General features: G+C 61.9%; 68 protein-coding genes and 1 pseudogene. 45 read left to right on the top strand and 24 right to left on the bottom strand.

Annotated features, from left to right (window positions below; translation table 11 throughout):
• Positions 1 to 483 (bottom strand): annotated as a pseudogene (locus FJ546_RS28330) (glutamine--fructose-6-phosphate aminotransferase); the annotation flags it as partial.
• Between the two features lie 620 nt (positions 484 to 1103).
• Here FJ546_RS28330 and FJ546_RS28325 point away from each other — a divergent pair.
• Positions 1104 to 2570 (top strand): hypothetical protein, encoded by a 1467-nt coding sequence (locus FJ546_RS28325; protein WP_348642005.1) that lies wholly within the window; start codon positions 1104 to 1106, stop codon positions 2568 to 2570.
• Between the two features lie 50 nt (positions 2571 to 2620).
• Here the strand turns inward: FJ546_RS28325 and FJ546_RS28320 are convergent, their stop codons facing one another.
• From FJ546_RS28320 to FJ546_RS28280, 9 genes are all read right to left on the bottom strand, one after another.
• Complete coding sequence (locus FJ546_RS28320; protein ID WP_140892363.1) at positions 2621 to 3958, bottom strand: HlyD family type I secretion periplasmic adaptor subunit; 1338 nt, start codon at positions 3956 to 3958, stop codon at positions 2621 to 2623.
• A 26-nt stretch (positions 3959 to 3984) separates the two neighbouring features.
• Entirely contained in the window at positions 3985 to 5739 is a 1755-nt protein-coding gene (locus FJ546_RS28315) for a type I secretion system permease/ATPase (protein ID WP_140892354.1), read from the bottom strand.
• A 349-nt stretch (positions 5740 to 6088) separates the two neighbouring features.
• Entirely contained in the window at positions 6089 to 7003 is a 915-nt protein-coding gene (locus FJ546_RS28310) for a class I SAM-dependent methyltransferase (RefSeq protein WP_246686997.1), read from the bottom strand.
• Between the two features lie 85 nt (positions 7004 to 7088).
• Positions 7089 to 8351: a polysaccharide biosynthesis/export family protein gene (locus tag FJ546_RS28305; RefSeq protein WP_140892353.1), complete on the bottom strand. Its 1263-nt coding sequence runs from the start codon at positions 8349 to 8351 to the stop codon at positions 7089 to 7091.
• Positions 8338 to 9603, bottom strand: coding sequence for a hypothetical protein (locus FJ546_RS28300; protein ID WP_140892351.1), 1266 nt, complete (start codon positions 9601 to 9603; stop codon positions 8338 to 8340). The genes FJ546_RS28305 and FJ546_RS28300 overlap by 14 nt, the downstream gene beginning before the upstream one ends.
• On the bottom strand, positions 9600 to 10604 hold the full coding sequence (locus tag FJ546_RS28295) for an NAD-dependent epimerase/dehydratase family protein (RefSeq protein WP_140892349.1): 1005 nt from the start codon (positions 10602 to 10604) through the stop codon (positions 9600 to 9602). The genes FJ546_RS28300 and FJ546_RS28295 overlap by 4 nt, the downstream gene beginning before the upstream one ends.
• A gap of 46 nt (positions 10605 to 10650) precedes the next feature.
• Positions 10651 to 11325, bottom strand: coding sequence for a sugar transferase (locus tag FJ546_RS28290; RefSeq protein WP_140892348.1), 675 nt, complete (start codon positions 11323 to 11325; stop codon positions 10651 to 10653).
• Complete coding sequence (locus FJ546_RS28285) at positions 11322 to 12458, bottom strand: DegT/DnrJ/EryC1/StrS aminotransferase family protein (RefSeq protein WP_140892346.1); 1137 nt, start codon at positions 12456 to 12458, stop codon at positions 11322 to 11324. The genes FJ546_RS28290 and FJ546_RS28285 overlap by 4 nt, the downstream gene beginning before the upstream one ends.
• Before the next feature lie 51 nt (positions 12459 to 12509).
• Positions 12510 to 13232, bottom strand: coding sequence for a sugar phosphate nucleotidyltransferase (locus tag FJ546_RS28280; protein WP_019860119.1), 723 nt, complete (start codon positions 13230 to 13232; stop codon positions 12510 to 12512).
• A 623-nt stretch (positions 13233 to 13855) separates the two neighbouring features.
• Between FJ546_RS28280 and FJ546_RS28275 the strand changes: the two genes are divergently transcribed.
• Positions 13856 to 14533 (top strand): response regulator transcription factor, encoded by a 678-nt coding sequence (locus tag FJ546_RS28275; RefSeq protein ID WP_140892344.1) that lies wholly within the window; start codon positions 13856 to 13858, stop codon positions 14531 to 14533.
• A gap of 70 nt (positions 14534 to 14603) precedes the next feature.
• Here the strand turns inward: FJ546_RS28275 and FJ546_RS28270 are convergent, their stop codons facing one another.
• On the bottom strand, positions 14604 to 16346 hold the full coding sequence (locus FJ546_RS28270; RefSeq protein ID WP_140892343.1) for a PAS domain S-box protein: 1743 nt from the start codon (positions 16344 to 16346) through the stop codon (positions 14604 to 14606).
• A 289-nt stretch (positions 16347 to 16635) separates the two neighbouring features.
• Between FJ546_RS28270 and FJ546_RS28265 the strand changes: the two genes are divergently transcribed.
• Complete coding sequence (locus FJ546_RS28265) at positions 16636 to 17313, top strand: helix-turn-helix transcriptional regulator (RefSeq protein WP_140892341.1); 678 nt, start codon at positions 16636 to 16638, stop codon at positions 17311 to 17313.
• Between the two features lie 258 nt (positions 17314 to 17571).
• Positions 17572 to 18633, top strand: a complete 1062-nt coding sequence (locus FJ546_RS28260; protein WP_140892360.1) for an NAD-dependent epimerase — start codon at positions 17572 to 17574, stop codon at positions 18631 to 18633.
• 291 nt (positions 18634 to 18924) lie between these two features.
• On the opposite strand, the gene FJ546_RS28255 is transcribed toward FJ546_RS28260, so the two are convergent.
• The 5 genes from FJ546_RS28255 to FJ546_RS28235 all read right to left on the bottom strand — a co-directional run bounded on the left by FJ546_RS28255 (position 18925) and on the right by FJ546_RS28235 (position 27922).
• Positions 18925 to 21159: a polysaccharide biosynthesis C-terminal domain-containing protein gene (locus FJ546_RS28255; RefSeq protein WP_140892340.1), complete on the bottom strand. Its 2235-nt coding sequence runs from the start codon at positions 21157 to 21159 to the stop codon at positions 18925 to 18927.
• A 78-nt stretch (positions 21160 to 21237) separates the two neighbouring features.
• On the bottom strand, positions 21238 to 23442 hold the full coding sequence (locus FJ546_RS28250; protein ID WP_140892338.1) for an exopolysaccharide transport family protein: 2205 nt from the start codon (positions 23440 to 23442) through the stop codon (positions 21238 to 21240).
• Position 23443: 1 nt separating this feature from the next.
• Positions 23444 to 25441 carry an asparagine synthase (glutamine-hydrolyzing) gene (gene asnB / locus FJ546_RS28245; protein WP_140892359.1) on the bottom strand — a complete coding sequence of 666 codons (1998 nt, stop codon included), beginning with the start codon at positions 25439 to 25441 and terminating at the stop codon, positions 23444 to 23446.
• 1 nt (position 25442) lies between these two features.
• The gene (locus FJ546_RS28240; protein WP_140892336.1) at positions 25443 to 26702 is read right to left on the bottom strand and encodes a polymerase; all 1260 of its coding nucleotides are present in this window, start codon (positions 26700 to 26702) and stop codon (positions 25443 to 25445) included.
• Entirely contained in the window at positions 26699 to 27922 is a 1224-nt protein-coding gene (locus FJ546_RS28235; RefSeq protein ID WP_140892335.1) for a glycosyltransferase family 4 protein, read from the bottom strand. The genes FJ546_RS28240 and FJ546_RS28235 overlap by 4 nt, the downstream gene beginning before the upstream one ends.
• A gap of 453 nt (positions 27923 to 28375) precedes the next feature.
• Between FJ546_RS28235 and FJ546_RS28230 the strand changes: the two genes are divergently transcribed.
• From FJ546_RS28230 to FJ546_RS28220, 3 genes are all read left to right on the top strand, one after another.
• Entirely contained in the window at positions 28376 to 30982 is a 2607-nt protein-coding gene (locus tag FJ546_RS28230; RefSeq protein ID WP_246686995.1) for an AMP-binding protein, read from the top strand.
• 301 nt (positions 30983 to 31283) lie between these two features.
• The gene (locus FJ546_RS28225) at positions 31284 to 32789 is read left to right on the top strand and encodes a calcium-binding protein (protein WP_140892331.1); all 1506 of its coding nucleotides are present in this window, start codon (positions 31284 to 31286) and stop codon (positions 32787 to 32789) included.
• Positions 32790 to 32906: 117 nt separating this feature from the next.
• Complete coding sequence (locus FJ546_RS28220) at positions 32907 to 33119, top strand: DUF768 domain-containing protein (protein ID WP_181168122.1); 213 nt, start codon at positions 32907 to 32909, stop codon at positions 33117 to 33119.
• Between the two features lie 129 nt (positions 33120 to 33248).
• Here FJ546_RS28220 and FJ546_RS28215 read toward each other — a convergent pair whose 3' ends face one another.
• Positions 33249 to 33974, bottom strand: a complete 726-nt coding sequence (locus tag FJ546_RS28215; protein ID WP_140892328.1) for an AAA family ATPase — start codon at positions 33972 to 33974, stop codon at positions 33249 to 33251.
• Positions 33975 to 34272: 298 nt separating this feature from the next.
• Here FJ546_RS28215 and FJ546_RS28210 point away from each other — a divergent pair, with 298 nt between their 5' ends.
• From FJ546_RS28210 to FJ546_RS28190, 5 genes are read left to right on the top strand one after another with little or no spacing between them, the layout of a single operon-like run.
• Entirely contained in the window at positions 34273 to 37029 is a 2757-nt protein-coding gene (locus FJ546_RS28210; RefSeq protein WP_140892326.1) for an AMP-binding protein, read from the top strand.
• A complete protein-coding gene (gene nadE, locus FJ546_RS28205) occupies positions 37026 to 38009 on the top strand; it encodes an NAD(+) synthase (protein WP_140892325.1) in 984 nt (327 codons plus the stop codon). The genes FJ546_RS28210 and nadE overlap by 4 nt, the downstream gene beginning before the upstream one ends.
• 6 nt (positions 38010 to 38015) lie before the next feature.
• Positions 38016 to 40043, top strand: coding sequence for an asparagine synthase (glutamine-hydrolyzing) (gene asnB, locus FJ546_RS28200; protein ID WP_140892323.1), 2028 nt, complete (start codon positions 38016 to 38018; stop codon positions 40041 to 40043).
• Positions 40033 to 41586, top strand: coding sequence for an AMP-binding protein (locus FJ546_RS28195; RefSeq protein ID WP_181168121.1), 1554 nt, complete (start codon positions 40033 to 40035; stop codon positions 41584 to 41586). Before asnB (FJ546_RS28200) ends, FJ546_RS28195 begins: the two co-directional genes overlap by 11 nt.
• Before the next feature lie 55 nt (positions 41587 to 41641).
• Positions 41642 to 41908 carry an acyl carrier protein gene (locus FJ546_RS28190; RefSeq protein WP_140892321.1) on the top strand — a complete coding sequence of 89 codons (267 nt, stop codon included), beginning with the start codon at positions 41642 to 41644 and terminating at the stop codon, positions 41906 to 41908.
• Positions 41909 to 41945: 37 nt separating this feature from the next.
• On the opposite strand, the gene FJ546_RS28185 is transcribed toward FJ546_RS28190, so the two are convergent.
• The gene (locus FJ546_RS28185; RefSeq protein ID WP_140892320.1) at positions 41946 to 42638 is read right to left on the bottom strand and encodes a class I SAM-dependent methyltransferase; all 693 of its coding nucleotides are present in this window, start codon (positions 42636 to 42638) and stop codon (positions 41946 to 41948) included.
• A 96-nt stretch (positions 42639 to 42734) separates the two neighbouring features.
• Positions 42735 to 43694 carry an aldo/keto reductase gene (locus FJ546_RS28180; protein ID WP_140892318.1) on the bottom strand — a complete coding sequence of 320 codons (960 nt, stop codon included), beginning with the start codon at positions 43692 to 43694 and terminating at the stop codon, positions 42735 to 42737.
• Positions 43695 to 44331: 637 nt separating this feature from the next.
• Between FJ546_RS28180 and FJ546_RS28175 the strand changes: the two genes are divergently transcribed.
• The 4 genes from FJ546_RS28175 to FJ546_RS28160 all read left to right on the top strand — a co-directional run bounded on the left by FJ546_RS28175 (position 44332) and on the right by FJ546_RS28160 (position 47961).
• On the top strand, positions 44332 to 45294 hold the full coding sequence (locus FJ546_RS28175) for a helix-turn-helix domain-containing protein (protein WP_140892316.1): 963 nt from the start codon (positions 44332 to 44334) through the stop codon (positions 45292 to 45294).
• Positions 45295 to 45438: 144 nt separating this feature from the next.
• Positions 45439 to 46956 (top strand): aldehyde dehydrogenase, encoded by a 1518-nt coding sequence (gene adh / locus FJ546_RS28170; RefSeq protein WP_140892315.1) that lies wholly within the window; start codon positions 45439 to 45441, stop codon positions 46954 to 46956.
• 67 nt (positions 46957 to 47023) lie between these two features.
• Positions 47024 to 47362: a DUF779 domain-containing protein gene (locus FJ546_RS28165; RefSeq protein ID WP_140892313.1), complete on the top strand. Its 339-nt coding sequence runs from the start codon at positions 47024 to 47026 to the stop codon at positions 47360 to 47362.
• Between the two features lie 140 nt (positions 47363 to 47502).
• Entirely contained in the window at positions 47503 to 47961 is a 459-nt protein-coding gene (locus FJ546_RS28160) for a potassium channel family protein (RefSeq protein WP_246686994.1), read from the top strand.
• Positions 47962 to 47973: 12 nt separating this feature from the next.
• Here the strand turns inward: FJ546_RS28160 and hemN are convergent, their stop codons facing one another.
• Positions 47974 to 49323 (bottom strand): oxygen-independent coproporphyrinogen III oxidase, encoded by a 1350-nt coding sequence (gene hemN, locus FJ546_RS28155; RefSeq protein WP_140892312.1) that lies wholly within the window; start codon positions 49321 to 49323, stop codon positions 47974 to 47976.
• Positions 49324 to 49480: 157 nt separating this feature from the next.
• On the opposite strand from hemN, the gene FJ546_RS28150 reads away from it, so the two are divergent.
• Positions 49481 to 50209 (top strand): Crp/Fnr family transcriptional regulator, encoded by a 729-nt coding sequence (locus FJ546_RS28150; RefSeq protein ID WP_181168123.1) that lies wholly within the window; start codon positions 49481 to 49483, stop codon positions 50207 to 50209.
• A gap of 2 nt (positions 50210 to 50211) precedes the next feature.
• Here FJ546_RS28150 and FJ546_RS28145 read toward each other — a convergent pair whose 3' ends face one another.
• Complete coding sequence (locus FJ546_RS28145; protein ID WP_140892356.1) at positions 50212 to 50622, bottom strand: hemerythrin domain-containing protein; 411 nt, start codon at positions 50620 to 50622, stop codon at positions 50212 to 50214.
• 242 nt (positions 50623 to 50864) lie between these two features.
• Here FJ546_RS28145 and ccoN point away from each other — a divergent pair, with 242 nt between their 5' ends.
• The 8 genes from ccoN to ccoS all read left to right on the top strand — a co-directional run bounded on the left by ccoN (position 50865) and on the right by ccoS (position 58967).
• The gene (gene ccoN, locus FJ546_RS28140; protein WP_140892309.1) at positions 50865 to 52475 is read left to right on the top strand and encodes a cytochrome-c oxidase, cbb3-type subunit I; all 1611 of its coding nucleotides are present in this window, start codon (positions 50865 to 50867) and stop codon (positions 52473 to 52475) included.
• 9 nt (positions 52476 to 52484) lie between these two features.
• Positions 52485 to 53216: a cytochrome-c oxidase, cbb3-type subunit II gene (gene ccoO / locus FJ546_RS28135; RefSeq protein ID WP_140892307.1), complete on the top strand. Its 732-nt coding sequence runs from the start codon at positions 52485 to 52487 to the stop codon at positions 53214 to 53216.
• Positions 53217 to 53228: 12 nt separating this feature from the next.
• Positions 53229 to 53378, top strand: coding sequence for a cbb3-type cytochrome c oxidase subunit 3 (locus FJ546_RS28130; RefSeq protein WP_140892306.1), 150 nt, complete (start codon positions 53229 to 53231; stop codon positions 53376 to 53378).
• Positions 53379 to 53380: 2 nt separating this feature from the next.
• Entirely contained in the window at positions 53381 to 54244 is an 864-nt protein-coding gene (ccoP, locus tag FJ546_RS28125) for a cytochrome-c oxidase, cbb3-type subunit III (RefSeq protein ID WP_140892304.1), read from the top strand.
• Between the two features lie 196 nt (positions 54245 to 54440).
• On the top strand, positions 54441 to 56000 hold the full coding sequence (gene ccoG / locus FJ546_RS28120) for a cytochrome c oxidase accessory protein CcoG (protein WP_140892302.1): 1560 nt from the start codon (positions 54441 to 54443) through the stop codon (positions 55998 to 56000).
• Entirely contained in the window at positions 55997 to 56494 is a 498-nt protein-coding gene (locus tag FJ546_RS28115) for a FixH family protein (RefSeq protein ID WP_140892301.1), read from the top strand. The genes ccoG and FJ546_RS28115 overlap by 4 nt, the downstream gene beginning before the upstream one ends.
• Positions 56491 to 58782, top strand: coding sequence for a cation-translocating P-type ATPase (locus FJ546_RS28110; RefSeq protein WP_140892299.1), 2292 nt, complete (start codon positions 56491 to 56493; stop codon positions 58780 to 58782). Before FJ546_RS28115 ends, FJ546_RS28110 begins: the two co-directional genes overlap by 4 nt.
• Positions 58779 to 58967 (top strand): cbb3-type cytochrome oxidase assembly protein CcoS, encoded by a 189-nt coding sequence (ccoS, locus tag FJ546_RS28105; protein ID WP_140892297.1) that lies wholly within the window; start codon positions 58779 to 58781, stop codon positions 58965 to 58967. The genes FJ546_RS28110 and ccoS overlap by 4 nt, the downstream gene beginning before the upstream one ends.
• On the opposite strand, the gene FJ546_RS28100 is transcribed toward ccoS, so the two are convergent.
• A complete protein-coding gene (locus FJ546_RS28100) occupies positions 58964 to 59452 on the bottom strand; it encodes a TOBE domain-containing protein (protein ID WP_181168120.1) in 489 nt (162 codons plus the stop codon). The genes ccoS and FJ546_RS28100 overlap by 4 nt on opposite strands.
• Before the next feature lie 60 nt (positions 59453 to 59512).
• On the opposite strand from FJ546_RS28100, the gene dgoD reads away from it, so the two are divergent.
• The 16 genes from dgoD to FJ546_RS28020 all read left to right on the top strand — a co-directional run bounded on the left by dgoD (position 59513) and on the right by FJ546_RS28020 (position 79302).
• Positions 59513 to 60685 carry a galactonate dehydratase gene (gene dgoD, locus FJ546_RS28095; RefSeq protein ID WP_140892294.1) on the top strand — a complete coding sequence of 391 codons (1173 nt, stop codon included), beginning with the start codon at positions 59513 to 59515 and terminating at the stop codon, positions 60683 to 60685.
• Between the two features lie 5 nt (positions 60686 to 60690).
• A complete protein-coding gene (locus tag FJ546_RS28090) occupies positions 60691 to 61467 on the top strand; it encodes an SDR family oxidoreductase (protein WP_140892293.1) in 777 nt (258 codons plus the stop codon).
• 22 nt (positions 61468 to 61489) lie between these two features.
• Positions 61490 to 62473 carry a substrate-binding domain-containing protein gene (locus FJ546_RS28085; RefSeq protein ID WP_140892291.1) on the top strand — a complete coding sequence of 328 codons (984 nt, stop codon included), beginning with the start codon at positions 61490 to 61492 and terminating at the stop codon, positions 62471 to 62473.
• 104 nt (positions 62474 to 62577) lie between these two features.
• The gene (locus FJ546_RS28080) at positions 62578 to 64101 is read left to right on the top strand and encodes a sugar ABC transporter ATP-binding protein (protein WP_140892290.1); all 1524 of its coding nucleotides are present in this window, start codon (positions 62578 to 62580) and stop codon (positions 64099 to 64101) included.
• The gene (locus FJ546_RS28075) at positions 64098 to 65099 is read left to right on the top strand and encodes an ABC transporter permease (protein WP_140892288.1); all 1002 of its coding nucleotides are present in this window, start codon (positions 64098 to 64100) and stop codon (positions 65097 to 65099) included. The genes FJ546_RS28080 and FJ546_RS28075 overlap by 4 nt, the downstream gene beginning before the upstream one ends.
• A gap of 2 nt (positions 65100 to 65101) precedes the next feature.
• Positions 65102 to 65902, top strand: a complete 801-nt coding sequence (locus tag FJ546_RS28070) for a FadR/GntR family transcriptional regulator (protein WP_246686993.1) — start codon at positions 65102 to 65104, stop codon at positions 65900 to 65902.
• Between the two features lie 385 nt (positions 65903 to 66287).
• Complete coding sequence (locus FJ546_RS28065; protein ID WP_140892285.1) at positions 66288 to 67310, top strand: ABC transporter substrate-binding protein; 1023 nt, start codon at positions 66288 to 66290, stop codon at positions 67308 to 67310.
• Positions 67311 to 67377: 67 nt separating this feature from the next.
• On the top strand, positions 67378 to 69861 hold the full coding sequence (locus tag FJ546_RS28060; RefSeq protein ID WP_140892284.1) for an ATP-binding cassette domain-containing protein: 2484 nt from the start codon (positions 67378 to 67380) through the stop codon (positions 69859 to 69861).
• Entirely contained in the window at positions 69858 to 70889 is a 1032-nt protein-coding gene (locus FJ546_RS28055) for an ABC transporter permease (RefSeq protein ID WP_140892282.1), read from the top strand. The genes FJ546_RS28060 and FJ546_RS28055 overlap by 4 nt, the downstream gene beginning before the upstream one ends.
• A 106-nt stretch (positions 70890 to 70995) precedes the next feature.
• Entirely contained in the window at positions 70996 to 71823 is an 828-nt protein-coding gene (locus FJ546_RS28050) for a phosphogluconate dehydrogenase C-terminal domain-containing protein (RefSeq protein ID WP_140892280.1), read from the top strand.
• A 296-nt stretch (positions 71824 to 72119) separates the two neighbouring features.
• Positions 72120 to 73061: a D-ribose ABC transporter substrate-binding protein gene (locus FJ546_RS28045; RefSeq protein ID WP_140892279.1), complete on the top strand. Its 942-nt coding sequence runs from the start codon at positions 72120 to 72122 to the stop codon at positions 73059 to 73061.
• A gap of 78 nt (positions 73062 to 73139) precedes the next feature.
• Positions 73140 to 73805 carry a DUF2291 family protein gene (locus FJ546_RS28040; RefSeq protein ID WP_140892277.1) on the top strand — a complete coding sequence of 222 codons (666 nt, stop codon included), beginning with the start codon at positions 73140 to 73142 and terminating at the stop codon, positions 73803 to 73805.
• Positions 73802 to 75373, top strand: coding sequence for a sugar ABC transporter ATP-binding protein (locus FJ546_RS28035; RefSeq protein ID WP_140892275.1), 1572 nt, complete (start codon positions 73802 to 73804; stop codon positions 75371 to 75373). Before FJ546_RS28040 ends, FJ546_RS28035 begins: the two co-directional genes overlap by 4 nt.
• The gene (locus FJ546_RS28030; RefSeq protein ID WP_140892274.1) at positions 75366 to 76430 is read left to right on the top strand and encodes an ABC transporter permease; all 1065 of its coding nucleotides are present in this window, start codon (positions 75366 to 75368) and stop codon (positions 76428 to 76430) included. Before FJ546_RS28035 ends, FJ546_RS28030 begins: the two co-directional genes overlap by 8 nt.
• Before the next feature lie 2 nt (positions 76431 to 76432).
• The gene (locus tag FJ546_RS28025; protein ID WP_140892272.1) at positions 76433 to 77467 is read left to right on the top strand and encodes a Gfo/Idh/MocA family oxidoreductase; all 1035 of its coding nucleotides are present in this window, start codon (positions 76433 to 76435) and stop codon (positions 77465 to 77467) included.
• Positions 77464 to 79302, top strand: coding sequence for a hypothetical protein (locus FJ546_RS28020; RefSeq protein ID WP_140892271.1), 1839 nt, complete (start codon positions 77464 to 77466; stop codon positions 79300 to 79302). Before FJ546_RS28025 ends, FJ546_RS28020 begins: the two co-directional genes overlap by 4 nt.
• A gap of 6 nt (positions 79303 to 79308) precedes the next feature.
• Here the strand turns inward: FJ546_RS28020 and FJ546_RS28015 are convergent, their stop codons facing one another.
• Positions 79309 to 80022: a transcriptional regulator NanR gene (locus tag FJ546_RS28015; RefSeq protein WP_140892270.1), complete on the bottom strand. Its 714-nt coding sequence runs from the start codon at positions 80020 to 80022 to the stop codon at positions 79309 to 79311.
• Positions 80023 to 80209: 187 nt separating this feature from the next.
• Here FJ546_RS28015 and oiaX point away from each other — a divergent pair, with 187 nt between their 5' ends.
• Together oiaX and FJ546_RS28005 are read left to right on the top strand one after the other, a co-directional pair.
• Complete coding sequence (gene oiaX, locus FJ546_RS28010) at positions 80210 to 81460, top strand: 3-oxo-isoapionate-4-phosphate decarboxylase OiaX (RefSeq protein ID WP_140892269.1); 1251 nt, start codon at positions 80210 to 80212, stop codon at positions 81458 to 81460.
• 4 nt (positions 81461 to 81464) lie between these two features.
• Entirely contained in the window at positions 81465 to 82799 is a 1335-nt protein-coding gene (locus tag FJ546_RS28005; RefSeq protein WP_140892268.1) for a four-carbon acid sugar kinase family protein, read from the top strand.
• A 303-nt stretch (positions 82800 to 83102) separates the two neighbouring features.
• Here FJ546_RS28005 and FJ546_RS28000 read toward each other — a convergent pair whose 3' ends face one another.
• The gene (locus tag FJ546_RS28000) at positions 83103 to 84131 is read right to left on the bottom strand and encodes an ROK family protein (RefSeq protein ID WP_246686992.1); all 1029 of its coding nucleotides are present in this window, start codon (positions 84129 to 84131) and stop codon (positions 83103 to 83105) included.
• Between FJ546_RS28000 and FJ546_RS31775 the strand changes: the two genes are divergently transcribed.
• Positions 84130 to 84330 carry a hypothetical protein gene (locus FJ546_RS31775; protein WP_246686991.1) on the top strand — a complete coding sequence of 67 codons (201 nt, stop codon included), beginning with the start codon at positions 84130 to 84132 and terminating at the stop codon, positions 84328 to 84330. The genes FJ546_RS28000 and FJ546_RS31775 overlap by 2 nt on opposite strands.
• Before the next feature lie 135 nt (positions 84331 to 84465).
• Entirely contained in the window at positions 84466 to 85719 is a 1254-nt protein-coding gene (locus FJ546_RS27995; RefSeq protein ID WP_246686990.1) for an ABC transporter substrate-binding protein, read from the top strand.
• Positions 85720 to 85837 lie beyond the last annotated feature (118 nt).

Below are 85837 nucleotides of genomic sequence, written 5' to 3'. Positions count from 1 at the left end.
CATGATGGCCAGCGCAAAGGCGCCTTCCAGCCGCTTCAGCGCCCGGTGCGCGGCCTCGACCGGCTTCAGCCCCTTGGCCAGTTCGCGCGCCACCAGATGCGCCACGACCTCGGTGTCGGTCTGCGAGGAGAAGGCATAGCCGTCGCGGACCAGTTCGTCGCGCAGCTCGGCGAAATTCTCGATGATGCCGTTGTGGACGATGGCGACGCCGTCGGAAAAATGCGGGTGCGCGTTGGTCTCGTTGGGCACGCCGTGAGTGGCCCAGCGCGTGTGGCCGATGCCGATCGTGCCGTCGAGCGGCTCGTCCTTGAGCCGGCGTTCGAGGTTGATCAGCTTGCCTTCGGCACGGCGGCGGGCGAGTTCGCCATGCTCGATGGTGGCGACGCCGGCCGAGTCATAGCCGCGATACTCCAGCCGCTTCAGCGCATCGACGATGAGCGGCGCAACCTGCGCGTGGCCGACGATTCCAACGATGCCGCACATGGTTTTGCCCCCCTGACCTGCAGAATTCCGGCCATATCGCCGTAGAAAGCAAGATATCCCGCCTTGATTACGGGCTGATCGTTCATTCGAAGGAGCCTACGGCCTTAATCGCGACCAGAAACCGTCATGCTGCGAAGTGGCGTGGGTCCAGGTGGCGGAGTTTGCCGCCCGACGAACAGTTCGTTCGAATGATGCGCTTCCGTTGGCCCAGGCGCATGTTGAGGCAGCCGGCAAACCAAAACACACCCAACAGCCGGTTAGGCCCGGCCGCCTGATGCCCCCTATAAGAGGCTGTCGGGCCGCTTGATCTGTCTGGGGTTTGCACGCGAAAGCGCTTCCGACTGCCTCGCGTGCCGGAAAGCGAGCGGCGCTGGGGTCCACGCGACGAAAAACGCCAAGATGAACACGAGAAGGATCGCGCGACGCAAAAGCCATCCTGGCGTGGGTCACAAAGGTGGGTGGAGGTGATCGGCGACCGCCAAACCGAAGACTCGTTGCCGTTAAGGCGCTGAATCGCCGGCACCCGGCATCGTTTGATTGAACGAAGACGCCGAACTGATCTCTCGATACAGAAGGAAGCTCAGCCCGAGCCTTGCTGGGTCCAGGCATGCGGAAGGGGGATGCAGGGCATGAAGTTCAGAGATCTGATCAGACGTGCCGACAGCAATGTGGAGAAGTCATTCGAGGATCTCGAAGCTGACTTGGCTGATGCCGTTGACGAGTGCCTTGGCCTGGATGACCTGTCGGCGCTGGCAATGGACGATGCAGCGGACGAGCCGCCCATACCAGACGACAACAGCGAACAGGGCGACCGCGCGCAAACCGAGGATGATGCTGGCGCCGAAGATGCCGGCACTCCCGAACCCGTGCGGCGGCTGACCTCTCACACGCAGAGCCGTATGGCTGCCCTGAGTTCCTTTGACGGGCTGTTTCGCGATGCGAAGCTCCATTTCGAGGAGATCAACGCGAAACTGTCCGAGATCGCAAGCACACATCAACTGACCTTCGAATTCTTTCACATCCTTCATGCCGACATTCTCCGCGCCAACGAACTGGAACTGGCCAATCTAAACCTGACGGCGGAGCAAAAGAGCCTGTCGGACAAGCTCAATGACCTGACCCGAAGGCAGCATGAGCGTGAAGGCATGGTGGAGGCCCTGCAGCAGCGCGAGGCAAGCCTGGTTCAGGACGCCGAGGCGCTTCGTGGCGCATTGGCTGCGGCAAGGCTGGAGCTTGTGGAAGCCGCGAACACCAACGCCAAGAACCAAGCGGAATTCGGAGACCTCACAAACACGCTTGCCGCCGCAACCGTCGAGGCCGACAGGCGCGCGCGCGAAAACAAACTGCTGCGTGAAAAGAATGTCAGCCTGTCGATCGACCTGGAAAAGGCGCTGAAGAGGGAGGACGAGGCGCGGCACCGGCTGGACGCCTTCTCTACGATCCATGCCAACGAAGCCGCGCGAAATTCCGAAGTACTTGGCGCGCTCGGCAAGAGCGAAAAGGAAGCGGCACGGCTCCACACCGCGCTCGAGGCCACCCAGGCGAAATTGTCGGAAGTGACGGAAACCGCCAGGATCATGGAGGCGGACAAGGATGCCGGACTCGAACGCAGCCGCGCCGAGATCCGAGGATTGCGTTCTGAGATTCAGAACCTCCATTCGCGACTGGAGGTCGCCTCGAACGCAAACAGCGAGGCATCGGCCGAGATCGCCAGGCTCAAGCTTCAATGGAGCGACGCGGTGGCGGAAAAACAGGTGGCGGACGAAAGGTTGGCGGCCCTCACCAAGGAGGCCGAGACCGACAAGATGAACCTTTCGAAGACAACCGCCAATTTCTCACAGCTTTCGCTGCAGCAGGCATCCGATCAGCTACAACTCGATATCCGCCGGCAGGAATGCGAAGACCTGCGGGCCGAAATTGCATCGCTCAACGCCCGGATCAGGGAACTGCTGCCCTATGAGAGGCTCCGTGGCACCACGAACGCCTTACCACATACGAACGATGTGGCCAAGAAGGGTCCGGTGACGGCGGAGCGAGCGGTGCGCACCGCTCGCCGTGTCCGCCGCAGGGCGCTCACCGCGTCGTAGGAGGAGCTGGCTGATCGTATTTTTCGGCTCGCTTCCAACAGTTCGTCACGTCATTGGCGGAAAGCCCTGGACATCTGATCCGTGAGCGGCTTCAGCAGATAAGACCAGACGCTGCGTTCGTCGGTGCTTATGTGAACCTCTGCCGGCATGCCAGGTTTGAGCACTTTGGCATCGGTCAGGCAGGCCGCCTTGTTCTCGACATTGATGCGCGCCGAGAAATACGAAAGCTGTTTTTGCTGATCCTTGATCAGATCCGCCGAGATGCGCTTGACCGATCCCTGGCAAGCAGGCGTGGTGCCGGCATCGAAGGCCGGAAACCGGATCGAGACGTGCTGGCCTGGACGAACGTCATCTATGCGCGAGGGGGGGATCAGCGCGTCGACGACGAGGTTGTCGGTGTCGGGGACGATCATCATGATCACCTCCCCCGGAGCGATCACACCGCCGATCGTGTGGATAGCCGATTCCTGCACCGTTCCCGATTGCGAAGCGCGGATGTTGGTTTTGGTCAGTTCGTCCTGCGCCACGACCTTGCGCTCGCTGAGTTCGGTCTGCTTGGCTTCGGTTTCACGAAGTTCGCTCGTTACTTCACTGCGCCTTTGCTCATCCAGCTGAAGAATTTGCAGTTCGGTCTCGCTAATCTTGGCCTGTGCCTCAGCGACCGCGGCCGCGAGGCGTCCTGATTCTCCGTGCGCTCGGGTGGCATCCAATCTGATGTTGCTCAGTCGCTCCTTGGACACCAATTTCTTGGTAAAGAGCGCCTGGACATCGCCAAGATCTCCGTCGAGCAGGACCACGGACTGGTCTTCCGCGGCCTGCTGCGCCTTGAGGCCATCGATCTGGCGTTCGAGTTGGCTCGAGCGGCTTTGCAACTGTGCCTTCTGCCCCGTCAACGCCGTTGCGCGGCTTTCGAAAAGGGTGCGCTCTCCTCTGACCAGTGCAGCCAGTTCCGGGTCGCCCATCCGTTCTTGAAGGCTGGACGGAAGCTGCATTTCCGGCAGGCCTTGCCGCTCAGCCTCCAGCCGTGCAAGCCGGGCGGTTGTGCGATCAAGATCCTCGCTGATTATTTGCAGGTTGGCCCGCGTCAGCGTGTCATCCAGCCTTGCCACCACATCGCCAGCCCGCACATGGTCCCCATCTTGCGCGAAGATGCCCCCGATCGTGCCGCCCGTCAGATGCTGGACCTTCTTGATGTTGCTTTCGACCACCACGGTGGCAGGCGCGATCACCGCGCCGGCGATCTTGGTCAAACCGAGCCAAAGCCCGCCGCCGACAACCAACATGGCCGTGACCGCCGCGCCCAGGATCAGGTTGGCCCTGATATCATCGCGCGCCTCGACCGAATTCGCCTCGGCCCTTCCGTTATCGAACGGAGCATACGAAACCATCGTCGCGTCAGACATGAAACAGCACCTTACGCATGACCGCTCACCCCTTTCTGCATCGGAACAACCGACGCCTGCCGTTCGGCAGGGGTCGGGAAGGGCCGGATGACATTGGCCAGGACCTCCTCGCGCGAGCCGAAGGAATGAAGCATCCCATTCGACATGACGAGTACCTTGTCGATATTGCTGAGGGCAGAAGGACGGTGCGCAACAATGATGACGATGCCTCCACGTCGGCGCACCCCCAGGATGGCGCCGGCCAGGGCAGCATCACCATCGACGTCCAGGTTTGAATTCGGCTCGTCCAGGACGACCAGAAACGGGTCGCCATAAAGTGCCCTGGCAAGCCCAACGAGTTGCCTCTGTCCGGCCGACAAGGCTGCCCCGCCCTCGCCTACGCGTGTTTGAAAACCATTCGGCAACCGCATGATCATCTTGTCGACGCCGGCGGCCCTGGCAGCCGCCAGCACGCCCTTGGCGTCGTCCTTGCCGCCAAATCGCGAAATGTTATCGGCAACCGTCCCGTCAAACAGTTCGACGTCCTGCGGTAGGTAGCCGACATGAGCACCAAGCTCTTCCGGGCTCCATTGGTCGAGCGAGGCTTCGTCCAGCCTTACCCTTCCGCGAAGTGGCTGCCACACGCCCACCAGCGCGCGCACAAGTGTCGTTTTTCCAGAACCGCTCGGGCCGACAATGGCCATACCCGCGCCCACAGACAGGGTAAAGCTGACGTTGGCCACCGTCGGTTTTTGCTGGCCCGGCGGCGCTATTGTCAGGTCCTCGACCGCAAGCGCCGCCTGCGGGCGCGGCAGTTCCATGACTTCTTCATGCCCACCGACGACAGCCAGCGCCGTGGCCAGTTGGGAATAGCTTTGCCGGAAAGCCGCGAAGCCTCGCCAATTTGCGAGCGCAGCGTCAACCGGAGCCAACGAGCGACCCAGCAGTATCGACGATGCTATGATGACACCTGGCGACGCTTCCCCGCCAATCACGAGATAGGCGCCCAGTCCCAGAACAGAGGACTGCAAGGCCATCCGCAGCGCCCTCGAGAGCGCACCGGTGGCGCCGACAATGTCGGAAAGCCGTTCCTGGTGCGCGAGATAAGCGTGGTTGATCTCGCTCCAGCGACGGGCAAGCCGCCCGGAAAGGCCCATCGCGCGCACAACCTCCGCGTTGCGGCGGCCGGAATCGGCAAGATTGCGTTGCGACACCAGCGTCTCGGACGCACGCGCCGCCGATGCGCGGCCAAGGACTTCCGCTATCACCGTGAGCAGCACGACAATAATCGCGCCGCTTGTTGCCAGCAGACCGAGCGCAGGATGCAGAAGATAGATGATCAGCAGATAAAACGGTATCCACGGCGCGTCGAAGATGACGGTCGGCCCCAATCCTGAAAGGAAGCCGCGGATCTGATCCAGATCACGCAGCGGCTGTATCCGGTTCGCGTCCTGCCCGCCGATGAGCGGTAAGGACAGCGACAGGCCGAAGACCCTTTGCTGCAGATTCTTATGGAGACGATTGCCTATTCGAACCAGGAGGCGAAGCCGCACGAAATCCAGCAATCCGTAGACCGCGTAAAGACCCAGCATTCCGATCGTGAATCCGACAAGTGTCGGAACGCTCTGCGAAGGCAGAACGCGGTCGTAGACCTGCAACATATAGACGGAGCCGGTCAGGGCGAGAAGGTTTATGACCGCCGAGAAGACGCCGACGCCTACCAGCCCGGGCACGGCGCCAAGCATGGCGCCACGCAGATCGGGCGAACGTATCCTTCCGGAGCTCATCGCTTGCGACCTCCGGTGAGGAATCGTTGCGCAAGCTCATTGGCCTCACTGGCCACGGTCAATTTTTGGGTTTTCAGGAGCGTATCCCTCTTTGCCTTCTAATTTACGCCCCACTAACGTACGTGGCCTTCGGTCAAAATGTAGCGAAATCGTGGCACCGCCCAGAAAAACCCGGTTCCGACGCATTAAATCGGGGGAAAACTGCCGTTTTAAGGAATGCGGGAAGGCTGCGGAGTCGGGTTCCCGGCAGTGCGAACGACACCGCGCCGTCCCTTTCGGAGGGTGAGTCGCTCGCCAGCCAAACGGCTCCGGCCGTTTTCACGGAGCCATTCGAGTGTGCGATTGTCGTTTAGCGCTTCCTCGCGATAACCAGGAAATGTTGCGCCAATTGTCCAGGAACGTGAAGAGTTCTGGACGCCTTCTCGAAGGGAGAGATCAACGCTTCACAGGCCCTTGGCAAGAGGTTACCCGGCCGGGGCAGGTAGCCGTAAGGTATCATCTCCTCGACAACGAACCCCGACGCGGTAAGGAGTTCCCTGAACCTCGCTGCGCTTAGCGTGTTGCGAATTGTGCGTCCAAACAGCCGATTGAGCAGCCGGCAAACCAGACCGATGGGTGAAGTCGCATTCATGTGAACGTTGCACACAAGCCGCCCGCCTTCCTTCAGATGCTCATTTATCGCCTTCAGCGCATCCCGCTTCAGCTGATCCTCGGCGTTCAGGAAGAAGCGAAATGCCGTCACGACGTCGAATGTTTCGCCGAGAGGTTCTGTTGTCATATCGACGTGGCGCAGTCTCACATTGGGCGGAACTTGCGCGCAGCCAAGCATGGATTTGGAAATGTCGGCGCCGACCACCTCGCCGAAGACGCTGGCTGCCACGTTGGTGATGCGGCCTGTCCCGCACGCGAAATCGAGGCAGTTTCGGCCGGCTCCGCCCATTGGGCGAAGAACGTCCAGGATCAGGGGTATTTCGATTTTCTCCCAAAGCGCGCCGTAGTAGCCGGACTCGTGCGTTTTGTTGTAGTGCGCGCCGTAGCCCGGCGCGCAATGGCTGGCCCTGTAGTCGTCCGACACCCGGTCACCCTGCGCGTGGACCTGCTGGTTGGACATCAGTTCCTGCCAAATTCCGGGCTCACCAGTCTGCGGCTTGGCCCGTGGAACTCGCGATGTTGAAGGCGTATCGAAAGCGTAACTTGCTGACTGAGCCATCTGGGCCGCGTTCGTCAGCGGCAGCTTTACCCCTTGCCTGGAATTGAGCCTCACCTGTATCTCCCGTTCGGTTGTGTTCGACACCCTGATCGAACAAGTAGGCTCCCCACCACTTTTATCAGACTGCGACAGAGGCGGCCTATTGGATCGCCGCGCTTTGCAGATCACTGCTGAACCTGGCTTCGACAGTATCTCCCGGCATCACGATCGTGTCTTCGTCAGCCGAAAGCTTGCGCCACTCATCGCCGACCTTGCGGACGATCGTGACCTGAGCCCGGATTGTTTCGCCGGCAATCGGCAATGGCCGGGTTGATGCCGCTCCGGTCGGTTGCAGCTTCTCGCTGGCGGCGTGGAGCTTGGCGGTGACATCACCCAGCCGCGCGTTGGTGTCCTTCAGATCCGTCAGCAAGGCAATCCTCCTTTGATTGTCATTGCGTTCGTGCTGCCTGACATAGTCCTCCTGCTGGCGCCGCGCTCTCATGAGCTCGACCGAGGTTTGCAGCGCACCGCTCGACGACAGAAGCAAGGCGCGCCTGACATCGGCGAGCCGAGTGTTGGTCAGATTGCCTGCATCAAACGCCTTGGTTACTTTCGCCAGGTCTTCCTGATCCGCCTTCACGCTCTCGGCCTCGACCTGTTCGCGCTTCTGCAAAACCTCGATTTGATCGGCCGCATCCTTCTCGCCCCTCTCGAGAAAAGCCTGCTCCTGCTGGAAATCGCTCAGCGCAATCTTCAGCCCGTCCGTTTCAGCCTGGGCGATCGCGGCTCCCACGCTGGGCGACAGAGGTGACCCCTGCGGCGTCTGCTTGTCGAAATCCGCCTGGCCCTGAAGTTCGGCGCGGACACGGGCGGCGTGAAAATAGTCTTTGGTGTAATCCCCCCAAAGCGTTTCGTAATCGCGCCTGAGATCAACCGGATCGGGGCCCGTTTGGCCCGCGCGTGACCGCAAAAGGCTGAAGCCGCCGGAGACGGCAAGCGCCTGCCGTACGGTCATGAGCGGACGGTAGGCCTGTTGTCCCGGGGTGAGCACGTCGCCCATCACGTAGATTGGACGATACTCCACGATGATGGCGGTCACGTCGTCTGGCTTGACGACAACCATCTGCTCCCGTCCATCGGCCAGACGCACGTGAAAGATCTTGGTCGGCAAAAGCGCTTGCATGCGCGTCTGCAGTTGAGACGCCGTCAGGCCTGCGACCATGATCATCCCGACTTCGGGAAGGGCGATGTTGCCATCCATCTGGACCACGGCGCGCTGCGCTCGATCCGGGATCGGCGCTATCCCTATCTCGACGGTATCGCCAGGTGACAGTTGATAGGGCTCGGCTTCGCCTGCGGCGGCCATCGATGTCAGGGACATCACCGCAACCGCGGCAAGAACGGTTCGTTTACTGAAGGCCATTTGCGACAATCTCCTTCTGGTTCGGCACCGGCTCCGAAGGCCATTCAACACGGGTAACGAAATCATATACCGGGCCACCGGGCACACCCCAATTGCTCGACCAGATCACCTGTGAGCCGTCTGGCGAGGGCGAGGCATGCGTCTCGCTCCAGTAGTCGAAGTGGGCGTTATGCGTTTCCACGATACGGTGGACCTCTCCGCTGCCGTCCGTGCGCACCGCAATGACCTGCTGCGCGTAAGGCGCCCAGTCCGGGTGCTGCGATACTTCGGCTGGCGTCCCGCCATAGCTCAGAAACACCCAGCCGGGCCTCTCCAGGGACCTGAGCGACGCATGCATGGCCTCGCCATATTTCATCAGCGAGGTGACCTTGCCGTCGGCCAGTCGCCGCTTGATCACCTGATATATGTCGGGATCCGATTTGCTGATCCCGACATATATTTCGCTGCCGTCGGCATCGACCGTCATGTCGCCGTGACCAGGCCGGTGGTGCTCCATCCACTTCTGTTGCAAGACACCGTCGATGGAAAAGACGAAGGTCGGTTCATGGTCTTCCGACAAAGCCTGTGAGCACACAATATTGATTCCGAGCGGTGAGATCGAGCAGGAGCCGGTGGTTCCCGGAAGCGCGGTAAGATCGATATCCGGGAATTTCCGCCGCTCCTTGAGGTCGTAGCCGAAGACCACCGCTTTGCCGTCATTGCGCGTTGCACGCACCGCAATGCGGTTGCCGTCGCGGCTCGGATTGCCTTTGTAAGGCCCGAACTGAAGTTTGCTGTAGGCCGTCGTGTCGAACACGACATCCTCATGATTTGTGCGTGGCGCCCAGGTCGAAATCCGCCGGCCAGCAACGCAGATCATCAGCTGGGGATCCCTTGGATGCCATTCGCATTCAGTTTCATTCGAGCGGTCGCGGTGGAACAATGGCACGTAGCTGTGCCCGTCGAGAAAGCACATGCCACAACCATTGACGATCACGAGAAGGCTCTGGTCAGCATTCCAGGCCTGTGCACTCGAGTAACGGTGGGTGCAGTATTTCTTCCCGCAGACACCCGCGAGGCCGAGAATTCCGGGTTCGGTGATCCGTACGAAAGTCGTGCCGGACCAGGGATCCGTTGCTTGGCCAAGATAGTCCGGCAGGTTTTTCACTGTTTGCGATGCGCTGCTTTCGCGATCACCGACCATATAAATAGTCGCGAACAGGGCACCGGCAATCAGCAGCAGTGCCAACATGTGCCGGCGGAGCAGGGTCATGTCATGTAACCCATTTCGCGCCGTACCCGGCCTTCACTAAGGCGTGCGCGCCACCATGCGATCGTTCGCTCCAGCCCATCGCGCAGGCTGGTCTGCGCCTGCCATCTGGTCTCGCCCTCAAAACGCGAAGAATCGGCGAGCAAGGCGCGAACCTCCGAATTTTGCGGCCGCAAACGCCTTTCGTCACGATGGACCGGTTTCTTGGAACCGCTTAGTTCGAGGACAAGATCCAATACGTCGGAGATGGTCACGGCGCGTTGGCTGCCGGCATTGTAGGCGTGGCCGAATTCGAGCCCGGCCAGGCCCGCGGTCTGGAAGGCTGCCGCGGTGTCTTCGACAAAGGTCAGGTCACGGATCGGGCTCGTATCGCCGACCATGATCGCCGGGCAATTCGGATCGAGGGCCTGCCGGATGATGGTCGGCACGATGGCGCGCTCACTCTGGCGCGGACCATAAGTGTTGAAGGGCCGCATGATGACCACAGGGACATCGAACGACCTGGCGTAGGACTCCGCCATCATGTCGGCGCCTATCTTGGATGCCGAATAGGGCGACTGTCCCTGCAACGGATGCGTTTCGCTGATGGGCATGGTCTGGGCGGTTCCATAGACCTCGCTCGTGGAGGTATGCACCACCCGCTCCGTCTCCCATTGACGCGCCGCCTCAAGAACGTTCACCGTGCCCAGGATGTTGGTTTCCACATAGGACTGGGCAGCCGCGTAGGAATATGGAATCGCAATGAGCGCAGCCAGGTGAAAGACGACGGCCTGACCGCGCACGATCCGGTTCAGGAACGCGCTGTCGCGGACGTCACCGCGGACGAGCTTCAGCTGGCTGCGGATCTTGTCCGGCAAATCGTCCAGCCATCCATGGCTGTCGAAGGAATTGTAGAGCGCCAGAGCCGTGACATCCGCGCCGTTGCGGACGAGCGCCTCAGTCAGATGCGAACCGATAAATCCATCCGCGCCCGTCACCAGAACTTTCTTGCCGTTGTAGCTCATGACTGCGCATTCCCTTGGCTGACTGGAGCGCCTTCCCTTTTGGGGTTCATACGTCGATCGGCTGTGATGGAACCCAGCCGACAACCGCCAGGACGCCACGCGCCATCCACACGATGTCGGAGACGATGGTGCGCCGCGGATAATAGGAGAGGTCGAGCCTGGCCTTGGCGGGGAACATAACCTCCCGATAAAACAGGATCGGATCGGCGGATCGGGGGAAGAAATGCGCCTCGTGCCGGAAGAGAACCTGGGTTGGCCCCAGCAGGCCGGGCTTGTATTGCAGGACGGCCTCGAGGCCGCCGCGGAAACAATCGGCGAAAGCCATGCTCTCAGGTCGTGGCCCGACGATCGCCATCTCGCCTTTGAGGACGTTCCACAGCTGCGGCAGTTCGTCGAATTTTGTTGCCGCGAGGAACCGGCCCACCGTCGTCATACGGCTGTCGCCCACGACGGTCAGTGCGAGGCCTTGGGAATCGCAGTTCACACCGAACTTGCGAAATTTGTACATGAGGAAGGGTCGGCCACCAGCGCCCATGCGGGTTTGTGCGAACAAGATCGAGCCACCGCCTTCGAGCAGAAGCGCTCCGGCGATCAAAAGCATCAGCGGTGCAAATATGATGAGCGCGGCGCCCGCGACCACGAGATCGATCGAGCGTCTTGCCAAGCCGTGAGCGGTGCTTGAGACGAAGTGCCGGTGAAGGGAAACGTCCAATGCGTTCATGCCGCAGTTCCTGTTTGGGCGCCGCCTTCGAGTGCGCTTGCGAGTGCAGCCACAACCGCCTCGGCAACAGTCGAGGTGATCTGGGGGTGCAATGGGATTGTCAGTTCTCGCTGAGCAAAGTCCTCTGTACGCGGCAGAGTGATGCCGGGATAACGCTCGCGATAGAACGTCATTTGGTGCACCGGCGGATAGTGAATCGTGGTCTGGATACCCTGCGTCCGCAATTCGTCGATCACGTGCTGCCGCCTTGCGTAGCGCGGCAGAAGGACCGGCATGATGTGGTGAGCCGACGTCCGGGGTTCGCTGAATGGAATGGTCACGGCCGGGCAATGTTCGGCGATGAGGCGCCGATACAGGACGGCCAGGATACGTCTGATCTCGTTCCACTCTTGCAGGTTCTGCAGCTGGACCAGCCCAATCGCCGCCCGCATCTCGTCCATGCGGTAGTTGAACCCGAGCATCGTGACATCATATTGCGGGGTACGGCTGTTCAGCCGCTGATGGGTCCCGCTGGTCATCCCGTGCCCGCGGGCCTGGCGGATTTTGTCGAGCAGATCGGAGTCACGGGCGATCACGGCGCCCCCTTCCGCCGTTGTCATGTTCTTGTTGCCGTAGAAGCTGAAGGCGGCCGCAGTGCCGAACGTCCCCACTTCCCTCAGGCCGGGCGCATGCGCGGCGTCCTCGATGATATGGAGCCCTCGAACCCGGGCGAAGCGCTGCCATTGTTCCCGATTGGCGAGATAGCCCGCGAAGTGAACGAGGATGACCGCCTTTGTGCGTGTTGTGCACCGCGCTTCGGCTTCCGCGAGCGACATCAACGGCACGTCGATCGACTCGATATCGACGAAGACCGGAGTCGCCCCGACATAAAGCACCGCATTCGCGGTCGCCACGAAAGTCAGCGACGGGACCAGTACTTCGTCGCCAGGTCCTATTCCCAGTGCATGCAGGATGAGATGAAGCGCCGCGGTGCAGGAACCGACCGCCACGCAATCTCGCGCGCCATGCATATCGGCAAAGGCCAGTTCGAAAGCGCGCACCTGCTCCCCCATGGTAAGCCAGCCGCTGTCAATCACCTTTGACAGGGCTGCCTTCTCCGGCACGCCTAGGATCGGGGCGCTCACCAAGAGCATGTTGACCTCCTAAAAATCCTTGTGGTGGGTTCGGCCTCTACATCCGGATTTTCATGCGGCCGCGGCCGCGACCTCGATCGAGGTCGACTGCTCTTCCCAGGCAATCGCCTGCGCATTCTGGAAGTCGTCGACGCGACCGATATCGAGCCAGAGACCGTCATGCTTGTACACATGTACGGTCGTGCCGCCCTGCATCATCTGCAGCATCAGGTCATCGAACCCGAATGGGATACCGGAAGGAATGAACCGCAGGACATCCGGGTTCATGCAGTAAATCCCCATGCTGACGAGGTGGGAAAGCGTCGGCTTTTCCCGGAAGAGCTGAACGGCATTGTCGACCTCGTCGATGACGCCAAAATCCATCTTGATGAGGCGGCAGGCCGTAGCGATCGTAACCGGATCCTTATGCATGCGGTGCGCCGCCACAAACCGGCTGAGGCTCAGGTCGGTAAGAACATCGCCGTTGAGAACGACAAAGGTGTCATTCAGTTCATCCCTGATCAGAGAAAGAGGCCCAATGGTGCCCAATGGCTCCATTTCCTGCGTGTATTTGATCTTCAGATTCCATTGCGATCCGTCGCCGCAGACGCTGCGGATCAAGTGCCCGAGATAGCCGGTCGTGATATAGACCTCCTCGATGCCGTTGCGCCGCAGCCACTTCAGAAGCAGCTCAAGAACAGGCCTGGCTCCTATCGGCATCAAGGGTTTCGGTAGGACCGACGTGAAGGGCCGAAGGCGCGTACCCATCCCACCACATTGAATCACCGCTTTCATCCGATCCTCCTGATTTGCAGTTGCCTGTGTCCGGGCATTTCGTGTTCGAGCTCATTCGGACCTGGCATTCCGTCAAATCCGGCTCGACCCTCGGCGGCAATCCGAACATCATACTTGAAGGGTATTTGACAGCCGGGGCGGCTGTCGTCGTGCATTCGAATGGTACCGATCCAACGCGTTTCCGGTATTAGATAACCGCGAGATCAAGGACGGCCCCAAGCATCTGGACCTGGCCATGAGATCAATGAAGCCGAACGAGTCCTGCGATCAAAAAGCAGCGATCCGCCAAGTGCCGGAACCGTCCTGCGCACCCTCGGTGAAGGCAGGTGCGGCCATCAAAACGCCTTGTCGCACACCGAACATTGGAGACGGGCACTCGATATCGCTCGGCAGGCAGGCACGGGACGCCAGCGTTAAAAAAAATAACGACGGCTCTCACAAATTAGTACTATATTAGCCATGTGTGATGTGCGTGGATTGGGACGCTGCGGTCATCACAGTGATGTGATGACCAGCGGTTGGCTACGACTTTTGGACTCACCGCGGTTCCGACCATCACAGAGGACTGGGAGGTTCCAGCGGGTGTCTTCGCCGGGAACCGGGTAACGCGTTGGGGTAGTTCAATGTATCGGATCGTCATCGCCGACGATCACGGCTTGTATCGGCGCGGCCTTCGGCTTGCACTTTTGGCTGGAATTCCAAACGCCGAAATATTCGAGGCCGCGTGTTTCGATGCTGTGGTCAATCTTCTGGAGGAGCAGGCATCCATCGATCTTGCGATCCTCGACCTGAACATGCCCGGGCTGGTTAACCAGGAGGTGCTCAGCGACGTTCTCTCTGCGTATCCTCACACACGCTTTGCGATCGTTTCCGGGGACGATTCCCGCTCGGAGATCCTGACCGCTCTTTCGATCGGGCTTCACGGTTACATCGTCAAATCGCAGAAAGACGAAGAAGTCGTTTTGGCGGTAAATGAGATCCTTGCCGGCCGGATCTATGTACCATCACTCTTGTCTCGAACGTCTGCCGACCAGAGAGCCTATGCCGCCCTCCCCTCGGCGAAAAATCCAATCCGTCAGCGCATGGGCTCAAGCGATCTTGGCAGACTGACATCGAGGCAAAGGGACGTCCTCAAGCTGATGGCGGAAGGGTACTCGAACAAGGAGATCGCCCGCAATCTGGATATTGCCGAAGCGACAACGAAAATCCATGCCGCCGCCATCCTTCGCGAGCTCGGGGTGCGAAACCGGACTGAAGCAGCCGTTTTGCTGCAAACGTGGATGTCGAGAAATATGAACTGATGTTTGCCTCCCGAAGCGGGACGCGGTTCGGGCCGACATGTATGGGATAGAAGGCGCGGAGCGGCAGGCACTACAGCTCAATTTCCTTCCGCGATAACCGCAACGAATATCGCAGTCCATATTCCAATATTTCCAATTTCGGCGAATGCCCGACAAGCGGCGTGCCGTCCACGCCGATTATCATGGACCCGAACCCGTGGCGCACGACGTTTGAGTTCTTGCGACCTCCCGATTCCACCCAATCGAAAACCAGATCGTCCCCTGCGCCGTCGGATGCGTATTGCCACTTAACTCCGACCTTGCCTTGTGAGTCACCCAACGCGCCGTGTTTCACGGAGTTTGTCGTCAGTTCGTGAAGGATCATCGCAAAGCTCTCTGCGACGCCGCTTGGCACTGTGAGTGAGGGCCCAGTGATCGTTATGTCCCGCGTCTCCTTGAAGGGCTGCAACTCCTGAGCCACGAGATCGTGGAGCATCCCCGACAGGCTCTTATGACGAGACAGGATGAGATGCGTCGCTTCCAGCGTTCTGATCCGATCGATCAGCATCTCCTTGTATTTGGCAACGTCGTTCTCAGGAACATTGATCATTTTTACCAGGGCCGTGATCACCGGGAACAAATTGCTGAACCGATGGCGGTCTTCGAGCATGATGCGCTCGTGCTTCTTTACGGCGGCGCGAAGAAGCGTGGTCTGTCGACGTTCGGTCAGATCGGCCGCCACCCCGATGCGCATTGCGCGGTCGCCATGTTCTTCCTGCCGTCCGCGCAGAGCAACCCAGCGTATGTGCCCATCCATCCGCCGGACACGAATCTCGACGTCGTAGTTCACTACCTGCGAGGGTTTTGCCGAGGCAGCCAATTTCGGCCAGTCGGCCGGATGGACCACGGCCGAGAGTTCTTCCAAGGGGCGGACGGGCTTGGAGGGCAGGCCGAGAATGTCCCAGAATTTGCCGGAGCCCGCGACTGTCCCCTCCTTGATATCTATTCGCCACGTGCCCAGGCGTCCGGCAGACAGAGCGAGATCGAGCCATTCCTTCTGAGCCCGGAGGGCCTCGCGTGCGGCTCGTCGCTCGGAAATATCGTCGACCACCACGAACACCCTTTCGGTGGATGCCTCGTCAGGCCGCGACGAGGACAGGGCAAGACGGGCCCAGAATGCCTTGCCGTCCTTGCGCAACACGCGAATATCGGCAGCGGACGACGCGGCGCCATTATCCAGATCCTTCAACAAGGCCCGCACGGCATCTCGATCGTCGGGAAGAACGAGCCCTTCCAGCTTCAGCTGGGCAAGTTCCTTTTCTCCATAGCCGGTCATCTCAAAAAAACGTCTGTTCGATTGCAACAGTTCGCCGCGTCGATTGGCATTTGCAAAACCCAAGGCAGCGCGCTCGAAGGCCCAACGATAGCGGCTCTCGGCTGCATCGATGGCAGCGAGCCTCGCCTCCGCAACCTCGAGCGCCCCGCGCAAATCCTGTCGCAGGCGATGGAACACGGATGCGATCAGGCCACCCGAGACCACAAGGAAGATGGCGCTCGTCCAATCTTCAGCTGAGAGTTGAGCGTTCAGGACGCGTCGCATCCACAAGCCGGCGACGGCCATGAGAAGCGTTGCGGCGATGGCAACCAACCGCCCTTCGAGGTACACGATAACAATAATTACGGGGATAAACGCAATAAACGTCGCACCCTGGCCGACATATATCGTACTTATCGCTTCGAGTATTATCGATCCTGCAAGCACCAATAGCGAAGCCACATGAGCCGACGGGGTGCTTGACACGTTCGATTTGAGCCAGCGCAGATACGAACCCATGCGCCCAGACTACAACCTTATGTCTAGCTCGTCGAGACTAGGCCGCTAGGGGGCAGCCTAATACCACTGCCCGATTGCCATGCCTTTGCTTGCGAATAGAATCAGTGTCGGCAGGGTTCTTCAGGAAGCCATATTCAAGGAACGCTGCGGAAAAACCTTCCGCAGATTTCTACGATTGTGTCGAAATTCGAGTCGAGGGAGCGCATTTCCGCCAGCAGGCGGAATTCAAAGCAAGTAAATCACACAAAATTTACTTGGGTCGGTAGCAACTATGGTTGGGGTAGAAGCGATGACACTGATTGAGAGGCGCAACGAAACCGTTGCAGTCAGCCAATACATTGTATTGAAAGATACTCGTCACGCACGTCCGATACATCTTTCGGATCGGCCAGACGCCAGACCTGGCGGGCCGCAGCGACGCAGTTTGGAATCCATAACCGGCATGCTTGAGCGCATGGGCTGCGGCTATCTCGTGCTGGACCGCGACAGGAAAGTAATCGAGTGGAACGCAGCAGCGCAGGACACGCTTGAGCGCCAGGGCGAAGCGGCTGACACGGCCGTCGAGCTGTCCGCAGGGCTAAGGCGGCTGGTCGCGAATGTTCCGGTCCATTTCCAGCCGGGATCACTCTCATGGGTGGTCATCCGCAGCAGAGGCGACAGGCCGGTGATCCTGAATGAGGCGGGCGTCGTCACACCCGACGGGACAAGCATCGTCGCATTGCTGGACCGGGAGAACACATCGGCGGCCAACCCTCAGACCTTGCAAAGGATGTTCGGTTTGACCAGCGCGGAAACGCAGCTGGCGTTGCGCCTGGCGCAAGGCGATGCGCCCCTGGAGATTGCTCGCAGCTGGCATCTCAGCCGCACGACGATCCGCTCCCAGCTTGCCTCGCTGTTCGCCAAGACCGAAACAAGGCGTCAGGCTGAACTGGTTGCTCTTCTGGGACGCATTTCGGTCCTGCCGTGAAATAGCGATTTCGGCGGGCGTCAGGACCCGCTCGAACTCAGCAGACCGAGATATGTGCCATGGCAACGCGGCTGCAAATTCTGCGGCCGCGGTTGCGCAGATTGCAAAGCTCGCGGTGCTACCTCCAGCCTGACCACGCGCTATCGAACTCGGGCGGAGCGCGCAATCTCATAATTGGAGTGACTTGTCATGGTCGAACCAAATTCGACGGTCCACAAGCTGGCTGATGCCGCTCGTACGCGGTCGGATGGTGCTGTCCTGAAACTTGCACGCGCGGGACCTATCGTCGTCACAGGTGCCGCCGGATTCATCGGGTTTCATGTCGCGTTACGGCTTTTGCGGCGCGGCCTTGTCGTTATCGGCGTCGACAATTTCACGCCCTACTACGACGTCAGGCTAAAGGAGGCGCGATTTGCGCAGCTCTGTGCCGAGCCGAGGTTCACTGCCATGCGGATGGACCTAGCGGACCAGGCGCAGGTGAAGGCGCTGTTTTCCGACTTCCAGCCATCGCACTTCGTGCACCTCGCCGCCCAGGCCGGGGTGCGTTATTCGCTCGCCGACCCGCGTGCCTATGTGCAGTCGAATGTAGTCGCGTTTCTCAATGTTCTGGAGGGCTGCCGGCACGCCAGCGTCAGCCATCTCGTTTATGCCTCGTCGAGTTCCGTTTACGGCGCCAATCGAAGCATGCCGTTTTCCGAGCACCATGGCGCCAGTCATCCGGTCAGCTTCTATGCCGCGACCAAAAGCGCAAACGAATGCATGGCGCATTCCTACAGCCACCTGTTCGGCTTGCCGGTGACAGGATTGCGCTTCTTCACCGTCTATGGTCCCTGGGGTAGGCCTGACATGGCAGTCTATACGTTCACCCATGCCATCGCCGAGGGGCGAACGATCGAGATTGCCAATGCCGGCCGCGTGTGGCGAGATTTCACCTATATCGACGACATCGTAGAGGGGGTGGTTCGCGTGCTCGCCGCGCCGCCTCGCCCGGATCCGGACTGGGACAGCCGCGCGGCTGACCCCGCCACCAGTTCGGCGCCATATCGGATCTACAATATCGGCAATGACCGGCCCGAAGAAATCAACCGTCTGATCGCGATCATCGAAACTGCCCTTGGCCGCCGCGCCCTTCGCGTCAACGTGCCTTTACCTCCAGGTGACGTCCTGAAAACCCGCGCCGACGTCAGCGACCTCCGCCGCGCTGTCGGCTTCGCACCGGCGACGGCACTGGAGGACGGCGTGCAACGTTTCGTGGAATGGTACCGGGATTTCCATGCAAGCCCCGTCGGCCGAGAACGGCAAGCGTCCATTCAGGCATAGGGCGAGGCCACGGGAGGTCGGACGGCGAGCACAGCGCCGGTTCGGTCACCCGACCTATAGCTGACGCGGCGCGGCTCCCACCAATGCTCCTTCAAATAACGCATACGGACCACAGGATGCAAAAGCCGCGTCGGCGGGCGCGATGGTGTCGCGAGGCGGGTGACCATCAATGCCTCTTGCGGCCGCCGCCGACCTGTTCCTTCAACCATGTTGGAGGCATAGGGCTAGCGGTCGCACGCCGATCGATACGCCGGCGCTGTCGTGAGGCACATCATCAATGGATCGGCCACTTCATTTGCCGGCCTTCAATAACCAGTTCCATTGTTGGCCGCCAATCGCGCTTGGCCTGATCGAAAGCAGGGCAGACACCAAGCCAGGCAGGATCTTCAGTCGCTTGCCGATATAGACGGCCATGGCAACGTTCCAGATGGCCAGGGCAAGCGCGACACCGACAGCCGCGCCAATTGGGCCGTATATCTCGACGCCCACGGCACAGGCTATGACGTTGGCGGCCGCACCGGCGATCATGGTCGTTGCCGCGGCCCATTCGTTTCCGGTCATCGCCAGCAGATTCTGCTGAGGCCCGCACAGCGCAACGAAAACATAGCCCAAAATGAGCACCCGCGCGATTGGCGCTCCCGCAGCAAAGCCCTCCCCGAAGAAGCTCAAGAACGGCTCGGCGATCATCATCATTGGGACGGCCACCGCGATGGCGCCGCCCGCAGACAGCAAGGTGGCCCGCGCGAACAGCTGCTGCAGGCCTTTATGATCGCCTCTGGCGTGCAGATCGGCCGCTGTTGGCGAAAACATGGTAGCGACAGCGATGCGGGAAAGCCCCACTAGCATCGCCACGTTCAACGCCAGGGCGAAAATACCGGCCTCACGGATATGGTCGGACCAGCCCAACACCAGGACGCCGGCACGACTGACGAAAACATCGAGGCCGGTGATGAGCATGAGCGGGGGGACGGCAAGCCACCATCCCCTCGGTTCGTAAGCGGGCTGAGCCTGCCGCAGGCCAGCTGGTTCAAACTTCCTGGCGGTGATGAACACCAGCCCAACAGTGATGGCGGAACTTGTCAGCACCGCCAGCATCACCTGCGGCGCGTGCACCGCCCACAATCCGGACTTGGCCATGATCGCCACCAATACCAACAGCAGCCCGTCTCGCACGATGCGCTCCGGCAACAATGCCGAAACGACGCCGCCGAAAGCACGCACAAGCGTAGCGCCAATGGCATAAGCGGTAATCAAGGGTATGGCCGCCATGCCAAGCATGGTGCTTATCTCAAGTCCTCTTTGCGTATGATCCGGTTGCGCCTGCTCTGAAAAGACGAGGACCAAGGCAGCACCCGCCATCCCGAACAGTGTCGCCGCGAGCAGCGATCTCCGCAGGGCGAATCTTATCACCCCTCGCGCCAGATCAAGCCTGCCGTTGGCTCTATAGGCGGGCACAAAACGCAACAGGGACACATTGAAACCAAGTGTTGCCAGATAGGCGAGCACGGAGGTCCAGGCTAGAACGTAGGCATAGATCCCATAGTCGTGAGGCCCGATGAGGCGCGCAATGGCCAGCTGCGCAAGGCTGGTCAGTCCAGCACCTCCGATGTAGATCAAGAGGGCAAAGACGCTCGCCCTCGCGAGCCGCGAGCCGACGTCCTTATTTCGCCGGGGTGTGGCCATTGGAAGAGCACCGGCGGGATGACCCGGAGACTTGCGAGACACGCGACTATCGATTGCCGCAGCAGGCGCAAGTGGTGCGCTTTCTTTCTGGTCTCGATTTGCGAATCCTTTATCCATTCGTGAAAGCGCGGAAATGATTTGCTTCTCGACCTTACAAATACTTTTGAGCCCAGATTGACTGTCGGCGTTCTCGACGGAAACGACAGTTCGGCCAGAAATCGCGAGGAGATCGTTTATCGATTCGAACACGCCAAAGGCGCGCATATTCACGTCCAAGTCGGCCTCGAAAATCCGCTCCGCCGGCGGCTCGTGCTCCATCCGATGTCGGAGGCGGTCTTCCACGACTGCAGATGGCACCACCAGCCTGACGGTGAGATCGGCCGGCGGCGCGAGACTGAGGGCCTTTTCGAGCGCTTCGCGGCCGGTGCCCCCATTGAACATCGCCAGCGATCCAATCGCTTGAACGTATCCTTGATCGAATATGACAATTTCGGGCGATTGCTTCGCGGCGCTCCAGCAACGCGAAAGATGCAAGATATATCGCCAGATCCGGGCGCGCCATATTCGTTTCCTTGGCGGTATCAACTTCACCATCGACACCGAAGTTGAAATATCGTCCAGTCGCCCGATCGACGATAGAAATATTCCTGCAGTCGAGAATATCGCCGATGCTATTCTGGAGACAAACAGAACGATCCCAAGGTCGAAGCTTCCGGCCCTGGTGCTGGGCTGATAGCTGAGAGCGACCTTGGCGTGATAGCCTTTCGCGCGCAACTGCTGGGCGAGCGCATGCGCAAATGTTGTTTTGCCGGATCCTGGCGGTCCGAAAAATTCAATGATCATTCTGGGGCAGACCCGATTGCTGGAACGCAGTTGGTTCCCAGTGGCATTTTTTTTGAAGAACGCAGACGACGGTCATCATCAAACCCTCTCCAACAGCAGGTCGGCGTTGTCCTCGAGCCTGGAGCCGGCGTACCTCTTTAAATTCACTTGGGTGAGCACACTCCCGACTGGAACGGTGACGGATCCACCGGCCCGGAGCGGCTCCAGAACGCCACGGGCGATGCCGCGCCTCGTCTTGGCCCAGCGAACGGCAAAAAGCACTGCATCGGCCCAGCGCTTCAGGAGCCTGGTTTCGGGGCCGCCGAGTCCCAGCGGCCCGTTGATGATGACGACGTCGTAGACCGAGAGAAGTTCTTCGGTGAACTGGGATTTGTCGACCGTGGACAGAAGCGTCAGCAGATCATCCGAAGGTGCTGGAGCGGCCATGAGATCGATGCCGATTTCTGGCATTTTTGTGATCGCATCCTGGAGCACGCAGCGTTCACTCACATAGTCCCCAAAGGAGTTGTGAGCCTTGGTGATGCCGAATTCGCCACGAAACTCGTTCGTGAGGCGCGCGTCCTTGCGGTCGAGGTCGAGGAAAAGCACCCTTCCTCCCAATCGCGTTGCCGCCAGCGCCAGGCTCCACGCCAACTCTGTCTTGCCATCGTCCAGGATGCTGGACGTCACGAGGATGATGTGCGGCGGCTGCCCCCTTCCCTGAGTTGGCGCCGCAGTGACCAGAAGGGATGTCGCCGCGCGACTGAATGGCGAGTTCTGCTGGCCCAGAACCAGATGCCGCAGTTGCCTGGCATGGAGTCCCGAAACCTTGGGAAGCAGTCCTACGCACGGGATCCCAAGCTCGGCTTCGGCTTCAGCTTCGCTGCGCAAGGTCTGGTTGAACATGTTACGGACCAGGACGAAGACCGCCGCCATCAGACCAAATACGATCATGCCGGGTGGAATCAGGAAAATTCTCGACAGGGTGCTGGGATTTGACGGCGGCCATGCCGTCGACAGGACCGCTACACCTGGCGAGGGAGCGGCGATGCGCCGAATCAAGTCCTGCTGCCGGCTAAGGAGTTCGTTGTAGTGCTGTGTCACGATGGTGACCTGCGGCTCAAGGGCACGCAAGCCGGAAAGCTGGCTCGCAGTGTCGGCCACGGCCGCGTCGAGCACTCTCTTGCGATCCTCGAGAGCCGCAACCTGGGCGCGGTAGACGTTTGCCTCGGCGGCGATGCGCGCGATGCCCTGCTCTATCTCACGGTTGATCGCTGTGCCCGGATCGCCGTCCGCAGCGGCACCCGACTGACGTGCCATGAGGTCGGCCAACACAGGCGATCCGATTTCTTCAGCGATGGCCGATACAGGGGCGCCCGCCTTTCGCAGGTCCTCGATATGGCGAAGGCGCGATTCCGAGGCGGAGAGATTGGCTTTCGACAAGAAAATCTGTCGGCCAAGCTCCGCTGTCTCATTGGCTGCGTTGTTGGCCGCGCTTTGATCAACGGCGCCATGCGTCAGCCGGTACGTCTCCAGCCGATCGGTCGCGTCGACCAGGTCCCTTTGTACTTGCGGCAGGCTGGCGACCAGCGATTCCAGTTCGCGCTGATCCGATGCACGCCGTTTCTGTACGAGATCCTCGATATACACCTGAGCGAATGTGTTCGCGACAAGCGCGGCACGCGCCGGACTGGTATCGGTGAAGCCGATGGTGATGACGCGCGAGCGCAGCTCTTGTCCGACCCTCATTCCGCTCCGAAGCGTCTTCAGCGCGGCGGCATCCGCAGCCTCCGGATTTTCCGCCGCCGGCTTATCCTTCGACCAGACCCGGCTCAGCAGATCGCTCACGAACGAGCCTGCGGTGGGCGGGACGGCACTGATGCCGATTTTTCCGGCGGCGTCGGCTGCCTGCGGTTGACGCAGTGCCGTCAGAACTCGACGCAAGTGGGCTTGCGACGAGAGCATCGTCAGATGGTCATCGATGCTCGAATCCAGCGAGTCTTGAGCGGTCGCCGTAGCGTTCGAAGTGCCGGTGCTCGGGGCGTCGATGATAATCTGGGTCGCCGCCTCGAACAGCACCGGACGAGCAAGGCCCGCGAGGCCGGCCAGTATGCCGCCCAGAAGGGCGACGGCAAGCAAGAGCCATTTTCTCGTCGCCAGGGTAACGACGAGCTGATGGAAGGGAGACGGCGGTTGCATGGGCTCGCGCGGCGGTCGCCTCATCCGCGGATTGGTGTCGAGCGTAGCGACGGCCATCTGCGTAGCACGCGGAAGCCTGGCGCGGCTGGCTATGGAACCTTCCATTTCAATCCCCTGTCAGTTCGATATCATAAGAAGCGCGCGTTGCCGGCGCCGATGGCCGCATGGCTTCGTTGCGCCATGCCTGGAACATCAGCAGCGGCCACAAGTCACGGAAATGATCCTGGTTTCCATGCAGATGATCGCGCCAACATGCATCGACCTTGGCACAGTCGATGACCCCGTCTCCGGACAGGCGTGTCGTGGCGATGATATCCGCTGCCCAATCGCGCAGGGGTCCTCTCAGCCAGCCTCCGACCGGAACGTCGAAACCCTGCTTGGGCCGATCGACCAGTCGGCGCGGCACATAACGATCAAGGAGCTGGCGCAGTATCCATTTGCCCTTGCCACTCCGGACCTTGGCATCGGTTGGCAGGCGCCAGGCGAATTCAACGACGCGATGGTCCAGGATCGGGCATCGTCCTTCGAGGCTGTTGGCCATGGTGGCGCGATCGAGCTTCACGAGGATGTCGCCGGGGAGATAGCCGGTCATGTCGTCGAACAGCAGGCGCGACAGCAGGTCGTCGAACTGTGTCGCGCTGGCATTGGATGCCGCTGGCTTGTGATGAAGAAGCTTGTTGGTCGAAGATTCCGTCAGCCGCTGAAGCAGTTGGTCCTCATTTGCCGCCCCGAACAGGCGGGCGAGGCGGTTCAACCGGTCACCGCGCAATCCGTGCCGCATGTTCGCCGAAAGCGGCAGGTTGCCGAAGATGTCTTTCTGGGAGGCCTGGGCCAGCAATCCTGCCCCCGCCGCCAACATCCGCCGAAATGATGATGGCAGCTCATGCTGCCTTCTGAGGCGGGTTGCCAGGAAATGTCGAGAATAGCCTGCGAAGCACTCGTCGCCGCCATCGCCCGACAGAGCCACGGTGACGTGTCGCCGGGCGAGGCGCGACACCAGCAGCGTCGGTATCTGCGACTCGTCGGCAAACGGCTCGTCCCAGATCCTCGGCAGTTCCGGAATGACCTCAAGCGCCGCGGCCGGTGAAAGATGAAGTTCCGTGTGATCGGTGCCCAGATGCCGCGCAACCGCAGCCGCATGAGGCGCCTCGTCGAACCCGCTCTCGCCGAACGCTATGGTGAACGTGCGAACGGGCTTCGGGGACTGCGCCTGCATCAGGGCGACGACCGTCGAGCTGTCAATTCCACCCGACAGAAAGGCGCCAAGCGGCACATCGGCAACCATTCGTTCGTTGACGGCAAGGCGAAGCAGGCTGTCGAGTTCGGTCGTAAGGTCCTCGTCGCTGCCGGCGATCGGATCCCGCTGCGCCTTGCAGGCGACATCTTCCAGCGACCACCAGCGGCGAATGCGATGCGCAAGCGAGCTGGTGCCGCGGGCATTGGCGAAATCCGCCGCCGTCACCGACAGGACTGAACCGGGCGGCAGCTTGAACACGCCCTGCCAGATGCAACGGTCATCCGGCACCCACCCTTTCGAAAGCATCGTCGCCGCCGCATCGACATCGAGTTCCGGGACGAACCCCGGGAAACAGGTGATCGCCTTCAGCTCCGAGGCGAAGACAAGCGCTTCACGTGTCGAAGCGACATAGAGCGGCTTTTTGCCCATTCGGTCGCGGACGAGGTGGAGAATCCGGTTCTTCAGATCCCATAGCCCGAAAGCGAACATGCCGGCGAAGCGCGCAAGTGCCGCCTCGAGGCCCCAGCTCTCGATCGCGCACAGCATCACTTCCGTGTCGCTGGTGCCACGGAAATGGTGGCCCGCCCCTTCCAGTTCGCGGCGCAGATCGCGAAAATTGTATATTTCGCCATTGAAGGTAATGACATACCGTCCGCTCGCGGAGTGCATCGGCTGGCGACCCGCCTCCGACAGGTCGACGATGGCCAGACGCCGGTGCCCGAAGGCGATCCCGGCTTCACGGCTCATCCAGAATGCCTCGCCATCGGGCCCGCGATGACGAAGGGCCATCATCATCGGCCCGATCGCCCTGAGCGCGTTGGTATTGGCTGCATCGGGCGCCAAGAGAATTCCGGCGATCCCACACATTCTAATATCTCCTCTGGCGAACGATCGCGGGGACCGCCTGCGGCGTTCCGGCGGCAAGGCAGAGGGTCAGACAGAACCACACGATCGGATGGCGGATGATCAGGTGCGGAGCACTGAAGACAGCGATCGATGCCACGAGCGCCACGAGCGTGTCCTGTCTCGCACCCCAGGCGGACAAGGCGGCTGAGCCGAGGATCCACAGCAAGGCCAGGACTGAAATCAGGCCCCCCTGAGTGTAGAGATCGAGGATCGTGCTATGGGCCTCGAAAGGCCGCGGCAGAAACTGCTGATCGACGACGGAGGGACGATCAAGGTGCGGGCCTGGTCCGAGACCCAGCGATCCGGATCTTGCTCCCTTGTCCAATGCCTCGTCCCAAAGCTGGAGGCGAAGTGCCGCGGTTTCCGCGGTTGCTTCCCCGCCCTTGTCCTTGGTGAGGCTCTTGGCGAAGTTTTCGGCATTGGCGGCCTCGCTGAGGGCGTAAGGCGTGATGGAGACCGCCAATGGAAGGAATCCAATGGTGAACAGGAGAGCAAGTTGCCGCGAAAGGCCGACCTTGCCGCCGTCGCTAGTGAGCCATGCCCGAATCCTCAGCCCAAGAAGGATCAGGCAGGCCAGGATCGTCGTATAGAGATAGGTATCGCTCTTTGTCAGCCTTCCGACATAGAAGGTGAGGATCAGGCTGGACAGCCCGAGACATCTTCCCCATGGATTGCTGGTGGTTGTGGCAAGATGCAGGGCCAATGGACCGAGGAGCGCGCAGTAGAGCGCAAGCTGGTTCGGATTGTCGGACCAACCGCTGAAGCGGTCCCAGAACCAGGGGTGGACGCCAGACTGATGGATCCAGCCGAAACCAAGCCCCACCTGAACGACAAAGCCCGCATTCGCGACAGCGATCATCCACCAGGCGATGCGGCGTAAACGGGAAGCTGCGTTGGGTTCCGCGGCGGCCAGGCAGGTAACGCAGGCCAACAGCACATACGCCATCGTGTCATGCAACAACGGATCGAGGAACAGCGTAGTCGTCAGAAAGCCGATGATGGAACCCACGCCCAGGGCAAGCGTCAGGATCATCCAGAAACATGCAAGTTTGGTGAGGGCCGGCGTAACCTCCAGTCGGCCGCCGGCAAGGATGCGGGTGATCGACAGCAATATCCAAAGCGTAAGGAACAGTTCGCTGTAGCCGAACGGCAGCCCGGGGATGCTGAGCTGCACCGCGTAAGACATTGCGATTCCGAAGGCCAGGATCACATCACGGATCATTGCCGCGCCTCACCCAGTCGGGGGGCCGGCGCACCCTCTTCCCTCGAGATCACGGGCGCGGGCCGAGCAAGACTGCCGCGGTATTTGCCACCGAGGACAGTCTTGTACAGATCGCAATACTGGTCGACGACCCACGAGAGCGAAAAGCGCTCCCGCACGAGGCCGACGGAACGGCTGCCCATGATCCTGCCACGGGCGCGGTCGGACAGAAGATCGATTATTCTGGACGCCAGGCCATCGGCATCGCGCGGCGCGACAAGATAGCCATTCCAGCCATCTTCAACCACGTCATTGCAGCCGGGCATTCTCGTGGCGACGATTGGCAACCCGGACAAACCCGCTTCCAGCAGGACGCGCGGAATACCCTCGCGATACTGTGTTGGAAATGCGAACAGATCCGCCATGCCAAGGAGAGCTGGAACGTCCCGCCTTGGCCCCAGGGCGACGACGTAAGGAGCATATTGCTCGATATCGGACCTGCTGACCGCGAACGGACCTTCAGAGTCCTGCGGACCGACAAGCACGAAACGCGCATTGGGCCTCTTGGAGAGAACGCGGGGAACCGCCTTGATCAGGGTCGGAATCCCTTTCTGGCGAGTCAGCCGACCGACAAAGATTACGATTTCGGCCGACTGAAGCCCAAGCTCCTCGCGCATAGCGGCGGCCGAAGGGCCACGGTACCTTGCTGTCGAAAATGCATTCGGGTCGATGCCAGAACTCCGGATCAGTCGCCCTTTGCCGCGACCCACCAGCCGATAGCGGTTGAAGAAGGCCTGATCGTCACGATTCTGGAAGACCGTCATGGCTGTCCAAAGTGACGCCAGCCCCTGAAGGCCACAAAAGACCGGACGCAGCGCCAGCGCCCGTGGCTCCCGTGATGAGAATGTCCAACCAAGCCCATTGATGGTGCGAATGACCGGAAGCTGCCCGCGCACGGCCAGAGGCGTCAGGAGGTTGGGCTTGGTGTCGAAACTTTGAACAATGTCCGGACGCAATTCGGACATCAATTTACGGATCGCGCTGACAGCGCCCCATTCTCCACCGCCACTGGCAAAGCGGTCGAACCCAAACCGGCGATGCGGAATGCCGTGAGGTGAAAAGGCGTCTCCGGCATCGCTCGAGACGGCAGTGACCCGAAAGCCCCGTTCACGCAGCGCCAGAAGGAACGGAATTCTAAGCCGGTGATCCTCGCCTCCTATGCAAACCAGATGCGGACTCATCCTGTCCCTCCTGGATGCCGGCAGAATCCCCATCGCGCAAAACCGCTGGCCCTGTGATCGTTTTCACGGCCCGGCGTCATCGCCCCAGTACGCACAACACCCAGCCTCACGCTAGGAGCAGGCTTGCGCGTTGTCCTCGTCTGTTTGAATGAAGCAAGGAATTGGGCGATGCGGTGATGCAGCGCAAGCGCCGTCGGATCGATGAGTTGAGCGGGAACTCATTCGTTCTAACGATGCCAGTGTCGACATGGTCGCGTACGACACATCAAAGCCAATCAGCAAAACAAGGGGGCTGTGTTGGAAACGTCGGGGTACCCGCGTTTAGAAAGCCGTTTTCCACGTGCCTTGCCATCCGTTGGCGGACCGACAACGGGTCAAGATGTTGCGATAGCTCGCAACAGCAGCTCTCCAGACGGCTTCACATGGAAACAGGCCTCCACCCGCCCTTTGGATATGGACGGACCAACCACCCGTTTCTTCTCGCGGATGGGCGACGACTTCTCCGAAAAATCGGCGTTCTCGCACCTGGAGCGGGTTGTCGAAAAATACCCGGCCAAGATCGCGATCAGCGACGGCTCTACGTCCCTCAGCTTTTCGGAACTGCTCAACGCAGTCCAAAACCTGGCGGCTGCGATTGCCGGTTCAACCCCACCAGGCAAGGCGGTCGGCATTCTGATCGGAAATACTCTCTGGTATCCGGTGGCCATGCTCGCCGCCATGCGGGCCGGCAGGCCCGCCGTGCCGTTGAACCCCCGGGATCCATTTCAGCGCCTCGCGGCAATTTCCACCAGCGCGCGGCTGGCGGCGATCATCAAGCCAGGGCCGGGCAAGCCGGCAGGCTGGCCGGATGCCCCCTCGCTTGAATGGATCGACGCGGCAAGTTGCATGGCTGCAACGCCGGATGGCAGCCTATCGGCGTTGCCGTCCGAAGTGCCGGTCGATGCTCCGGCAATCGTTCTGTACACGTCAGGCAGCACCGGGGCGCCGAAAGGCGTCGTGAACAGCCAGCGGGCGATCCTCCAGCGCGTTCAGCAATATGTGGATGCCTGCCACTTCGGCCCCGACGACGTGTTCATGCCGCTGACCGGGCCGGCGACGATCGCCGGATGCCGCGAGATGATGACCCCGATGCTGTGCGGCGCCACATTGTACCTCTCGGATATAGAGAGCGCCGGTATTCGCGCCGCCCGCGACAATTTCGAGAAGTGGCGGGTGACTGTCGTCTATCTCGTGCCGGCGCTGTTGCGCGTGTTGATGAATGGTTCTGCGCCCAACACATTCTCTTCCTTACGGATCGTGCGGGTCGGCGGAGAAAAGATTCTATGGTCCGATATCGACCGGCTGCGCGGCAGAGTTCCCGAGTCCTGCCTTGTCCAGATCAGCTATTCGTCCACGGAAACGACCGGCACGCAATGGTTCTTGCCGAGGGGCTACCAGGAACACGGCGCAACGGTCCCGGTTGGCTTCGTGCTACCCGGCATCGAATACGCCATCGTGGATGAGAATGCATGCGAGGTCGCCCAGGGCGATGAAGGAGAGTTGCTGATCAGAAGCAACTACACCACGCTTGGCTACTGGGCGGATGGGGAAAACGTCCCTCTTCAGAACTCCGGCAACCCCCTGCTTCGAATCTTCGTAACCGGTGATCTGGTCAAGGTCGACGACACCGGCATGATGTGGATCGTCGGACGAAAGGGACGCCAGATCAAGATCAACGGAAGGCGGGTCGAACCTGCCGAACTGGAACTCGTCCTGCGCCGGGCGCCTCAGGTGGATGATGCCGTTGCGGTGGTGACGGACGCGAACGAACTGGTGGCCTTTGCCGTCCCCGCCGGACCTGGCGCAGAGTTCATTGCTGAATTGCGCGAGCTGATCAGGACGGCCCTGCCGCCGGCTGTTCACCCGACGCGCCTGCACAGTGTTGCCGAGATACCGCGGCTCAAAGGCGGCAAGGTCGACGGTGTCAAGCTACGCGAACTGGATCGCGCACTGAACGCGCAAGACGCCCAGGGCACGCCCATGGCCCGGCAGGCGGCAAACCCGCTTGATATCGAAGGCACCGCGGCGGCCGTATGGGAGAGGATTCTCCCGGGCAAAAGGGCAGCTGGCAGCCGCTGGGACGATGCCGGCGGCGATTCATTGAAATTGCTGCAATTCGTCATGGAACTGGAGACGGCTCTGGGGCGGGAACTCAACCTGGACGCGTTCACGGTCGGGATGAGTTTTGCCGATGTCGTCCGGGCAGCGTCTCCAGGACAAGACACAGGCAGCTCGCTTGTCGAGGCCTGCGACCCGAGACCCGTTTTGTTCATCGTGCCCGGATCGATCGGCTACGGTCCAAGCCTGGCGGCCTTCGGTGCCGAGATGGGCAATGTCGCCAGGATTGTTGCCGTGCGCTACGGGGATCTGAACGATCTGCTGAAGGGACATGGCACGATACCGCGGATGGTGGATGCGGTTGTCGACCAGATCAGCCAGGCCCAGCCCGATGGCAATGTGAAGCTGATCGGTTATTCGCTTGGCGGCGGCGTCGCCTTCGAGGTTGCCGCCAAACTTGTTGCCGCCGGCCGGTCGGTCACGTTCCTGGGAATCCTCGACACCAATATCGGGCCTGGACAGCACAACTATCGTGAAAGACTGGCACGCACCATCCAGCGCATCCGCACGCATCGAGTGACGGTGGATCGCATGATTTTGCGGGCTTTGGCAAAATTGTTTGCCCAATCTGGCGCCGAGGCTGTGCTTGCGAGGGGCATCGACTGGCTGAAATGGAGGAGCTTCGCCAGAGCACGATTCATCTTGCGCCTTGAGCTCGAAGAAGTCCTGCGGATGCGTGCATTTGGCCAGTGGCTCGCGCAACCGAAGCCCACATTGCCGATTACCGCCACCCTGTTCCGATGCAGGCGCACTGGCGTTCCGTCCGACCTTGGCTGGAGTGCTTTCGTCACCGGCCTAAACATAGTTCCGATCGTCGGCGGGCACCTGGACATGCTCGTTGAACCCTATCTCAGCCACAACCGTCCGCTGATAGAAAGAGCCTTTGTGGTGAGCGGCGCATAGCGGGTGATTCGCACACCCGGAGGCTGAATCACGACAGGATGCTCGTGCATCTTGCCGACGATCCACAACAAATCCGCTGGCACTGCCGCCGTGGCGAGAACAGCCTTGTCCTGCGTCGCCGCGCTGAAATATCCCTAAACAATCAACAAGTACCAGGACCAAGGCAGCCTGCCCGTCGCATAGGCTCTCCTTGCCATGATCAACGATTCTATCAATGGGCGCCGGTATTTGATTTGGCCCTAATATATCCTTTCCAATAGGCAGGCACGGGGCACCACCGAATTGGACGAAGGATATTTGCATGACAACCCTCCACTATGCCTCGGGTGGATCGGCCTCCGAGGTCGCAACCGCCGGGTTCAATCTTGTCGACGTTTCATCCGTGGACGAACTCAACGCCTTGCCGGCTGGCACGAAAGGTCTGGTCTGGCTCGATGAAGCCAATGGCGCGACCTCGTCTTTCATTGACAAAGTCACGCCCTTCATCGGCAATCCGAAGGCGTTCGGCTTCTTCCTCGTCGACGAGCCCGATCCCACGGGAAAATGGGGAACCTATGCCACAGCCGACAATCTGAAGGCGGAATCCGACTGGATCCACACCCATCTGCCCGGCGCCAAGACCTTCATTACCATGATGAACATGGGGTCTTCGGCTGATCCCGATTTTTCAAACACCTTCAATCCCGCCAACACGCATATCGACTATTACGGCGTGGATCCCTACCCGGTGCGCACCGGCACAAGCACGGTCGACTACAACATGATCGACAAGACCGTGGCCGCGGCGGTCGCCTCGGGCGTTCCGCTGAGCCAGATCGTTCCGGTTTATCAGACGTTCGGCGGCGGCAACTACACCACCGATACGGGCGGCCAATATGTCCTTCCCAGCGTCGCCCAGGAGCAAACAATGCTGGACCACTGGGCCAAGGTAGCGCCATCGCCCGCCTTCGACTATGCCTATGCGTGGGGCTCGCAACAGGGTGACACCGCGCTTGGCGACTCGCCGGCGCTGCAGGCCCTCTTCCTTCAGCACAATCACAGCACCACCAGCGTGCCTTCGACCGGCGAAGCGACTCCGCCCACCAGCACTGTGCCCCCGACCAGCACTGTGCCCCCGACCAGCACGGTGCCCCCAACCACTACCGTGCCTTCGGCCAGCGATCACACTTTCTACGGCACGGGCGGGGCGGATGTGCTTCACGGCACCACCGGCGCCGATACGATGGTCGGTGGCGGCTACAATGACACCTACTATGTCAACACCGTCGGCGACAAGGTGGTGGAACTGTTGGGCGGCGGCAACGATACTGTGCTGGCATCGGTGAGCTACGCGCTGTCGGCCGGCTCGGAGATCGAGCACCTCGCCATCACGAGCAAGTCCGGCACTACGACCATGAACCTCAAGGGAAACGAGTTCTCCCAAACCATAGACGGCAATGCCGGCAGCAACGTCATCAACGGCGGTGGCGGAAAAGACGTGCTGACGGGAAATGGGGGCAAGGACTTCTTTTTCTTCAATGCCGCCCTCAAGACCGGCAATGTCGACAAGATTACCGATTTTAACGTGACGCAGGACAAGATCGTGCTCGACCACCATGTGTTCACCGGCCTTCAAGCGGGCGCCCTTCCCACCTCGGCGTTCCACCAAGGCAGGGGTGCGCACGACAGTGGCGATCACATCGTCTACAACAGTTCGACCGGCGCTCTGTCTTTCGACAGCGACGGCGAGGGTGGCGCACATCAGATCCAGTTTGCCACCCTGTCTCCGCATCTGTCTTTGACGGCGTCCTCATTCATCGTAGCATAAGCGTTGGAAACGTCAGACCCTGATCACAAGGGTCTGACGTTTTCTTGAATATACCTCAATATACTTGGGTGAAATACTTTGATGGAACGAATCGCTCCAACGAGCATTGGGTCCATCATGAGCACTCGCGGCATCGAATTCCTGCAGAAATGGGTGGAGGACAATGTGCCACCCTATTCCAGGTCCGATCCGACCCTTGCCGCGAAACTCGCCGAGCAAGTGACAGCGGACGCCATCAAGGCAGGAATTCGCCCCGAGGAAATCTCGGAAGAAGTCGGAAGCATGTTGACCACCATGCTTGAAGTGCTCGACCAACGCGATATGAATTGATCGTGCGACCGGTTGCATTGGCAACGTCGCACGCGCCCATGGCCGACACGCCCACTGCTTCGCCGAAGAGAGTGCGACCAAGTTCCTTGATCGCCAGCCAATCCAGTGGTTTGGCTTTTATCGCCTTGGTCAACCCGGGACGGTCTCGTGCTCTTTCAAGACCCGCCTGATGATCTTGTCGAGGTCGTGAGGTTCAGCACCGTTGACTTGTATCAAGGGCCATCCATCCTGGCGCAAGCACTTGCCGATCTCCCTTGAGATATCGGCCTGCCTCAAGCCCCTGTCCACGCCGAGTTCGAACAGGAGGACCTCCAGGAGCGGTTGCTGCGCATGCCGATCCATAAGACGGCGGCGCAACGTTTCCTGCGGCGCATCGAGTTGGATAAGGAGGTCTGGTCGCGGCATGAACGCCAGGCAGTCACGAACCACGTCAATGCTTGGAGTTCGCGCCAGCACAACCAGCGCGCATAAAGCCTGGATTAGGCCCTCTTCGAAAATGAAATAACCTTCCGATTGCTGCGCTCGGCGCCACGACTCGCACAGCAGGGCGATATCGACCTTCATGCGCCATGACCATGTGCGGCTTCGTAGTGGGATTGACGCCAGAAGCCGCGCCGCGACACCATCCTTCGGCAGGGTCGACAGCAAGACCGGGCCGGAAGTGGCAATCTTTTTGCCAAGGCGCCCAATGCCATGGCGAACTTCCGGACCGTCTTCCTGGGCCGACCCATATTCAATCAGGCGATACCCGTTCACTGTCTTCACGTTGATGTCGTGTTTCGCCATCCCCTGGCAGAGGCCGCGAAGAAGTGTGGTCTTGCCTGCACCAGGCGGCCCAAACAACTCGATGATCATCACGCAATACCCAAATGTCTCCGAGCAAGCAGTCATTGGCCTGCGTGACAAAGCTTAGCCGGATTACGAGCCACACCAACGTTCATTTGAATGACCTTTCATATATGCCGGAGGCACGCGGGATTGGCCCTTGGCTAACATCTCAAGATCGGGGACTCCGGGCCGGACCGGCCGTTACCGAAGGGGAATTGGAGAACTTCCTCGATGCCTCTGATCAAGATCGAGGCATCATCCGAATGATTGATGAAAAGATTTCGGTGGCGAGTGATGGTCGACGTTCAGCTTGGTGGGGCCCTGAATGTCTTCAGCGTATTTGCAGTCTGAAGCGGTGAATCAAGATCTGCGGGTGGATTGTCGACCGACGACGACCCGCGGATGGTCAGATATTCCCGAATATGCTCTTGACGAAGGGGGGCCCATCGGGCGCCCCTATCAGCGGATGGGCGCCGGGTTTGCTGACATTCCCGTCTTCGATCACCTTAAAAACGTTGCAAGGCAATATCCCGACAAGCTCGCGATCGGCGACGGCGCCAATCGCCTGACTTATTCCGAGCTTTTCCGGGCTGTCGAGACATTGTCGCACCGTATCGCTGCCGTCGTTCCCGAAGGACGGGCGGTCGGAATCCTTCAGGCCAACTCGGCCTGGTACGCTGTGGCGATACTGGCGAGTATGGCGGCCGGGCGGCCTTCGGTTCCGCTCAACATGAGAGATCCGGGCTCTCGGATCATCGAGATTGTGAATGCCGCACGGCTCGGCGCCATCATAGGCGCTGGAAATGTTCGCCTAATCGATTTGCCGCGGGAAGTCCTATGGATCGATATTGCGGCTGGCGTCGCGCCGAACGGTCAACAGGCATCACAGCAGCCTCAGCTCCCCTCGGTTTCCGTCGATGCGCCCGCAATGGTGCTTTACACATCAGGTAGCACCGGACGCCCCAAGGGCATCGTCAACAGCCAACGCAGCCTGCTGTGGCGGGTCCGGCAATATGTCGACGCGTGCCATATCAACACGGATGACGTTTTCCTGCCGCTGACCGGGCCTGCCACGATCGCCGGTTGCCGGGAGATTTTTGCTGCACTGCTGACGGGCGCGACGCTGCACCTTCTCGAGGTGGAGGCGCTCGGCCTCCGCGCAGTCCGTGCTCGTATTCAAGCCGAAGGTGTGACGATCGCCTATCTTGTGCCGGCGCTGCTTCGGGCGCTGTTGACCGAGGCCCCTGCTGACGCTTTCCAGTCGCTCAGAGTGGCACGGATCGGTGGCGAGAAGGTGTCGTGGACGGACATCGCCTTGCTGCGCAAAGCCGTTTCGGACCAGTGCCTGATCCAGATCGGCTACTCGTCCACCGAGACCACCGGCTCGCAATGGTTCCTGCCGCAGGATTGGCCGGAGCAAGACGCATCGATTCCCGTCGGCAGGCTGCTTCCCGGGATGGCATTCGCTGTCGTCGACGACGCAGGACACGATGTCGGGACAGGCGAGAGTGGAGAGCTTCTGATCAAAAGCCCCTATGTTCTGCTTGGTCATTGGGAGAACGGCGTCGTCATTCCCACGCGGCCGGACCCGGACGATCCCGGTGTGCGGGTTTTTGCGACGGGCGACCTCGTTCGGCTGGACGACGATGGCCTGTTGCGCATCGTCGGCCGCAAGGGGCGCCAGATCAAGATCAATGGTCGACGCGTCGAGCCCGCCGAGCTCGAACGGGTCCTGCGTTGCGCGCCTTCGGTGGCGGATGCCGTGGCAATCGTGACGCCGGCCGAGGAACTCATCGCATTCGCGGTTGCCCAGCGCTTCGCCGGGGCTGCTTTCGCGGAGGAGCTTCGTCAGCTCGTCAGAACGACGTTGCCGGCGCCGCTGCGTCCCTTGCGGTTGCACACCATCGCGGAGATCCCACGCTTGCCGGGAGGTAAGATAGACCTGGCAACGCTCACCGAAATGGATCGTACGGAGAGAAAGACCGCGCCAGCCGTCCAGCCGCCCACTGCCCGAGCGCTCCCCGCAGGAGGCCAACTGAATACAAGGCAAGTGGTGCAGCACGCGTGGATGCAGGTTCTCGACACGGGCGCTGCGGCGGGAAATTGGGATGAGGCGGGGGGAGATTCGCTGCAGCTGCTGCATTGCGTCATGGCGATCGAGAGCGCCATAGGGCAAGAGCTCGGCCTCGAGGCCTTCACCATCGGTATGAGCTTCGACGAGATGGTTGAGGCTGTCGTCTCCGCACAGGCGGGCGAACGACACGCGAAGAAGCATCACCCTCCGGTTCTTTTCCTGTTCCCAGGATCCGTCGGTTATGGTCCGAGCCTGGCTGCGTTCGCGGCCGCCATGGGCAAAGTCGCCCGGGTGAACCCCATTCGGTATCCTGGCCTCGCTGCGATATTGGACGGACATAACAGTCTCTCCGCCATGGCCACCGCCGCAGTCGAGCAGATAGACCGCGCGCAGCCTGACGGCCCTGTGCGACTTCTTGGCCATTCGCTTGGTGGCGCGGTTGCGTTCGAGGTCGCGGCGCGGCTTCTGGCGGCCGGTCGATCGGTAAGGTTTTTGGGTATCCTCGATACGAGCCTTCTGGACGAGCCGAGCAACCATTGGGAGACACTTGCCCGCACATTGCATCGCATTCGCACCAATCGCATATCCGCCCACCGGATGGCTTGCCGAGCTCTTGCCAAGATCACCGTCGCCATGGGCTGCGAGGCGTATCTCACGAGGATTCTCGGCCGCTTTGGCAAGGGAGAGTTCAGCCCGACAAGCTTCAGAACCAAACTGGAACTGCAGGAAGTCTTGCGGGCGCGGTCTTTCTTCCAGTGGCTCGCGGCACCCAAACCGGCCCTGCCCATCTCCGGCACCTTGTTCCGATGCCGTCGGGAGGGAATGCCTCGGGCCCTGGGCTGGGAAAGCGCTCTGGCACATTTGGACGTGGTTCCGATCATGGGCAACCACATCGACCTTGTCATAGAGCCCAATCTTGCCACCAACCGCCCGCTCATCGAGACGGCCGTCGTGCAGACCTACTCCCCGGCCGAGTCTCGCAAAAGGGAGGATCTGTCATCGACGTGATCTCACACTTCAGCAAGGACATGCTGGTGCTCGATGCTCGTGCGGAGATCGATCGCGTCGTTGACACCTTGCGCAAGCAGGTTCTTGGCACGCTCCGCCGTCGCGGGGTGGTTGTCGGCCTTTCCGGCGGCATTGACAGCTCCGTCGTCGCGACCCTGTGCACACGGGCGTTCGGCAAAGACAAGGTCTTGGGCCTGTTCATGCCGGAGCGCGATTCCTCCGGCGACTCCCTGAGACTTGGCCGCCGTGTCGCGGCACAGCTTGGCATTGAGAATATCCTGGAAGACATAGGCCCGGCAGTGGAAGCCGTCGGCGCCTACCGTCGGCAGATCGAGGCGATCCGGACCGTCGTTCCCGACTATGGGGACGGCTGGAAATGCAAGCTGGTGATCGAACCGGTTCTCGAGAGCAACGGCCTCAACATCACCCGGCTCACCGTCCAGGATCCGGAGGGCAAGGTCGACACGGTGCGTCTGTCGCCCGCCGCCTATCTGCAGATCGTCGCCGCAACCAACTATAAGCAGCGTCTGCGCAAGATGACGGAATACTACCACGCCGACCGCCTCAAATACGCGGTTGCGGGGACACCAAACCGTTTGGAGTACGACCAGGGGTTTTTCGTCAAGCAGGGCGACGGAACCGCCGACGTGATGCCGATCGTCCACCTTTACAAAACCCAGGTTTATCAGCTCGCGGAATATCTCGGGGTGGACGAGGAAATCCGCCAGCGGGCACCGACCACCGACACATTCTCCATGGCGCAAAGTCAGGAGGAGTTCTACTTCGCGCTGCCCTATCATCTGATGGATTTATGCCTCTACGGCCTAAACCATGGGATCGCCAGCGATGAGGTCGCGGCGGTTGCCGGCCTCACCGAGCCCCAGCTGCGGAAAGTCTTCAAGGACATCGACGCGAAACGGCGGGCCGCCCACTATCTTCACGCGCGGCCCTTGCTCTCCGTGGAAATTGGCGAGGATTGACCGGGAATGTGCGGCATCGCTGGAATTGTGGCCCTGAACGCCGCGGCGGCTTCTCCTTCACGCGAGGCGCTGATGCGGATGGTGGGCACGCTGGCGCATCGCGGGCCGGACGAGCGCGGCCTTTACCGCGACAAGCGTGCGGGGCTGGCGCATGCCCGCCTGTCCGTCGTCGATCTTTCCAGCGGCCAGCAGCCGCTTGCGGACACAGGCGATACGACCTGGATCGTGTTCAACGGCGAGATATTCAACTATGTCGAGCTGCGGGAAAAGCTGATTGCGCTTGGCCACCGCTTCCGAACCCGCAGCGACACGGAGGTCGCGCTGCATGCGTATCGCGCGTGGGGCGAAGCGGCCTTCGAGCGGATGAACGGCCAATGGGCAATCGCAATCTGGGACTCAATAGCAGGTCGTCTCGTCTTGTCGCGCGACCGGTTCGGCATTTGCCCCCTGCATTTTTGTGAGCATGGGGGGCGCCTTTATTTCGCCAGTGAAGTGAAGGCCATTTTCGCGGCCGATCCAACCATCCCTCGCGCGTTTGATCCTGCCGGCCTCGATCAGACTTTCACGCTCTGGACGGTCGTTCCACCGCAAGGGGTATTTCAGGGAATCCACGAGCTCGTACCGGGGCATGTCCGCATCTACCAGGATGGCACCGTTCGCGAGCAGGTCTTTTGGCAGCCTTCCTACCCCGAGAATATCGGAGCGCTGCCGGGCGAGTTCACCGGGTCGTGCGATGACGCGGTGGACCGCGTGCGTGACGCCCTCGAGGCCGCGACGGCACTTCGAATGGTGCGCGCCGACGTGCCTGTCGGGTGTTACCTCTCGGGAGGACTGGACAGCTCGCTTGTGGCGACACTGGGAAGGCGTTTCGCCGGCCGACGCTTCCAGACCTTCTCCTTGCGTTTTGCCGACGCCGAATATGACGAGACCCGCTTCCAGCGGCTGGTTGCCGAAGCAACCGGCAGCGAGCACCATGAGGTGGTGGTTTCGCGCGGCGATATCGCGGCAATCTTTCCCGAGGTGATCTACCACACCGAGCGCCCGATACTGAGGACCGCCCCGGCGCCGCTGTTCCTGCTATCGAGGCTGGTGCGCGAGCGTGGCATCAAGGTCGTGCTGACCGGCGAGGGTGCCGACGAAATGTTCGCCGGCTACGACCTGTTCCGCGAAGCCAAGGTCCGCCGATTCTGGGGACGCCAGCCGGCGTCGACACGACGCTCGCGCCTCCTGGAGCGTCTTTACCCGTATCTCACCCGCTCGCCGGTGCAACAGCAAGCGATGGCGCGTCAGTTCTTCGGACGCGGGATCGAGGCCTATGACGCGCCTGGCTTTGCCCATGACACGCGCTGGCGCAGCACCGGCGCCATCAAGCGCCTGTTCTCCGCGGATCTGCGCGCCGAATCCCAGCGCCGCGACGCGGTGTCGGAGTTGCTTGGCCGTCTGCCCGCGGCGTTTTCGCGCTGGAGCCCTCTTGCGCAGGACCAGTATCTCGAGGTCCAGACGTTGATGTCGGGCTATCTGCTTTCCTCGCAGGGCGACAGGATGCTGATGGCTCACTCAGTCGAGGGGCGCTTTCCGTTCCTGGACGATGAACTTGTGAGGCTCGCGAATTCACTTCCGCCTTCCTACAAGCTGCGTGTCCTCGATGAGAAACACGTGCTGAAACGCGTGGCGGAGCCAATCGTGCCCTCCGAGATCGTAACCCGCAAGAAGCAGCCATTCCGGGCGCCCAATGCGCTTTGCTTCGCTGCCGACGCCGCACCGGAATACATTCGCGAAGCGCTTTCGGAGACGGCGATACGCAAGGCGAATGTTTTCGATCCGGCTTCGGTCACACGCCTGCTTGGCAAGTGCCAGGCCAGGACCGGTGACGGTGATCTTTCGAATGCCGACAACATGGCGCTTGTCGGCGTGCTGTCGACCCAGCTCCTGCACCAGCAGTTTGTCGCGAGCTGTCCCGGTGCAACACACGTGCGTGGGCTCAGCGTCGACGTCGACCGCGAACATCGGGAGGAGCGCTTGCATGTTGCATGATGCCGTACCCCTGCTGCATGACTACCTCGCCCACTCCGCCGGCCGGCTCGGTGACAAGGTGGCGCTGGTGTGCGGCAAGCAACGTGTCACCTATGGCGAGCTCGAGGCGCGCGCCAATGCAATCGCCACGGATTTGGCCGCATCAGGGGTCGCGCGCGGCGCCCGCGTGATGATCTTCGCCGACAACACCGTCGAGACGGTGGTGAGCTTCTGGGCTGTGCTCAAGGCGAATGCGGTGGTGTGCATCGTCAACCCGCTGACCAAGAGCGACAAGCTTGATTATCTGCTCAACGACTGCCGACCGGCGGCGCTGATCACCGACGCGCATCTGCACTCGATCTTCCGCGAACCGGCGCGCAGCTGCCCGTCACTCCTGCGGACGATCGTTTCCGGATCGATCGATGACGACGAGCTCTCCCGATTGCCGCAAGCCGTACGCTGGGACACCGCGATCGCCGCCGGCGACGCGCCGCCGGCGCGGCGCTGCATCGATATCGATCTTGCCGCCATCATCTACACGTCCGGCTCGACGGGCGAACCCAAGGGCGTGATGCTGACGCACAGGAACATGATGACCGCGTGTGCGTCGATCGCTTCCTACCTCGAGCTTGCAGAGGACGAGGTGATCCTCAATGTCCTGCCCCTCGCCTTCGATTACGGCCTGTACCAGATGATCATGGCGTTTCGCACCGGCGCCCGTCTGGTGCTCGAACGTTCGTTCGCCTTCCCGGCGCAGGTCCTTGGGCTGATCAGGCAAGAGGGGGTTACGGGTTTCCCCGGCGTGCCGACCATCTTTGCGGCACTCTCCGAGCTCAAGTCCCTCAAGGACCAGGATTTCTCAAGCATTCGCTACGTCACGAACACCGCGGCGGCCCTGCCCCTCAAGCATATTCTCATGCTTCGGGAGCTGTTTTCGAGCGCACGCATCTATTCGATGTACGGCCTCACCGAATGCAAGCGTTGCACCTATTTGCCGCCGGAGGATCTCGCGCGAAAGCCGTTGAGCGTCGGGATCGCGATCCCGAATACGGAAATGTGGATCGTTGACGAACATGACAGAAGGCTCGCCCCCGGCGTCGTTGGCCAGCTCGTCATTCGCGGCGCGACAGTGATGAAGGGCTACTGGGGCAAGCCCGAAGCGACGGCCAGGAAGCTCAAACCCGGCCCGCTGCCCGGCGAGCAGGTCCTATATACCGGCGACTACTGCCGGATGGACACGGAGGGGTACCTCTACTTCGTCGGCCGCGGTGACGAGATCATAAAATCGCGAGGCGAGAAGGTGGCGCCGAAGGAAGTGGAGAACGTCCTTATGGATATTCCCGGCGTCCGGGAAGCAGCGGTCATCGGTGTTCCCGACGAACTGCTTGGGCAGGCGGTGAAGGCGTTTGTCGTGATGGAGAATGGAAGAACCATCGGCGAAAAACAGCTGCGGATGGAGTGCCAGAAACGACTGGAAAACTTCATGGTTCCGAAGTCCATCGTCGTCGTGGCCAGCCTGCCGATGACGGATACCGGCAAACTCAAGAAAACGGCCCTGTCATGAGGAGGGCTCGGGGACCAGGTCGCTTTATTTATGGTGTCTTACAGAGGGCGAATTCATGTTGACGATCAAGGACCGCACCGGAACCTACGGCGAACAGATCCGCAGTTTCCTGGTTTCGAATTTCTACGTGAGCGACGTGAAGGCATTGATGAACGACACATCCTTGCTCGACCAGGGCATCGTCGACTCGACGGGAGTGCTTGAGATTATCGGCTTCATCGAGGAGACCTTTGGCATCACCGTCGAAGACAGCGAGCTCTTGCCTGAAAACCTCGATTCCATTCAAGGGATCGAGCAATACATCATCCGCAAGATGAACTGATTGCCGGTTCGCGCAATTGCTCCGGCTTTCCGCACGCTCATGCCCGCGCCTTGGCTTGTCCCAGAACCACCCGGCCCTCGCCCGCTTCGTTCGCCACAGCGCGGATGTTCTCATATGCCTTGCCGCGCTCCAGCAGTCCCATCACCTGCCGGTCCTGGCCAAGGCCGACCTCGAAGAGCAGGGTGCCGCCAGGCCGCAAGTATCGTGGCGCGTCCTTCACCACCCGCATATGGATGCTCAGGCCGTAAGGGCCGGCCGCGAACGCTTCGCGCGGCTCGAGTTCGACCAGATGCGCGCGGTCGCCCTCTAGCCGCTTTTCCGAAATGTAGGGCGGATTGCAGACGATAATGTCGATCGTTCCGTCGAGCCCAAGGCCCGAGAGAGCGTCGAACAAATCGCCCTGAAGCACCGAAACGCGGTCAGCCATGCCGTGATGGGCGGCATTACGGCGTGCCACGTCGACGCATCCATCGGTGAGGTCGCTCGCCCAGACACGTGCCGTGGGAATGTGGTGGGCGATGGCACACGCCAGATTGCCAGTGCCGCAGCACATGTCGACGATGCGCGGCGCCGGCAGGTTCATTTGATGCAAAACACCAAGGGCCGTCCTGCCCAGCAATTCCGTCTCTGGCCGGGGGACGAGCGCACCGGGCGCGACGAGCAACTCAAGTCCCATGAAAATGGCGCGGCCCGCGCCATAGGCGTCGGCGACACTGAACTCGTTGCTCATGGCGAACCCGCTGGCTTAATCTTTCCAGTATAGCTGTTCGGCATTCCTGCGCCAGTCAAACCTGTCGTCGGAGAACCCCGGCAAGCTGCCAGCCGATCAGTCTTTCACGCCCATGTCGAGCGCGGCAATGACGGCATTCAGGCGCTCGGGTGTTGGATCGTTCTTCAACCGCCGCAGATTGAAGTCGAGGTGTTCCTTCTTGAGCATGGAGACCAGGGTGACGCCGGCCGAATTCGTGGCGAATGCGTAATCGGCGAGAAATGCGATACCAATTTCAGTGGGACTGCCGCGGTATCCGAGGTCACCAAGAGCGACCAGTATTTCCTTGCGCGCATTGAATTTCGCGACGATTCGATTGAGGCCTGAGAATGTCCCGTGCGTTACGAACGTTCTGTGCCGGTGAACGCGCGCCTTCAACTTGGCGAGGTTTGTCTCCAGCGGGGTATTGGCAATCTGCACGAACCGATAAGGCAGCGATTCCTGGAGAGCCGTCATTCCGGCCTCGAGGTCTCCCGCGACCGAGATCGCCCGGGCTTTCCCGTCCTGAATCACGCGCTCCACGGCCCGGATGATATCCTCGCGAACAAGCTCTTCGGCGGTCGGACGATGCAGTGCGAGGACATCGACATAATCCGTGCGAAGACGCCCCAGGCTTTCCTCGACACTTGATCTTATCAAAGCCGCGGACAGCGGCACCTTGAAAGGCGTGGGGCGCACTCTTGAAGCATGCTGCTTAAGCGCCGGAACCGTCGCAACAGCGATCCGCGACAACGGCTTCAGCAGTCGCATGGTGGCGGAGGTCTTCGGCGGACGCATGCCAACCTTGGTGCAGACGCAGACGCTATCGCGTTTCCTGAATGCAAATTCACCCCAGATCGATTCCGCCATGCCGTCGCCATACGAAGGCGCTACGTCGTACCAGGTCACCCCCGCTTCGTAGGCGCGTTCCAAGGTCTCGATGCCCTTGCGAACTCCGATACGAGAGCCAAGCGAAGCGCAGCCAAAGCCGATACTTGAAACCTTGCTGCCAATAGCTTCGACAAAGACCAGCTTCATGGCGAAGCCTCGTTTTGATAGCGGGATCAAGCCGCCGCTGTCTCAGTCGAATGATCTTTTTGTCTTTCTGTCAATAGACAAGAAAGAAAGCCACGAGTCCGCGCCAATGCAAAAGGCGGCATTAGATAGCATATCTGCGTGTCTCGGATCGTGATCACGGGTGACCGCATGCAGAACAGAACCGGATTCTTAGTCAGATAAAAATTCCCCCAGAAAAATATTGTCGGCCGGACGATATATTATATTTTTGATTTTATTGATTTTTCGTGGGTTGGAATCAGAAATCTTCCTGCCTCGTTCCATATGGTTCCGGGACGTTCGCGGGTAGTTATCTGTATGCCTTGGCGATTTCAGCGGCCGCGCCATAGTGAGCAGATCTTTGCTCTCGATCAAGGAATGCCCAGTTCATTGGGCTAGATTCTGAACCAGCTGAGGGGAGCCTAGGAGCAAAGAATGTTCTCGCCGAGGAGGGCTATGGCTTGGCCGGATATCGCAGTTCGATGACTCCGCCTCTGGTTCTTCTGTCGAATTGACAGTGTCATGATTGAAAGCCGAACCTGGCATGGCACCAGCGCTACCTTGTCTTGAAGCAGCGATGGTCTGGGAGCTTAAGGAAAGGCTGGTTTTGGGAGGAAGCATGGGCGAGGACCTATCCGGTCATCATGCCGACCGCATTCAGGCCGCGATCGCTTCGGACGCGGCGGCGAAATCCGCACTGGTCGCGTCCTGGCGACGGTCTTCCAATTTGCACCGGCTCGATCCAGCCGACTGCAGTTCCGCACGCTACCTCACGGAGATGGAGCTTGGGCAGGCCCGACAACGTATCGAACCACTCGTCCGGGCTGCCCAATCGAGTCTGGACCGGCTCTATCTCGCGGTGGGTGGCGTCGGGTGCTGTGTCCTCCTCGCCGATCGTGATGGCGTGCCCGTCGAACGGCGCGGCGCGCCTGTGGATGACGAAACGTTTCATTCCTGGGGTTTGTGGACTGGCTCCGTCTGGAACGAACAAAGCGAGGGCACCAACGGTATCGGCACCTGTCTGGTCGAACAGCGGGCGCTGACGATCCACCGCGACCAGCATTTCCATACGCGCAATACGGGGCTCAGTTGCACCACCGCTCCGATCTACGACCACCAGGGAGATCTGGTGGCCGCGCTCGACGTGTCTTCCTGCCGCGCTGACCTGACCGAAGCCTTTGCCAACCTTATTTCATTGGCCGTTGTCGACGCGGCGCGTCGGATCGAGGCAGAGAACTTCAAAATGGCATTCCCCAAGGCGCGCATTGTGCTGGCGCCGGTGGCTGACAAAGGCTCCGGCGCACTGATCGCCGTAGATACAGACGATTTGGTGGTCGGCGCGACCCGGTCGGCTCGCCTTGCGCTTGGAATTACTCAGCAGTGCCTGGACAAGCCGATGCCGGCGGCCGATCTGCTCGGCTGGGCCGGCCCCGAAGTGCTTGCCGAGGCGGAGCGCGGTGTTCTGCAGCGAGCGCTCGCGCGGGCGGACGGAAATGTCTCGGCCGCGGCCCAGGCGCTCGGCATCAGCCGCGCGACGCTTCACCGCAAGCTCAACCGCCTGGACGTCCACAGGTCGCACTGACCATTCGAAACCTCACACGACTGTCGCAATTCTGCGACACATCCCGCCCGCCCACCGTCTCCGGGACGATGACATTGGCGGCATGAATCGCAAGTCTCTTCCGAAGCGTCGCATCCCGCGACGTCAGCTTTGGGAGGAAGACACATGAACAAGGTTGAATTCTCACGCCCGGTCAAGGCGCCCTTCGACAAGCGCTACGGCAATTTCATCGGCGGCAAGTGGACCGAACCCCGCTCCGGCCGCTACTTCGAGAACCACTCCCCGGTGAACGGCCAGCTGCTGTGCGAGGTGGCGCGCTCGGATGCCCAGGACATCGAGGCGGCCCTGGATGCGGCCCATGCCGCCAAGGACGCGTGGGGACGCACCAGCGTGGCAGAGCGGTCGCTTATCCTCAACCGCATCGCCGACCGCATGGAGGAGAACCTCGATCTGCTCGCCTGCGCCGAAACCTGGGACAACGGCAAGCCGATCCGGGAAACGACCGCGGCCGACCTGCCCCTGGCCATCGACCATTTCCGCTATTTCGCCGGCGCCGTGCGCGGCCAGGAAGGCAGCCTTTCGCAGATCGACGACGACACCGTCGCCTATCATTTCCACGAGCCGCTCGGCGTGGTCGGCCAGATCATTCCCTGGAACTTCCCGCTGCTGATGGCATGCTGGAAGCTCGCGCCCGCGCTTGCGGCCGGCAACTGCGTCGTGCTTAAGCCCGCCGAGCAGACACCGGCCGCCATCCTGCTCTGGGCCGATCTTATCGGCGATCTGCTGCCGCCAGGCGTGCTCAACATCGTCAACGGCTTCGGCCTCGAGGCCGGCAAGCCGCTCGCGTCGTCGCCGCGCATCGCCAAGATCGCCTTTACCGGCGAGACCACGACGGGCCGGCTGATCATGCAGTATGCCAGCCAGAACCTGATCCCCGTCACGCTGGAGCTGGGCGGCAAGTCGCCCAACATCTTCTTCAAGGACGTCGTCGCCGAGGACGACGATTTCTTCGACAAGGCCATCGAAGGCTTCGTCATGTTCGCGCTGAACCAGGGGGAGGTCTGCACCTGCCCGAGCCGCGCGCTCGTCCATGAATCGATCTACGACAGGTTCATGGAACGTGCCCTCAAGCGCGTCGAGGCGATCGTGCAGGGCGATCCGCTCGACCCGGCGACGATGATTGGCGCCCAGGCTTCGTCCGAGCAGTTGGAAAAGATCCTGTCCTACATCGACATCGGCCGCCAGGAAGGCGCCGAGGTGCTGACCGGCGGCGCCCGCAATGTTCTGCCCGGCGACCTGGCGGGCGGCTATTACGTCAAGCCGACCGTGTTCAGGGGCCACAACAAGATGCGCATCTTCCAGGAGGAGATTTTCGGACCGGTGGTTTCGGTCACGACCTTCAAGGACGACGACGAAGCGCTCAGCATTGCCAACGACACGCTCTACGGGCTCGGCGCCGGCGTCTGGACACGTGACGGCAACCGCGCCTATCGCTTCGGCCGCGCGATCCAGGCCGGCCGCGTCTGGACCAACTGCTACCACGCCTATCCCGCGCATGCGGCCTTCGGCGGCTACAAGCAATCCGGCATCGGCCGCGAGACGCACAAGATGATGCTCGACCATTATCAGCAGACCAAGAACATGCTGGTCAGCTATAGCCCGAAGAAGCTCGGCTTCTTCTAATCGGCTGTTTGTCGCACAGGCGCGGCTCCGCGAGGGGCCGCGCCCAAGACTGGAGATCGGAAAGACCATGCACGCAAAGGTCACGGCCACGCCGACCGCCCTCGAACTGATCGCGGAGATCGTTGCCGAGCATGGGCCGGTGCTGTTCCACCAATCCGGCGGCTGCTGCGACGGCTCTTCGCCCATGTGCTATCCGCGCGCCGGCTTCATCGTCGGCGACCACGATGTGCTGCTCGGCCACATCGAAGACGCGCCCTTCTACATCGGCGCTTCGCAATTCGAGGCCTGGAAGCACACCGATCTGATCATCGACGTGGTGCCTGGCCGCGGCGGCATGTTCTCGCTCGACAATGGTCGGGAGAAGCGGTTCCTGACGCGGTCGACGATCTGCGCCGTTCAGATGTGATGTCGGTGCATCGGGCTGCTTCCCCTTTGTCTCAGTGAAAGGAACGCACCAGAAAAACAGACGCGTGGACAACCGACAGGCGGCAAGAAGCGCGTGCTTCGGTTCTCATCCTCCATCGGTTTGATCCTGCACAATGCAAAGTGCCGCTGCGCCGCTACGATCAGCATATGGTCATAAATCTGTTCGCCGGCACGATCGTCATCAGCCTGACGGTCCTCATCCACACCTTCGGTCTCATCGCGATTACCCACGCCATGGCGCACCTCGTGGCTCGCTTCCGCATGCACGGCCGGCGCAGCCGAGTGATCGCGATGATCAGCGTCGTCATGGGGCTCTTTGCCGTCATCACAGCCGAGGTGTGGCTGTGGGCCGGCGTGTATCTTGAACTCGGCGTCTTGCCGGACTTCGAGACCGCGCTCTATTTTTCCACCATCACCTTTTCGACGGTCGGATATGGCGACGTGGTTCCCGCCCATGGCTGGCGCGTGCTGGCGGCGCTCGAGGGCGTGAACGGATTTCTGCTCATCGGCTGGTCGACCGCCTACCTGATCGCTGCCGGAACGCGCATCGGCCCGTTCAGGGTCGGCGAGCACTTCTGACCGGACCGGCGCTCAGACCGCCACTGAATGCCTGGCTGTGCCGGCTTCGAGATACTTGTCGAACTTCGCTGCCACCGTCCTGACAAGCGGGCGGCTGTCCTTCGGCACGACGAAGGTTTCGCCATCGAGCCGAAGCAGCAGCCCGCCGCCGCTGATCGCAAGTCGACTTGCCATGGCCAGGAGACTCTGGCCGACGTCGCCGAAGCGCTCGACCAATTCGATCGCCGAGAAGGCGAAATGGCACATCAGACGCTCGATGATCCAGCCTCTCGCCAGATCGTCGACGCTGAGCTCGATGCCGCGCGCCACTGCCAGCTGTCCGGAATCCACGGCCTTCTCGTATGCGCCGGTTGCGACGATGTTCTGGGCGTAGCCCTGGCGGTATCGGCTGATCGCGGAGGGCCCGAGCCCAATCAGTGTCTCGCAATTGTCCTCTGTATAGCCCTGGAAATTGCGGCGGATATTGCCGGTGCGAGCCGAGATGGCGAGCGTATCGTTCGGCTTGGCGAAATGGTCCAGCCCTAGGGCCTCGTATCCGGCGTCCACGATCAGCCGGGCGGCGAGCTGCGATTGCGCCAACCGTCCGGCAGAATCGGGGAGCCATGCTTCGTCGATCATGGTTTGATGTTTCTTGAACCAGGGCACATGCGCATAGCCGAACAGCGCCAGCCTGTCGGGCTGCAACGTCAACGCCTGGGCCACGGTGCGAGCAACACTCTCAAGGGTCTGGTGCGGCAGTCCATAGAGCAGGTCGAGGTTCACCGAATTCACGCCACACGCCCGCACGGCGTCCACCACGCTCTTGGTCAGCAGGAAGCTTTGCTCGCGATTGACGGCCTTCTGCACCTTGGGATCGAAATCCTGAACGCCTAGGCTCGCCCTCGTCATGCCTATCGCGGAGAGGGCGTCGAGCCGGGCCTCATCCATGTCGCTCGGATCGATTTCGACACTGAGGCAGGCATCGTCGAGCACATCGAAACGATCCCGCAGCGCTTTTCCAAGCGACAGGATGTCCTCGGGCTTCAGCATCGTCGGCGAGCCACCGCCGAAATGGATGGCGCGCACCCGGCCCTTGCCGCGCACGAGGCTGCCAACCGTCTCGATCTCCCTATGCAGGGAGTGCAGAAAGGTTGCCACCGGCTGATAGTGCCGGGTCTGCTTGGTGTGGCATGCGCAGAACCAGCACAGCTTGTCGCAGTAGGGAATATGCAGATAGAGCGATATCTCGTCATCGCTTTCGAGCGCTTCGAGCCAAGTCCGACAGACAGCCGCATCAACCCCCGGGTGGAAATGAGGCGCTGTCGGATAGCTCGTGTACCGCGGTACATTTTCGCCAAGCCTGGCGGCCACTTCCGGTTGCATGTCGCTTCCTCTGTGTTTGCAAGGTCAAGGCAATGGCCGCAACCGCGCGCCAATGCCTTGATTTCGGTCAAAGCCTTTGCACCGGACAAACTGTCACAAGGCTTTTTCAATGGCCGACACTTATCTTGCCGATACTGAGGGCCCTCGGACGATCGTGATGACAGTACGTCAAGATGTTCATAGCGCCGGCATTCCCGTGCTTTGCCAATCATGCGAGGCGCGGCATCGCGGCGTATGCGGCGCGCTCGACCCCGATCAATTGGTCGGGCTCGCCAAGCTTTCGTCAAAGCACACCATTGAACCGGGCGTGGAACTGATTGGCGACGCCGAGACCGTCGGCAGCTATTCCAACGTGCTTTCCGGCGTGGTGAAGCTGACGAAAAGCCTTTCGGACGGGCGCCAGCAGATTGTCGGGCTTCAGTTTGCTCCCGATTTTCTGGGGCGGCCATTCAAGGTGGAAAGCGCTATCAACGCCGAAGCGGCAACGGCCGTCTCCCTGTGCTCGTTTCCAAGAGCGTCCATCGAGAGAATGATGAGGGAATCGCCAGAGCTCGAGCATCGCCTGCTCAAGCAGACATTGAACGAGCTTGACGAAGCACGCGACTGGATGGTGACGCTGGGGCGCAAGACGGCCGCGGAAAAAGTGGCGAGCTTCCTGCTGATGATTGCCCGAAACATCGATCCCACGCTCGATCCGGCCACCAACGCAACGAGCTTCGAGCTGCCGCTCACACGCGCCGACATCGCCGATTTCCTCGGCCTGACGATCGAGACGGTGAGCCGCCAGCTGACCCGTCTGCGGACAGACGGGCTAATCCGGATCGAGAACAATCGACATGTGACGGTGACCAGCCTTAACCGCTTGGCCAGTCGCTCCGGCGCCTGACCTCAATCAGCGATCCCGATCATCGGCAGCACGTGCTCGCGTTCAAACGCGATGTGCCGGCGCAAGTTCTCGAACAGGCCGCGCAACATAAACCCGATGGTTTCGGGATTCTCGACTGTCTCGCCATGTCCGATGGCCAGCAGGATTTCAGTCACCTCACCGGCAAAGCATTCGTCTTCCACATGCTCGGCCCGCAATCGTCGGGTCGAGGCAAGGTTCGCCTCGCTGCCGACCACCGCCTCCTCGTAAGCCGGAAAAATGATGGCCTCTTCGTACTGATGGATGCGGCGCAGAAGCGGCACGATCGAGTTGGCTGTGCTGAGGCATATCATCCGATCAACACCTGGCAGAGCGTCCGCGATTTTTTCCAGGGCATCGCAAAGGCGGAGTTTCTCGTCATGCGCACGCCGCATCACCGCAGCCGGGACGGCCTCCCGCCCGGCCAGCCTGGAGATGTCACGGCGGTTTTCAAACAGCGACGATCCTCGCACTTTCTCCGAGTCCAATGTCAGCCTCCGGTCTTTTGCAAGGCTTACGCTGCCCAATGATAACGCGGTGGGCTTTGACCTGGATCAAGGCACCGGCAACCCGGCTGAGGAATTGTGCCGCTGCGGATTTGCTTTCCGCGCACGGAATCCGAGGTCGGGGACATGTCATGAAATTCGGCACTGAAACTGTGGCTCTAAGCCTGTTTGCATTCGCGGCCCTGGTGGCCGCCGGCTTTGGCGTGGATGAGCCTTTCCGCCAGCATATGTGGGTGCTGTTCATCGTGCTGCTGGCCTTTGTCGCCGTTCTTCTGCGCAAGACCAGTTTCGCGCCGGCGGCTCCGATCGATCCGTCCGCCTATATGGATGGGCCGATCCGCTACGGCGCCATCGCCACCATGTTCTGGGGCGTGGTCGGCATGCTTGTCGGCGTGGTCATCGCGCTGCAGCTTGCCTACCCGGATCTCAACATCCAGCCCTGGTTCAATTTTGGGCGTTTGCGGCCGCTGCACACATCCGGCGTCGTTTTTGCCTTCGGCGGCAACGCTCTGCTTTGCACGTCCCTGTATGTGGTGCAGCGCACCTGCCGCGCCCGACTTTTCGGCGGCAATCTCGCCTGGTTCGTGTTCTGGGGGTATCAGCTTTTCATCGTCATGGCGGCCACCGGCTATCTGCTCGGCATCACCGAATCCCGCGAATATGCCGAGCCTGAATGGTATGTCGACATCTGGCTGACCATCGTCTGGGTCGCCTATCTCCTCCTGTTCCTCGGCACGATCCTGAAGCGCAAGGAACCGCATATCTACGTCGCCAACTGGTTCTACCTCTCGTTCATCGTGACCATCGCGATGCTGCACGTGGTCAACAACCTGTCGATGCCGGCCTCCTTCCTGGGCTCGAAGAGCTACTCCGCATTTTCCGGTGTCCAGGATGCGCTGACGCAATGGTGGTACGGCCACAATGCGGTCGGCTTCTTCCTGACGGCCGGCTTCCTCGGCATGATGTATTACTTCGTGCCCAAGCAGGCCAACCGGCCAGTCTACTCCTATCGCCTTTCGATCATCCACTTCTGGGCGCTGATCTTCCTCTATATCTGGGCTGGCCCCCACCATCTCCACTATACCGCCCTGCCCGATTGGGCGCAGACGCTCGGCATGGTGTTCTCGATCATGCTCTGGATGCCGTCATGGGGCGGGATGATCAACGGCCTCATGACGCTGTCCGGCGCCTGGGACAAGATCCGTACCGATCCGATCATCCGCATGATGGTCGCTGCCATCGCCTTCTACGGCATGTCGACCTTCGAAGGTCCGATGATGTCGATCAAGTCGGTCAATTCGCTCAGCCACTACACCGACTGGACCATCGGCCATGTCCATTCCGGCGCCCTCGGCTGGGTCGGCATGATCTCGTTCGGCGCGATCTACTACATGGTGCCGAAGCTGTGGAACCGCGAACGCCTCTATTCGCTGCGGCTGGTCACCTGGCACTTCTGGCTGGCGACGCTCGGCATCGTCGTCTACGCCGCGGTCATGTGGGTGTCCGGCATCATGCAGGGCCTGATGTGGCGCGAATACGACGAGCAGGGCTTCCTGGTCTATTCCTTCGCCGAGACCGTCGCCGCCATGCATCCCTACTACATCATGCGCGCCGCCGGCGGAGCCATGTACCTGTCCGGTGCCCTGATCATGGCCTGGAACATCGCCATGACGATCCTCGGCCACCAGCGCCAGGAGCAACCGTTGCCGGGCTCTGTTCCCGCCCTCCAGCCTGCACAATAGGAGCCAGAAATGGGCTTGATGGACAGACACGCGATCATCGAGAAGAACGCCACGCTTCTTCTCGTTGGTTCCCTTCTGGTGGTGACGGTCGGCGGCATCGTCGAGATCGCCCCGCTCTTCTATCTCGACAATACGATCGAGAAGGTCGAAGGCATGCGCCCTTATTCGCCGCTCGAACTCGCCGGCCGCAACATCTATGTGCGTGAGGGCTGCTATCTCTGCCACAGCCAGATGATCAGGCCATTCCGGGACGAGGTCGAGCGCTATGGTCACTACAGCCTGGCTGCCGAGTCGATGTACGATCACCCCTTCCAATGGGGCTCGAAACGCACCGGCCCCGACCTTGCCCGGGTCGGCGACCGCTACTCGAACGATTGGCACGTCCAGCATCTTAGCGATCCGCGCTCGGTGGTGCCGGAATCGATCATGCCGAAATACGCGTTCCTGAAGGACACGCCAATCCAAGTGAAGGACTTCTCGACGCATCTGGTCGCGAACAGGCGTGTTGGTGTCCCCTACTCCGACGACATGATCGCACACGCCAACGCCGACTTGATGGCGCAGGCCGATCCCAACGCCGACGCGTCCGGCCTCTTGGCCCGCTATCCGAAAGCAAAGGTCGGAGATCTCGACGGCAATCCGCGGCAGGTCACCGAGATGGACGCGCTTGTCGCCTATCTGCAGATGCTCGGCACGCTGGTCGATTTCAAGAATTACGACGAAGCCGCCGGCTATCGCTGAGGAGTCTTACAGATGGGTTACAATTTAATGCGGGAGTTTGCCGACAGCTGGGGTCTGGTTGCCATGGCGCTTTTCTTTGTCGGTGCAATCGCCTTTTCCCTCCGGCCCGGTAGCCGCAAGCTGGCCGACGAAGCCGCCCGGATTCCCCTTGAGGACGACTGATCATGAGCGAAGAGCACATAGACCAAATCTCCGGCGTCTCGACCACCGGCCATGAATGGGATGGTATTCGGGAGTTGAACAACCCGCTCCCGCGCTGGTGGGTGATAACGTTTTACGTCACCATAGTCTGGGCTATTGGCTACACCATCGCCTATCCGGCCTGGCCTCTGCTGCACTCGGCAAGCAAGGGCGTGCTCGGCTATTCGAGCCGTAACGAGGTCGGGAACGAGCTCGCTGCGGCCGAAGTTGCCAAGGGCAAATATGTCGCTGCAATTCAATCGAAAACCGTTTCCGAGATTGCCGCCGACGATGCGTTGCGTGAATTCGCTGTCGCTGCCGGCGGCGCGGCGTTCAAGGTCAATTGCGTGCAATGCCATGGTTCGGGCGCACAGGGATCCAAAGGCTTCCCCAACCTGAATGACGACGACTGGCTGTGGGGCGGCAAGGCCGACCAGATCCAGCAGACGATCACGCACGGCATCCGCTTCGCGTCCGACCCGGATACACGCATCTCCGAGATGCCGGCCTTTGGCGACATCATCACGTCAGAGCAGATCACCCAGGTCAGCGCCTACGTGGCGAGCCTATCCGGCAAAGTCCAGGACGCAAGCCTGATCGAGCCCGGCGCCAAGGTCTTCGCGGAAAATTGCGTGGCCTGTCACGGCGCCAACGCGAAAGGCAACAAGGAGTTCGGCGCCCCGGATCTGACTGATGCCATCTGGCTCTACGGGTCCGGCGAGGCAGCCGTCGCCGCCCAGGTTCGCGCGCCCAAACATGGTGTCATGCCGGGCTGGATTGGCCGTCTCGGCGAGACCAAGGTCAAGGAGCTCGCGGTCTACGTGCATTCGCTTGGCGGAGGAGAATAGCAACGGGGGCCTATTCTCCTGCCCTCTCCGTCAAGGCGACGAGGCCCGGCCCTGCCGGGCCTCGACTGCATTGCGGTGCCCGGCGATTGACCTGCATCAACGCGGCGCAATCCAGTCGGAGGCAAGGTCCCGGTCGACGCTGCATTTCGCGCCGCCACACAGGGCGAAATCACAAGCTGCATGACGGGAGAGACCGGTGCTGGACAATACGCAGGTAGAACGGCTCGAAGCAGAGGCGGTCAACTCCGCCAAAGTGCGCCAGCCATTGTATGCTGCGCGCAAGAAGGTTTTCCCAAAGCGCGCATCGGGCAGCTTTCGCCAGTTCAAATGGCTCGTGATGGCGATCACCCTCGGCATTTACTATCTGACGCCGTGGTTGCGATGGGATCGCGGCCCGTTTGCCCCGGACCAGGCCGTGCTGCTCGATGTCGCCAATCGGCGCTTCTACTTCTTCTTCATCGAGATATGGCCGCAGGAATTCTACTATGTGGCCGGCCTTCTGGTCATGGCCGGCGTCGGCCTTTTCCTGATCACGTCGACGGTCGGGCGCGCCTGGTGCGGCTATACGTGCCCGCAGACCGTGTGGGTCGATCTGTTTCTGGTCGTCGAGCGCGCCATCGAGGGCGACCGCAACGCTCGCATGAAGCTCGATGCCGGCCCCTGGACCGTACGCAAGCTCGTGCTGCGGGTCTCGAAACATGCCATCTGGCTGGTCATAGGCGCGGCCACCGGCGGCGCCTGGATCTTCTATTTCGCCGATGCACCGACGCTGGCCGGCGAACTCTTCACCGGCGCGGCGGCTCCCATCGCCTACATCACCGTCGCCGTACTGACGGCGACGACCTATACGTTCGGCGGGCTGATGCGCGAGCAGGTCTGCACCTATATGTGCCCATGGCCGCGCATACAGGCGGCCATGCTCGACGAGAGCTCCCTCACCGTCACCTACAATGACTGGCGCGGCGAACCGCGCTCGCGCCACGCCAAGAAGGTGCTCGCCGCGGGGCAGCCTGTCGGCGACTGCGTCGACTGCAATGCCTGCGTCGCGGTCTGCCCGATGGGGATCGACATCCGCGACGGCCAGCAGCTCGAATGCATCACCTGCGCGCTCTGCATCGACGCTTGCGACGGCATCATGGACAAGCTCGGCAGGGAGCATGGGTTGATCTCCTACGCGACGCTCTCCGACTACAACGCCAACATGATGCTGGCGACCGCCGGGGGCTCGGGTTCAGTCAATCCTTCGCTGGTCCGAACCGCTGACGGCCTGTTCTCCGACAAGGTGGCCCACTTCCACATTCGTAAGATCTTTCGGCTGCGCACCTATGTCTACATGGGCCTGTGGTCGCTGATCGGCCTGGGTCTGCTGTATTCGCTGCTGACGCGCGACCGGCTCGAAGTGAACGTGCTGCACGACCGCAATCCGCAGTTCGTCACCCTGTCCGACAGCTCCATCCGCAACGGCTATACCGTCAAGCTGCTCAACATGATCCCCGAGCCCAGGACCATCGTCGTCACCCTTCAGGGCTTGGAAGGAGCAGAGATGAGCGTGGTCGGCATCGATCAGCCGGCAGGCCGCTCCGTTCCCATCTCGGTCGAACCCGACCGGCTGAAGATGCTGAAGGTTTTCGTACGCCAGCCGGCGGGCCAGATCCAGGGCACGGCACAGACCTTCAAGTTCCGGGCCGAGGACAGAGCGAGCTTCGAGTCCGACGAATACACCGCCACCTTCAACGCACCGGAGATCGCCAGATGACCGCCAAGGCGCAAAAATCCCGCGAATTCACCGGCAGGCACATGCTGGCCGTCGTCCTTGCCTTTTTCGGCGTCGTCATCGCGGTCAATCTGACCATGGCGACGCTCGCCAGCACGAGCTGGACCGGCCTGGTGGTCGAGAACACCTATGTGGCGAGCCAGCAATTCAACAAGAAAGCCGAGGAGGGGCGCGCGCAGGCGGCCCTCGGCTGGACCGGCAAACTGACCATCGCGGCGGGCGAGGTTCGCTACAGCCTTACCGATGCCGACGGCAAGCCGGTTACCTTGCATGGCGTCAAGGTGCTGTTTCGCCATCCCGCCTATGAGAAGGAGGACAAGGCCATCACGCTCGCCCTCGCCTCGGGCCAGGACTTCGCCGCGCAGCATACGCCGAAGGATGGTGTCTGGATCGTCGAAGTCGACGCCGATGCCGGTCTGGACAAAGCCTATCGTGACGTCCGCAGGATCATGATTTCCCATGGGGCGATGAAATGAGCTGTTGTGCACCTGGCGCTGAAATGACGCTGGATCTGGCCGGCGCCACATCGGTCCTGCCGTCCGGCCAGGAGATCGGGCTGGCAAGCCGATCGATCGGCGACAACCTTTGCCAGACCGATCTTTCGGTACCGACGGTCCACTGCGCGGCCTGCATCCAGACGATCGAGACGGCACTGGGAAAGCTCGATCGCGTCGAGAGCGCTCGCGTCAACCTGTCGACCAGACGAGTTTCGGTCCAGTGGCGTGGCGACGAGGCTCCGCCGTTTTTCGCAACGCTCGGGCGGCTGGGCTACCAAGCGCATCTCTTCGATCCGGAGACCGGCAGCAAGGACAAGACGCTATCGGAACTGATCCGGGCGATCGCGGTCGCGGGTTTTGCCGCCGGCAACATCATGCTGCTGTCGGTCTCGGTCTGGTCCGGCGCCGAAGGCGCGACCCGCGACCTGTTCCACTGGATCTCGGCGCTGATCGCCATCCCGGCCCTGGCCTTTGCCGGCGGCATCTATTTCCGCTCGGCGTGGAATGCCTTGCGCCACGGGCGCATGAACATGGACGTTCCGATTGCGGTCGGCGTGTCGCTTGCCTACGCCATGAGCCTCTACGAAACCATCAACCATGGCGACCGCGCCTATTTCGACGCCTCCGTTTCGCTGCTGTTCTTCCTCCTGATCGGCCGCACGCTGGACCACGTCATGCGCGAGCGGGCACGCACCGCCGTGAATGGCCTGTCGCGGCTGGCGGCGCGTGGCGCCATCGTGCTGCGCGGCGATGGCGTGCGCGATTACCTGCCGGTCGGCGAGATCGAACCGGGCATGGCGCTGCACATCGCCGCCGGCGAGCGAATCCCAGTCGACGGTAATATCCTCCGCGGTGTCTCGGATCTCGATTGTTCACTGGTATCCGGGGAAAGCACGCCCCGGACCGTGGGAGCGGGAGCCCAGGTTCAGGCAGGCACGCTCAATCTCACCGGCCCGCTGACCATGCGGGCGACGGCCGCGGCGAAGGATTCTTTCCTGGCCGAAATGGTCCGGCTCATGGAAGCGGCGGAGGGCGGCCGCTCGCAGTACCGCAGGATCGCCGACCGGGTCTCGGCGCTCTATGCACCGGTGGTCCATCTCGCTGCCTTGCTGACGTTCCTCGGATGGATGGTCGCTTCGGGCGACTGGCATCTGGCAATGACGATCGCGATTGCCGTTCTCATCATCACCTGCCCATGCGCGCTCGGCCTGGCCGTGCCGATCGTGCAGGTCGTCGCGGCGCGGCGTCTTTTCGAGGCCGGCGTCATGGTCAAGGACGGTTCGGCCATGGAACGACTGGCGGCGATCGATACGGTGCTGTTCGACAAGACCGGGACCCTCACGCTCGGACAGCCAAGGCTGATCAATGGGCCGTCCATCGACCCGGCCATGCTGGCGATCGCGGCCGACATGGCCGCGCATTCGCGCCATCCATTCTCGAAGGCCATAGCCGGTTTCGCGGGCTCTTCCAGCCAACCCTCGCTCCAGTCCGTCAGCGAACACCCGGGCTTCGGCATGGAAGCCGTCACCGAAGGCAACACCTGGCGTCTCGGCCGGCGCGGATGGGCTGGATGGAAGGCGCGGACCGGCGGCGAAGGCAAATATGGCGGCTATGGCGGGACAGTGCTTTCGAAGAACGGGATGATCGTCGCCACCTTTGCCTTCGAAGACGCCGCGCGCGCCGACGCAAAGGCGGCGGTCGGGCAATTGCAGGATGCCGGCATGTCGGTCCAGATGTTGTCCGGCGACACCGCCAACGCCTGTCGCGACGTCGCCAAGACCCTGGGGATCGAGGACTTCGTTCCGGCCCTGCTCCCGTCCGGCAAGGTCGAGTGGATCGAGACGCTGTCCAGGGAAGGCCACAAGGTGCTGATGGTAGGCGACGGACTGAACGATACGCCGGCGCTCGGCGCGGCGCATGTCTCGATGGCCCCGGCCACAGCGGCCGATGTCGGTCGCAATGCCGCCGATTTCGTTTTCCTGCGCGAAAGCCTTCTCGCAGTACCCTTGGCCTTGGATGTCTCGCGAAAGGCAGGCCGGCTCATTCGACAGAACATCGCCATTGCCATTGTCTACAACGCGTTCGCCGTGCCGATCGCCATATCGGGGCACGTGACGCCGCTCATCGCGGCGATCGCGATGTCAGCCTCGTCGCTGCTGGTGATCGGAAACGCCATGCGGCTGCAAGGTTTCACGAAAAGCGCATCGCCTGAACGCGCTTCGCGCGACCGGCGCGGACGCCCCGGCATGTTGGTCCAACAGCCGTGACGACGCTCGTCTATCTCATCCCCGTGGCGCTCTTCCTCGGAGCGCTTGGACTGAGCGGCTTTCTGTGGGCCCTGAGGACCGGCCAGTATGAGGATCTTGATGGAGCGGCGGAGCGCATTCTCATCGATGGGGATGAGCCGCCGAGCGGGCGTAGTGGACAGTATCGAGAGAACAAGCGCCCCTAGTTTATTCTGATGCCGCTCCGGGCGTCGAACAGATGCACCTTGTGCACGACAATCTCCAGATTCACCTTTTGACCCGGTTTGAACACTGGCTGTTCCCGGATTTCGGCCATCAGGTCGATGCCATCAGCAGTTAGGGTGATTTCCTGGGCTTCCCCAGTTGGCTCGACCACTTGGACCCTCGCCTTTGCGTGACTGCCACCGACAGCGATGTGCTGGGGGTGAATCCCGTAAACCACGCCTTGCCTGTCCCTGCCGCCTTCGGCAGTGGCAGGCGCAGGCCTTGTTCGGCGATGAACGCGCCACTCTCGACATGTCCCCCTGATGAGGTTCATTTCCGGCGATCCTATGAAGCTCGCAACGAACAGATTGCCCGGGTTCTCGTAGAGTTCGGAGGGCGTTCCGATATGTTCGATGCGGGCCCTTTGTTCAGCATCACGAAGCGGTCGGCGAGCGTCATCGCCCGATGCCGCACTTGACTTGCTCATATGTCTCATAATAAATCATACATAATAACATTTAAAAAGACGACGCACCTGGGAGCATCCATGAAAATTACGGCCATCAAGGCGCTCGTCTGCAATGCGGAAATGCGCAACTGGGTTTTCGTTCGGGTCGAAACCGATGAGCCCGGTCTGTTTGGCTGGGGCGAGGCAACGCTGGAATGGAAGACGCGTGCCGTCGTTGGCGCGCTTCAGGATCTCGAGGCACTGCTCATCGGGCAGGATCCGCGCAATGTGGAGCAGTGCTACCAGATCCTGACGCGCCACGGTTTCTGGCGCCTTGGCGTCGAGGGAATGTCGGCCGTGAGCGGCATCGAGATCGCGCTCTGGGACATTCTGGGCAAGTCGCTGGGCGTCCCGGTCTGGCGGCTTCTCGGCGGCCAGGTCCGCGACTATCTGCGGACCTACACGCATCTCGGCCTCGGCGACATGAAGGCGGTCTATGAGAGCGGGTCGGCGGACACGATCGTCGAGCGCGGACGCATCGTCACGCAGGCCGGCTACGACGCGGTCAAGGTCGTCTGCATTCCCTACACCCACTATGTCTCGCCGGCGAAGGCGGTCGACTCCGTTGCCGACATGGTTGGTGCGCTGCGCGATGCCGTCGGTCCCGACATCGACATCATGGTCGACTTTCACGGACGCCCGGCCTCCGTCAATGCGGCGATGGACTATCTCAAGGCGATCGAACCGGCCCGCATCATGTTTGCCGAAGAGCCGGTGCCGCCCGAAGATGTCGCCGGCCTGGCGCACATCACCGCGCGATCGGCGATCCCCATCGCATCCGGTGAGCGGCTGATCGGGCGCCGCGAGTTCACGCAATCGATCGCGGCGCGTGCGTTCAACATTGCCCAGCCCGATATCTGCCATACTGGCGGTCTGCTCGAGACCAAGAAGATCGCGGCGCTGGCCGAAACCGCCGGCATCGGCCTTGCGCCGCACAACCCGCTCGGGCCGATCGCCGGCGTCGCAGCGCTTCACTTCGGCATATCGACGCCGAACGTCATCATCCAGGAGGAGATGTCGGGCGCGGTCGCCTGGTACGACGACGTCGTCACCTGGCCGATCGACCGCAAACCCGGCCGCTGGGACGCGCCCGACCTGCCGGGCCTTGGCGTCACCGTGAATGAAGATGTCATCGCGCGCCACCCCTTCAAGCAGGAAGTGCTGCATGCCCGCAACGCCGTCATGCCCGACGGCACCGTGGTCGATTGGTGAGCGCCATGACAGGCAGGCTTCAGGGAAAGATTGCAATCGTCACCGGCGCCGGCCAGGGCATTGGCGCCGCCACCGCCCTGGCCTTTGCGATGCAGGGAGCAAAGACCGTCATTGCCGAGCTCAATGCGGCAACCGGCAAGGCGGTCGCCGACGAATTGCGCGCGAAGGGCGCCGACGCCCTTTTCGTCGAAACCGATGTCACCGACACAGCTGCAGTGGCCGACATGGTGGCAAAGACGATCGCGGCCTATGGCAGCGTCGATGTTCTCGTCAACAATGCCGGCGCCAACGTCTTTTACGAACCCTTGTCGATGCCGCACGAGGAATGGGATCGCTGTCTCAGGCTCGACCTCCAGGCCGCGTGGTTCTGCGCCAAGGCGGTGTTGCCAACGATGCTGGCGAACGGTTCGGGATCGATCGTCAACATAGCCAGCTGCCACGCCTTCAAGATCATTCCCCACACATTTCCCTATCCGGTCGCCAAGCATGCGCTTGTCGGCCTGACCCGCTCGCTCGCCATCGAATATGCGGCGCGCGGCATCCGCGTGAATGCGATCGCCCCCGGCTACATCGAGACGCCGATCGCGGAAGCCTATTGGAACACGTTTCCAGACCCGGCCGAGGAGAAGCGGCGGGCCTACGACCTTCATCCGCCCAAGCGCATTGGCCGGCCGGACGAAGTTGCAATGACGGCGGTTTTCCTCGCTTCGGACGAAGCGCCGTTCATCAATGCCGAGACGATCACCATCGATGGTGGACGCTCGGTTCTCTACCACGACTAACAACCAAGCAGGGAGGATCCACATGAAAACGACGACAAAAGCTCTGGCAACATTGACGATACTGGCTGCCGGACTGACGGCCGGCGTGGCAAGCGCCGACGACATCAAGATCGGCTACATCAACAAGATGGGCGAGCATCCATGGTTCGTCGCCGAAGTCGGCGGCGCCAAGAAGGCGGCTGAGGCGGCCGGCGCCACCTTCGTGTCGCAAGACGTCCAGTTCGACTCCAATCTGACGATCACCACCTTCGACACAATGGTCGGTGACGGCGTCAAGGGCATCGCCATCGTCGTTCCCGACAAGGCGCTGGGACCGGTCATCGCCGAGAAGGCCAAGGCCGCGAAAATCCCCCTGGTGGCGGTCGATGACGATATCTACTACCAGGACGGCACCCAGGTGCCCTATGTCGGCATGAATGCCTACAATATCGGCGCGCGGGTGGGCGAGGAACTGGCCAAGCTCTACAAGGCCGACAGCTGGGCCGGCAAGGAGGTGCGTATCGCCTCGATCGAGGACCGCAAGGCCGACACCTGCATGCAGCGCAACAAGGGTGCCGAGGAAGCGTTCCTGAAGGCGGTGCCCGATTTCAAGCCGGCAAACATCCTTCGCGTCCCCTATGACAACACGATGGTCAACGCCATCGACGTCATGACCACCACATTGACGGCCAATCCCGGCGTCACCAACTGGATCTTCTATTCCTGTAACGATGACGGCGTGCTGGGAGCGGCGCGAGCGCTGGAAAATGCCGGCTATGCCCCGGACCAGGGCATGGGCATCGGCATTGACGGCAGCCGCGCCTGCGAAGCTTTCGGATCGGGAAAGCCTTCGGCATTCCGTGGTACGATGTGGCTCAATTCGGCAAACCATGGCGCGCTGGCGGTGAAGATCCTGCTGGCGTCGATCAAGGACGGAACGAAGCTGCCCGTTCAGTCCTTCACCGACCCGGAATATATCACCGCCGGCAATTTTGCATCGGACTACAAGGCCAAGCTCTGCCACTGAGCCAGACCTGCGTCATGCGTCCCCAGGGGCGCATGACGGTTTCCAGTTGGCAGGTTCGCTGGCTGCCATGCCACCGAACACGGATCGATCCTCGGGAGTGAGCTTTGACGCAATCGGACTTCTTCTCGCTCGATGGCATATCGAAACGCTTCGGCGTCGTGCAGGCGCTCGACAATGTCTCGATCGCCTTCCGACCAGGCGAGGTGCTCGCTCTGGTCGGCGAGAACGGGGCCGGCAAATCGACGATGATGCGCATTCTCGAGGGCGTCTTCGGGCCCGACAGCGGCACTGTGCGGCACGGCGCGACGCCGATCGTTTTCGGCGAACCGCGCGACAGCCACCGGGCCGGAATCCGCATCATCCATCAGGAGCCGGAGATCGTTCCGAACCTGACGGTGGCCGAGAACATTTTCGTCGGCGAATTGCCGCGCCTGGCAGGCGTGCTGCTCGACTGGCGCAAACTGGAGGAGCAGACCGACCGGGTGCTTGCGGCCTTCGGCATGCAGCAGGACATGCGGCCACGCCAACTCTGCGGCACGCTCGGCCCGGCACAACGCCAGATGATCGAGATCATGCGCGCCATCCGCGCCGGCGGCCGGCTGATCGCCTTCGATGAGCCGACCTCGTCACTGACCGATGACGAAGCGCGTCGCCTGTTTTCCGTCATCCGCCGGCTGCGCGAGGAAGGCACGTCGATCATCTACATCTCGCACCGGCTGAACGAGATCATCGACCTTGCCGACCGCATTGTCGTCTTGCGCGACGGCAGGCTGGTCGACGATTCGCCAGCGGCCGGCGCCAGCGAGCAGACCATTGCCAAGCTCATGGTCGGCCGCAACATCGCCGATCTGTTCACCCGCGCGACCTGGCGGTCCGGGGAACGATTGCTGGACGTGGCGGGATTGACCACCGACCGCGTCAGCGATGTCAGCCTCAGTGTTCGTCGCGGCGAAGTGCTCGGCATCGCCGGCCTCATGGGTGCGGGCCGCTCCGAACTGGCAAAGGCGATTGTCGGCTATGACCGACGCATCGCCGGCACCATAGCCATGAATGGCGTGCCCGTTCTCCCCAACAGTCCGCATGCGGCAATCGTCGCGGGCATCGGTTTTGCTCCCGAAGACCGCAAGCACGAGGCGTTGCTCCTGTTCAGAAGCATTCTCGACAACGCTTCGCTTTGCGTGCCCGACAAGACGTCGAGCTTCGGCTTCTTCAACCGGCGCAAGGCACTGGAGATTGTCTCGCCGCTGGCAGCCAAGATGTCGATCAAGGCACCCAACCTCGACGAGCAGGTTTCGAAACTGTCGGGCGGCAATCAGCAGAAGGTCGTTCTGGCGCGCTGGCTTGCCCGGCAGCCGATGCTGCTCATTCTCGACGAACCGACGCGCGGCATCGATATCGGCGCCAAGGCGGAAATCTATCGGCTGATCGATGAACTCGCGGCAAGCGGAATTGGCATCATCCTGATTTCCTCGGAAATGCCGGAACTGATCGGTCTCGCCGACAGGGTTCTTGTCATGGCAGGAGGTCGCGTCACGGCCGAATTGTGCCGCCCCGACATCGACGAAGCGACGATCCTCAAACACGCCATGCCGCAATCCGCACCAGCGCCCGGAGACCACATTCAATGAACAGCCTCGAGCTTCGCGCATCGAAAGCGCAGACCGACGCCAGGGGCGCTTCCGCGCGCCTTGTGGAGCGCCTTGGCGTTCATAACATCAGCCTTCTGGTGGCGCTCGCCATTCTCGTTGTCATCTTCGGTTCGCTCCGCGGCGATGTGTTCTTCTCCAGCCGGAACCTGCTCAACATCGGTCTCGGCATCACCATTCTCGGTGTGCTGGCAATGAGCCAGACCGTGGTCATCGTCGGCGGCGGTCTCGATATCGCCGTCGGCGCCACCGTCGGTCTGACCACGGTCTCGACGGCAATGGCCATCCAGGCGACCGGGTCGCCGGCGGCCGGCATCGTTGCCGGCCTGGTGCTTGGTGGTCTTGCCGGTCTCGTCAACGGCATCATCATCACCTATGGGCGAGTCAACGCGGTCATTGCCACGCTCGGCACCATGGCGATCTTTCGCGGCATCGCCTTCATCATGTCCGACGGCCAGTCGATCGCCATCTTCAGCGACACGTTCCGGTTCATAGGCATTGGACGCATCCTCGGCCTGCCGTTGCTGGTCTGGATTCTGGTGCTGACCGCGATCGCATTCCACCTCTTCCTCGCGCGTTCGATTGTCGGCCGCAACATCTATGCGCTCGGCGGCAATCCTGTTGTCGCTCGCTTCTCCGGCATCAACATCAACCGCTACCGCGTCGGCATCTACATCATGAGCGGTGTTGCCGCCGGATTGGCCGGGATCCTGCTGGCTGCCCGTACCGGTTCGGGTCAGCCCGTATCCGGATCCCAGGGCCTGGAACTCGAGGCGATCACCGCCGCCGTGCTGGGTGGCTGTGCCTTGCAGGGCGGCAAGGGCACGATTGTCGGCGCGCTGCTCGGCGTCGCCATCATTGGCGTGCTCAACAACGGAATGATACTGACGTCCGTGCCAACCTTCTATCAATTGCTTGCAAAAGGCTCACTGCTGATCCTTGCTGTGGTCATTGCCGAGTACCACTTGAACAGGACATGACGATGGACGCGGCGACCGCTGCAAGCGATCAAGGCAAGCAGGACCTTCCTGGCGGGGATGGCGCCAATTTATCCCTGAAGGATCGCATCGCGCGCGATCTCGGACAGCGCATTCTCGCCGGCACCTACGCGCAGTACGCGGTCCTGCCGACGGAGGCTGAACTGTGCGTCATCTACGGCGCCAGCCGCACGGCGCTTCGCGATGCGCTGCTGACACTTTCGGCCAAGGGACTGATCGAGGCGCGCAAGCGGGCTGGCACGCGTGTGCGGGCGTCGAGCGAATGGAACAGGCTTGACGCGCAGGTTCTCGAATGGATGCGCGATATCGAGCCTGATCTCGATTTCGTCCGCGGCTTGATCGAGGCGCGGCTGGTCATCGAGCCGGCTGCCGCCCAGCTTGCGGCCAGGATGGCGACCTCGGGCGATCTCGCGGTGATCGAAGCCGCCTATGAGGCCATGCGCATTGCGCCGGAGGACGACCTCGCGGCCTGTCTCGATGCCGATGTCCGCTTTCATACCGCTATCCTGCGCGCCAGCCGGAACCCGGTTTTCGCCAATCTCGGCAATATGCTGGCAGCCGCACTCAGCTTCTCTTTCCGACTGACCACATCGGCCACCGCCAATTATCAGCAGACGCTCAGCGCCCATGGCGATGTGCTGGAAGCAATCCGCATGCGTAGGGTCGACGACGCTCACGATCAGATGAAAGCGCTGATCGGCATCGCCTCGAACGACCTTCTCGCTGTCGCCCGCAAGGGCCGCCACCAACAGCCCGTCCCCACCGCCAGTGCCGATCCCATCTGAGATTGATGATCCGCACATTGAAATTCGAAATGGCGACCTGTCCGCCGGAATCGTTCCGTTGCTTGGCGCCGGTCTGGCGCGGTTCGATCATGGCCGCACGCCGCTGTTCAGGCCATGGCCTGACGATGCAAGCCGAATGACAGCTTCGCGACTTCGTGATGGCGAAAGCGGACGTTTCGCTTGGAAGTCCTGACCCAACCCCCGGGATCCGGGATTGTCTGACCAGACGACATGCCAATTCGACGGAATTGGTGGGCCTTCAGCCTCCGAACCTCAGCAGGCAGCAAAGCGCTTGTCTATTTGGTATGCTGGTATAATATGTACCTGACATAGCGTGATCATCAGAGATGCGCTGCGTCCTATGGTCTTTCTGGGAGGAGATACAATGAAATGTTCAATCGTGGCGGCGCTGGCCAGCGCCGCGCTGATCAGTGTTGTGGCGTTGCCAGCAATGGCGTCGTCGGACAAGCCGGTCATCGCGCTGACCAATGCCTATTACGGCAACACCTGGCGCCACCAGATGGTGGAAGCGTTCGAGGCTTCGGCCAAGGAAGCCAAGGCCGCCGGGCAGATCGCCGACTACATCGTCATGAACGGCGACGGCTCGGTGGCCCAGCAAAACAGTCAGATCGCCGAACTGATCCTCAAGAAGGTCGACGTGCTTGCCGTCGACGCCGCCTCGGAAACCGCGGTCAACGGCATCATCGAAAAAGCCTGCAAGGCCGGCATTATCGTCGTCTCCTTCGATTCAGTCGCCTCGGCACCCTGCAACTACCAGCTCAATTTCGACTTCAAGGGCTACAAGGCGACCCAGGCCGAAGCCGTGTTCAAGATGCTCGGCGGCAAAGGCAACGTCATCCAGGTTCGTGGCGTGAAGGGCTCGGCGCCCGACAATGACATGTTCAACGCGCAGCAGTCGGTCCTGGCCAAGCATCCGGACATCAAGGTGGTCGCGACAGTCTACGGTCAGGCGACGGCCTCGGTGGCGCAAGCGGCGATCGCCAATGTGCTGCCCTCGCTGCCGCATGTCGATGCGGTGCTCGGCCAGGGCGGCAGTGACGATGTCGGCATCGCCCAGGCCTTCGTCCAGTATGGCGGCGAGTACAAGGACAAGATGCCGATCATCGAGGGCGGCGGCGGTACCGACTTCGTCAAATGGTGGGCCGACGAGAACGCCAAGAACGGCTACCAGACGGTCTCGATGAACACCACGCCCGGCATTGGCGGCGCCGCTTTCTGGCTTGGCCTCTCCCTGCTCAAGGGCGCCAAGGCGCCCAAGATGATGATCATGCCCGTCGCAACCGTCGATGCCAGCAACCTCAAGGAATACGCCAAGCTACCGGCCGGCCAGATCATCAGCCCCAGCTATTCGCTCGACTGGGTCAAGCAAAACCTGCTGAGCAAGTAACCCGACCAGCATAAGGGATCGGACGCCGAAAGCGCCCGATCCCTGGCCGTGAAGAAACGGAGGACGAATGTCCCACCTTGCCGTTGCCGATCAGAAGCGTGCAGCCGCAATGGCGCCCGCCGCTTCGATCCGGCAGGAAATCGTCTCGCTTTCACAGATCACCAAGAGCTTCGGGCCGACGCTGGCGAACGCCGAGATCGACCTCGCCGTTTCGGCCGGCGAGATCATCGGACTCGTCGGCGGCAACGGCGCCGGCAAATCGACGCTGATGCGCATTCTTTGCGGCACGATGCGGCCGACCCTCGGCTCGATCTCGTTCGCCGGCCAGACGCTGAGCTTCGGCGACTACGACACAGCGGAAGCGCAAGGGCGCGGCATCCGCATGGTGCACCAGGAACTGTCGCTGTGCGCCAACCTTTCCGTGGCCGAGAACTTCTTTCTGGAGACGCCACAGGACGCGACAAGCCGGCCGGGCTGGCGGAAGCTTTACATGGGCCGTGCACGCGAGGCGCTGGATGCCGTCTTCCCCGGCAATGGCATCGATGTGGACGCGGAAGTCGGCCAACTCTCCATCGCCGAACGGCAGATGGTCGAGATCGCACGCGCCGCCGCCACACCCGGCGTCAGGCTCATCGTTCTCGACGAGCCGACCTCCTCGCTTGATCTCGATCGCTCCAGGCAGTTAAGGGCCTTCATCCGCGAGCGAGCCAAGGCTGGCCTCGCCTTCATCTTCATCAGCCACAAGCTGCAGGAAATCATCGACATCGCCGCGCAGGTTGTCGTGCTGCGCAACGGACGCACGGCCTGGCGCGGCGACGTGGCGGATACGTCGATCAGCAAGCTGGTGCAGTTGATGGGCGGCGATGCCAACTCGATCCACCAGCATGGCGCCATCGTCGCCAGCACCGGGGGCGCATTGGTTCGGCTGTCCGGGTCGCTGACATCCGAACTCGGCCGCGACATCGAGATCGCGCGCGGTGAGATCGTCGGGCTGGCGGGGCTCGAGGGCAGCGGCCAGAAGGAGCTGCTGCACGCCATCTTCAAGCCCAATCCAGCAAAGGATGCCGCCGTCACCAGAACCGGCGAGGCCGGCTTCATTGCCGGCGACCGCCAGAAGGAAGGCGTGTTCCCGCTGTGGAGCGTGCTCGGCAACATCTCCATCGGCAGCCTTGCGCGCCGCCCGTCCTTGGGCCTGGTCTCGGATCGCCACAACCGCGAGGCCGCGGCCGACGCCGCCGGTCGGCTGCGGCTCGACGAAAATCGCTTCGGGTCCAACATATTGGAGCTGAGCGGCGGCAACCAGCAGAAGGCGCTGGTTGCCCGCGCGCTCGTCGCCGATACGCCGATCATCCTGCTCGACGATCCGACGCGCGGCGTCGACATCGCCACCAAGCAAGATTTCTACCGGCTCTGCAACGACATCGCACGCAGCGGGCGGACACTCGTCTGGCACACCACCGAGGACGCCGAATTGCTGGCCTGCGACCGCGTCCTGATCTTTGCCGGCGGCCGGATCGTCAAGGAACTGACCGGTGAGGCGATCACCGAAGCGGCGATCGTCGGGGCGTCTTTCGTCCAACAGGCGGACAAGCGCATCGACGCCGCGCACGCCAAGGCCGGGGCGGCCGGGCTTGTCCGCAGGCTGGTGAACGCAGCCCCCTTCATCGGCCTCGCCGCCGTGCTGGCGGTGATGATCTCGGCCAATCCGGCGGTCGCCTCGATCTTCGGCCTCGATCTGCTGCTGATGCCAGCGCTGTCGCTGGTGCTGGTGACGGCGGCACAGATGTTCATCGTCGGCGGCAGCGAAATCGATCTCGGCGTCGGCGCGTTCGCCGGGCTGATCAGCGTGCTCAGCGCGACGCTGCTCTACGACCAGCCATGGCTCGGTGCGCTGGCTCTCTTGGCGGCGGTGGCCGTGTATGCCGGGCTCGGCGGGTTGATCCAGGCACGCAAGATCCCGGCTATCGTCGTCACGCTCGGCGCCTCCTTCATCTGGGTGGGGCTGGGCTATGCGCTGCAGCCGACGCCAGGCGGCGCCAGCCCTGAATGGCTTACGGCGCTATTCGGCTGGTCGCTCGACTTCCTGCCGACATCGATCATCCTCATCGCGGCTGTCGCCCTGGTGGTCTTGACGATCGACCGGTCGCCACTCGGCGTGGTGCTGCGCGGCTTCGGCAACAATCCGACGGCAATGATCCGCTCTGGCTGGTCGCCAACACGCTACGCGCTGGTGCGCTATCTCATCGCCGGGCTGTTCGCCGCGGCCGCCGGCCTGTCGCTGACGGCGATCAACACGGCGAGCGACATCAACTCAGGCAATTCATTCACGCTGCTCAGCGTCGCCGCCGTGGTGATGGGCGGCTGCTCGCTGCTCGGCGGCATCGTCTCGCCGGTTGGCGCCATAGCCGGCGCGGTGACGCTGTCGCTGATCGGCGCACTGCTCGGCACGCTCAATGTCAGCAGCGATTTCAACGCCGCGACGCAAGGGCTGATCCTGATCGCGCTCCTTACGTTGCGCGGCCTGACCGCGGACCGCAGGAGCGAACAATGAACGCGCTGTCCGCCTTCACTCTTTGGGCCCAGAAAAACCGCTGGATCTGGGCAGCGATCGGCGTGCTCCTGCTCTGGCTCGTGCTCTCCGTGGTCACCAACCGGTTCAGCCTGTCCAGCCTGTCGGGCATCGTGCTGTCGGCCTCGTTCCTGACCGTCGTCGGCATCGGCCAGATGTTCGTCGTCACCACCGGGCGCGGCAATATCGATCTTTCCGTCGCATCGGTCATCACGCTCAGCGCCTTCGTCGCGCTGCTCACCATCAAGGGCCAGGATGCCAACCTTGCTATTGGCGTCACGGCTGCGGTCCTGCTCGGCCTCGCAGTCGGGTTGCTCAATTCGCTGCTGGTCGTCGGCCTCGGCATTCCGGCGATCATCGCGACGCTCGCCACCGGCTATGTGCTGGCGACCGCGACGCTGCTGTCGAACAAGGCAATTCCCGGCTTTGCCGTCAGCCCGGCGCTCAAGGATCTGGCGACGGGCCGCATCTTGGGCGTCCCGATCATGGCCATCATCGCCATCCTCGGCGTAGCGGCGGCTTCCTTCGTGCTGCGCTACACCGTGTTCGGGCAGCTCCTGTCGGCGGTCGGCCAGAACCGCGCGGCCGCCCGGCTCGCCGCCATCAGGAATGGCCGGGTGATCGCGGCGGCCTTTATCATCTCGTCGGTGCTGGCCTCTCTCGGCGGCCTGCTGCTCGGCGCCTATATCGGCGGCGCCTTCCTCGAAATGGGCCAGCCCTATCTGTTGCAGTCGATCGCCGCCGTGGTGCTCGGCGGCACGCTGATCTTTGGCGGCTCGGCGACCGCGCTCGGCACCCTGTTCGCCAGCATCCTGCTCATCCTGATCGTGACGACCATGCAGATTATCGGGCTGCCGCCCGGCGCCCAGGACATCGTCCAGGGCATCGTCGTCATCTTTGTCCTGGCGCTTGCCGGCCGACAGGCATTGGCGCGGCGCACCACTGCCGAGCCTGCAGATGGAGCGACGCCGAAGACGCAGGCAAAGGCGGCCGCGTCGTTGCCGGAGTGACCAGCAGGCCGACAATTCCGCTTGCCAAGTTATGGTAGAGTGATCATACCAGTATATAAGATGACGATCGCGCGACGATCGCCCAGAATTCAAGGAGCAAGGCCAGATGACAACGATTGCGCTGTTTGGTGCGGGCGGGAAAATGGGCTACCGCCTGTCGACAAATTTTCGCGGATCGGACTACACGATCCGCCATGTCGAGATCAGCGAGGCCGGCAAGGAGCGGCTGAAAACCGGTCTGGGCTTCGATGCGGTCGGCGTCGACGAGGCGCTTAAGGACGCCGAAGTCGTGATCCTGGCGGTGCCGGACACGCATATAGGCAAGGTCGCCGCCAGCATCGAAAGCAAGCTTTCGTCCGGGACAATGGTGATCGTGCTCGATGCGGCGGCCCCGTTCGCCGGGCATCTGCCCGGTCGTCCCGACCTTACCTATTTCGTGACCCATCCCTGTCATCCGCCGATCTTCAACGACGAGACCGACATGGCCGCCAAGAAGGACTTCTTCGGCGGCGTCAAGGCCAAGCAGCATTTCGTCAGCGCCCTGATGCAGGGGCCGGAGGAAGACTACGCCAAGGGTGAGAAGATCGCGCAGATCATCTGGGCGCCGGTGATGCGCTCGCACCGCGTCACGGTCGAGCATATGGCGCTGCTGGAGCCCGGCCTTTCGGAGACAGTGTGCGCTTCGCTGCTCGTCGTCATGAAGGAAGCGCTCGACGAGGTCGTGGCGCGCGGCGTCGACCGGCAGGCCGCGCTCGATTTCCTGCTCGGCCACATGAATGTGCTCGGCGCCGTCATCTTCGGCGAGACCAAGGGCGTGTTCTCCGATGCCTGCAACAAGGCCATCGAGTTCGGCAAGCCGGTGCTGATGCGCGATGACTGGAAGCGCGTCTTCGAGCCGGAGGAAATCGCCGCCAGCATCCAGCGCATCACCTGAGGCGCGCATTTCCCTCGCTGCGGCAAGGTGCGCGGTTAGATACAGATCATCTGAATTAGTGGTTGACTCATTATACCAGTTGGCTAAGCTGCTGACGCACTCGGAACTGATCCTTCTCCGCTGGGAGGAGGCATCGGAACGAGCGGAGGATGGCGGGCGCGAAAATCGGTTCGGTCGAAAAGCCGGCAAACGGCTTTGCCGATCCAGGCGGCGTTTTGCCCCGCCCTGTCTGACGATTTCAAATGAAGGCAGTGGCCTCGACTGGTCGAGGCCCATGTTCTTAACGGGAGGACCTCATGAAACTTACTCGCAGAATGACACTTGCGGCTTTCGCCGGCGTATTGGCACTGGGCACGGCGGCGCCGGCCTTCGCGGCGGACCTGATCGCGATCATCACCCCCTCGCATGACAATCCGTTCTTCAAGGCGGAAGCGGTCGGCGCCGAGGCAAAGGCCAAGGAACTCGGCTACGAGGCGCTGGTGCTGGTGCATGACGATGATGCCAACAAGCAGTCCGAGCTAATCGACACCGCGATCGGGCGCGGCGCCAAGGCCATCATCCTCGACAATGCCGGCGCCGATGCCACCGTCGCCGCCGTGCAGAAGGCAAAGGACGCCGGCATCCCCTCCTTCCTGATCGACCGCGAGATCAATGCCACCGGCGTCGCCGTGGCGCAGATCGTCTCGAACAACTACCAGGGCGCCCAACTCGGCGCGCAGGAATTCGTCAAGCTGATGGGCGAGAAGGGCAACTTCGTCGAGCTGGTCGGCAAGGAATCCGACACCAATGCCGGCATCCGCTCCAAGGGCTATCACGACGTCATCGACGACTATCCGGACCTCAAGATGGTGGCGCAGCAGTCGGCCAACTGGAGCCAGACCGAGGCCTATTCCAAGATGGAATCGATCCTCCAGGCCAATCCCGATATCAAGGGCGTGATCTCCGGCAACGACACGATGGCGATGGGCGCCTATGCGGCGCTCGCCGCGGCGAACCGCAAGGATGTCATCGTCGTCGGCTTCGACGGCTCGAACGACGTGCGCGACTCCGTCACGTCAGGCGGCATCAAGGCGACGGTGCTGCAGCCGGCCTACGCCCAAGCGCAGATGGCGGTCGAGCAGGCCAACGACTTCATCAAGAACAAGAAGTCGCCCGAGAAGGAAAAGCAGCTGATGGACTGCGTGCTCATCAATGGCGACAATGCCGCCAAGCTGGAAACCTTCGCGCTGAAGAACTGAGCCGGCGCAACGCAAACAGCGAGGGGCGAACCTTGGGTTCGTCCCTCGCCTCCATTTCAATGGGAAGCTTTGACCGCCATGCTCAGTAAGCCGATCTGGCCGATTAAGGCAACTTGGCCGATCCTCGCGCTGGTCGCCGGCATCGGCCTCAGCGCCTGCAAGATCCTGCCGACGCCATCGGCGCAAGGGGTTGCAGGCAACGCGTCCGGCTTCAACCCGGACAAGATGGTCGAGGAGATCTGGGCCTCGAAGGTGATCCCCTATTTGCAAGGGAAGGCCGGGGCATTTGCCGAGGTCCATGCTCTGGCGAAGACCGATCCGGCGGCGGCCGGCGCCAAATACGGCAACCCCAAGAAGCAGGCGAATGCGCCATGGACCTTCGCGGTCCGCGTCGAGGGCAAGATCGTCGCCGCCAACACGCAGTCGCGCGCGGCGACGATGGATATCGACATCGACGGCGACGGCAAGGCGGATGCGCGCGTCCAGATCGGGCCGGCAATGCGCGGAACCGCACTGCGCGACAGCCTCGATTTCGTTCAGTTCAACGATTTCACCAACCAGATCGACTTCGCCCAGTTCGGCAAGGCGTTCAATGCCTATGCCGACAAGACCGCGCTGTCCAAGCTGCCGCGCGAAGCGCTGGAGGGCCGCACCGCCAAGGTGCTCGGCGCCTACACGATCGAAGGTGGTCAGGACCTGCCATTGGTGACCCCGGCGGAGGCCGAGATCGGGCCCAAGCCATGAGCGCGGTGTTTGATCATGACGTCATCCTGAAGCTCGAAGACGTCTCGAAAGTCTATGCCGGCACCGTCGCGGTCAAGCAGGCCAATTTCGAGGTGCGTAAAGGCGCGGTCAATGTGCTCGTCGGCGAAAACGGCGCAGGCAAATCGACACTGATGAAGATCATCGCAGGCGTCGAGCAGCCGACGGCCGGGCGCATCATGCTCGACGGCAACGAGGTTTCCTTCTCCTCCTCCGGCGATGCCGTGGCCCGCGGCATCGGCATGGTGTTCCAGGAGCTGAACCTGTTCGGCAACATGACGGTCGCCGAGAACATTTTCGCTACGCGCGAGATCACCAACCGGTTTCGCAAGATCGACCGCAAGACGCAGGAGCGGCAGGCCGGCGAATTTCTCGATCGGCTCGAAGCCGGTATCCGGCCGGACATGCTGGTCGAGGATCTGCGCATCGGCCAGCAGCAGCTGGTCGAGATCGCCAAGGCTGTTTCGCTCGACGCACGCATCCTGATCATGGACGAGCCGACCTCGGCGCTCAGTGCGGCGGAAGTCGAGATCCTGTTCAAGGTGATCGCCGACCTCAAGGCGCGCGGCGTGGCGATCGTCTACATCTCGCACCGGCTGGAGGAGCTGATCCGCATCGGCGACTACATCACCGTGCTGCGTGATGGCCGTATCACCGGCCAGGAGGAGGTGAAGAACGTCGACACGCAGTGGATCGTGCGGCAGATGATCGGCTCGGACGCCAAGGATTTCGCCAAGGCCGACGGCCATGTTCCCGGCGAGGAGATCTTCCGAGCCGAGGACATCTGCCTGCCTCGCGTCACCGGCGGACTGGCGGTCGACCATGTCTCGCTGTCGCTGCGCGCCGGCGAGATCTTGGGCATTTACGGCCTGATGGGCGCGGGGCGCAGCGAGCTGTTCGACTGCATCATGGGCCGACACGGCCATGCCAGCGGCAAGATCTTCATCGACGGAAAACATATCAGGGAACGCGACACGACGCGGCGCATACGGCGCGGGCTGGCGCTGATTCCGGAAGATCGCCAACGCGAGGGATTGGTGTCGATCCTATCCGTTGCCAGCAACCTGACGCTGGCCAGCCTGTCGCGCTTCGTGCGCGTGTTCCATATCCGAGGCGGCGCAGAGCGGCAGGGAGTCAGGCAGATGGTGCGCGAGCTTTCGATCAAGGTCGCCGATCCGGCGCAGGAAGTCTCGTCGCTTTCAGGCGGCAACCAGCAGAAGGTGGTGATCGGCAAGGCGCTCCTCACTGGACCGAAGGTGCTGTTGATGGACGAGCCGAGCCGCGGCATCGATGTCGGCGCCAAGGCGGATGTCTTCCGCACCATGCGCAAGTTGTCGCGCGATGGGCTCGGCATCCTGTTCGCCACCTCCGACCTCGACGAGGTGATGGCGCTGTCCGACCGCATCGCGGTGATGAGCAATGGCAAACTGACCGGCATGTTCGATCGCGCCGAGGCGGGCGAAGCCGCGATTGTCGCCGCATCGGCGCTCGGCCATGGACCCGCCCCGCACATCTTGCCCCAGAATTTGGAGAGCAACGCTAATGACTGACATTCCGGCCAGGGCGACCCACTCTTCGGCCTCCGGCGGCTCCGCGCTGCTGACGCTGATGAAGCTCAGGACCTTCATCGCGCTGATTGCCGTGCTGGTGTTCTTCTCCATCGCGGCGCCGAACTTCCTCTCGGCCGCCAATCTGATCCTGATGGCCAAGCACGTGGCGCTCAACGCCTTCCTCGCCATGGGCATGACCTTCGTCATCATCACCGGCGGCATCGATCTTTCCGTCGGTTCGATCGTCGGCCTGTGCGGCATGGTGGCCGGCTATCTCGTGCTCAACGGCATCGACCTGCAGATCGGCTACACCATCTATTTCAACGTGGTGGAGATCGCATTGATCACCCTGGCGGTCGGCATTTTGATCGGCGCCGTCAACGGACTGCTGATCACCCGGCTCAATGTCGCACCGTTCATCGCCACGCTCGGCGTCCTCTATGTGGCGCGCGGCCTGGCGCTGCTGTCGTCCGACGGCCGCACCTTCCCCAATCTGGTCGGCAAGCCGGAGCTCGGCACCACCGGCTTCGGCTTCCTTGGCGCCGGCCGGCTCGTCGGCTTGCCCGTCTCGATCTGGATCCTGATCGTGGTGGCGCTGGGTGCGGCCTATCTCGCGAGGTACACCCCGCTCGGCCGCCACATCTTCGCCGTCGGCGGCAACGAGCGCGCGGCGCGCATTTCGGGCGTGCGCGTCAACATGGTCAAGATGTTCGTCTACATGTTCTCCGGCTTCTGCGCGGCGATCGTCGGCCTGATCATCTCGTCGGAGCTGATGGCTTCGCATCCGGCGACAGGCGAGAGCTTCGAACTGAATGCCATCGCCGCGGCGGTGCTTGGCGGCACTTCGATGTCGGGCGGTCGCGGCACGATCGGCGGTACTATCGTCGGCGCCTTCGTCATCGGCATCCTGTCGGACGGGCTGGTGATGATGGGGGTGAGCTCGTTCTGGCAGATGGTGATCAAGGGCCTCGTCATCATCGTCGCCGTCGTCGTCGACCAGGCGCAGCGCCGGCTTCAGCAGCGTGTCACCCTGATGCAGATGGCAAAGGCGGGTTGATCATGGCGACTTTGAGCGGAGCGCTAATCGGCTGCGGCTTCTTCGCCGTCAACCAGATGCATGCCTGGCGCGATATAGAGGGCGCAGCGATCGTCGCCATTTGCGACCGCGATCCGGAGCGGCTCAGGATCGTCGGCGACCAGTTCGGCATCGCGCGACGCTACACCGATGCGGCGGAACTGTTCGCCGGCGAGACGCTCGACTTCGTCGACATCGCCACCACCGTGGCCAGCCATCGACCGTTGGTCGAGATGGCGGCCGCCAACCGCGTCCCGGCGATTTGCCAGAAACCGTTCGCGCCGACGCTGGCCGACGCCAAAGCAATGGTCGCGGCCTGCGCCGAGGCCGGCGTGCCGCTGATGGTGCATGAGAATTTCCGCTGGCAGTCGCCGGTCCAGGCTGTGCGCGCCATGCTCGACAGCCGTGAAATCGGCACGCCCTTCTTCGGGCGTATCTCCTTCCGCTCGGCCTATGACGTGTTTTCCGGCCAGCCCTACCTGGCGAGGGGAAAACGCTTCATCATCGAGGATCTCGGCATCCACATCCTCGACATCGCCCGTTTTCTGCTGGGCGACGTCTCGAGCCTTACTGCCCGCACCGCGCGCATCAACCCGGCCATCGCCGGCGAGGATGTCGCCACGATGCTGATGGATCACAAGGACGGCGCCATTTCGGTGGTCGATTGCAGCTATGCGACCAGGCTTGCCGTCGAGCCGTTTCCCGAAACGTTGATCGAGATCGACGGCAGCGACGGCACGCTCCGGCTGGCGCAGGGATACCAGCTGACCGTCACCGGCAAGAGCGGCACAACGGTCAGGGATATCTCGCCGCCGCTTCTGCCCTGGGCCTCGCGGCCATGGCACAACATCCAGGAAAGCGTGCTGGCGATCCAGCGGCACTGGGTCGACTGCATTGCATCAGGCAAGGAGCCGGCGACCTCCGGCGCCGACAACCTCAAGACATTCGCGCTGGTCGAGGCTGCCTACACCGGCGCTGCAAGCCGGCAACCGGTGCGGATCGACGACCTGCTGAAATGACCACGGATCGCTTCCTCCTTTGCGGCACGCACGCGGCGGAGACCGAACCGGTCCGGTTGGTCGCCGGCCCGCTCAGTGCCGATTTCGTCAACGGCAATCTGCGCGCGATCCGCCATGGCGGCGCGGAGGTGCTGCGTGCCATCGCCTATGTCGTTCGAGATCGCGACTGGGGCACCTATGAGCCAGCGCTGACGGACTTGACCATCGATCAGGGTGCCGATGCATTCTCCGTCAGCTACGCGGCAAGCTGCACCGGGGCTGGCGGAAGCCGGCTCGCCTTCCACGCCACCATCAAAGGCTCCTCTGATGGGCAGCTGGTCTTCGACGTCAACGCGCTGCCTGAAAGTGATTTCGAGACCAACCGCTGCGGCTTCTGCATCCTGCATCCGATCGCCGGCCTCGCCGGCAGCCCCGTAATGGTCGAGCACACGGATGGCAGCGTGGTGGCGACGAGACTGCCTGATCTGATCGATCCCTGGCAGCCTTTCAAGGATTTGCGCGCCATCACGCATGAAGTGCGGCCCGGCGTCACCGCGCAATGCCGCATGGAAGGCGACGTCTTCGAAATGGAAGACCAGCGCAACTGGTCCGATGCTTCGTACAAGACCTATGTACGGCCGCTGGCGCTGCCCTGGCCCTATGTGTTGCCGGCCGGCGAAACCAACCGCCAGACCGTCAGCCTACGCATTGCCAGCGGCGACAAGACGCCGGCCACCACCGAGCCATCTGGTCCGATCCGCGTTACGCTCGGCGAGCCCGGTCCGGCGCTTCCGGATGTCGGCGTGATCCTCTATCCCGGCGATGTCGAGACCGCGCTGGCGAACCTCCCAACACTGTCGGCGCTCGGCCCGCAGCAACTGCTGCTTCATTACGATCCGACGGGCGGCCATGGGCTCGATGCCTTGCGCTCTTTCGCCCGGCTCGCCGCCGCTTATCCCGCTCGCACAACGCTCGAATGCGTGGTCGCCTGCAGCGGCGATCTCGATGCCGAACTCTCCGATATCGTCGACCTGGTGCGCCGGGCGGGCCTGCGGCTCGATGCCATAGCGGTTTCGCCTTCGGTCGATCGGCAATCGACACCACCAGGCAGCGCCTGGCCGCCCTGCCCGCCGCTGGAAGATGTCTACGCCGCCGCGCGCCGTGCCTTCCCGGATATCCGTCTTGGCGGCGGCATGTTCAGTTATTTCACCGAGCTCAACCGCAAGCGCGTCCCGGCCGGGCTGCTCGATTTCGTCAGCCATTGCACCTGCCCGATCGTGCATGCCGCCGATGCTCTCAGCGTGATGCAGTCGCTGGAGGCGTTGCCGTTCATCAGCCGGTCGGCGCGGGCGATCTTCGGCGACAAGCCCTACCGGATCGGGCCCTCGACCATTGCCATGCGGCAGAACCCCTATGGCGGCGCCACCAAGGACAATCCGCGGGGAGAGCGCATCGCCATGGCGAACCGCGACCCGCGCCACAACGGCCTGTTCGCCGCCGCCTGGACGATCGGCTATGCCGCACGGGTCGCGCCGGCCGGCCTGGAGATGCTGACGCTGTCCGGCTTCACCGGGCCATTCGGCGTGCTGGCGGCATCTGGGGAACCCGTTGCGGAAGGGTCACCCCGGCCGATCTTCCAAGCCATCAAGGGGCTTTGCGAACTGGCTGGCCTTGAACATGTCACGGCCAAAACGAGCGATGAGACCCGGGTACTGGCGTTGGCTGGGCGTTCATCCTCGGGAAAGACGGTCATGTGGCTGACGAACCTGGCGGCGAGCGACGTGGCGGTCGACCTTTCGGAGTTTGACCGAGGCCATCTTGTGATGACACCCTACGCGATCGCGCGGATCGGCTGAATCAGGTTACTTTTCGGAATTCATCACATAGAGGGCGCGCGAGCGCTCCAGATGCTTGATCATCGCCTTCTCGGCGCCTTCGGCATCCTTCTTCTCGATGCGGCCGATGATCTCTTCGTGCTCAGTCAGCGTGAACTGTTCCTTGCCGGTCCAGATCAGCATTTCGGTGTGATATTCCTTCAGCCAGCCGAGCATTGCCTCGCTGACGGCGACATAGATCGGGTTGCCCGATATCGTCGCGATCTGGGTGTGGAATTTCATGTCGGCGGAAATGAAGGCTTCGGAATCACCTCGCGCGGCACGCTGCTCGGCGACGGTTGCCTTGAGCCGCTGCACATCCTCGACGGTGGCCTTCTCGGCGGCTTCCCTGACCATGCCACGCTCGAAGAAAATGCGCGCGGTCTTGAGGTGCTCGAGCGTGTCCTTCGACGACGACAGGATGATCTTGGCCGCGCCGTCGACCTGTTTGATGATCGACTTGGCGGTGAGTTGCAGCACCTTGGCCCGCTCGCCATGCGAGATGGCGACGAGGCCCATATTGCTCAGCGCCTGCATCGCCTCGCGGATGGCCGGCCGGCCAACCTCGAAGCGTTCCATCAATTCGCGTTCCGACGGCATGTCGTCGCCCGGCTGCAACTCGCCGCTGGTGATCAGCCGCTTCAGCCTTGCAAAGACTTCGTCGGAAAGTTTGCGCCGGACGATCGGCTCCGAACGGTTCATCGTGACGAATCACTCCCTGGCCCGGTTCCTGTTTAGCACTGCCGGTGCGATTCCCGGAATGCTTGCAGCTTTGCCCGCCCTCCGCTGCGCGAAGTGGGATATTGCTTGCAATACTTATGTACTCATTATACCAGATTTCAAACGTGACGAAACTTTTTTCGGACCCTTTTCGACCGGCCGGCTCCCCATGATCACCTTCACCTATCGCATCGAAACGTCAGGCAACATCGAGGCGCTGGCGGCCAGGATCGCCAGCGACCAGTCGACCGGCACCTTCGTCGCTCTGCCCGGCGAAACCGAGGAACTGAAGGCCCGCGTGGCGGCGCGAGTGCTGGCGATCCGGCGTCTGCCCGATGCGGAGCAACCGTCCATTCCCGAGGCCGACGGGGGGCCTTTCAAGCGCGCCGATGTCGATATCGCATTCCCGCTCGACGCGATCGGCACCGACCTTTCGGCCCTGATGACCATCGCCATCGGTGGCACCTATTCGATCAAGGGCCTGTCGGGCATCCGCATCGTCGACATGAAGCTGCCTGATGACTATCGCGGCGCCCATCCCGGCCCGCAGTTCGGCGTCACCGGCAGCCGCAAGCTGACCGGCGTCGCGGGACGCCCCATCATCGGCACCATCGTCAAGCCGGCGCTGGGGCTGCGGCCGCATGAGACCGCCGAGATGGTCGGCGAGCTGATCGAGGCTGGCGTCGATTTCATCAAGGACGATGAGAAGCTGATGAGCCCGGCCTACTCGCCGCTGGCGGAACGGGTGAAGGCGATCATGCCGCTGATCCTCGACCACGAGCAGAAGACCGGCAAGAAGGTGATGTATGCCTTCGGCATCTCGCATGCCGACCCGGACGAGATGATGCGCAACCACGATCTGGTGGCAAATGCAGGCGGCAATTGCGCGGTGATCAACATCAACTCCATCGGCTTCGGCGGCATGGCCTACTTAAGGAAACGCTCCAGCCTGGTGCTGCACGCCCATCGCAACGGCTGGGACATCCTCACGCGCCACCCCGGCCTCGGCATGGATTTCAAGGTCTGGCAGCAGTTCTGGCGACTGCTCGGCGTCGACCAGTTCCAGATCAACGGCATCGCTTCAAAATATTGGGAGCCGGATGCATCCTTCATCGAATCCTTCAAGGCAGTGACGACGCCGATCTTTTCGCCTGATGATTGCGCGCTGCCGGTCGCAGGTTCCGGCCAGTGGGGCGGACAGGCGCCCGAGACCTACGAACGAACCGGCCGCACGGTCGACCTGCTCTATCTCTGCGGCGGCGGCATCGTCAGCCATCCGGACGGGCCAGGCGCCGGCGTGCGCGCCGTCCAGCAAGCCTGGCAAGCGGCGGTCGACGGCATCCCGCTGGCGAACTTCGCCCTGAACCACCCCGAACTGGCACGGTCGATCGAAAAGTTCGGCGACGGCAAGGCGGCCTGAGGTCATGCAAAACCTGCTGCTCAGCTATTATGGCGACGACCTCACCGGCTCGACCGACGTCATGGAAGCGCTGGAGCTCGGCGGCGTGCCGACGGTGCTGTTCATGAGGCAGCCGGACGAGGCTCTGCTTGCCCAGTTCAAGCATTGCCAGGCGGTCGGGTTGGCCGGCACCAGCCGCAGCGAGACGCCGCACTGGATGGACACGCATCTGCGCGACGCCTTCGCCTGGCTGAAGACGCTGAAAGCCGAAATCTGCCACTACAAGGTCTGTTCGACCTTCGATTCCAGCCCGACGATCGGCAGCATCGGCCGGGCGATCGAGATTGGCCGCGAGGTCTTCAAGCAGGATAGCGTGCCGCTGCTGGTCGGCGCGCCGCAGCTCAAGCGCTACACCGCCTTCGGCCATTTGTTCGCGGCCTATCGCGACCAATATTTCCGCATCGACCGCCATCCGGTGATGAGCCGCCACCCGACGACGCCGATGGATGAATCGGACCTGCTGATCCATCTGTCGCGGCAGACGGATCTCACGTCGGGGTTGATCGACCTTGCGACCCTGCAGTCGGAGCAGCGGTCGCAGGCATTGGATCGCTTCGTGGACAATGGCACGGCCATCGTGCTTGTCGACGTCGACAGCCGGGAGACTCAGGCCCTTGCGGGCAAGGAGATCTGGCGCATGCGCAAGCCGGGCGGCTCTTTTGTCGCCGGCTCGTCCGGCGTCGAGTATGCGTTGCTGGCCGAATGGGCGGCGAATGACATCGTCCGCGCCGGACCAGGCTTCACGCCGCCGGGCGCCGCCGACCGGATCGCCGTCGTGTCGGGCAGTTGCTCGCCGACCACCGAAAGACAGATCCGGCATGCCCTGAGCGACGGCTTCGACGGCGTCGAGGTCGATCCGGTCGAACTGGTTTCGGAGGCTTCGCAGCAGGCGATCACGCGCGCGGTGGCAAGCGGCCTCGTCAGCCTGCGAGCCGGACGAAGCGTCATCCTCTACACCGCGCTCGGCCCTGCAGCCGACAGGGGGGCCGAAATCGACCGGCAGGACGGCGCCCGCCACAAGCTTGGCCGCGGCCTTGGTGCGCTGCTGCGCCAATTGACTGACGAGCAGAGCTTGCAGCGCGTGGTCATTGCCGGCGGTGACACGTCAAGCCATGCGCTGGGACAAATGGGCGTCGACGCGCTGACCGTCAGGATGCCTCTGCCCACCTCGCCTGGTTCCCCACTTTGCGTTGCTCATTCGCACGTCAAAGCGATTGACGGGCTGGAGGTTGCGCTGAAGGGCGGCCAGGTAGGAACCGACCGCTATTTCTCGTCCATCCGTGACGGCCTTCGCAGTTGACTGTGGCGTCGGGCGGGTAAACTGCGAACCCGAGAGAAAACATGCACCGGTCTGTTGGTGCTTCAACTTGCACCGAAGCACCGAGCGAAAACATGTCTGCTTGAAAGTAGACCAGCAGAACCCTCCCAACCAGGCCTTGGGGGTAAGTTGAGCGATGACCGCTTTCGGGAAGGCTGCGAATCGCCAGGAACGGCGGACAGGCAGCAATGAGGCCGGGAGCAATGGGGGCCACTTGTCTTCAAGGAAGAACAATAGCGAACCTTCAAACCCCAAGGTCCGCTTTCGCGACTTGACCCAGGCCGATCAGCCGAGCGACAGTTCCTTCGTCTGATGCCTCAGCACGAGTCCGACCGCGCCCAGCAATGCGTCGTTCTCGGTGTGCTTGCCAACGATTATTCGCGTGCGCAGGGCCGGAGCGATATCGCGGGACTTGATGAGCGTGTGGCGTTCGTAGGACGCGATCAGCGGCGTCAACAGAATGTCGCCCGCCAACGCCATCTGGCCCCCGATGATGATGAGCGGCGGATTGAGCACCGAGCCGATCAAGCCGAGACCCCGGCCGGCGACATCGGCGGTATCCTCGATCATCCGCAACGCCCTGACGTCGCCCTCCTTGGCCATCACGATGACATCATCCATGGTGACCTGCCGCCGCACGACACGCGAAATCTGTTCCAGTGGCCGGGCAAAACTCGCATAGAGCTCCAGGCATCCGCGATTGCCGCACCGACAAAGATCGCCGCCGGGATCGATGCTGATGTGCCCGAATTCGCCGGCGCCGCCGGCGATGCCCGTCACCAGCCGGCCATGCTGGACAATGGCGCCACCGACCCCCAGATCGATCTTGAACAGCACGAAATCGTCATGGCCGATTGCCGCGCCCCACATCAGTTCCGCAATGGCCGAGCAGTTGCTCTCATTGTCGGCGAAGATCGGCCGCTCCAGCACGGGTCCGAACACATCTCGTATGTTGACGCCGGCCCATGTTGGAACGATGCTGGCGCGCAGGACCACTCCATCGCGGCTGACAGGACCAGAGACGGAAATCCCAACCCCCAGGAGCCCCGCCATCGGCAGACCATTTTCTTCGTAAGATTGGGCAATTGCCGATTTGGCCATCTGGGCCGCCTGCCGCGGTTGGTAGTCCAGTGCCATGGGGATAGTTTGTTCGGCAATGACGGAATGCGAGACATCGGCAACGATCAGCCGTATCTCGTGAAGTCCCAGGTGAATTCCGACGCAGGTCCCCGCTGTCGGATTGAGCGTCACGGCCGCGGCTGGCCTGCCAATAGCTCTGATTCCCTCGCGACTGGTCGGGGCTTCGATCACCATGCCCGATTTTCTCAAGCCATTGAGCGCGGTTGAGACCGTCGAGCGCGCCAGACCGGTGACGCGTGCGATCTGCGACGCCGAGAGGGCGCCGCGTTCACTCAGGCAGCGCACAATCATGCTCTCCGGCGACGCGGACGGCCTGTCGATCAGCCAGGTTCTAAGCGAAGGTTTTGTCATGAACCAATATAAACATCGTTGACTGATAGCTCCAATATGTCATCTTGGAAAGAACTTGAGATTAACGCATCTCGCCGGCGGCGGCTTCAAACCGCGGCCATAAGCGGTCGATACGAACCGTGCAACACCATATGGGAGTGAAACTATGAAATGCGTCATGACCGCCCTCGCGGCCGCCGTTGCGTGCACCTTTGTCGCCGGAGCAGCCTTCGCCGAGCCCAAGACGAACCTGCTGCACCAGTGGGCGACTGGATCGGACGCCCAGGCGATTGCCAAGCTCGGCGAGATGTTCACCGCCAAGGGCGGCAAATGGGAACAGACCTCGATCGCCGGTCACACGGCCAACACGCTGGCCAAGCTGCGTGCCGACGTGATCGCCGGCAATGCCCCGCCGGCCGTGCAGCTGAAAGGTCCGGAAATCGCCGAGTGGAACAAGACCGGCATGACCGCTGACCTCGACGAGCTGGCGGCCTCGGAAGGATGGGAAAAAGTGGTCGCGCCGGAATTGCTTCCGGTGATGAAGCCGACCGGCAAATGGGTCGCCGCCCCCATGAACATCCACCGCATCAACTGGTTGTGGGCCTCGCCGAAGGTCATGCAGGCCGCCGGCGTGACGGAAATGCCCAAGACCTGGGCCGAGTTCAATGCAGCCTGCGACAAGATCGTCGCCTCCGGCAAGATCTGCATCTCGCATTCGACCGCCGACTGGACGGATTCGACGGTGTTCGAGGTCGTTCTCTACGGCCAGGACATCGATCTCTATCGCAAGGCCTTCGTCGAGGGCAATGTCGAATCCATGCGCAGCCCGGGGATGGTCAAGGCCTTCCAGCAGATGCGCCTGATGACGAGCAAGTACATGGATCCGGGTATGGTTGGCCGCGACTGGGATTCGATGTCGGCGCTCGTGGGCAAGGGCGACGCAGCTTTCCACATCATGGGCGACTGGACGATCGGCCTGCTGACCGCCGCCGGCTTTAAGGAAGGCACCGACTATGTCTGCGCCCAGGCACCGACCGATTGGGGCAAACCCGGCTTCATCCTCAACTCGGACTCGGTCGTGTTCTTCAAGCAAAAGGATCAGGATTACATCGACGGCCAGAAGCTGCTTGCCAGCCTGATCCTGTCGCCCGACTTCCAGACGGTCTTCAACCAGGCCAAGGGCTCGATCCCCGCGCGCCTTGATATCGATCTGTCGAAGGGCTTCAATCCGTGCCAGCAGCTCTCGCAGAAGGATCTGCAGGCTTCGATCAAGGACGGCACGCTGGTCCGCTCGATGGCGCACAACATGACCATCCCGCAGAAGATGCGCGGCGCGATCATGGACGCCATTACCGAGTTCGTAGCGACGCCCGACATGTCACCCGAGGACGGCGCCAATGCGATGGCCGACGCGGCCGAAGCACAGAAGTAGACGGGAACGGCCGGGCGCAATTTCTATCCGCACCCGGCCATCCTCCATCCAGTTCCGCGCGGCAAATGTCAAATCACGACCTGATCCCATCGACCCCTGCGCCCGCCCGCCCCTGGCG

It is taken from the genome of Mesorhizobium sp. B2-4-19, assembly GCF_006441315.1.
Lineage (GTDB): Bacteria > Pseudomonadota > Alphaproteobacteria > Rhizobiales > Rhizobiaceae > Mesorhizobium.
The sequence above is the reverse complement of the archived record's forward strand: the minus strand, read 5'-3'. Positions and strand labels throughout refer to the sequence as shown.

Bases quoted from the DNA above. Each gene is read 5' to 3' on its own strand.
- FJ546_RS28045 (WP_140892279.1), top strand. From the start codon at position 72,120: ATGAAACTTACTCGCAGAATGACACTTGCGGCTTTCGCCGGCGTATTG.
- FJ546_RS28225 (WP_140892331.1), top strand. From the start codon at position 31,284: ATGACAACCCTCCACTATGCCTCGGGTGGATCGGCCTCCGAGGTCGCA.
- FJ546_RS28250 (WP_140892338.1), bottom strand. From the start codon at position 23,442: ATGGAAGGTTCCATAGCCAGCCGCGCCAGGCTTCCGCGTGCTACGCAG.
- FJ546_RS28020 (WP_140892271.1), top strand. From the start codon at position 77,464: ATGACCACGGATCGCTTCCTCCTTTGCGGCACGCACGCGGCGGAGACC.
- FJ546_RS28235 (WP_140892335.1), bottom strand. From the start codon at position 27,922: ATGAGTCCGCATCTGGTTTGCATAGGAGGCGAGGATCACCGGCTTAGA.
- FJ546_RS28230 (WP_246686995.1), top strand. From the start codon at position 28,376: ATGGACGGACCAACCACCCGTTTCTTCTCGCGGATGGGCGACGACTTC.
- FJ546_RS28030 (WP_140892274.1), top strand. From the start codon at position 75,366: ATGACTGACATTCCGGCCAGGGCGACCCACTCTTCGGCCTCCGGCGGC.
- FJ546_RS28300 (WP_140892351.1), bottom strand. From the start codon at position 9,603: ATGACCCTGCTCCGCCGGCACATGTTGGCACTGCTGCTGATTGCCGGT.
- FJ546_RS28035 (WP_140892275.1), top strand. From the start codon at position 73,802: ATGAGCGCGGTGTTTGATCATGACGTCATCCTGAAGCTCGAAGACGTC.
- FJ546_RS28305 (WP_140892353.1), bottom strand. From the start codon at position 8,351: ATGGCCTTCAGTAAACGAACCGTTCTTGCCGCGGTTGCGGTGATGTCC.
- FJ546_RS28210 (WP_140892326.1), top strand. From the start codon at position 34,273: ATGTCTTCAGCGTATTTGCAGTCTGAAGCGGTGAATCAAGATCTGCGG.
- FJ546_RS28085 (WP_140892291.1), top strand. From the start codon at position 61,490: ATGAAAACGACGACAAAAGCTCTGGCAACATTGACGATACTGGCTGCC.
- FJ546_RS28040 (WP_140892277.1), top strand. From the start codon at position 73,140: ATGCTCAGTAAGCCGATCTGGCCGATTAAGGCAACTTGGCCGATCCTC.
- FJ546_RS28075 (WP_140892288.1), top strand. From the start codon at position 64,098: ATGAACAGCCTCGAGCTTCGCGCATCGAAAGCGCAGACCGACGCCAGG.
- FJ546_RS28280 (WP_019860119.1), bottom strand. From the start codon at position 13,232: ATGAAAGCGGTGATTCAATGTGGTGGGATGGGTACGCGCCTTCGGCCC.
- ccoO (WP_140892307.1), top strand. From the start codon at position 52,485: ATGGGCTTGATGGACAGACACGCGATCATCGAGAAGAACGCCACGCTT.
- FJ546_RS28270 (WP_140892343.1), bottom strand. From the start codon at position 16,346: ATGGGTTCGTATCTGCGCTGGCTCAAATCGAACGTGTCAAGCACCCCG.
- FJ546_RS28130 (WP_140892306.1), top strand. From the start codon at position 53,229: ATGGGTTACAATTTAATGCGGGAGTTTGCCGACAGCTGGGGTCTGGTT.
- FJ546_RS28100 (WP_181168120.1), bottom strand. From the start codon at position 59,452: ATGAGCAAGTCAAGTGCGGCATCGGGCGATGACGCTCGCCGACCGCTT.
- FJ546_RS28240 (WP_140892336.1), bottom strand. From the start codon at position 26,702: ATGATCCGTGATGTGATCCTGGCCTTCGGAATCGCAATGTCTTACGCG.
- FJ546_RS28015 (WP_140892270.1), bottom strand. From the start codon at position 80,022: ATGAACCGTTCGGAGCCGATCGTCCGGCGCAAACTTTCCGACGAAGTC.
- FJ546_RS28150 (WP_181168123.1), top strand. From the start codon at position 49,481: ATGACAGTACGTCAAGATGTTCATAGCGCCGGCATTCCCGTGCTTTGC.
- FJ546_RS28165 (WP_140892313.1), top strand. From the start codon at position 47,024: ATGCACGCAAAGGTCACGGCCACGCCGACCGCCCTCGAACTGATCGCG.
- FJ546_RS31775 (WP_246686991.1), top strand. From the start codon at position 84,130: ATGCCCGATTTTCTCAAGCCATTGAGCGCGGTTGAGACCGTCGAGCGC.
- FJ546_RS28175 (WP_140892316.1), top strand. From the start codon at position 44,332: ATGGGCGAGGACCTATCCGGTCATCATGCCGACCGCATTCAGGCCGCG.
- FJ546_RS28320 (WP_140892363.1), bottom strand. From the start codon at position 3,958: ATGGTTTCGTATGCTCCGTTCGATAACGGAAGGGCCGAGGCGAATTCG.
- FJ546_RS28180 (WP_140892318.1), bottom strand. From the start codon at position 43,694: ATGAAGCTGGTCTTTGTCGAAGCTATTGGCAGCAAGGTTTCAAGTATC.
- FJ546_RS28110 (WP_140892299.1), top strand. From the start codon at position 56,491: ATGAGCTGTTGTGCACCTGGCGCTGAAATGACGCTGGATCTGGCCGGC.
- adh (WP_140892315.1), top strand. From the start codon at position 45,439: ATGAACAAGGTTGAATTCTCACGCCCGGTCAAGGCGCCCTTCGACAAG.
- FJ546_RS28025 (WP_140892272.1), top strand. From the start codon at position 76,433: ATGGCGACTTTGAGCGGAGCGCTAATCGGCTGCGGCTTCTTCGCCGTC.
- FJ546_RS28065 (WP_140892285.1), top strand. From the start codon at position 66,288: ATGAAATGTTCAATCGTGGCGGCGCTGGCCAGCGCCGCGCTGATCAGT.
- FJ546_RS28255 (WP_140892340.1), bottom strand. From the start codon at position 21,159: ATGATCATTGAATTTTTCGGACCGCCAGGATCCGGCAAAACAACATTT.
- FJ546_RS28005 (WP_140892268.1), top strand. From the start codon at position 81,465: ATGCAAAACCTGCTGCTCAGCTATTATGGCGACGACCTCACCGGCTCG.
- FJ546_RS28285 (WP_140892346.1), bottom strand. From the start codon at position 12,458: ATGCTCTTGGTGAGCGCCCCGATCCTAGGCGTGCCGGAGAAGGCAGCC.
- FJ546_RS28275 (WP_140892344.1), top strand. From the start codon at position 13,856: ATGTATCGGATCGTCATCGCCGACGATCACGGCTTGTATCGGCGCGGC.
- FJ546_RS28195 (WP_181168121.1), top strand. From the start codon at position 40,033: ATGTTGCATGATGCCGTACCCCTGCTGCATGACTACCTCGCCCACTCC.
- ccoP (WP_140892304.1), top strand. From the start codon at position 53,381: ATGAGCGAAGAGCACATAGACCAAATCTCCGGCGTCTCGACCACCGGC.
- FJ546_RS28000 (WP_246686992.1), bottom strand. From the start codon at position 84,131: ATGGTGATCGAAGCCCCGACCAGTCGCGAGGGAATCAGAGCTATTGGC.
- FJ546_RS28055 (WP_140892282.1), top strand. From the start codon at position 69,858: ATGAACGCGCTGTCCGCCTTCACTCTTTGGGCCCAGAAAAACCGCTGG.
- FJ546_RS28220 (WP_181168122.1), top strand. From the start codon at position 32,907: ATGAGCACTCGCGGCATCGAATTCCTGCAGAAATGGGTGGAGGACAAT.
- ccoN (WP_140892309.1), top strand. From the start codon at position 50,865: ATGAAATTCGGCACTGAAACTGTGGCTCTAAGCCTGTTTGCATTCGCG.
- FJ546_RS28290 (WP_140892348.1), bottom strand. From the start codon at position 11,325: ATGAACGCATTGGACGTTTCCCTTCACCGGCACTTCGTCTCAAGCACC.
- FJ546_RS28185 (WP_140892320.1), bottom strand. From the start codon at position 42,638: ATGAGCAACGAGTTCAGTGTCGCCGACGCCTATGGCGCGGGCCGCGCC.
- FJ546_RS28145 (WP_140892356.1), bottom strand. From the start codon at position 50,622: ATGCGGCGTGCGCATGACGAGAAACTCCGCCTTTGCGATGCCCTGGAA.
- asnB (WP_140892323.1), top strand. From the start codon at position 38,016: ATGTGCGGCATCGCTGGAATTGTGGCCCTGAACGCCGCGGCGGCTTCT.
- FJ546_RS28190 (WP_140892321.1), top strand. From the start codon at position 41,642: ATGTTGACGATCAAGGACCGCACCGGAACCTACGGCGAACAGATCCGC.
- oiaX (WP_140892269.1), top strand. From the start codon at position 80,210: ATGATCACCTTCACCTATCGCATCGAAACGTCAGGCAACATCGAGGCG.
- FJ546_RS28115 (WP_140892301.1), top strand. From the start codon at position 55,997: ATGACCGCCAAGGCGCAAAAATCCCGCGAATTCACCGGCAGGCACATG.
- FJ546_RS28215 (WP_140892328.1), bottom strand. From the start codon at position 33,974: ATGATCATCGAGTTGTTTGGGCCGCCTGGTGCAGGCAAGACCACACTT.
- FJ546_RS28325 (WP_348642005.1), top strand. From the start codon at position 1,104: ATGCAGGGCATGAAGTTCAGAGATCTGATCAGACGTGCCGACAGCAAT.
- FJ546_RS28050 (WP_140892280.1), top strand. From the start codon at position 70,996: ATGACAACGATTGCGCTGTTTGGTGCGGGCGGGAAAATGGGCTACCGC.
- FJ546_RS27995 (WP_246686990.1), top strand. From the start codon at position 84,466: ATGACCGCCCTCGCGGCCGCCGTTGCGTGCACCTTTGTCGCCGGAGCA.
- FJ546_RS28070 (WP_246686993.1), top strand. From the start codon at position 65,102: ATGGACGCGGCGACCGCTGCAAGCGATCAAGGCAAGCAGGACCTTCCT.
- FJ546_RS28060 (WP_140892284.1), top strand. From the start codon at position 67,378: ATGTCCCACCTTGCCGTTGCCGATCAGAAGCGTGCAGCCGCAATGGCG.
- FJ546_RS28090 (WP_140892293.1), top strand. From the start codon at position 60,691: ATGACAGGCAGGCTTCAGGGAAAGATTGCAATCGTCACCGGCGCCGGC.
- FJ546_RS28265 (WP_140892341.1), top strand. From the start codon at position 16,636: ATGACACTGATTGAGAGGCGCAACGAAACCGTTGCAGTCAGCCAATAC.
- FJ546_RS28295 (WP_140892349.1), bottom strand. From the start codon at position 10,604: ATGAGCTACAACGGCAAGAAAGTTCTGGTGACGGGCGCGGATGGATTT.
- hemN (WP_140892312.1), bottom strand. From the start codon at position 49,323: ATGCAACCGGAAGTGGCCGCCAGGCTTGGCGAAAATGTACCGCGGTAC.
- dgoD (WP_140892294.1), top strand. From the start codon at position 59,513: ATGAAAATTACGGCCATCAAGGCGCTCGTCTGCAATGCGGAAATGCGC.
- FJ546_RS28315 (WP_140892354.1), bottom strand. From the start codon at position 5,739: ATGAGCTCCGGAAGGATACGTTCGCCCGATCTGCGTGGCGCCATGCTT.
- asnB (WP_140892359.1), bottom strand. From the start codon at position 25,441: ATGTGTGGGATCGCCGGAATTCTCTTGGCGCCCGATGCAGCCAATACC.